General features: G+C 70.9%; 97 protein-coding genes, 3 tRNA genes and 1 other RNA gene. 65 read left to right on the forward strand and 36 right to left on the reverse strand.

The window, feature by feature from the left end; all coding sequences use genetic code 11:
• Positions 1-180 precede the first annotated feature (180 nt).
• The 3 genes from ASE87_RS04335 (at position 181) to ASE87_RS04345 (ending at position 2,070) form a co-directional block, all read left to right on the forward strand.
• Positions 181-1,140, forward strand: coding sequence for a hypothetical protein (locus tag ASE87_RS04335; protein ID WP_056226207.1), 960 nt, complete (start codon positions 181-183; stop codon positions 1,138-1,140).
• Between the two features lie 85 nt (positions 1,141-1,225).
• Positions 1,226-1,894, forward strand: a complete 669-nt coding sequence (locus ASE87_RS04340) for a DsbA family protein (RefSeq protein WP_055972433.1) — start codon at positions 1,226-1,228, stop codon at positions 1,892-1,894.
• The gene (locus ASE87_RS04345) at positions 1,891-2,070 is read left to right on the forward strand and encodes a hypothetical protein (RefSeq protein WP_043592583.1); all 180 of its coding nucleotides are present in this window, start codon (positions 1,891-1,893) and stop codon (positions 2,068-2,070) included. Before ASE87_RS04340 ends, ASE87_RS04345 begins: the two co-directional genes overlap by 4 nt.
• On the opposite strand, the gene ASE87_RS04350 is transcribed toward ASE87_RS04345, so the two are convergent.
• Entirely contained in the window at positions 2,060-2,593 is a 534-nt protein-coding gene (locus ASE87_RS04350) for an aminoacyl-tRNA deacylase (protein ID WP_082452286.1), read from the reverse strand. The genes ASE87_RS04345 and ASE87_RS04350 overlap by 11 nt on opposite strands.
• Before the next feature lie 15 nt (positions 2,594-2,608).
• Here ASE87_RS04350 and dusB point away from each other — a divergent pair, with 15 nt between their 5' ends.
• From dusB to ASE87_RS04400, 10 genes are all read left to right on the forward strand, one after another.
• Positions 2,609-3,769 (forward strand): tRNA dihydrouridine synthase DusB, encoded by a 1,161-nt coding sequence (dusB, locus tag ASE87_RS04355; protein WP_056226210.1) that lies wholly within the window; start codon positions 2,609-2,611, stop codon positions 3,767-3,769.
• A gap of 47 nt (positions 3,770-3,816) precedes the next feature.
• Entirely contained in the window at positions 3,817-5,088 is a 1,272-nt protein-coding gene (locus ASE87_RS04360) for a deoxyguanosinetriphosphate triphosphohydrolase (RefSeq protein WP_235472191.1), read from the forward strand.
• 112 nt (positions 5,089-5,200) lie between these two features.
• Complete coding sequence (gene dnaG / locus ASE87_RS04365; protein ID WP_056226213.1) at positions 5,201-7,108, forward strand: DNA primase; 1,908 nt, start codon at positions 5,201-5,203, stop codon at positions 7,106-7,108.
• A 228-nt stretch (positions 7,109-7,336) separates the two neighbouring features.
• On the forward strand, positions 7,337-8,959 hold the full coding sequence (locus ASE87_RS04370) for an ABC transporter substrate-binding protein (protein WP_043592588.1): 1,623 nt from the start codon (positions 7,337-7,339) through the stop codon (positions 8,957-8,959).
• A gap of 158 nt (positions 8,960-9,117) precedes the next feature.
• Positions 9,118-10,212 (forward strand): ABC transporter permease, encoded by a 1,095-nt coding sequence (locus tag ASE87_RS04375; protein ID WP_043592590.1) that lies wholly within the window; start codon positions 9,118-9,120, stop codon positions 10,210-10,212.
• Between the two features lie 2 nt (positions 10,213-10,214).
• Positions 10,215-11,228, forward strand: coding sequence for an ABC transporter permease (locus ASE87_RS04380; RefSeq protein WP_043592591.1), 1,014 nt, complete (start codon positions 10,215-10,217; stop codon positions 11,226-11,228).
• A complete protein-coding gene (locus ASE87_RS04385) occupies positions 11,225-12,967 on the forward strand; it encodes an ABC transporter ATP-binding protein (protein ID WP_082452287.1) in 1,743 nt (580 codons plus the stop codon). Before ASE87_RS04380 ends, ASE87_RS04385 begins: the two co-directional genes overlap by 4 nt.
• A gap of 2 nt (positions 12,968-12,969) precedes the next feature.
• Positions 12,970-13,869, forward strand: a complete 900-nt coding sequence (locus ASE87_RS04390) for an ATP-binding cassette domain-containing protein (protein ID WP_082452288.1) — start codon at positions 12,970-12,972, stop codon at positions 13,867-13,869.
• A gap of 161 nt (positions 13,870-14,030) precedes the next feature.
• The gene (locus ASE87_RS04395; protein ID WP_235472221.1) at positions 14,031-14,942 is read left to right on the forward strand and encodes an NAD(P)-dependent oxidoreductase; all 912 of its coding nucleotides are present in this window, start codon (positions 14,031-14,033) and stop codon (positions 14,940-14,942) included.
• Between the two features lie 114 nt (positions 14,943-15,056).
• Positions 15,057-15,129, forward strand: a tRNA-Asn gene (locus ASE87_RS04400).
• Positions 15,130-15,286: 157 nt separating this feature from the next.
• Here ASE87_RS04400 and def read toward each other — a convergent pair.
• Positions 15,287-15,853 carry a peptide deformylase gene (gene def / locus ASE87_RS04405; protein WP_056226216.1) on the reverse strand — a complete coding sequence of 189 codons (567 nt, stop codon included), beginning with the start codon at positions 15,851-15,853 and terminating at the stop codon, positions 15,287-15,289.
• A 41-nt stretch (positions 15,854-15,894) separates the two neighbouring features.
• Here def and ASE87_RS04410 point away from each other — a divergent pair, with 41 nt between their 5' ends.
• The 9 genes from ASE87_RS04410 (at position 15,895) to ASE87_RS04450 (ending at position 24,314) form a co-directional block, all read left to right on the forward strand.
• The gene (locus ASE87_RS04410) at positions 15,895-16,809 is read left to right on the forward strand and encodes a DMT family transporter (protein WP_043592833.1); all 915 of its coding nucleotides are present in this window, start codon (positions 15,895-15,897) and stop codon (positions 16,807-16,809) included.
• Positions 16,810-16,904: 95 nt separating this feature from the next.
• Positions 16,905-18,188 carry a glycosyltransferase gene (locus tag ASE87_RS04415; protein WP_056226220.1) on the forward strand — a complete coding sequence of 428 codons (1,284 nt, stop codon included), beginning with the start codon at positions 16,905-16,907 and terminating at the stop codon, positions 18,186-18,188.
• A gap of 56 nt (positions 18,189-18,244) precedes the next feature.
• A tRNA-Ile gene (locus ASE87_RS04420) sits at positions 18,245-18,318 on the forward strand.
• Positions 18,319-18,430: 112 nt separating this feature from the next.
• A complete protein-coding gene (locus ASE87_RS04425; protein ID WP_137847083.1) occupies positions 18,431-18,772 on the forward strand; it encodes a hypothetical protein in 342 nt (113 codons plus the stop codon).
• A 377-nt stretch (positions 18,773-19,149) separates the two neighbouring features.
• Entirely contained in the window at positions 19,150-20,286 is a 1,137-nt protein-coding gene (locus ASE87_RS04430) for an LLM class flavin-dependent oxidoreductase (protein WP_056226225.1), read from the forward strand.
• 19 nt (positions 20,287-20,305) lie between these two features.
• On the forward strand, positions 20,306-20,947 hold the full coding sequence (locus tag ASE87_RS04435) for an FMN reductase (RefSeq protein WP_056226228.1): 642 nt from the start codon (positions 20,306-20,308) through the stop codon (positions 20,945-20,947).
• 105 nt (positions 20,948-21,052) lie between these two features.
• Positions 21,053-21,910: a DUF1684 domain-containing protein gene (locus ASE87_RS04440; protein ID WP_056226231.1), complete on the forward strand. Its 858-nt coding sequence runs from the start codon at positions 21,053-21,055 to the stop codon at positions 21,908-21,910.
• A gap of 42 nt (positions 21,911-21,952) precedes the next feature.
• Positions 21,953-23,614, forward strand: coding sequence for a bifunctional 3'-5' exonuclease/DNA polymerase (locus tag ASE87_RS04445; protein ID WP_056226233.1), 1,662 nt, complete (start codon positions 21,953-21,955; stop codon positions 23,612-23,614).
• 196 nt (positions 23,615-23,810) lie between these two features.
• The gene (locus ASE87_RS04450; RefSeq protein ID WP_056226237.1) at positions 23,811-24,314 is read left to right on the forward strand and encodes a DUF3145 domain-containing protein; all 504 of its coding nucleotides are present in this window, start codon (positions 23,811-23,813) and stop codon (positions 24,312-24,314) included.
• Between the two features lie 105 nt (positions 24,315-24,419).
• Here the strand turns inward: ASE87_RS04450 and ASE87_RS04455 are convergent, their stop codons facing one another.
• The 6 genes from ASE87_RS04455 to aceE all read right to left on the reverse strand — a co-directional run bounded on the left by ASE87_RS04455 (position 24,420) and on the right by aceE (position 32,157).
• Entirely contained in the window at positions 24,420-25,658 is a 1,239-nt protein-coding gene (locus tag ASE87_RS04455) for a beta-ketoacyl synthase (RefSeq protein ID WP_043592607.1), read from the reverse strand.
• Positions 25,659-25,814: 156 nt separating this feature from the next.
• Positions 25,815-26,063, reverse strand: coding sequence for an acyl carrier protein (locus ASE87_RS04460; protein ID WP_043592609.1), 249 nt, complete (start codon positions 26,061-26,063; stop codon positions 25,815-25,817).
• A gap of 81 nt (positions 26,064-26,144) precedes the next feature.
• Positions 26,145-27,155 carry a beta-ketoacyl-ACP synthase III gene (locus ASE87_RS04465; protein ID WP_056226240.1) on the reverse strand — a complete coding sequence of 337 codons (1,011 nt, stop codon included), beginning with the start codon at positions 27,153-27,155 and terminating at the stop codon, positions 26,145-26,147.
• Complete coding sequence (locus ASE87_RS04470) at positions 27,152-28,072, reverse strand: ACP S-malonyltransferase (protein WP_056226243.1); 921 nt, start codon at positions 28,070-28,072, stop codon at positions 27,152-27,154. Before ASE87_RS04470 ends, ASE87_RS04465 begins: the two co-directional genes overlap by 4 nt.
• A gap of 106 nt (positions 28,073-28,178) precedes the next feature.
• Complete coding sequence (locus ASE87_RS04475; protein WP_043592836.1) at positions 28,179-29,390, reverse strand: CdaR family transcriptional regulator; 1,212 nt, start codon at positions 29,388-29,390, stop codon at positions 28,179-28,181.
• A 22-nt stretch (positions 29,391-29,412) separates the two neighbouring features.
• The gene (aceE, locus tag ASE87_RS04480) at positions 29,413-32,157 is read right to left on the reverse strand and encodes a pyruvate dehydrogenase (acetyl-transferring), homodimeric type (protein WP_056226246.1); all 2,745 of its coding nucleotides are present in this window, start codon (positions 32,155-32,157) and stop codon (positions 29,413-29,415) included.
• Positions 32,158-32,421: 264 nt separating this feature from the next.
• Here aceE and ASE87_RS04485 point away from each other — a divergent pair, with 264 nt between their 5' ends.
• The 5 genes from ASE87_RS04485 (at position 32,422) to ASE87_RS04505 (ending at position 36,429) form a co-directional block, all read left to right on the forward strand.
• Positions 32,422-32,895: a peroxiredoxin gene (locus ASE87_RS04485; RefSeq protein WP_043592615.1), complete on the forward strand. Its 474-nt coding sequence runs from the start codon at positions 32,422-32,424 to the stop codon at positions 32,893-32,895.
• Between the two features lie 84 nt (positions 32,896-32,979).
• Positions 32,980-33,052 (forward strand) — tRNA-Val (locus tag ASE87_RS04490).
• A 107-nt stretch (positions 33,053-33,159) separates the two neighbouring features.
• Positions 33,160-34,347 (forward strand): hypothetical protein, encoded by a 1,188-nt coding sequence (locus ASE87_RS04495; RefSeq protein WP_056226250.1) that lies wholly within the window; start codon positions 33,160-33,162, stop codon positions 34,345-34,347.
• A gap of 179 nt (positions 34,348-34,526) precedes the next feature.
• A complete protein-coding gene (locus ASE87_RS04500) occupies positions 34,527-35,387 on the forward strand; it encodes a hypothetical protein (protein ID WP_056226253.1) in 861 nt (286 codons plus the stop codon).
• Positions 35,388-35,460: 73 nt separating this feature from the next.
• Positions 35,461-36,429 carry an alpha/beta hydrolase fold domain-containing protein gene (locus tag ASE87_RS04505; protein ID WP_235472192.1) on the forward strand — a complete coding sequence of 323 codons (969 nt, stop codon included), beginning with the start codon at positions 35,461-35,463 and terminating at the stop codon, positions 36,427-36,429.
• 109 nt (positions 36,430-36,538) lie between these two features.
• Here ASE87_RS04505 and ASE87_RS04510 read toward each other — a convergent pair whose 3' ends face one another.
• Positions 36,539-36,820 (reverse strand): GlsB/YeaQ/YmgE family stress response membrane protein, encoded by a 282-nt coding sequence (locus ASE87_RS04510; RefSeq protein WP_056226870.1) that lies wholly within the window; start codon positions 36,818-36,820, stop codon positions 36,539-36,541.
• A gap of 119 nt (positions 36,821-36,939) precedes the next feature.
• Here ASE87_RS04510 and ASE87_RS04515 point away from each other — a divergent pair, with 119 nt between their 5' ends.
• Positions 36,940-37,608 carry a DNA-binding response regulator gene (locus ASE87_RS04515; RefSeq protein WP_043592622.1) on the forward strand — a complete coding sequence of 223 codons (669 nt, stop codon included), beginning with the start codon at positions 36,940-36,942 and terminating at the stop codon, positions 37,606-37,608.
• 35 nt (positions 37,609-37,643) lie between these two features.
• Here the strand turns inward: ASE87_RS04515 and ASE87_RS04520 are convergent, their stop codons facing one another.
• Together ASE87_RS04520 and ASE87_RS04525 are read right to left on the reverse strand one after the other, a co-directional pair.
• Complete coding sequence (locus ASE87_RS04520) at positions 37,644-38,285, reverse strand: histidine phosphatase family protein (RefSeq protein ID WP_200925439.1); 642 nt, start codon at positions 38,283-38,285, stop codon at positions 37,644-37,646.
• A gap of 30 nt (positions 38,286-38,315) precedes the next feature.
• Entirely contained in the window at positions 38,316-39,716 is a 1,401-nt protein-coding gene (locus tag ASE87_RS04525) for an NAD(P)/FAD-dependent oxidoreductase (RefSeq protein WP_056226263.1), read from the reverse strand.
• Positions 39,717-40,006: 290 nt separating this feature from the next.
• Between ASE87_RS04525 and ASE87_RS04530 the strand changes: the two genes are divergently transcribed.
• The 5 genes from ASE87_RS04530 to ASE87_RS04550 are packed head-to-tail and all read left to right on the forward strand — an operon-like array spanning position 40,007 to position 46,548.
• Entirely contained in the window at positions 40,007-41,674 is a 1,668-nt protein-coding gene (locus ASE87_RS04530) for an ABC transporter substrate-binding protein (protein ID WP_056226267.1), read from the forward strand.
• Entirely contained in the window at positions 41,671-42,618 is a 948-nt protein-coding gene (locus tag ASE87_RS04535) for an ABC transporter permease (RefSeq protein WP_056226270.1), read from the forward strand. Before ASE87_RS04530 ends, ASE87_RS04535 begins: the two co-directional genes overlap by 4 nt.
• A complete protein-coding gene (locus ASE87_RS04540) occupies positions 42,615-43,583 on the forward strand; it encodes an ABC transporter permease (RefSeq protein ID WP_082452290.1) in 969 nt (322 codons plus the stop codon). Before ASE87_RS04535 ends, ASE87_RS04540 begins: the two co-directional genes overlap by 4 nt.
• Positions 43,580-45,325: an ABC transporter ATP-binding protein gene (locus ASE87_RS04545; RefSeq protein ID WP_056226273.1), complete on the forward strand. Its 1,746-nt coding sequence runs from the start codon at positions 43,580-43,582 to the stop codon at positions 45,323-45,325. The genes ASE87_RS04540 and ASE87_RS04545 overlap by 4 nt, the downstream gene beginning before the upstream one ends.
• On the forward strand, positions 45,322-46,548 hold the full coding sequence (locus ASE87_RS04550) for an acyl-CoA dehydrogenase family protein (protein WP_056226276.1): 1,227 nt from the start codon (positions 45,322-45,324) through the stop codon (positions 46,546-46,548). Before ASE87_RS04545 ends, ASE87_RS04550 begins: the two co-directional genes overlap by 4 nt.
• Positions 46,549-46,588: 40 nt before the next feature.
• On the opposite strand, the gene ASE87_RS04555 is transcribed toward ASE87_RS04550, so the two are convergent.
• A complete protein-coding gene (locus ASE87_RS04555; RefSeq protein ID WP_082452291.1) occupies positions 46,589-46,957 on the reverse strand; it encodes a helix-turn-helix domain-containing protein in 369 nt (122 codons plus the stop codon).
• A 91-nt stretch (positions 46,958-47,048) separates the two neighbouring features.
• On the opposite strand from ASE87_RS04555, the gene ASE87_RS04560 reads away from it, so the two are divergent.
• From ASE87_RS04560 to ASE87_RS04575, 4 genes are all read left to right on the forward strand, one after another.
• Positions 47,049-47,906 carry an SDR family oxidoreductase gene (locus ASE87_RS04560; protein WP_056226279.1) on the forward strand — a complete coding sequence of 286 codons (858 nt, stop codon included), beginning with the start codon at positions 47,049-47,051 and terminating at the stop codon, positions 47,904-47,906.
• Between the two features lie 133 nt (positions 47,907-48,039).
• Positions 48,040-48,762, forward strand: a complete 723-nt coding sequence (locus tag ASE87_RS04565) for a histidine phosphatase family protein (RefSeq protein ID WP_056226281.1) — start codon at positions 48,040-48,042, stop codon at positions 48,760-48,762.
• Positions 48,763-48,795: 33 nt separating this feature from the next.
• A complete protein-coding gene (locus ASE87_RS04570) occupies positions 48,796-49,347 on the forward strand; it encodes a DUF3090 domain-containing protein (RefSeq protein ID WP_043592638.1) in 552 nt (183 codons plus the stop codon).
• Positions 49,347-50,150 carry an SCO1664 family protein gene (locus ASE87_RS04575; protein ID WP_157489677.1) on the forward strand — a complete coding sequence of 268 codons (804 nt, stop codon included), beginning with the start codon at positions 49,347-49,349 and terminating at the stop codon, positions 50,148-50,150. Before ASE87_RS04570 ends, ASE87_RS04575 begins: the two co-directional genes overlap by 1 nt.
• Here ASE87_RS04575 and ASE87_RS04580 read toward each other — a convergent pair.
• From ASE87_RS04580 to ASE87_RS04600, 5 genes are all read right to left on the reverse strand, one after another.
• On the reverse strand, positions 50,119-52,116 hold the full coding sequence (locus ASE87_RS04580; RefSeq protein ID WP_056226283.1) for a VWA domain-containing protein: 1,998 nt from the start codon (positions 52,114-52,116) through the stop codon (positions 50,119-50,121). The genes ASE87_RS04575 and ASE87_RS04580 overlap by 32 nt on opposite strands.
• Before the next feature lie 8 nt (positions 52,117-52,124).
• Positions 52,125-53,510, reverse strand: coding sequence for a magnesium chelatase (locus ASE87_RS04585; protein ID WP_043592641.1), 1,386 nt, complete (start codon positions 53,508-53,510; stop codon positions 52,125-52,127).
• Positions 53,511-53,609: 99 nt separating this feature from the next.
• Complete coding sequence (locus tag ASE87_RS04590) at positions 53,610-54,188, reverse strand: DinB family protein (protein WP_056226286.1); 579 nt, start codon at positions 54,186-54,188, stop codon at positions 53,610-53,612.
• A 75-nt stretch (positions 54,189-54,263) separates the two neighbouring features.
• A complete protein-coding gene (gene cls / locus ASE87_RS04595; RefSeq protein WP_043592645.1) occupies positions 54,264-55,733 on the reverse strand; it encodes a cardiolipin synthase in 1,470 nt (489 codons plus the stop codon).
• Between the two features lie 75 nt (positions 55,734-55,808).
• Positions 55,809-56,729: a septum formation family protein gene (locus tag ASE87_RS04600; RefSeq protein WP_162235862.1), complete on the reverse strand. Its 921-nt coding sequence runs from the start codon at positions 56,727-56,729 to the stop codon at positions 55,809-55,811.
• Positions 56,730-56,921: 192 nt separating this feature from the next.
• Here ASE87_RS04600 and ASE87_RS04605 point away from each other — a divergent pair, with 192 nt between their 5' ends.
• The 6 genes from ASE87_RS04605 (at position 56,922) to rnpB (ending at position 62,498) form a co-directional block, all read left to right on the forward strand.
• Positions 56,922-58,061 (forward strand): FAD-dependent oxidoreductase, encoded by a 1,140-nt coding sequence (locus tag ASE87_RS04605; protein ID WP_056226292.1) that lies wholly within the window; start codon positions 56,922-56,924, stop codon positions 58,059-58,061.
• Positions 58,058-58,864 (forward strand): alpha/beta fold hydrolase, encoded by an 807-nt coding sequence (locus ASE87_RS04610; protein WP_056226295.1) that lies wholly within the window; start codon positions 58,058-58,060, stop codon positions 58,862-58,864. The genes ASE87_RS04605 and ASE87_RS04610 overlap by 4 nt, the downstream gene beginning before the upstream one ends.
• 115 nt (positions 58,865-58,979) lie before the next feature.
• Complete coding sequence (locus ASE87_RS04615; protein WP_056226298.1) at positions 58,980-60,365, forward strand: hypothetical protein; 1,386 nt, start codon at positions 58,980-58,982, stop codon at positions 60,363-60,365.
• 9 nt (positions 60,366-60,374) lie between these two features.
• Positions 60,375-61,190 carry a Nif3-like dinuclear metal center hexameric protein gene (locus tag ASE87_RS04620; RefSeq protein WP_056226300.1) on the forward strand — a complete coding sequence of 272 codons (816 nt, stop codon included), beginning with the start codon at positions 60,375-60,377 and terminating at the stop codon, positions 61,188-61,190.
• Positions 61,191-61,302: 112 nt separating this feature from the next.
• Positions 61,303-62,046 carry a zinc ribbon domain-containing protein gene (locus tag ASE87_RS04625; protein ID WP_231567006.1) on the forward strand — a complete coding sequence of 248 codons (744 nt, stop codon included), beginning with the start codon at positions 61,303-61,305 and terminating at the stop codon, positions 62,044-62,046.
• Positions 62,047-62,117: 71 nt separating this feature from the next.
• Positions 62,118-62,498: RNase P RNA component class A (gene rnpB / locus ASE87_RS06205), an RNA gene on the forward strand.
• A 76-nt stretch (positions 62,499-62,574) separates the two neighbouring features.
• Here the strand turns inward: rnpB and ppgK are convergent.
• Positions 62,575-63,336: a polyphosphate--glucose phosphotransferase gene (gene ppgK, locus ASE87_RS04630; RefSeq protein ID WP_056226303.1), complete on the reverse strand. Its 762-nt coding sequence runs from the start codon at positions 63,334-63,336 to the stop codon at positions 62,575-62,577.
• A gap of 13 nt (positions 63,337-63,349) precedes the next feature.
• A complete protein-coding gene (gene map / locus ASE87_RS04635) occupies positions 63,350-64,213 on the reverse strand; it encodes a type I methionyl aminopeptidase (RefSeq protein ID WP_056226307.1) in 864 nt (287 codons plus the stop codon).
• Between the two features lie 66 nt (positions 64,214-64,279).
• On the opposite strand from map, the gene ASE87_RS16035 reads away from it, so the two are divergent.
• Positions 64,280-64,450 carry an SPOR domain-containing protein gene (locus tag ASE87_RS16035; protein WP_123570143.1) on the forward strand — a complete coding sequence of 57 codons (171 nt, stop codon included), beginning with the start codon at positions 64,280-64,282 and terminating at the stop codon, positions 64,448-64,450.
• A gap of 47 nt (positions 64,451-64,497) precedes the next feature.
• Here ASE87_RS16035 and ASE87_RS04640 read toward each other — a convergent pair whose 3' ends face one another.
• Entirely contained in the window at positions 64,498-66,279 is a 1,782-nt protein-coding gene (locus ASE87_RS04640) for an NAD+ synthase (protein ID WP_056226877.1), read from the reverse strand.
• A gap of 37 nt (positions 66,280-66,316) precedes the next feature.
• On the opposite strand from ASE87_RS04640, the gene ASE87_RS04645 reads away from it, so the two are divergent.
• The 5 genes from ASE87_RS04645 (at position 66,317) to ASE87_RS04665 (ending at position 75,788) form a co-directional block, all read left to right on the forward strand.
• Positions 66,317-67,654 (forward strand): glutamine synthetase family protein, encoded by a 1,338-nt coding sequence (locus ASE87_RS04645; protein WP_043592660.1) that lies wholly within the window; start codon positions 66,317-66,319, stop codon positions 67,652-67,654.
• A gap of 21 nt (positions 67,655-67,675) precedes the next feature.
• Positions 67,676-70,621: a bifunctional [glutamine synthetase] adenylyltransferase/[glutamine synthetase]-adenylyl-L-tyrosine phosphorylase gene (locus ASE87_RS04650; RefSeq protein ID WP_056226310.1), complete on the forward strand. Its 2,946-nt coding sequence runs from the start codon at positions 67,676-67,678 to the stop codon at positions 70,619-70,621.
• Between the two features lie 506 nt (positions 70,622-71,127).
• Positions 71,128-72,714, forward strand: a complete 1,587-nt coding sequence (locus ASE87_RS04655; protein WP_157489681.1) for a glycosyltransferase — start codon at positions 71,128-71,130, stop codon at positions 72,712-72,714.
• The gene (locus tag ASE87_RS04660) at positions 72,707-74,302 is read left to right on the forward strand and encodes a glycoside hydrolase family 26 protein (RefSeq protein WP_235472193.1); all 1,596 of its coding nucleotides are present in this window, start codon (positions 72,707-72,709) and stop codon (positions 74,300-74,302) included. Before ASE87_RS04655 ends, ASE87_RS04660 begins: the two co-directional genes overlap by 8 nt.
• A 55-nt stretch (positions 74,303-74,357) precedes the next feature.
• Positions 74,358-75,788, forward strand: a complete 1,431-nt coding sequence (locus tag ASE87_RS04665; RefSeq protein WP_082059743.1) for a UDP-glucose/GDP-mannose dehydrogenase family protein — start codon at positions 74,358-74,360, stop codon at positions 75,786-75,788.
• 187 nt (positions 75,789-75,975) lie between these two features.
• Here the strand turns inward: ASE87_RS04665 and glnA are convergent, their stop codons facing one another.
• Positions 75,976-77,400: a type I glutamate--ammonia ligase gene (gene glnA / locus ASE87_RS04670; protein WP_043592663.1), complete on the reverse strand. Its 1,425-nt coding sequence runs from the start codon at positions 77,398-77,400 to the stop codon at positions 75,976-75,978.
• 138 nt (positions 77,401-77,538) lie between these two features.
• Here glnA and ASE87_RS04675 point away from each other — a divergent pair, with 138 nt between their 5' ends.
• Complete coding sequence (locus ASE87_RS04675; protein WP_043592664.1) at positions 77,539-77,982, forward strand: RDD family protein; 444 nt, start codon at positions 77,539-77,541, stop codon at positions 77,980-77,982.
• An 83-nt stretch (positions 77,983-78,065) separates the two neighbouring features.
• Here the strand turns inward: ASE87_RS04675 and ASE87_RS04680 are convergent, their stop codons facing one another.
• On the reverse strand, positions 78,066-78,788 hold the full coding sequence (locus ASE87_RS04680) for a DUF4191 domain-containing protein (RefSeq protein ID WP_043592665.1): 723 nt from the start codon (positions 78,786-78,788) through the stop codon (positions 78,066-78,068).
• Between the two features lie 122 nt (positions 78,789-78,910).
• Here ASE87_RS04680 and ASE87_RS04685 point away from each other — a divergent pair, with 122 nt between their 5' ends.
• Positions 78,911-80,272, forward strand: a complete 1,362-nt coding sequence (locus ASE87_RS04685; RefSeq protein WP_056226317.1) for a hypothetical protein — start codon at positions 78,911-78,913, stop codon at positions 80,270-80,272.
• A gap of 23 nt (positions 80,273-80,295) precedes the next feature.
• On the opposite strand, the gene sucB is transcribed toward ASE87_RS04685, so the two are convergent.
• From sucB to ASE87_RS04700, 3 genes are all read right to left on the reverse strand, one after another.
• Positions 80,296-81,771 (reverse strand): 2-oxoglutarate dehydrogenase, E2 component, dihydrolipoamide succinyltransferase, encoded by a 1,476-nt coding sequence (gene sucB, locus ASE87_RS04690; RefSeq protein ID WP_056226320.1) that lies wholly within the window; start codon positions 81,769-81,771, stop codon positions 80,296-80,298.
• Between the two features lie 91 nt (positions 81,772-81,862).
• Complete coding sequence (gene lpdA / locus ASE87_RS04695; protein WP_043592668.1) at positions 81,863-83,236, reverse strand: dihydrolipoyl dehydrogenase; 1,374 nt, start codon at positions 83,234-83,236, stop codon at positions 81,863-81,865.
• Positions 83,237-83,410: 174 nt separating this feature from the next.
• Positions 83,411-84,889 (reverse strand): leucyl aminopeptidase, encoded by a 1,479-nt coding sequence (locus ASE87_RS04700; protein WP_056226323.1) that lies wholly within the window; start codon positions 84,887-84,889, stop codon positions 83,411-83,413.
• Between the two features lie 86 nt (positions 84,890-84,975).
• Here ASE87_RS04700 and ASE87_RS04705 point away from each other — a divergent pair, with 86 nt between their 5' ends.
• The 5 genes from ASE87_RS04705 to ASE87_RS04725 all read left to right on the forward strand — a co-directional run bounded on the left by ASE87_RS04705 (position 84,976) and on the right by ASE87_RS04725 (position 90,859).
• Complete coding sequence (locus ASE87_RS04705; protein ID WP_043592852.1) at positions 84,976-85,902, forward strand: proteasome assembly chaperone family protein; 927 nt, start codon at positions 84,976-84,978, stop codon at positions 85,900-85,902.
• Positions 85,903-85,990: 88 nt separating this feature from the next.
• Complete coding sequence (locus tag ASE87_RS04710) at positions 85,991-87,346, forward strand: nitrate/nitrite transporter (protein ID WP_056226326.1); 1,356 nt, start codon at positions 85,991-85,993, stop codon at positions 87,344-87,346.
• 240 nt (positions 87,347-87,586) lie between these two features.
• Positions 87,587-88,846 (forward strand): RNA polymerase sigma factor, encoded by a 1,260-nt coding sequence (locus ASE87_RS04715; protein ID WP_043592854.1) that lies wholly within the window; start codon positions 87,587-87,589, stop codon positions 88,844-88,846.
• A gap of 4 nt (positions 88,847-88,850) precedes the next feature.
• Positions 88,851-90,110: a MurT ligase domain-containing protein gene (locus ASE87_RS04720; RefSeq protein ID WP_056226329.1), complete on the forward strand. Its 1,260-nt coding sequence runs from the start codon at positions 88,851-88,853 to the stop codon at positions 90,108-90,110.
• A complete protein-coding gene (locus ASE87_RS04725) occupies positions 90,107-90,859 on the forward strand; it encodes a hypothetical protein (RefSeq protein WP_056226332.1) in 753 nt (250 codons plus the stop codon). Before ASE87_RS04720 ends, ASE87_RS04725 begins: the two co-directional genes overlap by 4 nt.
• A gap of 100 nt (positions 90,860-90,959) precedes the next feature.
• On the opposite strand, the gene ASE87_RS04730 is transcribed toward ASE87_RS04725, so the two are convergent.
• Positions 90,960-91,187, reverse strand: coding sequence for a hypothetical protein (locus tag ASE87_RS04730; RefSeq protein ID WP_043592677.1), 228 nt, complete (start codon positions 91,185-91,187; stop codon positions 90,960-90,962).
• Positions 91,188-91,411: 224 nt separating this feature from the next.
• On the opposite strand from ASE87_RS04730, the gene ASE87_RS04735 reads away from it, so the two are divergent.
• Entirely contained in the window at positions 91,412-93,526 is a 2,115-nt protein-coding gene (locus ASE87_RS04735; RefSeq protein WP_043592679.1) for a type IIA DNA topoisomerase subunit B, read from the forward strand.
• Positions 93,527-93,615: 89 nt separating this feature from the next.
• Here ASE87_RS04735 and ASE87_RS04740 read toward each other — a convergent pair whose 3' ends face one another.
• Entirely contained in the window at positions 93,616-96,129 is a 2,514-nt protein-coding gene (locus tag ASE87_RS04740; RefSeq protein ID WP_056226334.1) for a DNA topoisomerase (ATP-hydrolyzing) subunit A, read from the reverse strand.
• Between the two features lie 61 nt (positions 96,130-96,190).
• Here ASE87_RS04740 and ASE87_RS04745 point away from each other — a divergent pair, with 61 nt between their 5' ends.
• Complete coding sequence (locus ASE87_RS04745) at positions 96,191-97,321, forward strand: alkaline phosphatase family protein (RefSeq protein ID WP_056226883.1); 1,131 nt, start codon at positions 96,191-96,193, stop codon at positions 97,319-97,321.
• A gap of 24 nt (positions 97,322-97,345) precedes the next feature.
• On the opposite strand, the gene sepH is transcribed toward ASE87_RS04745, so the two are convergent.
• Positions 97,346-98,500, reverse strand: a complete 1,155-nt coding sequence (gene sepH, locus ASE87_RS04750; protein WP_056226337.1) for a septation protein SepH — start codon at positions 98,498-98,500, stop codon at positions 97,346-97,348.
• A 198-nt stretch (positions 98,501-98,698) separates the two neighbouring features.
• Between sepH and ASE87_RS04755 the strand changes: the two genes are divergently transcribed.
• On the forward strand, positions 98,699-98,992 hold the full coding sequence (locus ASE87_RS04755) for a DUF4193 domain-containing protein (protein WP_043592858.1): 294 nt from the start codon (positions 98,699-98,701) through the stop codon (positions 98,990-98,992).
• Here ASE87_RS04755 and ASE87_RS04760 read toward each other — a convergent pair.
• Positions 98,967-99,422 (reverse strand): DUF3093 domain-containing protein, encoded by a 456-nt coding sequence (locus tag ASE87_RS04760; protein WP_056226340.1) that lies wholly within the window; start codon positions 99,420-99,422, stop codon positions 98,967-98,969. The genes ASE87_RS04755 and ASE87_RS04760 overlap by 26 nt on opposite strands.
• Positions 99,423-99,461: 39 nt before the next feature.
• Here ASE87_RS04760 and dut point away from each other — a divergent pair, with 39 nt between their 5' ends.
• The 5 genes from dut (at position 99,462) to dxs (ending at position 106,446) form a co-directional block, all read left to right on the forward strand.
• Positions 99,462-99,923, forward strand: a complete 462-nt coding sequence (gene dut, locus ASE87_RS04765; RefSeq protein WP_171007197.1) for a dUTP diphosphatase — start codon at positions 99,462-99,464, stop codon at positions 99,921-99,923.
• A gap of 77 nt (positions 99,924-100,000) precedes the next feature.
• Complete coding sequence (locus ASE87_RS04770) at positions 100,001-100,639, forward strand: DUF3710 domain-containing protein (RefSeq protein ID WP_043592861.1); 639 nt, start codon at positions 100,001-100,003, stop codon at positions 100,637-100,639.
• Between the two features lie 6 nt (positions 100,640-100,645).
• Entirely contained in the window at positions 100,646-101,404 is a 759-nt protein-coding gene (locus ASE87_RS04775) for a DUF3159 domain-containing protein (RefSeq protein ID WP_043592686.1), read from the forward strand.
• Positions 101,405-101,555: 151 nt separating this feature from the next.
• A complete protein-coding gene (gene acnA, locus ASE87_RS04780) occupies positions 101,556-104,372 on the forward strand; it encodes an aconitate hydratase AcnA (protein WP_056226343.1) in 2,817 nt (938 codons plus the stop codon).
• Positions 104,373-104,499: 127 nt separating this feature from the next.
• A complete protein-coding gene (dxs, locus tag ASE87_RS04785; protein ID WP_056226346.1) occupies positions 104,500-106,446 on the forward strand; it encodes a 1-deoxy-D-xylulose-5-phosphate synthase in 1,947 nt (648 codons plus the stop codon).
• Between the two features lie 98 nt (positions 106,447-106,544).
• Here the strand turns inward: dxs and ASE87_RS04790 are convergent, their stop codons facing one another.
• From ASE87_RS04790 to ASE87_RS04805, 4 genes are all read right to left on the reverse strand, one after another.
• A complete protein-coding gene (locus ASE87_RS04790) occupies positions 106,545-108,668 on the reverse strand; it encodes a 3-hydroxyacyl-CoA dehydrogenase NAD-binding domain-containing protein (RefSeq protein ID WP_056226349.1) in 2,124 nt (707 codons plus the stop codon).
• Complete coding sequence (locus ASE87_RS04795) at positions 108,665-109,870, reverse strand: thiolase family protein (RefSeq protein ID WP_056226352.1); 1,206 nt, start codon at positions 109,868-109,870, stop codon at positions 108,665-108,667. Before ASE87_RS04795 ends, ASE87_RS04790 begins: the two co-directional genes overlap by 4 nt.
• 73 nt (positions 109,871-109,943) lie before the next feature.
• Positions 109,944-111,263 (reverse strand): HRDC domain-containing protein, encoded by a 1,320-nt coding sequence (locus ASE87_RS04800; RefSeq protein ID WP_082452292.1) that lies wholly within the window; start codon positions 111,261-111,263, stop codon positions 109,944-109,946.
• Between the two features lie 43 nt (positions 111,264-111,306).
• Positions 111,307-111,903: a DUF3000 domain-containing protein gene (locus tag ASE87_RS04805; RefSeq protein WP_055972617.1), complete on the reverse strand. Its 597-nt coding sequence runs from the start codon at positions 111,901-111,903 to the stop codon at positions 111,307-111,309.
• A 111-nt stretch (positions 111,904-112,014) separates the two neighbouring features.
• On the opposite strand from ASE87_RS04805, the gene ASE87_RS04810 reads away from it, so the two are divergent.
• Positions 112,015-113,232 (forward strand): S9 family peptidase, encoded by a 1,218-nt coding sequence (locus ASE87_RS04810; protein WP_235472194.1) that lies wholly within the window; start codon positions 112,015-112,017, stop codon positions 113,230-113,232.
• Here ASE87_RS04810 and ASE87_RS04815 read toward each other — a convergent pair.
• From ASE87_RS04815 to ASE87_RS04825, 3 genes are read right to left on the reverse strand one after another with little or no spacing between them, the layout of a single operon-like run.
• Positions 113,190-113,945: a dihydrofolate reductase family protein gene (locus ASE87_RS04815; RefSeq protein ID WP_052505058.1), complete on the reverse strand. Its 756-nt coding sequence runs from the start codon at positions 113,943-113,945 to the stop codon at positions 113,190-113,192. The two genes, ASE87_RS04810 and ASE87_RS04815, sit on opposite strands and share 43 nt — an antisense overlap.
• Positions 113,942-114,385, reverse strand: coding sequence for a SufE family protein (locus ASE87_RS04820; protein ID WP_043592696.1), 444 nt, complete (start codon positions 114,383-114,385; stop codon positions 113,942-113,944). Before ASE87_RS04820 ends, ASE87_RS04815 begins: the two co-directional genes overlap by 4 nt.
• Complete coding sequence (locus tag ASE87_RS04825) at positions 114,382-115,281, reverse strand: sulfurtransferase (RefSeq protein WP_056226358.1); 900 nt, start codon at positions 115,279-115,281, stop codon at positions 114,382-114,384. The genes ASE87_RS04820 and ASE87_RS04825 overlap by 4 nt, the downstream gene beginning before the upstream one ends.
• Positions 115,282-115,343 lie beyond the last annotated feature (62 nt).

Here is a 115,343-nt window from a genome sequence, read left to right on the forward strand (position 1 = left end):
CGACCTGACCCCAGCACGCGGCGTGTCGTCCGTCGACGACGCACGAGGCAGGAGTTGCCCGCGCCCGACCGGCGCTCCGTGCGACGAGGACTCGCCCCCAGGGTTCCCGGGCGAGGCCGCCGTCCCCAGGCCGCCCGTACTGCCCACGGCCGACGGGCACCGCTCGGGACGCTGTGGGGCATGACCACGATCTCCGAACTCGTCTCCGACGCCGGTGGCTTGCTGCACAAGCGTGATCTCGTCGCGCTGGGTGCGACGGACCGCCATCTGACCGTCGCCGTCCGCTCCCGCGCGGTCCGTCGCCCGCGACGCGGCTGGTACTCGACGTGGCCGCGCCATGATCCGCGTTTCGTGGCCGTCGCGGTGGGGGGACGCCTCACCGGTGCCGCCGCCCTGCACCAGCTCGGGGCGTGGTCGTGGCGACGTCCGCCGATCACGGTCTCGGTGCCCGAGACCGCATCCCGCCTCCGACGGCGACGGGGCGTCCGCATCGTCTGGGACTCCGTCGAGCTCGGGTCCCGTGGCTCGACCTGGGCGGTGGACCCGCGAGACGCCCTCGCCCGCGCGGTGGTCGAAGCGGAGTCCCTCGAGGACGCGGTCATCTTGCTCGACTGGGCACGGAGCGTCGGCATCGTGACCGACGACGAGGACGCCGCCGAGGTCCTGGCGCGGAAACGCGCCGACGCTGCTGGGCTGGTGGCCTGGAGCGACGGGGGAGCCGAGAGCATCCTCGAGTCGACGGCCGGGACGAGGCTCCGTCGGGCCGGGCACCACGTCGTGCGACAGGTGCCCGTCGGCACCACGGGCAAGATCCTCGACATGCTCGTCGACGGTGTCGTCGGTCTCGAGACCGACGGCCGCGTGCACCACGAGAGCCGCTTCGACCGGGACCGCCTCAAGGACGCCGACATCGCCCTCGACGGACATGTTCCGTTCCGGGCGGGGACGATCATGGTGCGTGACCTGTGGGCCCGCACGTCGGCTGCGATCGAGGCCCTGATCACCACGGCGGGCGGCCCGAGACCGGCGTCACGTGTCGGCAACTCCTGCCTCCCGCGAGTGCTCGGGCCCCGAGGCCGCAGGAACTGGCGGCTCGCGCCACCGGGCCGACGCAGGGGGCAGGAGTTGCCGACAGGGTGAGGCGGGTGAGGGCGAGGCGCGACGGGGCGATGGGAGTGCCGTGGGCGCGGGGAATGGGGAGGGCCTGGCACGAGTTGGGCCTGCCGTGACCGCAGACTCCGCCACCCCGTCCGCGACCGTCAAGGTCGACATCTGGTCCGACATCGCCTGCCCCTGGTGCTTCATCGGCAAGCGCAAGTTCGAGGAGGCCGTGCGACGCTTCGGCGGCCCCGTCGAGGTCGAGTACCACTCGTTCGAGCTCTCTCCCGACACCCCGGTCGACTTCGAGGGCGACGAGGTCGACTTCCTCTCGAAGCACAAGGGCATGCCCGCCGACCAGGTCCGCGGGATGCTCGACACCGTGGCCGGCATCGCGTCCGAAGTCGGCCTCGCCTACGACTTCGAGCACCTGCAGCACACCAACACGGTCAAGGCGCACGAGCTCCTGCACTTCGCCAAGGCGAACGGTCGTCAGACCGAGATGAAGGAACGCCTGCTCCACGCCTACTTCGAGGAGGGCCGCCACGTGGGCCGCGTCGACGATCTCGTCGCGCTGGCCGGCGAGGTCGGCCTGGACGAGCAGGAGGCGCGCGAGGCACTCGAGACCGGGCGTCACCTCGACGACGTGCGGGCCGACCAGGCCCAGGCGCAGGCCTTCGGCATCACCGGAGTCCCGTTCTTCGTCCTCGACGGCAAGTACGGCATCTCGGGCGCCCAGGCTCCCGAGACCTTCGTCCAGGCCCTCGAGCAGGTCGCCTCCGAGGTGGCCCGATGAGAGAACCCGTCGGGGTCGAGGTCGATACGCCGACCACGACGTTCACCATGCTCGGCTCACCGGACGCCGCCGCCTGCGAGGGGGACTCCTGCCTCGTCGTCCCGCCCGGCATCGCCGACACGTCCGTCGACCGGACCTCGGACGACGAGCCCGGGAGGCGCGGCGTCAGTCGCTGATGTCGGCCACGGTCGCGTCGTACCCGGCGACCAGGTCGTCGGCGTCGACGAAGGCGCTGAAGCCGTGGGCTCCGGCACCCAGGGCGACGCGCCTCCCCACGATGCGGGAGTCCGCGACCACCGGCCAGGCTGTCGAGCTGCCCAGGGGAGTGATCGTGCCCCGTTCGTACCCGGTGACCTCGAGGGCGACGTCGGCGCTCGGCATCGACAGCTTGTTGACGCCGACGACCGCTCGGAGCTTCGCCCACGAAATCTGCCGGTCGCCCGGGACGAGCGCGAACAGGAACGACCCGTCGTGTCGCTTGACGACGAGGCTCTTGACGATGTCGGAGGACTGCAGTCCGAGCAGCGCGGCAGCGGCCTCGAGCGAGTCGGCCGCAGGACGCGCCACGATCTCGACGGCGAGACCGCGGGCGGCGGCGTCCGTGCGCACCCGCCCCGTGCCGTCGACCGACCTCGGGGCGCCCCCGGCACCCCCGACGTCCGCGTCGTCCACACCACTCGTCAGCCCGCCGTCGCTCATGGGAGAATCGTAACGATGTCCACCACCACCACCCTGCCCTCGCGCGGCCTCTCGATCGGACCGATCGACGTGGCCTCGCCCGTCGTGCTCGCCCCCATGGCAGGCATCACCAACACGGCCTACCGCCGCCTGTGTCGCGAGTACGGCGCCGGTCTCTACGTGAGCGAGATGATCACGAGTCGGGCGCTCGTCGAGCGCACACCCGAGTCGATGCGCCTCATCCAGCACCACGAGTCCGAGACCCCCCGCAGCATCCAGCTCTACGGCGTCGAGCCCAACACGGTGGCCGAGGCGGTCACCATGCTCGTCGCCGAGGACCGCGCCGACCACATCGACCTCAACTTCGGCTGCCCGGTCCCCAAGGTCACCCGCAAGGGCGGCGGCTCGGCCCTCCCCTGGAAGATCGGCCTCTTCCGCGAGATCGTCGAGGGTGCGGTCAAGGCCGCCGGTGACATCCCGGTGACCGTCAAGATGCGCAAGGGCATCGACGACGACCACCTCACCTACCTCGAGGCCGGTCGAGCCGCGCAGGGCGCGGGTGTGGCGAGCATCGCGTTGCACGCGCGCACGGCGGCCGACTTCTACTCGGGCACGGCCGACTGGTCGGCCATCGCGACCCTGAAGCAGACGATCACCCACGTGCCGGTCCTCGGCAACGGCGACATCTGGTCGGCGGCCGACGCCCTGCGCATGGTCGACGAGACCGGCTGCGACGGTGTGGTCGTCGGCCGGGGCTGCCTCGGCCGCCCATGGCTGTTCGGTGACCTCGCCGCGGCCTTCCGCGGCGAAGACCTGAAGGCCGAGCCGACCCTCGGCGAGGTGGGTCGGGCCTTCCGGCGTCACGCCGAGCTCATGGTCGAGTTCTGGTCGGGCGACGAGGGGCGGGCCTGCCGTGACATGCGCAAGCACGTCGCCTGGTACTTCAAGGGTTACCCCGTGGGCGGCGAGGTCCGGGCGGCTCTCGCCCTGGCCGACTCGCTGCAGCAGATCGACGACCTGCTCGCCACGATGGACCCCGACGAGCAGTACCCCGGCGAGGCGGCCGAGGGGCCGCGGGGTCGCGCAGGCAGCCCCAAACGTCCTGCTCTTCCCGACCGGTGGCTCGAGAGCCGCGACCTCGACGATGCCTTCAAGGCCGAGCTCGCCGCCGCCGAGCTGCACCACAGCGGCGGCTAGGCACGCCCGTCCCCGACATCCCTTCCCGTCCCGACCGAGAGGCCCCGGTGTCCACCGAAGCCCTGCTGAGTGCTGCCCCCGGGTACGACCCCGCCGACTCCGAGCGCTGGTTGCCCGAGCAGCACTCCAACCGGCGCAGCGACTTCGCCCGCGATCGGGCCCGTCTGCTGCACTCGAGCGCGCTGCGCCGCCTGGCGGCGAAGACGCAGGTGCTCAGCCCGACCGCCGGCCTCGACTTCGCCCGCAACCGGTTGACGCACTCGCTCGAGGTCGCGCAGGTCGGCCGTGAGCTCGCGACGAGCCTCGGCCTCGACCCCGACGTCGTCGACACGGCCTGCCTCGCGCACGACCTCGGGCACCCGCCGTTCGGGCACAACGGTGAGCGAGCCCTGAACGAGTGGTCGTCCGACATCGGGGGCTTCGAGGGCAACGCGCAGACCCTTCGGCTGCTGACCCGCATCGAACCCAAGGTGATCGACGCGACCGGGCGGAGTTTCGGGTTGAACCTGACCCGCGCGAGCCTCGACGCCAGTTGCAAGTACCCGTGGCCGGCAGCGCAGGGCATCCCCGACCCGGGCGGTCGCATGAAGTTCGGCTTCTACGACGACGACACGGCCGCCTTCGAGTGGCTGCGCCGGGGCGCTCCGCGTCGACGACGGTGCGTCGAGGCCCAGGTGATGGACCTCAGCGACGACATCGCGTACTCCGTGCACGACTTCGAGGACGCCGTCGTCAACGGGTACGTCGACGTCGCGGCCCTGGGGGCCCGGGTCGACCACGACTCGCTCGTCACGGCCATGCACGCGTGGGTCGGCGGCGAGCTCAGCCGCGACGAGCTGACCGAGGCCTTCGACCGGTTGCAGGCACTGCCGTTCTGGCTCGAGTCGTACGACGGCAGCCGGTTCGCGCAGGCCCGCCTCAAGAACCTCACCAGCCAGCTGATCGGCCGGTTCGCCGGCTCGGCCACGCAGGCGACCCGCGACTCGTATCCCGGTGACGCCCTGATGCGCTTCGGTGCCTCGGTCGTCGTGGCCCCCGACGTGATCGGCGAGATCGCCGTGCTCAAGGGCATCGTCGCGGCGTTCGTCATGACGAGCGACGACCGGCAGCCGATCTACCTGCGGCAGCGCGAGGTGCTCACCGGCCTCGCCGACGCCCTCTGGCAGGCGGGCCCTTCCGAACTCGACCGGGGGTTCGCGGCCGACTGGGCCTCGGCCGACGACGACGCCGCGAGGCGTCGCGTCGTGGTCGACCAGGTCGCCTCCCTGACCGACCAGAGCGCCACAGCCTGGCACGACCGGCTGACCGCCGGCCGCTGAGGCGACCCCCGAGGAGGCGCGGGTCCTCCCCAGCCGCGCCGCGCCTCCTCGTCCTCCCGCGGTCGGCCCTCCCGGGGTCGGTGCGGTCGGTGGCGCGATCTAGAATCGACACGTGCCCGGCCTGATCAAACGCAACGACATCGACGAGGTCCGGTCGCGCACCAACATCGCCGACATCGTGGGCGACCACGTCACGCTCAAGGGCGCGGGCGTGGGGTCGCTCAAGGGCCTCTGCCCGTTCCACGACGAGCGCAGCCCGAGCTTCCACGTGCGGCCCCAGGTGGGTCGGTACCACTGCTTCGGCTGCGGTGAGGACGGCGACGTCTTCAGCTTCGTGATGAAGACCGACCACACGACCTTCCAAGAGGCGGTCGAGCGCATGGCCGCGCGCATCGGCTTCGAGCTGCACTACGAAGACGGCGGTCAGGCCAGCGACCACGGCAACCGGGCGCGGCTGATCTCGGCGAACGAGGCGGCTCGAGAGTTCTTCGTGGACCACCTGACGGCCGCCGACGCCGAGCCCGCCCGGCGGTTCCTCGGCGAGCGGGGTTTCGATCCGGCCGCGGCCGAGCGGTTCGGCGTCGGCTTCGCCCCCAAGTCGTTCGACGCCCTGCGGTCGCACCTCAAGGGGCTCGGCTACCGCGACGAAGAACTCGTCACCGCGGGGCTGTTGAGCCAGGGCGACCGCAGCCCCTACGACCGCTTCCGGGGGCGGCTGGTCTGGCCGATCCGCGACGTCACGGGGTCGACCATCGGGTTCGGCGCCCGTCGGTTGCTCGAGGACGACAAGGGGCCGAAGTACCTCAACACCCCCGAGACGCCGATCTACCACAAGTCCCAGGTGCTCTACGGGCTCGACCTCGCCCGCCGGGACATCTCGAAAGGCAAGCAGGTCGTCATCGTCGAGGGCTACACCGACGTCATGGCCTGCCACCTGGCCGGGGTCACGACGGCCGTGGCGACCTGCGGCACCTCGTTCGGCGTCGACCACATCAAGGTGCTGCGTCCCATGCTCGGCGACGTCAGCGGGGCCGACACGTCGACCGGCGGCGAGGTCGTCTTCACCTTCGACCCCGACGAGGCGGGCCAGAAGGCGGCGTCCCGCGCGTTCGCCGAAGAGCAGCGGTTCGCCGCACAGACCTTCGTCGCCGTCGCACCCGACGGGCTCGACCCGTGCGACCTGAGGCTGAACCGCGGCGACGACGCCGTGCGCCGCCTCATCTCGACCAAGCGGCCGATGTTCGAGTTCATGATCCGGCGACTGATCGACGGGCACGACCTCGAGACCGTCGAGGGCCGGGTGTCGGCGCTCCGGGCGGCCTCCCCGGTGGTGGCCGGCATCCGTGACCGGTCGATGACGCAGGGGTACGTGCGGTCGCTGGCGGGTTGGCTGGGGCTCGACCCGGCGGACGTGGCGCGGTCCGTCGACGACGCGGGTCGCGCCTCCTCGGCGCAGAACGCGCTCGAACGGTCACAGCCGCAGAGCGTCTCGGACGGTCGGCAGTCGATCACGAGCCTGCCCCCGGTGCCCGAAGAGCCGGCCGGCCCGAGCCTGTTGACGCTGCCGGCCGACCTGACGACCCGCACCGAGCGCGACGCGCTCATGGCGATGCTCCAGCACCCGGCGACGGTCGGCTTCGAGCTCATGCAGCGTGCGGCCCGGGCGCGCATCGAGAACAGCGCCCTGGCGGTCGTCCGCGACGCGATCGGGGCGAGCCTCGACCGCTTCGACTCGGCCGACTGGCTCGACGTCGTGCTCGGCCAGACCCCGTCGCCGTTCGACACCCTCGCCAAAGAGCTCGCCGTCGCCCCGATCCCCGAGCGCGAGGGGCGCGAGATCACGACCTACTGTCGGGGCATCGTCGTCTCGATCGTCGAACGCGACCTGATCCGCGAGAAGTCCGAACTGCTCGGGCAGTCGTTCCGCACCGACATGAAGACCGAACCCGAACGCTGGCGCGAGATCCAGGTGAGGATCGCCGCGGTCGAGGCCGAGCGCCGGTCCGTCCGACAAGAGTGAGGTCGGCGGCCGTCATGTGGTGCGCGGGCCTGAACGCGCATACATCGCGAGGATGCGCCGCCGGCCCCGAGACGACCAGTTGGCAAGGGTTCGTTGCGGGCCTGTAAACAGTTGCGCGATGAGCCCGTCTCAGGCTCACGTGTGTGTTACCAATGGACGTTCCCTGAAACGGCCGCGTCCACAGCACGGCCCGGGGCCCCTTGCACACAGAGAAAGAGGTAACCGGATATGACATCCGACTCCACGCTCGCCCGACGCGCCCTCGCCGTCGTCGGTGGCGCCGCTGCCACCGCACTCGTCCTCTCGGGCTGCGCCTCCGGTGGTGACGCGACCGACGCCCTCGACGGTCTCAGCATCGGCACGACCGACGTCATCACGTCGCTCGACCCGGCCGGTTCGTACGACAACGGCTCGTTCGCCGTCCAGAACCAGGTGTTCGGCTTCCTGACGAACGCCCCGTACGGCAGCCCCGACGTCGAGCCCGACCTGGCCGAGTCCGCCGACTTCACCAGCCCGACCGAGTACACGGTCACGCTGAAGGACGGACTGACCTTCGCGAACGGCAACGCGCTCACCTCGAGCGACGTCAAGTTCAGCTTCGACCGCCAGCTGGCCATCGCTGACCCCAACGGCCCGTCGTCGTTGCTCGGCAACCTGGCCAGCACCGACGCGCCGGACGACACGACCGTCGTCTTCACGCTCAAGTCGGCCGACCAGACCTGGCCCCAGGTGCTCTCGAGCCCCGCCGGCCCGATCGTCGACGAGGACGTCTTCTCGGCCACCGGGCTGACCGACGCCGACGACATCGTCAAGGGCAACGCCTTCTCGGGTCAGTACACGATCACCGACTACTCGCAGAACGAGACGATCGCCTACGCGGCGAACGACGCCTACGACGGCGTGCTCGGTGCTCCGAAGACCGACTCGGTCACGGCGACGTACTACACCGAAGAGACCGACCTGAAGCTCGCCGTCCAGAACGGCGACGTCGACGTCGCGAACCGCAGCCTGAGCCCGACCGACCTGGCCGATCTGGCCAAGGACGACGCGCTCACGGTGCACAACGGCCCCGGCGGCGAGATCCGCTACCTGGTGTTCAACTTCAACACCATGCCCTACGGCGCCACGCAGCCCGACGCCGACCCGGCCAAGGCCCTGGCCGTCCGTCAGTCCGTGGCAGACACGGTCGACCGTGCCGCCCTCGCCAAGGACGTCTACAACGACACCTACACGCCGCTCTACTCGGTCGTCCCCGACGGCCTGACCGGTGCGACCAAGCCCCTCGAGAGCCTCTACGGCGACGGCCAGGGCGGCCCCGACGTCGACAAGGCCGCCGCGGCCCTGTCGGCCGCCGGCGTCAGCACCCCGGTGTCGATCGACCTGCAGTACAGCCCCGACCACTACGGGGCGTCGAGCGACGAAGAGTACGCCCTGATCAAGTCGCAGCTCGAGGCGAGCGGCCTGTTCACCGTGAACCTGCAGTCGACCCTGTGGGACACCTACAGCACCGAGCGCCGCGAGGACGCCTACCCCGTGTACCAGCTGGGTTGGTTCCCCGACTTCTCGGACGCCGACAACTACCTGACGCCGTTCTTCAGCGCGGACAACTTCGTCGGCAACCACTACGACAGCCCGACCGTCCAGGGTCTGCTGACGCAGGAGATCGGTGAGCAGGACGCCTCGGCCCGCGAGGCGACCATCGGCCAGATCCAGGACGCCGTCGCGGCCGACCTGCCCACGCTGCCGCTCTTGCAGGGCACGCAGGTCGTCGTCTCGCAGTCCGACGTCAAGGGCGTGGACGACACGCTCGACGCGTCGTTCAAGTTCCGTTACGGTGCGCTGAGCCGCTGACGCGCCGCCTCGTCTCCTGAGCCCCGCCGGTACGCCGGTCGGGCTCGGGGGCCGGGGGACTCCGCACCACGGCCGTACGCCGAGGGGGCGACCCGCGACACCGCGGGGCGCCCCCTCCGGCCTGCGACCGGCACCACACCATCGAAAGGCCCAACGACGTGACCCTGATCACCGACGGCTCCCTCACGGCGCCGCCCACCTCCAGCCCCGGGAAGTCCCGAAGTTCCGGGGGCGGCGGCCTCGGACGCTACATCGTGATCCGCGCGATCCTGATCGTGCCCACCGTGTTCATCCTCGTCACGCTCGTGTTCTTCCTGATGCGCGTGGTCGGCAACCCGATCACCGCCTCCGTCGGCGGCCGACTCACCGAGGCGCAGCTGCAAGAGCGTCTCGCCGCCGCCGGCTACGACCGCCCCGTGATCGTCCAGTACCTCGAGTACCTCGGCCAGATCGTCCGGGGCGACTTCGGCACCACCGCGACCGACAACCGCGAGATCAGCGGCATCCTGCTCCAGTACGGCAGCGCCACCATCGAGCTCGTCTTCTACGCGCTGATCGTCGCGCTCGTGCTGGGCATCCCGCTCGGCATGCTCGCCGCCTACGTCCGTGACCGTTGGCCCGACGCGATCCTCCGCGTGCTCGCGATCCTCGCCTACGCCACCCCGGTGTTCTTCGCCGGCCTGCTGCTCAAGCTCACCTTCTCGGTCTGGCTCGGCTGGCTGCCCCTCGGCGGTCGTGCCAGCACTCGGGTCGCCATCGCCCTGGGGCGCATCGACCACCCCACGGGCATCTACATCGTCGACGCCCTGCGCACCGGCAACTCGACGATCATCGTCGACGTCCTCTCGCACGCCGTGCTGCCCGCCCTCGCGCTCGGCGTCCTGACCGCCGGCATCTTCCTGCGACTCGTGCGCACCAACGTCATCGGCACGCTCGGGTCCGAGTACGTCGACGCGGCCCGCTCGCGGGGCGTCAGCGAGTTCCGGCTCGTCCGGGCGCACGCGCTCAAGCCCGCCCTCATCCCGATCATCACCGTCATGGGCCTCCAGATCGCGATGCTGCTCGGCGGCTCGGTGCTCACCGAGACGACCTTCGGCTGGCGGGGACTCGGCTTCCAGTTGCAGCAGTACCTGTCGGCCCGCGACTTCATCGCCGTGCAGGGCATCGTCGCCGTGCTCGCCGTCATCGTCGCCGTGACCAACTTCGTGGTCGACGTGATCGCCGCCCTGATCGACCCCCGCGTGAGGTACTGACCATGACCGATGCAGCCGTCGCGGCCGATCGCCGCGAACCCCTCTACAAGCGCCTTCCCGTCGTCGCCCAGATCCGCCGCTCGGTGGGACTGCAGCGCGGCATGTTGCTGACCGGCGTCGTCATCGTCGCCGTGTTCGTGCTGCTGGCGATCTTCGCCCCGCTCATCGCGCCCTACGGCTTCGGCCAGCTGCGCGGTGCCACCGAGGCCTTCCCGCGCCAGGCGCCGCCCTCGGCCGAGCACCTGTGGGGCACCACGGTCGGCGGCTACGACGTGTTCAGCCGCGTCATGTGGGGCACCCGCACCGCCGTGGCCGTGGTCATCGTGGCCGTCGTGCTGTCGATCACGATCGGCGTGACGCTCGGCCTGATCTCGGGCTACCTCGGCGGGTGGCTCGACCGGGTGCTCGTCGTCATCGCCGACGCGGTCTACGCGTTCCCGTCGCTGTTGCTCGCCATCGTCGTCTCGATCGTCATCAGCGGGGGCCAGTCCAGCCTCTGGGGTGGCATCGTCTCGGCGGGCATCTCGATCACCGTGGTCTACGTCCCGCAGTACTTCCGGGTCGTCCGTGCCGAGGCCACGAGGCTCAAGGCCGAGGCGTTCGTCGAGTCGGCCAAGGTGAACGGCAGCAGCACGGGCCGCATCATGTTCAAGCACGTCCTGCGCAACGCCACGCGCAGCCTGCCCCTGATCCTCACGCTGAACGCGTCCGAGGCGATCCTGACCCTGGCGGCCCTCGGCTTCCTCGGCTTCGGCATCGGCCCGACCGCGGCGGCCGAGTGGGGCTACGACCTGAACCGTGCTCTGTCCGACACGGCCAGCGGCATCTGGTGGACCGGCGTGTTCCCCGGTGCGGCGATCGTGCTGATGGTGCTCGGCATCACGCTGATGGGCGAGAGCCTGAACGACCTGGCCGACCCGCGCCTCCGGACCCGCCGTCGCGCGAAGCGCAAGACGAAGGCCGGCCGCGGTGCCGAGCAGGCACCGACCACGACGAACGACGAGGTGACCGCATGAGCGCCGACACGACCACGACCGGCCGACCGGCGGCCCCGCGCGACGAGCGCCCCGTTGCCGTCGGCATCACCGACCTCGAGGTCACCTTCGCGACGGACGGCGGTGATGTCGCCGCCGTGCAGGGCGTGACGCTCGACGTCCGCGCGGGCGAGGTGCTGGCGATCGTCGGCGAGTCGGGCAGCGGCAAGACCGTCACCGCCAAGACGATCCTCGGCCTGTTGCCCGAGACGGCGGTCGCCACCGGAGCGGTGCTGCTCTCGGGGCAGAACGTCCTCGAGGTCGGCCCCAAGAAGGTCCGCGAGCTGCGCGGCACCGACGTGGCCATGGTCTTCCAAGAGCCGTCGACCGCACTCAACCCCGTCTACACGGTGGGTTGGCAGATCGCCGAGGGCCTCCGGGCCCACGGCAAGGTCGGACGCAAGGAGGCGCGGGTCAAGGCGATCGACATCCTGCGTCGCGTGGGCATCCCCGACCCCGAGACCCGCGTCGACTACTACCCGCACCAGTTCTCGGGCGGGCAGAAGCAGCGCGTGGTCATCGCGATGGCGCTCGTCCTCGACCCGTCGGTGATCGTCGCGGACGAGCCGACCACGGCCCTCGACGTGACCGTGCAGGCCGAGATCCTCGACCTGCTGCGTCGCTGCCGCGACGAGTTCGGCACGGCCATCGTGCTGATCACGCACAACATGGGCGTCGTCGCCGACCTCGCCGACCGCGTCGCCGTCATGTACCTCGGCAAGGTCGTCGAGCAGGCCCCGGCCGTCGAGCTGTTCGCGAACCCGCAGGACGACTACACCAAGCGCCTGCTCGGCTCGGTCCCGAAGCTCGAGGCCCGCGGTCACACGCAACAGGAGCAGCCCGCCGACAGCGAGGTCGTCGTTCGTGCCCGGGGACTCGAGATCGAGTACCCCGGTCGCCTCGGCCGCGGCGGCTTCCGGGCCGTCAAGGGAGTCGACTTCACCATCGCCCGCGGCGAGGTCCTCGGCCTGGTCGGCGAGAGCGGTTCGGGCAAGACGACGATCGGACGGGCCATCGCCGGGCTGACGAAGGTCACCGGGGGGTCGCTCGAGGTGCTCGGCATCGAGATGAACGGGGTGCACGAGCGCGACTTCAAGCCGAAGCGCGCCGACATCGGCTTCGTCTTCCAGGACCCCGCGTCGAGCTTCAACCCGTTGCTGACCATCGCCGAGTGCGTGGCCGAGCCGCTCATCGTGCACGGCCGTGCGAAGGACGCCCGGGCCGCCCGTCCGCGCGTCGACGAACTGCTCGAGGCGGTGCAGCTGCCGAAGTCGTTCGCCGACCGCTACCCCCACGAGCTCAGCGGCGGGCAGCGTCAGCGGGCGAGCCTCGCCCGGTCGCTCGCCCTCGACCCGACGTTGCTGATCGCGGACGAGCCCACCAGCGCCCTCGACGTGTCGGTGCAGGCCCGCGTGCTCGAGCTCTTCACCGAGTTGCAGGCGCAGCTGGGCTTCGCCGCGTTGTTCATCAGCCACGACCTCGCCGTCGTCAACATGCTGGCCGACCGGATCGGCGTGCTGTTCCACGGCGACCTGATCGAGAGCGGTCCGAACGACCAGGTCCTCGGCGCACCCGAGCACCCCTACACGCAACGCCTGCTGGCGTCGTTGCCGGTGCCCGATCCGATCGAGCAGGCGTCTCGTCGTGAGCGCCTGGCCGCCCTGGACCGCCGCGCGGCGGGCGACGCCGCCCTCGGAACCACGACCGGCGGGGTGGCCTGACGGTGCCGGGCCGCGAGCTCGACCTCGACCAGCCGGTCGTCACCGACGACCTGTCGCTGCTCTACCCGGCGCGGGCGGGCCACCCGGCCGTGCGGGCCGTCGACGGGGTGACCCTGCGGGTCGAGCCGGGCGAGATCGTCGCCGTGCTCGGCGAGAGCGGCTCGGGCAAGTCGACGCTCGCGATGGCCCTGGCCGGGCTGACCGGCACGGGACGCGTCGACGAGGGGCGACCCCGTCTGGTCGGTGGCACCGCGCGCGTCTTCGGCCAGGACGTCGGCAAGCTGTCGGGCCGGCGACGCGACCGGCTCTCGGCCATGGTCGGCTATCTGGCGCAGGACGACGGCGAACGGCTCAGCCCCGACCTGACCGTCGGCGAGGCCATCGCTGAACCCATCTACCTGCGCGACCGGAAGTTCGACCGCACCGAGGCCGGACGCATCGTCGCCACGCTCGTCGACGGCGTGCACCTGCCGCTCGGCACCATGCTCAAGCAGACCTGGGAGCTCAGTTCGGGTCAGCGGCAGCGTGTCGCCCTGGCTCGCAGCCTCGTCCTCGAGCCGCCCCTCCTGATCGCCGACGAGCCCGCTCGCGGGGTGGACGTGCTCGTCCGCCAGGCCGTCCTCGACGTGATCAAGAACCTGCACGAGGGGCGTCAGTTCTCGGCTCTCGTGGTCACCTCGTCGGTGGCCGAGGCGCGGGCGATCACCGACCGCGTCGCCGTCATGAGGGGCGGTCGCCTGGTCGGGCTGGGCGACATCGACGACGTGCTCCGGACCGGCATCGACCCCTACGTAAAGGTCCTCTCGCAGACCACGCCCATCGACATCATCCGCCCCGAAGAACGCGAGTCCGGGCGTCCGCTCGATCCCGACGCCGAGCCCCGCGGCGAGCAGGCACCGTGACCATCGAGCCGGCCTCGGGTCCTGCCACGGCGGACGCCGCCCTCGCCTCGGCGGACGCCGCCGTCGTGACCAGCCCGGGAGGCGCGCGCGGCCACCGCGCGGTCGTCACCCCGGGTCCCGTCCTCGCGCCGGGGCGTCGTCCGACCCCGGGGGCCGTCTCGGTGGCCCCCCGTCCGACCCCGGTCTTCGTCGACGCCGTGCGTGCCGGGGGAGCGGACGTCGTCCCGCTCGGCCCGGACACCCGCGGCCTCGTCTGGCTCTCGTACCGTGACCCCGACGGCCTCGCGAGGGCCCTCGACGAGAACCCGGGCGTCGAGTGGGTGCAGCTGCCCTACGCCGGGGTCGACGCCTTCGCCGAGGTCATCGCCGCACGGGCCGACCGCGTGCTGCCGCTCTGGACCAGCGCCAAGGGGGCGTTCGCCGAGCCCGTGGCCGAACACGCCCTCATGCTGGTGCTGTCGTTGCTGAGGGTCGTGCCCCAGCGCGTGCGCGCGACGTCCTGGGCCACCGAACAGCAGGGCCGCTCGCTCTACGGCCGGCACGTCGTCGTCGTCGGTGCCGGCGGCATCGCGATCGAGCTGATGCGCCTCATGACCCCGTTCGACGTGCGCGTGACGATCGTGCGCCGGTCGAGCGAGCCCGTGCCCGGGGCCGACCGCACGCTCCCCGTCGAACGCCTCGACGAGGTGCTGCCCACCGCCGACGTCCTCGTCCTCGCCGCTGCGGCCACGCCCGGCACGTCGGGCCTTCTCGACGCCCGTCGGCTCGCCCTGCTGCCCCAGACGGCCGTGCTCGTGAACGTCGCCCGGGGCAGCCTGGTCGACACGGACTCCCTCGTCGAGGCGGTCAGGGCGGAGCGTCTCTGGGGAGCCGGGGTCGACGTCACGACGCCCGAGCCGCTCCCCGACGGCCACCCGCTCTTCGGCGAACCGCGCGTCATCGTCACGCCGCACCAGGCGGACACCCCCGAGATGACGGCCCCGCTGCTGGCCGAGCGCATTCGCCACAACGTGCGGGCCTTCCTCGGCGACGGCGACTTCATCGGGGTCGTCGACCCGCACGACGGGTACTGACGTCGCGGTCGCGGACGTCCGACGCGCCGCGTCACCACCGTGGTCCGTCGGGGCCTCAGATCTTTGCTAGTGTTGTCTCCGCTGTCACGGACGAAAGTCCGGGGCGGTTGCCATTCCTCGATAGCTCAATTGGCAGAGCAGCCGGCTGTTAACCGGCAGGTTGTTGGTTCGAGTCCAACTCGGGGAGCGAAGGCCCAGAGGCTCCACCCTCTGGGCCTTTTCTCTTGCCCGGTCCGTCCTGGGCCGTTCTTCATGCCCGGTCCGTCCCGGGCCGAACGCGAAGGAGGCGCGTCCTGCGGTTCGCAGGACGCGCCTCCTTCGTCCAGGGGCGGCTCGGTCCGAGGTCAGTCCTCGAGGTGGTCGACTCCCGGCAGCCAGGTGCTGCCCGGCTGGCCCCAGCCCTTCTTGCGGACGGCCTTGGCGGCCGCCTTGTGGAACGGGTGCTCGAGCCGGTCCGCGTACAGGATGCCGTCGAGGTGGTCGTACTCGTGCTGGAAGATGCGGGCGAGCCAGCCCCAGGCCTCGATCTCGACCTCGTCGCCGTCGAGGTCGGTGGCCCGTAGCACGACGCCGTCGGCGCGGCGCAGCGGGAACCTCTCACCCGGCACCGACAGGCACCCCTCGGACTCGGAGTCGTCGTCGAGCGGCTCGATCGAGAGCGGGCTCTGCCACAGCGTCGGGTTGATCGCGACGCCCCGCCACAGCTCGCCGTCGTCGTCGGTCCACGAGTAGACGAACAGGCGCTTGCCGACGCCCACCTGAGGGCCCGCGAGGCCGACGCCCGGGGCGGCGTCCATCGTCTCGAACATGTCCGCGACGAGCGTGCGCAGATCGTCGTCGACGACGGTCACCTCGGAGGCGGGGGAGTGGAGCACGGGGTCACCCGTGATGGAAATGGGTCGAACGGCCATTCGTCCAGACTATCCAGCGCCACGGCGCTAGCGTGGACGCCGTGACGACGGACATCGGGGAGCTCACCCAGCAGGTATCCCTGACCCCCTATCAGGCGCTCGGCATCCCCATCGCCCTGATCGGTGCGGTGTTCCTCTCGATCGGCGCGCAGCTGCAACACCAGGGCGTCGCGAAGGTCGAGCGGCGGATCGGTGCGGCCAAGAGCGGCATGAACGTCCGTCAGGTGCTCGCCCTGGTCGGCCGCCCCTCGTGGGTGCTGGGCACGCTGATGCTCGGCCTCGCCATCCTGTTCCAGTTGACCAGCCTGCGCATCGCGCCGTTGCTCGTGGTGCAGCCGCTCGGCGCGGTCGCACTGGTGATCACGGCGATCCTCAACTCGCGGTCCACCGGTCGACGACTCGACCGCCGCGCCAAGCGGGCGATCCTGTTCTGCGTCGGCGGGGTCGGGCTCTTCGTCACCGTGGCGGCCTTCACGGCCATCGAGCCCGAGATCACCACGCGGCAGCTCGTCACCGTCCTCGTGATCCTCGCCGTCGTCGGCTCCGTGCTGGGCGTCGCCTTCGCCCTGTTGCGCCGTCGTCGCAGCGCGCTGTTCTACATCATCGCGGCGGGCGTGCTCTACGGCTTCGTCGCGACCCTCGCCAAGGTCGTCCTCAACCGGGTCTTCGCCGGCAACTTCGACTGGTTGACGATCGTCTGCATCGTCTTCCTGCTCGCCGCGGGTCTGCTCGGCGGGTACTTCGTCCAGAACGCCTACTCGTCCGGCCCGCCCGACCTCGTCATCGCCGGCCTCACCGTCGTCGACCCGCTCATCGCGGTCGGCATCGGCATCGTCGTGCTCGGCGAGGCACAGAACGCCCCCGCGATCGCCGGGGTCTTCTTCGTCGTCGCGGCCGCGATCGCGGTCTACGGCGTGTTCCAGCTCGCCAAATACCATCCCCAGACCCGAGCCTGAGCTAGCGTGGGGTCGTCTCGTCCGTCGATCTCACGACCGTTCGGATGCCTGACGCGACGCACACCTCACCGAGCACGAGAAGGACGCCACGACCCGTGACACCTGCCCCGACGCCCTCGGAACCCGGCCGACCCGACGACGCGACGTCGGCTGACGCCGCGACCCGCGCCTCCTCGGGGTCGTCCGACCGGCTGACCGTCCTGATCGCGGGCGACACGTTCCCGCCCGACGTCAACGGCGCCGCCAACTTCACCGAGCGGCTCGCCGTGGGGCTCGCTCAGCGCGGCCACGACGTGCACCTCATGGTGCCGGCGGCCAGCCGCCACCACGGCACCTTCCTCGAGCAGCACGGCGGCGTCACGTTGACCGTCCACCGGCTCTACTCCACCCGCTGGCCGCTGCACGACTGGCTGCGCTTCGCGACCCCGTGGCGCGTGCAAGAGCACGCCGAGAAGATCTTCGACGAGATCCACCCCGACGTCGTGCACATCCAGTCGCACATCGTGATGGGTCGGGGCGTGGCGCAGGTGGCCGAGCGCCGGGGCGTGCGCATCGTCGCGACGAACCACTTCATGCCCGAGAACCTGCTCGAGCACACCGGACTGCCCAAGGGGCTGCGCGCCAAGGCGACCCAGATGGCGTGGAACGACGCGAGCAAGACCTTCCGCAAGGCCGCGGCCATCACGACACCCACACAGAAGGCCGCGACCTTCCTCGAGAAGTCGGTCTCGGTCACCGGTGTGCTCGCCGTCTCGTGCGGCATCGAGGCCGGCCACTACACGGCACTCGACACCCGCCCCGAGACGAACCGCATCGTCTTCGTCGGCCGGGTCACGGCCGAGAAGCAGATCGACGTACTGCTCAAGGCGATGACCCTCCTCGACCCGGCGCTCGGCGCCACCTTGACGATCGTGGGCGGGGGAGATCTGTTCAAGCAGCTCCAGACGACCAGTCGCGACCTGGGGCTGGCCGACGTGGTCACCTTCGCGGGCTATCTGTCCGACGACGAGTTGCGCCACACGCTCACCGAGTCGACCGTGTTCGCGATGCCCTCGATCGCCGAGTTGCAGAGCATCGCCAGCCTCGAGGCGATGGCGTCCGGGCTGCCGATCGTCGTGGCCGACGCGATGGCTCTGCCGCACCTGGTCGACGAGGGCGAGAACGGCTACCTCTTCCGTCCGGGCGACAGCCGCGACCTCGCCGACAAGCTCACGACGGTGCTGACCGCACCCGACGACGAGTACCTCGCCATGCGCCGGGCCAGCCTGAAGATGATCGAGGGGCACGACATCGAGCGCACGCTCAGCGTGTTCGAGAGCCTGTATCGTGGTCAGCCGGTGGTTCCCTCCACCGACGCGGCGTCCGACCGCGCGCACTGACGGTCGACCGCGGCTCCGCCCCGGCCGGCCCCGGCTCGCACCGGTGGCCGTCGCGAGGGGCGGTAGCTCAGCCGGTTAGAGCAGTCGACTCATAATCGATCGGTCACGGGTTCAAGTCCCGTCCGCCCTACAGGGTCTCCGGGCGCGGTCCTTCGTGTCCCGGCGAGCCGCGGCCTCCGGGCCTGCTGTGAGCGCGGCCGCGTCGTCGCCCGGCGCGCGTCGTGCGTGGCACGATGTCGTCCATGTTCACCAAACGGCCCCGACAGCCGGAACCCGAACCCGACGCCTGGGGCGGCGATTCCTCCGACGGCGACGGTCGATCCGGTCCGGCGCGCATGGGCGTGGGTGCGCAGGTGTACGTGCTCGACTCGGACGAGGACCCGGCCACGCCGTTCCCGTACGGCCCGACCGGCATCGTGGTCCGGGCCGGCGGCAGCGCCTGGCAGGGAGTGTCGGCCATCGGCGGCTCGGCCCGCACCTGGTGGGTCGAGTTCGACTCGCCCCAGATCGACCGTGACGGCGACGGGCCCGTCTCGCGGGCCCAGGTCGCGGAGCGCTGGCTGCGCCTCGCCCCCCTCGCCTGAACCGCCGCCCGGCAGCGACCGCCCGCCACCGCGCGTGCTGTCGCCGAGAGTGCCGCGCTTCTCGCACGACGTCCTGCCGCGGTGGCTTCGGCCACCCCGCCGCGTGGTCGGCAACTCCTGCCCCCTGCTGCGTCGTTCCTCGGCGGCCCCGTGTTTCCGGGCCCTGGCTTCGGCGGTGCAGCACCAGCCCTGAGTTGCCGACACGTCGCACGTCGCACGCCGCTCGCCGAGGTCGAGGTGGAGGTCGAGGTCGAGGTCGAGGCCACGTCGGCCGCGACACGTTCCCGGTGTCGGTCGCACGGTCCGGGAATGCCACGCCCCACCCTCCGGTTCACCGAAGTGCATGCAAACGCATGCAGATGTTCTAAGGTGGAGCAATGCAGTTCGGAATCTTCAGCGTCGGCGACATCACGACCGACCCCACCACCGGTGCCACCCCGACCGAGGGCGAGCGCCTCAGGGCGATGGTCACCATCGCGAAGAAGGCGGAAGAGGTCGGCCTCGACGTCTACGCCGCGGGCGAGCACCACAACCCGCCCTTCGTGAACTCGAGCCCGACGACCCTCCTCGCCTACATCGCCGCGCAGACCGAGCGCATCGTGCTCAGCACGGCCACGACCCTCATCACCACGAACGACCCGGTGAAGATCGCCGAGGACTTCGCGCTGCTGCAGCACCTCGCCGGCGGCCGCGTCGACCTCACGCTCGGCCGCGGCAACACGGGCCCGGTCTACCCCTGGTTCGGCAAGGACATCCGCCAGGGCATCAACCTGGCGATCGAGAACTACGCCCTGCTGCACCGTCTCTGGCGCGAGGACGTCGTCGACTGGAAGGGTCACTTCCGCACCCCGCTGCAGGGCTTCACGTCGACCCCGCGTCCGCTCGACGGCGTCGCGCCCTTCGTCTGGCACGGCTCGATCCGCAGCCCCGAGATCGCCGAGCAGGCCGCGTACTACGGCGACGGATTCTTCGCCAACCACATCTTCTGGCCCGCCTCGCACACGAAGCAGATGGTCGAGCTCTACCGCAGCCGCTTCGAGCACCACGGCCACGGGCGTGCCGACCAGGCGATCGTCGGTCTCGGCGGTCAGGTCTTCCTGGCCAAGAACTCGCAGGACGCCAAGCGCACCTTCCGTCCCTACTTCGACAACGCCCCGGTCTACGGCCACGGCCCCTCGATGGAGGACTTCACGAGCCAGACCCCGCTCACCGTCGGCAGCCCGCAGGAGGTCATCGACCGCACCCTCGGCTTCCGCGACTACATCGGCGACTACCAGCGCCAGCTCTTCCTCATGGACCACGCCGGCCTGCCCCTGAAGACGGTCCTCGAGCAGCTCGACATCCTCGGCAGTGAGGTCGTACCGGTCCTGCGTCGCGAGTTCGCCGCGAACCGTCCGGCCGACGTGCCCGATGCCCCCACGCACGCCTCGCTCGTCGAGGCCGCGACCCGGGCATCGCAGTCCTCGACCGCACCCACCGCGCACGACGCGCTCACCGCGTCGTCGGCCCGCTGAGACACGCAGGAGGCGCGCCATGAGCACCAAGAAGATCGTCGCCCTGTCCGCGGGGCTGAGCCAGCCCTCGTCCACCCGTCTGTTGACCGACCGCCTGGTCGAGGCCACCACGCGCGACCTCGTCGGCCGCGGCTCGTTCGTCGAGGTCGAGGTCGTCGAGCTGCGTGACCTCGCGCACGAGGTGACGGACGCGATGCTCACCGGTTTCGCGCCTCCTGCCCTCGCCGAGGCGCTCGAGAAGGTGACGAGCGCCGACGGCGTGATCGCGGTCACGCCCGTCTTCTCGTCCTCGTACAGCGGCCTGTTCAAGTCGTTCGTCGACGTGATGGACCACAAGGCGCTCACGGGCACGCCCGTGCTGATCGGGGCGACCGGAGGCACGGCCCGTCACTCGCTCGCCCTCGAGTACGCGGTGCGACCGCTGTTCGCCTACCTCCAGGCCGTCGTCGTGCCCACCTCGGTGTTCGCGGCGTCCGAGGACTGGGGAGAGGGCGACGGCACCTCGACCACGCTGCCCGAGCGCGTGACGCGGGCCGCGGGGGAGTTCGCCGAGCTCGTCGCCCGGCACGAGGGCGCACACGACGACCCGTTCGCCGCGGTCGTCCCCTTCGACGAGCAGCTGCGACGCCTCGCCGTGGGCGGCGACGACCCGCAGCCCTGAGACGCCGGACGAGGAGGCGCGGTGCCGGTCTCGACCACGTCCCGCCCGTCGGGGCATGAACCGCGCCTCCTCGGCGTTGCCCACCGTCAGACCCCAGGAGGACCGATGACCGACAGCACCGCCGACACCACCCGAACGCCCGACGACGCCGCGCAGGCCGAGCTCGACCGATTCCACGCCCTGCGGAGCACCCGTGTGGTGTCGCCGCAGGGGCCGCTCGCCCTGACCGGAACGCAGTGGGTCGACCTCGAGCAGACCGTCTGGGGCGTGCCGGGCCGTTGGGCGCCGACCCCGCAGGGCGTGTCGGGGTTGGCACTGACGGCGGTCGCCGCGGACGGCATCCACGTCGACGGCGATCTGGTCGACGGCACCGTGATCGTGGCGGGCGACGACGCGACGGCCCCGAGCAGCCTCCGGTTCTCCGAGACCACGACCGGCACGGTGATCGCGAACGACGACCACACCGGGTACGCCCTGCGCGTCTGGGACTCCGCGTCGGACGCCGTCACGGGGTTCGGCTCGATCGACGCCTTCCCGTTCGACCCCGACTGGGTCGTCACGGCCGAGTTCGTGCCGACCGCGCCCGACACCCAGGTCGACATCCGCCACCAGGCGGACCTCGAGCTCAGTCGGCCCAAGCCGTTGCCCGGGCTCATCCGCTTCACCCGCGACGGGGTCGCCCACGAACTCGCGGCGTTCCCGTCGGGTGACGGCGATCGGTTGCAACTCGTCTTCGGCGACGCGACGAACGGCGACAGCACGTACTCGGTCGGGCGGTTCCTCTTCCCGACGCCGAACGGCGACGGCACCATCACTCTCGACTTCAACCGGGCCGTGCTGCCGCCCTGCGCCTTCTCGTACGCCTTCAACTGCCCGATCCCCCCGGCGCAGAACCGGTTCGCGTCACCGATCGAGGCAGGCGAGAAGAACGTCGTCGACACCGCCGGGCAGCCGCTGCACTAGGCGCCGGCCGACGGTGTCGGCGCGGGGTGGGATGATCAGGCGGTGTTCTTCCTGCTGCGTCGACTGCCCGACGGTGACGTCGAGCTGACGCGGTACGAGCGCGGCGCGTCGGGGCGACTCGAGGCGGCAGGGGTCGACGTCATCCCCGCGGCCGACCTGCCGGGGCGCGTGGCCGCCCTCGAGCGGGAGGCCTCGCCCCGCTGGGTCTGGGACGACACCCCGCGGTGGTACCCGCGCCTCCTCGACGCCGGGGTCACGGTGGCCCGATGCGTCGACCTCCGGCTCGTGCACGCCATCCTGCGGCGCTCGACGGCGGCCCCCGGCTTCCCGGTCGGAGGTGCGGCTCCCGGGCCGTGGGACGTCCCCCAGGCGGCGCCGGGGGAGTCCGACGGCCTCTTCGAGGTCGTCCCCGACTCGCTGCCGGACCCGGCCGCCGAGTTCCTCGCCCAGCGCGACGCGGTCGAGGCCTCTCCGACCCGGGGTCGACTCGAGCTGCTCGTCGCCGCCGAGTCCACCGGCGCGTTGATCGCGGCCGAGATGCGCCACCGGGGCATCCCGTGGTCGCCTCGGGTGCACGACGAACTGCTGACCGCCGCCCTCGGGCCGAGGCCCACCCCGGGTGAGCGACCGGCCCGCATGCGCGACGCCCTCGACGAGGTGCGGCAGGCGCTCGAGGCGCCCGACCTCAACCCCGACTCGCCGGCCGAGCTGATCAGGGCCCTGAACCGGGCGGGGGTGCTCGTGCAGTCGACGCGTCAATGGGAGCTCCAACGGCACGAGCACCCCGCGATCGACCCCCTGCTCCGCTACAAGAAGATGCAACGGCTGCTCGTCGCCAACGGCTGGGCCTGGCTCGACGCCTGGGTGCACGGCGGGCGCTTCCGCCCCGACTACGTGCCGGGCGGAGTCGTGACCGGCCGCTGGGCCACGAGCGGAGGAGGCGCGCTGCAGCTTCCCCGGGCCGTCCGCGGCGCCGTCGTGGCCGACCCGGGCTGGAAGCTCGTGGTCGCCGACGCCTCGCAACTCGAGCCGCGCATCCTGACCGGGTTGTCGGGCGACCGCTCGATGGCCCGGGCCGGATCGGGCGACCTCTACGAGGGCATCGTCGCCAGCGGAGCCGTCGCGACCCGCGCCGAGGCCAAGGTCGCGATGCTCGGTGCGATGTACGGCGCGACGCAGGGCGAGAGCGGCCGCCTCGTGCCCCGCCTGGCCCGACGGTTCCCCGACGCCATGGCACTCGTCGAGTCGGCGGCCCGCACGGGTGAGGCCGGGGGAGTCGTCGACACCCTGCTCGGCCGGAGTTCGCCGCGTCCGTCCGACGACCCGGCCGCTTCCGGGGGCGCCGGGGCGGGCGCACTGCCTCCCGAGATGGGCGTGCGGCCCGCCGATCGCGACGCGCGCTCGTGGGGGCGGTTCACCCGCAACTTCGTCGTCCAGGGCACCGCCGCCGAGTGGGCCCTGTGTTGGATGGGTGCCCTGCGCCGGCGCCTGCACGAGAGGTGGGGGGCCGGCGTCCCGGCACCCCACTTCGTGTTCTTCCTGCACGACGAGGTGGTCGTGCACGCACCGGCCGCCGTCGCCGACGAGGTCGCCGCGCTGGTCGCCGAGAGCGCGGTCGAGGCCGGTCGACTGCTGTTCGGCGACGCCCCGGTCGCCTTCCCGGTGACGGTCGCCGTCGTGGACGACTACTCGCAGGCGAAGTGAGCCTCCGGGTCCAGCGAGACGCCGCGCCATTCGCAGGTGTTACACAGTTGTGATTTCCCAGCCCGGTCGGTCATAATTCACAGAACGGGCACCGTCCCGCGTACCACCGGGCTCCGGCCCGCACAATCGAAGAACGCACACGAATCACGTCTGACAGGTCGATGGGGAAGTCGCACCTGAACCAGATGGAGGAATCGTGGCTGCTGCAACCGCTCGGGGAGTGCTCTACGTGCACTCGTCCCCTCGTGCACTGTGCCCACACGTCGAGTGGGCCGTCGGTCGTGCCCTCGGGCACGGCGTGAACTTCGCCTGGGTCGACCAGCCGGTGCTGCCCGGCGCCCGCCGCACCGAGTTCTCGTGGCAGGGCGACGAGGGCTCCGGCGCCCGCATCGCCTCCGCCCTGCGAGGCTGGGAGCACCTGCGCTACGAGGTGACCGAAGACCCGGGTGAGTCCCACGACGGCGGTCGCTGGATGCACTCGCCCGACCTCGGCGTCTTCTTCGCACAGACCGACACGGCTGGCAACACGGTCATCCCGGAGGACCGCATCCGCTACGCCATGGAGATCGCGGGGTCGAACACCCTCGAGCTGCACCGCGAGCTGCGTCTCGCCCTCGGCCAGGCCTGGGACGACGAACTCGAACCGTTCCGTCACAGCGGCGAGGGCAACCCCGTCGTCTGGCTGCACAAGGTCGGCTGACCCGCCGCGGCTCGGGCTCGGTGCGCGCCGGGCCACCCCGGTGACGACGAAGGAGGCGCGGGTGGCGTGATCACGCCACCCGCGCCTCCTGCGCTGCCCGCCCGGTCAGACCGAGCGGAAACCGACGACGGCGTTGTGGCCGCCGAAGCCGAACGAGTTGCTGATCGCGACGATCTCGCCCTCGGGCAGGGGGCGGGGTTCGCCGACGACGACGTCCATGTCGATCTCGTCGTCCATCTGCGTGACGTTGATCGTCTGCGGTGCGAGGCGCTCGTGCAGGGCCTTGACCGTGAACAGCGCCTCGATGCCGCCCGCGCCGCCGAGCAGGTGGCCCGTGGCCGCCTTGGTCGCCGAGACGATCAGCTTCGAGGTGTGGTCGCCGAAGACACGCTTGATGGCGTGGTATTCGGCGATGTCGCCGACCGGGGTGCTCGTCGCGTGGGCGTTGACGTGGACGACCTGGTCGCGGTCGACCCCGGCGTTCTCGAGCGTCGCGATGACGGCCCGGGCGGCGCCGGTGCCCTCGGGGTCAGGAGCGGTGATGTGGTACGAGTCGCTGGTGACCGCACCACCGATGAGCTCGGCGTAGATGCGGGCCCCACGGGCCAGGGCGTGCTCTTCCGTCTCGAGGACGAGCGCAGCACCGCCTTCGGCGAGGACGAAGCCGTCGCGCGTGACGTCGTAGGGACGGGATGCCGTGGCGGGGTCGTCGTTGCGCTTCGAGAGAGCCTGCATGGCGGCGAACGAGGCAAGGGGCATCGGGTGGATGGCCGCCTCGGAGCCGCCGGCGACGGCGATGTCGGCGAGGCCGGACTGCAGGTGCTCGTAGGCCATGGCGATCGACTCGGTGCTGGAGGCGCAGGCCGAGACGACCGTGCGGGCTCCGGCGCGCGCACCCAGGCTCATCGAGATGGCGGCGGCGGGACCGTTCGGCATGAGCATGGGGACGGTCATCGGCAGGACGCGTCGCGGGCCCTTCTCGCGCAGGGTGTCCCACCCGTCGAGCAGCGTCCAGACGCCGCCGATGCCGGTGGCCCAGTCGACGATGAAGCGCTCGGGGACGACCTCGGGCGAGCCGGCGTCGGCCCAGGCCTCGCGGGCGGCGGTGAGCGCGAACTGGCTCGACGGGTCGAGGCGCTTGATCTCTCGACGGTCGAGCACGTCGGCCGAGGGGGTGCGTGCCTGGCCGGCGAAGGTGACGGGCAGCTCGTACTTGGCGACCCAGTCCTGTTCGAGCGTGGTGATGCCCGACTGGCCGGCGAGCAGGTTCTGCCAGCTCTCGGTGGCGGTGCCACCGAGCGGACTCGTGGCGCCGAGTCCGGTGACGACGATCTTCTTGGTCATTGACGTTCCTTCTGGGAGGGCCGGTCGGTGGGCTGTGCCGATGTACGACGACGCCGTGACCCGGGCTGCAGCCGAGGCTGGTGGCGTGGGGTCGACGGCGTCGAGGGCACAGCGGCGGGGCCCGATCGCCCTCAAGGCGACCGGGCGGCCGACGTCTTAGTTCTGCGCCTTGTGGATGTACGTGACGGCGTCGCCGACGGTCTTGAGGTTCTTGACCTCTTCGTCGGGGATCTTGACGTCGAACTTCTCTTCGGCGTTGACGACGATGGTCATCATGGAGATCGAGTCGATGTCGAGGTCGTCGGTGAACGACTTGTCCATCTCGACGGTATCGGTGGCGATCCCGGTCTCGTCGTTGACGAGCTCGGCGAGGCCGGCGAGGACTTCTTCGGTGGACAGTGCCATGGTGTTGTCTCCTTGAGGGGGTGTCGATGTGACCGGGGTAAAGCCTATACAGCGCCCCGCGGTCGGGCGGGCAGCGGCGCGCTAGGGCAGCACGACCACCTGGGCGCCGAACACGAGTCCGGCACCGAAACCGATCTGCAGGGCGAGGCCGCCGCTGAGCTCGGGGTGCTCGTCGAGCAGTCGGTGGGTCGCGAGCGGGATGCTCGCGGCCGAGGTGTTGCCGGTGGTCGCGATGTCGCGACCGATCACGACGGACTCGGGCAGGCCGAGCTGCTTGGCGAACTCGTCGATGATGCGCATGTTGGCCTGGTGCGGCACGAAGGCCGAGAGCTGGTCGGCGGTGACGCCCGCGCGGTCGAGGGCCTCTTTCGCGACCTTCGCCATCTCCCAGACGGCCCAGCGGAAGACCGTCTGACCTTCTTGGCGGAGGGTCGGCCAGGGGACCTCACCCGCGCCCTCGCGGTATTCGGCCATGGTGTTGGTCATGCCGATGGCGTCCCACTTGGAGCCGTCGGAGCCCCAGACCGTCGGGCCGATGCCGGCACTGTCGGACGGACCGACGATCGCCGCACCCGCTCCGTCGGCGAGGAGGAACGAGATCGTGCGGTCGGTCGGGTCGATGACGTCGCTGAGCTTCTCGGCACCCACGACGAGGACGTACTCGGCGAGGCCCGACTTGACGAACGAGTCCGCCTGCGCGATGCCGTAGGTGAAGCCGGCACAGGCTGCCGAGATGTCGTAGGCGGCGGCCGGGTTCGCACCGACGCGCTCGGCGAGCAGCGAGGCTACCGACGGGGTCACGACGCCGGCACCGATGGTCGACACGAGGACGGCACCGATCTGGTCGGGGCGGATGCCGGACTTGGCGATGGCCTCGGTGGCGGCGGCCTCGGCGAGGTCGACGACCTTGACGTCCTTGCCCGCGCGGCGACGGGTGATCACTCCGGTGCGCTGCTGGATCCACTCGTCGCTGGAGTTGATCGGTTCGATGATGTCGGCGTTCGGCACCACGTTCTCGCCCCGGGCGGCGCCGAGTGCGTAGATGCGGGTGAACTGCGCACCGGTCGTCTGGTTGAGCTGGGGGGTGGTCATGCTGCTCCCTCGATGAGGTCGACGGCGGCCTGCAGGTCGTCGGGTGTCTTGACGGCGACCGAGGGGACACCCCTCAGCGCACGCTTGGCGAGACCGGTGAGGGCTCCCGCCGGGGCGAGTTCGATGATTCCCGTGACGCCGGCGTCGGCGAACGAGCGCATGGTCGCGTCCCATCGGACGGGGGACGAGACCTGACCGACGAGCAGCTCGACGAAGCGGGCGCCCGAGGTGACCGCGCTGCCGTCGTGGTTGGTCCAGAGCGTCGTGGACGGGTCGGCGGCCGCGACCGAGGCGGCGGCTGAGCGGAGGCGGTCGACGGCGGGCTGCATGTATCGCGTGTGGAAGGCGCCGGCGACCTGGAGGGGCACGACGCGGCTCTTGGCCGGCGGGTCGGCCGCGAGCTCGGCGAGGGCGGCGGTCTCGCCGGCGACGACGATCTGGCCGCCACCGTTGTAGTTGGCGGGGAAGAGCCCGAGGGCGTCGAGACGGGCGAGCAGTTCGGCCTCGTCGCCTCCGAGCACGGCGCTCATGCCCGTCTCGACCAGGGCGGCGGCGTCGGCCATGGCCCGGCCCCGTTCGGCGACGAGCGTGACGGCGTCGACGTCGCTCAGCACGCCGCTGACGGCCGCGGCGGTGAACTCGCCGACCGAGTGGCCCGCGACGCCGGCGACCGCGGAGCGGTCCACGTGGCGGAAGAGGGCACGGGCGGTCAGGACGCCGGCGGCGACGATGAGGGGCTGCGCGACGGCGGTGTCACGGATCGTGTCGGCGTCCGACGTCGTGCCGTGCGCGACGAGGTCGACACCCGCCGCGTCGGAGAGCGACGTCAGCAGGTCACGCTGGTCGGGTTCGGCCAGCCAGGGTTCGAGGAAACCGGGAGTTTGGGAGCCCTGACCGGGCGCTACGACAACGATCACTGGTCCATCATGCCAATGAGTAGCGGGTCTGCGGTGTAGCAACTCGACCAAAGATGGGCGGGAACGTTGTCGAAGCGCACAGACGGACCCCAGGGATGGCCGCCGATCACTTGCGGCGGACCCCGGACCCGTCGGGGTCGGCGATCGATCCGAGCACGAGTGCGGATTGCAGGATGAGCGCCTCGCGAGCACCCGTGGCGTCCCATCCGATGACGTCCGTGACGCGCTTGAGACGGTAGCGCACGGTGTTCGGGTGCACGAAGAGTTCGCGAGCCGTGGCCTCGAGCGAGCGCCCGTTGTCGAGGTAGCACCAAAGGGTGGTCAACAGCTCGGTGGAGTGCGCCTTGAGTGGCTTGTAGATCCGGTTGACGAGCGTCGATCGCGCCACCGGGTCGCCGGCGAGGGCACGCTCGGGCAACAGGTCGTCAGCGAGGACGGGGCGGGGTGCGTTCCGCCAGGCCCGGGCGACGGCGAAACCGGCGAGGGCGGCCTTCGCGCTCTTGGAGGCGTCGACGAGGCTCGGCACTTCGTGGCCGAGCACGAGGTGCCCGTCACCGAAGCCGGGTTCGAGGGCGTGCGCGATCTCGGTGAAGCTGGGGTGGGTCGAGGAGGTGCTGCTCTCGTCGAGAGGGTCGGCCCGCCCGATGACCAGCACCAGTCGGCTGCCCTGCACTCCGATCAGCACGTCGGCTTCTCGGTGCCGGGCCGTGCGCCGAAGCATGTCGACGTCGAGCATCCGAGGAGCCGTGCCGACGAGGACGGCGACCTCGCCGTGACCGTGCCAGCCGAGCGCAGCGATGCGGCTGGGCAGCTCGTCGTCGTACTCGCCGCTGAGGATCGAGTCGACGACCAGGGCTTCGAGACGGGCGTCCCAGAGTCCGCGGGCCTCGGCGGCCCGGGCGTAGACGTCGGCTGAGGCGAAGGCGATCTCGCGCGAGTAGAGCAGGATCGCCTCGCGGAGCGAGTCGTCCCCGTCCTTGACGCGTTCTTCGACGACCTCGACGGTGATGCGGATGAGCTGCAGTGTCTGGGTCAGGCTGACCGAGCGCAGCAGCTCACGCGGGGCGGCGCCGAACACGTCCGCCGCGATCCAGGGGGTGGACCTGGGGTCGGCGAACCAGCTGATGAACGAGGTGATGCCGGCCTGGGCGACGAGCCCGACCGCCGAACGGCGCCCCGGGGGCATGTCTCCGTACCACGGCAGCGTCTCTTCGAGGCGCTTGATGGTCGCGGTGGACAGCTCGCCTGAGACCGTCCGCAGCCACGCGAGCGTGCGCTCTTTCGTGGCCGCGGACGGCTGCAGGGGCGAGGTGGGCACCCGCTCGGTGCTCACGGGGTCGTCAGGCCTCCCCACCGGCGGTGCCGCTGGTACCGGCGGTGACGTCGTGCAACTGGTACCGGTCGATTGCTTGCTGGACGACGCCCGGGTCGACCTCGCCCCGGCGGGCGAGGGCCTGCAGGGTGCGGACGACGACCGACGGGCCGTCGATCTTGAAGAAGCGGCGGGCAGCCGCCCGGGTGTCGCTGAAGCCGAAGCCGTCGGCACCGAGCGTCAGGTAGTCGCCGGGCACGTACTCGCGGATCTGGTCGGGCACGGCCGCCATGAAGTCGCTGGTGGCGATGAACGGACCCTCGGCACCCTGCAACTTCTCGGTCACGTACGGCGTCTTGGGCTCGTCGTTCGGGTGCAGGAAGTTGTGCTCTTCCGCGGCCAGGCCGTCGCGGCGCAGTTCGGTCCAGCTGGTGACGCTCCAGACGTCGGCCGCGACGTTCCAGTCGTCGGCGAGCAGCTGCTGGGCCTCGAGCGCCCACGGCACACCGACGCCCGACGCGAGCAGCTGGGCACGGGGGCCCAGGTTCTCGGCGTCCTTGAGCTTGTAGATGCCGCGCACCACACCGTCGACGTCGAGGCCCTCGGGCTCGACGGGCTGGGCCATCGGCTCGTTGTAGACGGTGATGTAGTACATGACGTTCGGGTCGGAGTGCGACGCGTTGCCGTGCTCGTCGGTGCCGTACATGCGGTCCATGCCCGACTTGACGATGTGGCCGAGCTCGTAGCCGAAGGCCGGGTCGAACGAGACGACCGCGGGGTTCGTCGAGGCGAGCAGCGGCGAGTGGCCGTCGGCGTGCTGGAGGCCTTCGCCGGTCAGTGTCGTGCGCCCGGCGGTGGCGCCGATGATGAACCCGCGGGCCATCTGGTCGCCGGCTGCCCACATGGCGTCGCCGGTTCGCTGGAACCCGAACATCGAGTAGAAGACGTAGACCGGGATGAGCGGTTCGCCCTGCGTCGAGTACGAGGTGCCGACGGCGGTGAAGGCCGCGAACGCACCGGCCTCGTTGATGCCGACGTGGATGATCTGGCCCTGCGGGCTCTCCTTGTAGGCCAGCAACAGTTCGCGGTCGACCGACGTGTAGTGCTGGCCGTTCGGGTTGTAGATCTTGGACGTCGGGAAGTAGGCGTCCATGCCGAAGGTTCGGGCCTCGTCGGGGATGATCGGCACGATGCGGTGCCCGAAGTCGGGCGAGCGCAGCAGGTCTTTCAGCAGGCGGGCGAAGGCCATCGTGGTGGCGACCTCTTGCTTGCCCGAGCCCTTCTTGACGACGTCGTACGTCTTCGCCTCGGGGACGGCGATCTGCGTGTACTTGCTGCGGCGCTCGGGCACGTAGCCACCGAGCGCTCGACGACGCTCTTGCATGTACTGGATCGCGTCGTCGTCCGGACCGGGGTGGTAGTACGGCGGCAGGTAGGGGTTCTCGTCGAGTTGGGCGTCGCTGATCGGGATGCGGAGCTCGTCGCGGAACTGCTTGAGGTTGTCGAGCGTGAGTTTCTTCATCTGGTGGGTCGCGTTGCGGCCCTCGAAGGACTTGCCGAGGCCGTAGCCCTTGACCGTCTTGGCGAGGATGACCGTCGGCTGGCCCGTGTGCTCGGTCGCGGCCTTGAACGCGGCGTAGACCTTGCGGTAGTCGTGGCCGCCGCGCTTGAGGTTCCAGATGTCGTCGTCGGAGTAGTCGGCGACGAGTTCGAGTGCGCGGGGGTCGCGGCCGAAGAAGTTGTCGCGGACATAGCCGCCGCTCTCGGCCTTGTAGGTCTGGAAGTCACCGTCGGGCGTGGTGTTCATGAGGTTGAGCAACGCGCCGCTCGAGTCGTTGGCGAGGAGGGAGTCCCACTCGCGACCCCAGACGACCTTGATGACGTTCCAGCCGGCGCCGCGGAAGAACGACTCGAGTTCTTGGATGATCTTGCCGTTGCCGCGGACCGGACCGTCGAGGCGCTGCAGGTTGCAGTTGATGATGAAGTTGAGGTTGTCGAGGCCTTCGTTGGCCGCCACCTGCAGCTGACCGCGGCTCTCGACCTCGTCCATCTCGCCGTCGCCGAGGAACGCCCAGACCTGCTGGTCGCTGGCGTCCTTGATGCCGCGGTTGGTGAGGTACTTCGCGACCTGCGCCTGGTAGATGGCGTTGATCGGCCCGAGGCCCATCGACACGGTCGGGAACTGCCAGAAATCGGGCATGAGGCGCGGGTGCGGGTACGAGCTCAGCCCACCGGAGGCGTGAGACTTCTCTTGGCGGAAGCCGTCGAGCTGGTCGGTGCCGAGACGGCCCTCGAGGTAGGCGCGGGCGTACATGCCGGGGGAGGCGTGGCCCTGGAAGAACACCTGGTCGCCACCGCCGGAGTGGTCCTGGCCGCGGAAGAAGTGGTTGTTGCCGACCTCGTACAGGGCGGCCGACGAGGCGTAGGTCGAGATGTGGCCACCGACGGAGATGCCGGGGCGCTGTGCGCGGTGCACGGTGATCGCGGCGTTCCAGCGGACCCACTTGCGGTAGCGGCGCTCGAGTTCTTCGTCACCGGGGAACTCGGGCTCGTCTTCGGGGGCGATGGTGTTGACGTAGTCCGTCTTCGGCACCATCGGCACGCCCAGGTGCAGCTCGCTCGACCGGGTGAGCAGGCTCTTCATGATCTCGCGGGCACGTTCGTGACCCTGCGCCTTAACGAGAGCGTCGAGCGACTCGCGCCACTCGGCGGTCTCTTCGGGATCGCGATCGGCCTTGTCGACCGTGTACGGGTCCTGATCGTTAACCGTCACCCTTGACCTCAATCATCTGTGTGGAGCAGCCGTCTCTTGGAGGGCCACCGCGTGGAGTGGACAAACAGATGTCAGGCCCGTCGTGCCCGGGTTCCGAGACGCACTCCGCCTGACCAGCCCACTCTAGTTGCACGGACCGATGCAGGCTCGGCACGCGCTGGGAACGCCCGGCCACGCCGCCGCTTGAAATCCGACGCGTGAGGCGTAGGATCGGCGATCGTGTCAGTCGCCGACCGCCCGGGTCGACGCGAAAGGAACGCACCCATGGCTCTGGAGAACGCCATCCAGGCTCCCGACTTCGACCTGCCGAACCAGTTCGGCGAGCGAGTCCGGTTGAGCGACTTCCGGGGCGTCAAGCCCGTGGCCCTGGTGTTCTTCCCCCTGGCGTTCAGCAGCACCTGCACCAAAGAGCTCTGCACGTTGCGCGACAACCTCGCGATGTTCCAGGACCACCGCGTCGAGTTGCTGGTCGTCTCCGTCGACTCCAAGGCCACGCTGCGCGCCTTCGCCGAGGAGAAGGGCTACGACTTCACCCTGCTGGCCGACTTCTGGCCGCACGGCGAGGTCTCGAAGGAGTACGGCGTCTTCCTCGAGAACAAGGGATTCGCGACCCGCACCACCTTCCTGATCGACGTCGACGGCGTCATCCGCGAGCACTTCGGCACCGAGCCCGGTCAAGAACGTTCGCTCGCCGACTACCGCGCCGCGCTCGACCTCCTCGTCCCCGTCACGGCCTGAGTCCCCGGGCCACTGCCCAGGAGGCGCGGGTCGGCTCGTCCACCCGCTAACCTGTACTCGCTCGCCCGGCTCGTCCCGGCGCGAGGGCCTTTAGCTCAGTTGGTAGAGCGCCACGTTTACACCGTGGATGTCATCGGTTCGAGCCCGGTAGGGCCCACCCTGAGACGTCTTGGTCAGCAATGACCCTCTGAGCAAGACGACCGTGAGCACGTTCGGGAAGCGGCCACTGGCATCGCGCTTCAGGAAGCGGCTGACGAACGTGACGTGGTCACACACAGCCACGGTGGTGTTCTCGACGAGTACCTCGGCGGAATCGGGGCGGAGCTCGAGGACTTTCTGGCCTGGCATAGTCGAGTCATGTGGTGGAGGAAGACGAGCGACGACGGAGCGGTCCCGGCCGTCTCGCTGGAGACTTCCCGTCACACGGCTGTCCCGGCGGCGCACCCGTTCTTCACCGGTGACGGGTTCACCCTGTCGAACCCGGAGCGGGAGACCATCGGGTACTCGGAGGGCGACCGGCGCTGGTCGCTGCTGGCGGCGTGGGGTGTGTCGCCTCCGGAAGTACGTGTCCCACGTCCCGAGGTGTGGGACGCGGTCGTCCCGCCGTGGCTCCGCGGCCGGTGCGACATCGTCACCAGCCGGCTCATCGAGCATTCGGGTCACACGGTCGTGTTCGACCCTGACTCCTGGTACGACGAGACGCTGCAGTTCGTCGGCATGGAGACCAGCGGCTCCCGGCAACCATGCCCGTGCTGCGACGCGGAGGCCATGACGGTCGAGCAGACGTACCCGTCCGGGCAGGTCGCCCTCGAAGTCGGGCCGACGCAACGGGCCATCGAAGAGCGTCTGTCCGATGGCCGGTTCGAGGTCATCCGCGCCGACGTCCCTGTCGACGAGATCGTCGACTTGCTGATCAGCGACACGAAGTACACCATCATCACGTACCTGCGCTGCACAGTGTCGAACGAGACCATCCTGTGGGGCCTCGCCATCCGCGGCACCCCCATCTACCAGCACGTCCTGCCCATGGCGCCGTTCGTCCGGCGCTGGGAAGACGGCTACCCGCGCGTGGACAACGCACCCGACCGGCCGACGCTGAACCCCGACGCGAAAGTCTCCCCGGGCGTGCTTCCGGTGCCTGTATCGCCGTCGCGTCCGAGGCTGGCCGGCAACCGTCCCGGGGCCGACAGAGACCTCCACATCGGTGTCGGTTACTCCATCGCCGAGGCGAGCGACGGCGTCGCCTACCTGGTGCCGTTCCGCGGCCGTCACGTGTTCCCGACCCGGTGGACCGGCCGGAGGCCTGCTGTGCTCCTGCCCCGGCCCGAGCTGTGGGACGCGAATATCCCACGGTTCCTTCGTGGGAGACGGGAGATCGTCGCCGCGCGGCTGCAGGAATGGAGCGGCCACGACGTCGAGTCCGTCACCGACGGCGTCGACGTCGAGGAGTGACACCGCACGTCAGGTGACCTGTCGGGGGTCGTCGTCGCGGCAGTCGTCGGATGTCCGACCGGTTGTCGCCGGGGCCACGTCGACGTGGTCGTCGCGACCCACGCCGGTCAGGAGGAGTGTCCCGCAGTCCTTCGTCTCGATGGACCAGGATGGGCTGAGGACGTCGACAGGGGGCTGGGATGGACGGACGACCACAGGAGCCGGTCGACGGGGCGCAGGTCGAGGGCGCAGCGACCGAGCACACGACGACGACCGGTCGGGGCAGCGGCGTCGCGGTCGCCCTGACGTTGCCGGTGGCCCTCGTCGTGGGCTGGATCGTGCAGCTGACGGCCGTCCTGTCGCGCCTCCTCGAGCCGACCGACGATCCGACGGGCGGCTTCGGCCTCACCGGGTGGCTCGTCGTCGGTGCCGCGATCGGCGTCGGCGTGCCGCTGGTCGCGTTCGTCAGGCAGGTGCACGCCCGGCGCCGCGACCCGTCGCTCTCGGGCGTGGCCTTCGTCGTGGCCACCCTCGTGCTCGTGGTCGGACTCGTGACCTGTGGACTCGCCGTCGTCCTGCAGTTCTCCTCGGTGGCGGCGGACCGGTACCGGACGGCGCAGCCGCCGTCCGTGGCCGAGCAGCGGTACACGGGCGAGGAGGCGGGCGACGAGCTGCGCGCGCTCGGTGACGACACCGTCCGAGCCCTCGGCGGCGATCCGACCGAAGGCTTGCGCGCCGACGGCTCGACCGTCCGGGCGTACAGCGAGGAGTGCCTCCTCGACAACGACGATCCCGGGGTCGTGTGGAGCTACTCGTACTCCGCGGACGGCCTCGTCGACGCGTCCGGCGAACCACTGCTGCCCGACGGGGTCCACGTGCTGCCGGGCACCCGCACCGACCTCGACGGCGTGCGCGAGCTCTGGTCGAGCGAGGGGATCGGGGCCGAGCAGGACCGGGTCGACTTCGACCAGATCGTCCCCGAGGCCGACTGGATCGAGCGGTGGTCGTACGTGAGGGCCGGGCCGACGGTCGACATCACGACGATCTGCCTGGTGCCGTGACGGTCGAATACGGTCCGGCGCCGGCGCGCTGATCGGCACCCACCCGGGCGGCAGCCGGGGTATCGTCGCGGCCGTGACCACGCGCCTCCCTCGGATGCCCTCCCGCACCTCCCGCACCTCCCGAGAGACCGTCCGGGTGCCCCTCGCCGCGAGGCTCGTCCTGCCCCGGGCGGCGGTCCCGGTGTTCCTGCGGGCGACGGGGGCGAACCGCACCTTCGTCACCGAGGCCGGGGCGCGTCGGCGCATCCGTCGGTCGTCCCTCCGCCCGGCACCGTACGGCCCGCCTGCCGTCCTCCGGGACGACGTCCGGGTCGACGTCGAGCAGCGCGGCGGCTGGCCGGTCTACACGATCACGCGGCGTGACGGTGCGTCGCGCGGCACCGTCGTCTACGCCCACGGCGGCGGCTGGGTGGGCGAGATCGTGTCGCAGCACTGGCACCTCGCCGCCCAGCTCGCCGCCGAGGTCCGCACGACGGTCGTCCTGCCGATCTACCCGCTGGTCCCGTACGGGACGGCCGAGGAGGCGCGGGTCGGCATCCTCGACCTGGTCGCGTCGGCAGACGGCCCGGTCGCCCTCGCGGGGGACTCGGCCGGCGGTCAGATCGTGCTGTCCGCCGCCCTGTCGTTGCGTGACGCGGGCGTCGTCGTCGCCCGGACGGTGCTGATCGCCCCGGCACTCGACCTCACCTGGAGCAACCCCCGCATCCCCGAGGTGCAGCCGACCGACCCGTGGCTCGGGACGCCCGGCGGACGCGTGCTCGCCGAGCACTGGCGGGGCGAGCTCGACCTGCGCGACCCCGTCGTCAGCCCCCTGTTCGGCGACCTCGCTGGGCTGGGCCCGGTGACGGTGTTCACGGGGACGCGAGACGTCCTGAACCCCGACGCGCACCTCCTTCGCGACCGTGCCGCGGCGGCCGGCGTCGAGCTCGAGTGGCACGAAGGGGACGGCGAGATCCACGCGTACCCGCTGCTGCCCATCCGGTCGGGTCGCATCGCCCGCGCGCAGATCGTCCGGACGCTCCGCCGCTCGCTCGCGTCCTGACCCGGGGGCGAGTACCGATCGGGGCGGTCCGACGGTGCGGTGCGCGTGCTCCTGCGTCGGTGCGACCCGGGGCGGCCGTGGCACAGCCGCCCCGACCGGCGACCGGGGCTCAGCGGCGAGCGGCGCTGCGGCGACCCGAGACGGCGACCCAGATCACGAGGACGACGATCGCGCCGATGATCGAGCCGATGATGCCGGCGGGCTGGAAGAACCCGTCCGTGGGGTCGTGCTGGAACAGCAGGAAGCCGAGGAACCCGCCGACGAACGAACCGATGATGCCGAGCAGGATCGTCATGGCGATCGAGAGGCTCTGGCGACCCGGGACGACCGCGCGGGCGATGAACCCTGCGATGAGGCCGACGACGAGCAAGCTGATGATGAGACCGATCATGGTGTTCTCCTTCCGGGAGAGATGGGCGACCGGCACCGTCGGTGCCGTGGTGTCGCAGGACCCAGCAGACCACCCCTGGAGGTGTGGCGGCACACCCCTCGGGGTGGGATGGTGTCCTCATGCCCCTCGCTCCGACCCGGTCGATCACCGTCGCACTCGTCGACGACTACGACGTCGTGCTCGCCGGTCTCGCCCACATGTTCGACCGCTACCGCGACCGGGTCGTCGTCGCCGAGATCGACGCCACGACGTCCCTGTCCGACCGGGTCGACGTCGTCCTCTACGACTCGTTCGCCCAGCCGGAGTCCGACCACCACGAGCTCGCCGAACTGGTCGCCAACCCGGCAGCCGGCAAGGTCGTCGTCTACACCTGGAACTTCCACCCCGAGCTCGTCGAGTCGGCTCTCGCGCAGGGCGTGCACGGGTACCTCTCGAAGACCCTCGGCGCCCGCGAACTGGTCGAGGCGCTCGAGGCGGTCCACCGGGGCGAACGGGTCGTCAGCGAGGTGCGGGGGCGGGCACCGAGCGCGCCGGGCCTCGACTGGCCCGGCCGCCGCGAGGGCATCACCGACCGCGAGTCCGAGATCCTGGCCCTCATCACCCAGGGGAAGAGCAACGCCGAGGTCGCGGCGCTCACCTACCTCAGCCCGAACACGGTCAAGTCCTACATCCGATCGGTCTACCGACGCATCGGCGCGACGAGCCGGACGCAGGCCGTGCTGTGGGGCGTCCAGAACGGCTTCCGCCCGGACCACCACCGCATCGACCACTGGCTCGGCGGCCCGTAGGAGGCGCGCTGCGGTCTGGTCGTCGGACGCGCGGCTCAGTGCGCCAGGGGTTCGCCGTCCCACGAGACGGCGACCCAGCCGCCCTCGGTCGAGCCCTCGAGGACGACCGAGCCGGTGTTGCGGAGCCCGTGGGTGCGACTGAACGCGGCGTCGAGGTTGAGGGCGGTGTCCGCCGCCCAGACGCAGATGGCGGCTTCGTGCGAGACGAGGACCGCGGTCGAGTCGGCCGGTGTCGCGGCGACGACCCGATCGACCGCCGCACGGAACCGGGCCGTGAACTCGGTGCCGCTCTCGCCTCCCGGGATGCGCGCCTCCGGATCGGTCCACCACCTCTGCATGGTGCCGGCGTACCGGGGCAGGGCCTCGGCGTAGGGCAGCCCCTCGAGGTCGCCGGCGTCGATCTCGTGGGCACCGTCCACCTCGTGGTGAGGGAGCCCGAGGCCGTCGGCGACGATCACGGCGGTCTCGCCGGCCCGGCGCAGGCGCGACGAGTGCACGGCGACGATCGGTTCGTGGGCCAGGGCCGTCGCGAGGTCGGCGGCCTGTTCGCGGCCGAGCGGAGAGAGCGGCGGGCCCGGAGGTCGCGAGCCGATGGTGCGGGCGACGTTGTCGGCGGTCTCGCCGTGGCGGATGAGGAGGAGGCGCATCGTGGCTTTCGGTCGGGGCGGGTGATCCATCGTGCCACGATGACCACCGCCGACCTGCTCCTAGCGCGCGGTGCGATCCGCCAGCACGGCCCGGGCCGCCATGCCGATCACCGCGCTGTAGGTGGGATAGGCGAAGCGCACCTCGGCCAGGGTGGCGACGTCGACACCGCCGGCCATGGCGGTGGTGACCGCCTGGACCACCTCGACGGCGTTCTCGCCGACGGCATGGGCGCCGAGCACGAGTTCGCGCCGACGGTCGGCGATCAGCTTGAGGAACCCCGTCTCGCGATCGTCGATCACGGCCCGGTCCACGGTCGAGTACGGGATCGTGACGACCACGCACGACTCGTCCGCCTCACGGGCCTGTTCTTCGGTGAGGCCGACGCCGGCGTAGTCCGGGTCGGTGAACCCACCGGCCGGCAGGAGGTGGTGCGGCGTGCGGCGGTTGGCGCCGAGGACGGCGTTCTCGGCGGCGGCCTCGCCCTCGAACTGGGCGGCCTGGACCAGCATGTCGCGGCCGTTGGCGTCGCCCACGGCGAACACGTGCGGCACGACGGTCCGGAAGTACCGGTCGACGGGGATCGACGAGCGCTCCACGTCGATGCCGGCCTTCTCGAGACCGAGGTCGTCCACGTCGGCGGGCCAGCCCGTGGCCATGACGACGACGTCGAAGTCGGCCGAGGGCGTCGTGTCGTCCTGCCGCCAGGTCAGGGTGATCGAGCCGTCGTCGGCGCGGGCGAGGCTCTCGACGCCGTCGATGCCCGTCCGGACGTCGATGCCCTGATCGGTGAAGGCACCGGCGACGACCTTGGAGACGGAGGCGTCGGACGCCATCAGGACCCGCGGCGCGAGGTCGAGGAGCGTGACCGCACTGCCGAACGCGTCGAACACGGTGACGAGCTGCGCGCCCGTGTTGCCCGCACCGATCACGGCCACCCGCCGGGGGAGGGCAGGCAGGTCCAGGACGTGTTCGGGCACGGTGGCCAGCTCGCCGCCCGGGATCGGCAGACGGCGCGAGTGGCCACCGACGCAGATCAGGATCGACGCCGCCGAGATCGTCCGCCCGCTGTCGAGGACGAGGGTCGAGTCGTCGACGAACCGGGCCCGGCCCTCGTGGACCAGCTCGACCCCCGCGGCCCCGAACCGCTCGGCCTCCCGCTTGATCGACCGGACCTTGTCGACGCGCTCCCGGACGCGCGCGACGGTCGACGCCCAGTCGATCGTCGGGGGCGCGACGTCGACGCCGTAGACGTCGGCATGTCGGGTCTCGCGGATCAGCCGGGCCGTCTTGGCCAGCACCCGCGTGGGCACGCACCCGGTGTTCACGCAGGTGCCGCCCTCGCGGCCCGCTTCGAGGACGACGACGCGAGCCCCGAGCTCGGCCGCCCGCAGGGCTGCCGCGGTGCCCGCCGGACCGGCACCGATGACGGCCACGTCGTAGTCCTTCTCCGAGATGCCCATGTGCTGCCTGCCCCTTCGTCGCGTCGGCCGTCAGGACCAACTCAACCAGGTGGCCATGGGCGGACGCCCCGGACGACTTCGCGAGGTCGGGGGGAGTCCTGGGCCGGAGGTGCCGGTCGGGTATGCCGGAAGGTCGACACCGGAACGGTCACGGACACCGCGCACGAGGGCCCACCGCAAGTGCCGGGGGCGCGTGTGACGGTTTGAGACGACGGGTGTCGCGTGGCGTCACGTGACTGGTCGGGCGGCCGAGGCGTCCGTAGGTTCGGGCCTCGACGAAAGGTTCGCCCATGTTCCGACCTCCCTCCCGACGCCTCCCCGTGGCCACCACGGCCGCCACCGCGCTCGTCGCGCTGCTCGCCGGCTGCTCGGGCGCGGCCTCCGCCGAGGTCGTCGACCGTGGCCCCGTCCGCGGCGGCACCCTGGTCTACGCCACCGACCGCGAGCCCACCTGCCTCGACCCGCACAACTCGGGGGACATGCCCCAGACCTACGTCGCCCGGCAGTACCTCGACTCCCTCGTCTCGCTGCAGGCGGACGGCAGCGTCGTGCCCTGGCTCGCCACCTCGTGGACGATCTCGGACGACGGCACGCAGTACGACTTCACCCTGAAGGAGCGCGTCGAGTTCCACGACGGCACCCCGCTCGACGCGCAGGCCGTCGTCGACAACTTCACCCAGATCCTCGACCCGGCCACGCAGTCGTCGACCGACCTGCTCTACCTGACCGGGTACTTCGAGAGCGCGACCGCCCTGTCCGAGCACGTCGTCCGGATCGACCTCTCCCGCCCCTACTCGCCGCTGCTCGCCGCCCTGTCGCAGGCGTTCTTCGGCATCGAGTCGCCGAAGGCGATGGCGCGCGGCCTCGAGGAGAACTGCGAGTCGCCGGTCGGCACCGGACCGTTCGAGGTCGTCGCGTGGAACCACGGCCGAGACGTGCAGCTCGTGCGCAACGACGACTACGACTCGGCCCCCGCCGACGCGAAGCACCAGGGCCCCGCCTACCTCGACGGCATCACCTGGCGGTTCCTCAAGGACAACACCACCCGGTACGGCGCCCTCGGCTCGGGCGAGGCCGACGTCATCTTCAACGTGCCGCCCGAGAGCCAGCAGCTCGCCGAGGCCGACCCCGCGATCAGCCTGCAGGAGTTCGTCCACTCGGGCTCGCCGTTCAGCCTCGACCTCAACACGACCAGCCCGGTGTTCGACGACATCCGGGTGCGGAAGGCCTTCGTCCACGCCTCCAACGCCCGTGCCGCCGTCGAGAGCGCCTACGCCGGCGTGTTCCCGTACGAGGGCGACGCCGTCTCGTCCGGTACGCCGCACTACGACGAGACCTTCCACGAGCCGTTCCCGTACGACCCCGACGAGGCGAACCGCCTGCTCGACGACGCCGGGTGGACCGGCCGCGACGAGGACGGACACCGCACCAAGGACGGAGAGACCCTGACCGTGCGCCTGCCCTACAACGCGGACGGTGCCGAGACGCCGCCCGCCGACCTGACGATCCTGCAGAACATCCAGGCGATGGAGAAGGAGGTGGGCATCGAGGTCGACCTCGAGGCGCTGGACTCCGCCAGCATGAACGCCGTCTGGGGCGATCCCGACGCGTACGACCTCATCGGCAACTACTGGAACAGCCCCACGCCGCACGTGATGTACATCAAGTACTCGAAGGCGACCCTCGACGTCGGCAACGGTCAGAACTCGGCCTTCGCCTCCGACGACGAGCTCGACCGCGTCCTGATCGCGGGTACGGCCACCACCGATCCGACCGAACAGGCGGTGCTCTACTCCGAGGCCCAGCGCATCCTCACCTCGAAGGCCTGGAGCCTGCCGCTCTACCCGATCCAGACCCGGTTGGGCATCTCGAACCGGGTGAAGGACGTGTGGATCGAGCCCTCCGAGGGCGAGCCGGTGCTGTCGGACGCCTACTTCGTGGACGGCGGCGACCGATGAACCCCTGGGTCCTGCGCATCGCCCGTCGCGTCGCCGAGTCGATCGTCCTGCTGCTGGCCGTCGGCACCATCGTGTTCTTCCTCGAGCACGCCGTGCCGGGCGACCCGGCCGTGGCGATCCTCGGCGGCGCGGCCGCCCACCCGACACCCGAGGCCGTCGCCGCCGTCACCGCTCAGTACGGGTTCGACCGTCCCTTGCTCGCGCAGTACGGGTCGTTCCTGCTCGGCCTCGTCCGGCTCGACTTCGGCGAGTCCTACACACTCAAGCAATCGGTCGTCAGCGTCATCGGCGGCCAGCTCGGCTCGACCCTGGCCCTCACGGCCACCGCGCTCGGTCTCGCCTGGCTGTTGTCGATCACGTCGACGTTGCTCACCGCCGGGAGGCGCGGCCTCCTGGGCCGGATCGGCTCGGTCGTCGAGACGGTCGCGGCCGGTCTGCCGCAGTTCTGGCTCGGCCTCGTCCTGTTGCTCGTCTTCGCGGTGCGCCTCGGCTGGTTCCCGGTGATCGGCACGGGACTGCCCGGACTCGTCCTGCCGGCCCTGACCCTGGCGATCCCGCTGGCCGGGTTCCTCGGGCAGGTGACGCGCGACGAGTTCGAGGACGCCCAGGACCAGCCGTTCGCCCTCTCGGCACGGGCTCGTGGCTTGTCCGAGGCGGCCGTCCGGGCACGACACCTCCTCCGCCACGCCGCCCTGCCGGGCATCACCCTCTCGGGGTGGGGCCTCGGCTCGCTGATCTCGGGCGCGGTCGTCGTCGAGGTCGTCTTCGCCCGCCAGGGCGTCGGCCAGGTGCTCGTCACCGCGGTGAACGCGCAGGACCTCCCGCTCGTCATCGGCATCACCTTCGTCGTGGCCCTCGTCTACGTCGTCGCGAACGTCCTCACCGACGTCGCGTACGTCGCCGTCGATCCCCGGCTGCGCACCACGATCGGAGCACCCGCATGAGCACCACGTCCACCGCCACCGCGGCGCCCCCCGTCCCCGCCGCGACCGACCGGCCGACCGGTCCGCACGACGCCGGTCCGCACGAGGTCGGTCTGCACGACGCCGACCCGGCGGCCACCGCGCCCGGTCCGCGTCGCGTGCGCCGCGCCTCCCACCCGCTCCGCCGGGTCTCGACCTGGGTGGCCGTCGCCTTCATCGCGGCCGTCCTCCTCGCGGCGGTCTGGCCGAGTCTGCTCGCGCCGGCCGACCCCCTCGCGATCGACCTCGCGAAGAGCTTCGCAGCGCCGAGCGCCGAGCACGTGTTCGGCACGGACCAGTCCGGGCGCGACGTCTACTCGCGCGTCGTGCACGGGGCCGGGCAGTCGGTGCTGATCGGCGTGGGGGCGACCGCCCTCGGGCTGGCCGGCGCCACGTTGCTGGGCCTGCTCGGGGGACTCGGCGGTCGGGCCGTCGACGCGGTCGTCACCCGCGTGATCGAGGTGCTCTACGCGTTCCCCGGCATCCTGCTCGCCCTCGTCCTCGTCGCGATCGCCGGCAACTCGGCCGGGACGCAGATCCTCGCCGTCGGCGTCGCCACGATCCCCGGCTACGCCCGGATGGTCCGTGGTCAGGTGCTCGCCGTGCGGGACTCGCCCTACGTCCAAGCGGAGCGCGCCCTGGGCCACGGGCCGGTCCACGTGCTCGTCCACACCCTGCTGCCCAACGCGTTCCGGCCGTTGACCGTGTTGGTCACCCTGGGCATCGGCCAGGCGATCGTCTGGGCGTCGGCGCTGGGCTTCCTCGGCATGGGCGTCCAGCCCCCGGCCCCGGAGTGGGGCGCGATGCTCAACGCCGGCCGCAACTACCTGCAGCAGGCCTGGTGGCTCGACTTCTTCCCCGGCGTCGTCATCGTGTTGCTCGCGTTGTCGCTGACGGCCGTCGGCCGCAGCATCCAGACCCTCACCACCCCGGGAGGCGCGCGATGAGCCCCGAACCCGTCCTCGACCCCGAGGCCGTGCGACTCGACACGGCCGGCCCGCTCGTCGACGTGCGGGGCCTGTCGGTCGCGTTCGGCGGCAGCACGGTCGTCCGCGACGTCTCGTTCACCGTCGAGGCCGGGCGCTGCACGGCCATCGTGGGGGAGTCCGGCTCGGGGAAGAGCGTCACGGCCAAGGCGCTGCTCGGACTGAACGGCCACACCGCCGCGACGACCGCCTCGACCCTCCGGCTCGCCGGTCGCGACCTCACCGACCTCGGCGACCGCGACTGGCAGCGCCTGCGCGGTCGTGAGATCGGGTACGTCCTGCAGGACGCCCTCGTCTCGCTCGACCCCCTGCGCCGCGTCGGGGCCGAGATCGCGGAGCCCCTCCGCGTCCACCGGTACGGCGATCGGCGGGCCCGCGAGGCCCGGGTGATCGAGCTGCTCGAACGGGTCGGCGTCCCCGAACCGCGCCTCCGGGCCCGCCAGCTGCCCTCGCAACTGTCCGGAGGCCTCCGGCAGCGCGCACTCATCGCCGCGGCCGTGGCCCTCGAGCCCGCGGTCCTGATCGCCGACGAGCCGACCACCGCGCTCGACACGACCGTCCAGGCGCAGATCCTCGCCCTGCTCGACGAGTTGCGCACCGGCGGCGCGGGGCTCGTCCTCATCAGCCACGACCTCGGTGTGGTCGAACGACTCGCCGACGAGGTCGTGGTCATGCAGCACGGCGTCGTGGTCGAGCAGGGGCCGACCGACCAGGTGCTCGGGGCGCCGAGCCACCCCTACACGCAGCGCCTGCTGGCGGCGATCCCCACGGCGCACGCCCGCGGCAGCCGCCTCTCGTCGGCGGCACCGGCGACCCTGGCGGCACGTCCCGTGGACCGGCCCGTCCCCGCCCCGGGCACCCCCGTGCTCGAGGTGCGTCACGTCACCAAGCGCTACCGGGGGTCGGACCGCGTCACCCGCACGGTCGTCGACGACGTCTCGTTCACCCTGCACGCGGGCGAGACCCTCGGCATCGTCGGCGAGTCGGGCTCGGGCAAGTCGACCACCGCCGCGATCGCCCTGGCCCTGACGGCCCCGGACGAGGGCGAGGTGCTGTTCGAGGGCCGGCCCTGGTCCGCCCTGCACGAGCGGGAGCGGCGACCCGACCGGCCGCGCATCGCGACGGTCTCGCAGGACCCCCTGAGCTCGTTCGACCCTCGTCGGTCGGTCGGCCAGCTCGTCACGGGAGCCCTCCGCGCCGCGGCGAGCGCGCGGGGCGGTCGGGGTGCCGCGGAGACGGACGCCCGTGCCCGCGTCGACGACCTGCTCGTGGGGGTCGGGCTCGACCCCCACCTGGCCGGCCGACACCCGTCGACCCTCTCGGGTGGCCAGCGCCAGCGGGTGGCCATCGCCCGCGCGTTGGCCACCGACCCGGACGTGCTCGTCCTCGACGAGGCCGTCAGTGCCCTCGACGTGTCGGTGCAGGCGCAGGTTCTCGACCTGTTGGCCGACATCCGCGCCCGCTACGGCACGTCGACCCTGTTCATCTCGCACGACCTCGGCGTCATCCGGCACGTGAGCGACCGCGTGCTCGTCCTGAAGGACGGACGGGTCGTCGAGGAGGGGCGGGTCGAGCAGGTGCTCGAACGTCCCGTCGCCGAGTACACGCGCCGTCTGCTCGCCGCCGTCCCCGGTGGTGGCCTGTCCGCCACCACCACACGTCCCACCACGACCACCACCGATCCCACCGGAGGCCCCCGATGACCGACACGACCACCATCGCATCGACTCCCACGCCGACCCGCGAGGACCTGCTCGCCCGGTTCGAGCCCGTGTTCGACCGCATCGCCGAGGGCGCCGTCGACCGCGAGCGCAAGCGCGAGCTGCCGTTCGAGCAGGTGCGGCAGCTGGCGGAGTCCGGCTTCACGGCCGTCACCGTGCCGGTCGGGCTCGGTGGTTCCGGCGCCCGGCCGTCCGACCTGTTCGCCCTGCTCGTGCGGCTGGCGCGGGCCGACTCGAACCTGCCGCAACTGCTGCGGGCGCACTTCGCCTTCGTCGAGGAGTTGCTGCTCGACACCTCGGACGACCTCGTACGGCGCGGCCCCTGGCTCGAGCAGGTCGCGGCGGGCGAGGTGTTCGGCAACGCGAGCCACGAGCGCAGCGCCGCCCGGGTGGGGTCGCTCGTGACGCACCTCGTGCCGGACGGGGACGGCTGGAGGCTGCACGGCGAGAAGCACTACAGCACGGGCACGCTCTTCGCCGACTGGACGACCGTGACCGCGACGACGCCGGCCGGCCGGGTGGTCGGCGTGACGGTGCGGGTCGACGACGAGGGGGTCGACGTCCGCGACGACTGGAACGGCTTCGGCCAGCGGCTCACCGGCAGCGGGACGACGCGCTTCGAGGGCGTGCGGGTCGAGCCGTCCCAGATCAGGCCCCAGCGCGACGAGCGTCGCACGCCCTTGCCGGCCTTCCTGCAGACCGTGCTGCTGGCCTCGCTGGCCGGCGTCGCGACGGCGGCGGAACGCGATGCCGTCGAGTTCGTGCGCACCCGCACCCGCGCCTACAGCCAGGGCGTCGCGGCGACGGCCGCCGCCGACCCGTTGGTCCAGTCGGTCGTGGGGCGGGTCTCGGCGGACGCCCTCGCGGCCGAGTCCCTGGTGCAGAGCGCGGCCGCGGCGATCGACCGTGCCCACGACGCCGTGGTGGCCGGAGACCCGGACGCGTTCGATCGCATCGAGACGGCCGAGCTCGTCACCATCCGGGCGCAGGTGACGGTGGTCGAGGTGGCCCTGCGCGCGACGACCACCCTGTTCGAGGTCGGCGGAGCCAGCGCCACCGACCGCGACCGGGTGCTCGACCGTCATTGGCGGAACGCGAGGACGCTCTCGTCGCACAACCCCGTGGTGCTGCAGCAACGGGTGATCGGCGACCGTCTCGTCAACGACGCCCCCTTGACCTACTTCTGGTCCACCGGGCAGGCCTGAGCGGCCGGCCCGCGCGGGGCGCAGGTGAGGCGGCGACCGGTCACCGGCCCGCGACGATCTCGTCGGCGTTGTCGAGGATCCAGTCCATCAGGGGCACGAGGCGCGCGGCGAGGTCGGTGCCGCGCTCGGTCAGCGAGTAGTCGACCCGCGGCGGGATCGTCGGCTGGGCGGCGCGGTGGACGATGCCGTCGGCCTCGAGGGTCTTCAGGGTCGAGGCGAGCATCTTCTCGCTGACGCCCTCGATCTCGCGTCGCAACTCGCCCCACCGCATCGGCCCGCGTTCGAGCGCCAGCAGGATCAGCACTCCCCACCGACTCGTCACGTGGGTCAGCACCACGCGACTCGGGCACTCCGCCGGGAAACGACCCGAGGGGGCAGGGCGGGCAGGGTCCACGATTCCGACGTCCACGTCAGTAGCTTACGAAAAGGTGCGTACCTGCAGATGGGAAGTCCCGGTGGATCGTCGTCGTTGTCCCGGGCACACAACCGAAAGGAACACCATGTCCACGATCGTCACCGCCGCTTCCGGCCAGCTCGGCCGCCTCGTCGTCGAGGCCCTCCTCGCCCGCGGCGCAGCCCCCGAGAGCGTCGTCGCCACGTCGCGCGACGTCTCGAAGCTGGCCGACCTCGCCGAGCGCGGCGTCCGCACCGCCGAGCTCGACTACACCCGACCCGACACGATCGCGGCCGTCATCGACGCGGGCGACGTCGTCGTCCTGATCTCGAGCGACGCCGTGGGCCAGCGCGTCCCGCAGCACGCCGCCGTGATCGACGCCGCGAAAGCCGCCGGGGTCGCCCGCATCCTCTACACGAGCGTCCTCGCGGCCTCGACCTCGCCCCTGATCCTCGCGCCCGAGCACAAGGCGACCGAGGAGCACCTCGCCGCCTCCGGCGTCCCCGTCACGCTGCTGCGGAACGGCTGGTACACCGAGAACTACGTCGGCGAGATCGCCACCGCCCGCGACTCCGGCGTGGTCGCCGCGAGCGTGGGCGACGGCCGCGTCGCCAGCGCCAGCCGGCGCGACTACGCCGAGGCCGCCGCGGCCGCGGCCCTCGACGAATCGACCGCCGGTCGCACCTTCGAGCTGTCCGGCGACCACGCCTGGGACTTCGACGAGTTCGCCGAGGCGCTCACGACCGTCACGGGCCGACCCGTGCGCTACGAGTCGCTCACGCCCGAGCAGCACGCCGAGCGCCTGCGCGGCTTCGGCCTGGACGAGGGCACGGTCGGCTTCGTCGTCGCCCTCGACGGCAACATCCGCGACGGGCTGCTCGCCGACACGAGCGGCGACCTGTCCGGTCTGATCGGCCGCCCGACGACCCCGCTCGTCGAGGCGCTCACCGCCGCCTCGGCGTAGTCACGCCGACCGCCGGGCGGGAGACCGCAGGAGGCGCGGTGCCGGGACACGGGCACCGCGCCTCCTCGTCGTCCTGGGTGCGCGCGGGAGTGGTCGCGCCCCCGCCGCGAGCGTCGGTGTCTAGGCTCGGGGCATGGCCACCCTCGTCCTCGTCCGGCACGGACGCACCACCGCCAACGCGAGCGGCGTGCTCGCCGGACGGACGGCGGGCGTCCGGCTCGACGACGTCGGACGCGAGCAGGCGCGGCGGACGGCCGAGCGGCTCGCGGTCGTGCCGCTCGTCGGCGTCGTGTCGAGCCCCCTCGAGCGCTGCCGTCAGACGTCGAGGGCGATCCTCGACCGCCAGTTCGGCAGGCCGGCGACGCCGATCGACCGGGGCATCACCGAGTGCGACTACGGCGACTGGCAGGGTCGGCCGCTCACGGAGCTCGCGGGCGAGTCGCTCTGGTCGGTCGTGCAGAACCAGCCGTCGGCCGCGGTGTTCCCCGGTGGCGAGTCGCTCCGGACCATGCAGGCCCGGGCGGTCGCCGCGGTCCGTCGCCACGACGCCGCGTTCGAGGCCGAACACGGTCCGGGTGCCGTGTGGGTCGCGGTCAGCCACGGCGACATCATCAAGTCGATCCTCGCCGACGCCTATGGCATGCACCTCGACCTGTTCCAGCGCATCAGCGTCGGCCCGGCCTCGGTGTCGATCGTCCGGTACGGGCCGAACCGACCCGACGTCGTCGCGACGAACACCGACTCGGGCGACCTCTCGTGGCTGCGGCAGGCGGCTCCCGCCGCCGACGCCGCCGTCGGGGGAGGCGCGGGTCCGGCGAGCGGCGCGGCCGGCGGCGACGAGCCTCCCGCGACCTGAGCGTCCGCGGCGGGGCGCTCGTAGACTCGCGGCATGCCCTCCATCGTCCACACCTTCGACTGGCCGGACCGAGTCGTCGTCGGGACCGTCGGTCGTCCCGGTTCCCGTGCGTTCTACCTCCAGGCCCGTGACGGGGCTCGCGTCACGAGCGTCGGCCTCGAGAAGATGCAGTCGGCCGCCCTCGCCGAGAAGATCGACGAGATCCTCGACCAGGTGATGGCCGCCGACGGCAACCCGGTCAGCGTGCCCACCGGCATCCCGGTCGAGCTCGTCGACAACGAGCCGCTCGACCAGCCCGTCGAACCCGAGTTCCGGGCCGGGGCCCTCAGTCTCGGCTGGGACCCTTCCACCGCCCAGGTCGTCATCGAGGCGTTCCCGCTGGTCGAGGTCGACGACGACACCGAGGCCGACGAGGCCGAGCTCGAGCCCGACGAGGTCATGGTCGTCCGCATCCCCGTCGGCACGGCGCGGGCGTTCGCGGCGCGCACCCTCGAGATCGTCGGGGCCGGCCGGCCCCTCTGCCCCTTCTGCGGCCAGCCGATCGACCCCGAGGGTCACGTCTGCATCCTGTCCGGCGAGGCCTGATGTCCTCGGCGTCGACCGAGGACGCGCCGGCCGACGTGCCCGACGCGGTTCCGTCCGACGACGTCGAGCTCGAGCTCACCGGTCGCATCCGCACGGCGTCCAACGCGTCCTTCCTGGCCCGCCTCGGCGACGTGTCGGTCATCTACAAGCCCGTCGCCGGCGAACGGCCGCTCTGGGACTTCCCCGACGGGCGGCTCGCCGACCGTGAGGTCGCGGCCTACCTCGTCTCCGAGGCCCTGGGCTGGGGGGTCGTGCCGCGCACCTGGCTCCGGGACGGTCCGCTCGGCGAAGGCATGGTCCAGCTCTGGCAGGACGTCGACCCCGAGCAGGACGCGGTGGACCTCGTTCCGGCCGACGACCTGCCCGACGACGGATGGCGTCTCGTCCTCGAGGGGGACGGCGACGACGGACCGGTCGCCCTGATCCACGAGGACACCGAGGCGCTCCGACGCATGGCCGTGTTCGACGTCGTGGTCAACAACGCCGACCGCAAGGGCGCCCACGTGCTCGCGCTGCCCGACGGGCGACGGCACGGCGTCGACCACGGCCTCACGTTCCACGCCGAGCACAAGCTGCGCACGGTGTTGTGGGGGTGGATCGGCGACCCGTTGACCGCGGACGAGGTCGACGGGGTCGGCCGCGTCCGATCCGCCCTCTCGGGCTCGCTGGGCTCGACCCTGGCTCCTCTCCTCACCCCCGACGAACTCGAGGCGCTCGACGACCGCTGCGCGCGCCTCCTCGCGTCGCCCGTCTTCCCCGAGCCGCACGGCCCTATGCCGGCGGTTCCGTGGCCCGTGTTCTGACGTACGACCCGACGACCGCCGCCCCGAGGTCGTCCAGGTCGGGGGCGGTCACCGTGCCGTCGACGCGCCGGGCCATCCCGTCGACGAAGCGGGCGAGCCCCGGGTCGTCGCCGAGTCGGAAGAACGTCGTGTGCGCGCCGAGGCGGCGGGCCACGTCGAGTTGCTCCACGGCCCGCAGGATCGTCACGGGGTGCGGCGGGTAGTCGAAGAAGACCTCACCGCCGGGCTCCAGGTGCGAGGTCGGCTCGCCGTCGGTGACGATCAACAGGACGGGTTGCGCGGTCGGGTGCTGACGGAAGTGCCGGTTCGCCAGCAGAAGGGCGTGGTGGAGGTTCGTACCCTTGTCCCACTTCGCGTCGAGGGAGACGAGCTGCTCGATCGGCATGACCTCGGCGTACCGGCCGAACCCGATCAGCTGCAGGTCGTCGCCGCGGAAGCGCGACGTGATCAGGGTGTGCAGGGCGAGGGCGGTGCGCTTCATCGGCACCCAGCGGTCCTCCATCGCCATCGAGAACGACGTGTCGACGAGCAGGGCGACGCAGGCCTGCGTCCGGGCGTCGGTCTCGTGCACCTCGACGTCGCCGATCTCGATCCGCACCCCGCCGTCGGTGCGGCCGCCGCCGGCGGCGGTCCGCGTGACCGCGTTCGTGATGGTCCGGGTGACGTCCCACGGCTCGGTGTCGCCGAAGGCCCATTCACGACTCGCGCCGGAGCGGTCGCCGAGGGCTCCCGCGGACCGCAACTCGCGCCTCCCGGCTCGTCCCGACATCTTCGCCGCGACGTCGCGCAAGAGGTTCTTGCCGAGCTGTCGCATGGCCCGCGGAGTCAGGGCGAGCGTGCCGTCGGCGCGACGGCGGAGGGCACCCGAGTCGCGGAGGGCCTTCTCGAGCCGCCGCAGGGCCGCGGCGTCGACGGCGGCCTGCTCGCCCAGTTGGCGGCGCAGGGCGTCGAGGTCGACGTCGTCGAGCGAGGAGCCGCTCGACTGCTGGGCCAGCTGTTCGGCGAGCGCGTCGAGGTCGGCGAGGTCCTGGAAGACCCCCGTGCCGTCGCCGAGCCCGAGGCCCTGTTCGCCGTCCAGGCCTTCGGAGCCACTCCAGTCCTGCCCGGGTCGCAGCGATCGCAGGGTGCCGTCGAGCTGTTCGAGGGACTGCATCAGGTCGGGCGAGCCGAAGGCCTGTCGGGCCAGGGCGTCGAGCTCGGCCCGTTGCTCGGCCGTCATCGAGTTGCGCAGCCGCTGGGCGGCCGCGGCCCGCGCGGCGAGGGCGTCGATCAGCTCGTCGACGTCGCCCGGTTGCTCGGGGAACGAGTCGCCGTGCTTCGCCATGAAGTCGTCGAACTGCTCAGGAGTGTCCTCGCCACGGGCGTGCGCGTCGAGCAATGCGTTGAGGTCGCGCAGCATCTCGGCGACGGCCTCGCGGTCGGCGTCGGTCGCGTTCTCGAGGGCGCCCTTCATCCCCGCGAACCGCTGGTCGAGCAGTTCGCGACCGAGGAGGTCCTTGATCTGCTCGTACGCCTGACCCGCCTCACCGCTCTGCCAGCGGTAGTCCGACAGCTCGGCGACGGCGCCGGCCGGGGACGGCGGCAGGCTGTCGAGCTGGAGCTGGGCCAGGGCGCGGTCGCCGTCGTCGAGGTCGACGTCGCGGGCGAGCTGGGCGCGTTCGGCCCTGAGGGCCCGGTCGAGCAGCTCGCGGACCTCGTGCAACGTGCCGTCGAGGTGGTGGTCCCGGGTCAGGGCCCGCCGGCGTTCGGCGACCTGCCGGGCGAGGTCGTCGAGGCCGGTCCGGTCGCGGCCCCCGCGGCGGAGGAACTCGCGGAGTGCCGCCTCGGCGCTCGAACCGGCCATGACGTCGCGCCCGACGGCATCGAGCGCCTCGGACAGGTCGGCAGGAGGCGCGAGCGGGTCGGGACCGTCGGCGTACCTCTGGTACCGCGCGGCCCGGTGCAACCGCCGGTTCGCCCTAGCCACGTCGCACCTCAGAACCCGTAGGCCGCTTCACCGTCGCCGCTCTCCTTGCTCACGCGCCGGGCCAGGAAGAGGCCCTCGAGCGCCAGTTCGATCGCCCCGGCGCGACCGCCGTCGGTCGTCGCGCCGAGCCGTTCGGCGACGCGGTCGTAGAGGTCGTCCTCACCGAGCGAGGGCAACCCGGCCAGGAAGTCCCGGGCGGTGACCTGCTCACCGGTCGTCACCATGACGCCCGACTCGAGGGCGTCGACGAGGGCGTCGAAGTCGAGCCCGCGGAAGTGGGCACGGACGGTCTCGGCGGTCGCCGTCCGCAGCAGGTGTTCGAGGACCTCCTCGGCCCGGTCCTCCTCGCCCGACTCGAACTCGATCTTGCCGCCGAGCACGTCGACGGCCGTCTCGAGGTCGATCGGGCGAGCGACGGCCTCGTCCTCGCCCTGCCGGGTCGCGCGATGCAGCGCCGCGGCCGCGATGGTCTCGGCGCCGGCGATCGCGAACCGGGCGCTGACGCCGCTGCGCTGGTCGACCGAGGGCGATTCACGGAGGGCGCGGGTGAACCGGGCGAGGATCTCGACGAGGTGGTCGGGCACCTCGGCGACGAGGTCGGCCTCCTGGCGGACGACCGCGACCTCGTCGGCCAGCTCGGTCGGGTAGTGCGTCCGGATCTCGGCGCCGAAGCGGTCCTTGAGGGGCGTGATGATCCGTCCGCGGTTGGTGTAGTCCTCGGGGTTGGCGCTGGCCACGACGAGCACGTCGAGGGGCAGTCGCAGGACGTACCCGCGGATCTGGATGTCGCGCTCCTCCATCACGTTGAGCATCGCCACCTGGATGCGCTCGGCGAGGTCGGGCAGCTCGTTGACCGCGACGATGCCTCGGTGGCCGCGGGGGATGAGCCCGAAGTGGATCGTCTCGGGGTCGCCCAGGCTGCGTCCCTCGGCCACGCGCATCGGGTCGACGTCGCCGATCAGGTCGGCGACGCTCGTGTCGGGCGTCGCGAGCTTCTCGACGTAGCGCTCGTCGCGTCCCCGCCAGGCCACCGGCAGGTCGTCACCGAGGTCGGCGGCTCGACGACGGCTCTCGCTCGTGATCGGCTCGAACGGGTGCTCGCCGAGTTCGGACCCCTCGATGACCGGGGACCACTCGTCGAGCAGACCCGCGAGCGTCCGCAGCAGGCGGGTCTTGCCCTGACCGCGTTCACCCAGCAGGACGATGTCGTGGCCCGCGATCAACGCCCGTTCGAGTTGGGGGATGACCGTCGACTCGAAGCCGTGGAGTCCTGGCCAGGGGTCGCGGCCCTCTCTCAGGGCGTCGAGCAGGTTGTCTCGGATCTCGGTGCGGAGGGGCTTCGGGACGTGGCCCGAGCGCCTGAGTTCGCCGACGGTTCTCGCGGAGGGAGGCATCACCCCGGCGACGCTACGCTCCCGACCCGGACCCCGCGAGGGGCGCCTCCTGCGAGCTTGCCGAGACGTCACGATTCGACGACATCCGTCGCGCGACGGTCAGCGGCCGGCGGCGCGGGCGGCGGCCTCGACGCGGTCGTGGTGTCGACGCCATCCGTCGGCGTCGCGGTCGGGCAGGTTCGGATCGGCGGGACCGTTGCCGAGGCCGCCGTCGATCAGCTCGCGGACGACGTCGGCGTGGCCGGCGTGCCGGGCGGTCTCGACGGTCAGGTGCACGAGGATCTGGTGCAGGGTGACGGCACGGCGGTCGGGTCCCCACCAGGGGACGTCGCCGGGCGCGTCGAGCGGCAACGCCCGGATCGTCTCGTCGGCGTGCGCGTCGGACCGCTGCAGGAGGTCGACCACGAAGGCCCGACTCTCGTCGGGTGTCGCCCACAGGTCGGCTTCGGGCTCGCTCTCGTCGGTCAGCCACGGCGTCTCGATGCCGCTCGGCCGCCCGAAGACGTCGCCGAGGTAGCCGAGCTGCACGGTGGCGACGTGCTTGACCAGCCCGAGCAGGTTGGTGCCGCTCGGCACCAGCGGTCGACGGACGTCGTACTCCGACAGTCCGTCGAGCTTGCGCACCAGGTCGTCGCGCGAACGGGTCAGGTACCGGCTGAGGTGTTCCTTCTGGTCCATGCCGACACTCTGCCCCTCGTCGCGCCCACCGTCCACCGACCGACCGCCCCTGGCCGCGCCGCCGCGAGGAGGGACCTACTGCACCGCCGCCGTGAGGCGCGCGACGTTGTCGAGCACCTGGAGGGGAGCGGGTCGCGTGAGCCAGCCGGCGAGCGTGATCTCGTGCGACTTCGCGCGGTAGTCCGCCTCGATCTCGCGGACCTGGTCGACGAAGCCCGCTCCACGCACCATGAGCGACACCTCGAAGTTGAGGCTGAACGAGCGCATGTCCATGTTGCTCGAGCCGATCACCGCCACGTCGTCGTCCACCGTGAAGTGCTTGGAGTGCAGGACGATCGGCTTCTCGTAGAGGAAGATCCGCACCCCGGCCCGCAGCAACGTCTCGTAGTACGACCGCTGCGCGTGGTAGACGAGGAACTGGTCGGCGACCTCGCAGGCGAAGAGTTGCACGTCGACCCCGCGCTCCGCCGCGGTGGTGATGGCGTAGAGCATCGACTCGTCGGGCACGAAGTAGGGGCTCGCGATGATGAGGCGTTCCTGCGCGCCGTAGACCAGGGCGTTGAACAACCGGAGGTTGTTCTCCCCGTCGAACCCCGGCCCGCTGGGTACGACCTGGCACTCGTAGGCGTCGTCGCCCGTGCGGCGTTCGACGAGCGGCTCGGCCTCGGCGTCGGTGGGCAGCTCGTCGGTCTCGCTGTACCAGTCGGTGATGAAGAGGGCGTTGAGGCCGACCGCGGCGGGCCCGTCCACGCGCACCATGAGGTCCTTCCACTGCAGGCCCCGTCGGATGTTGCCGCGCTTGTTGTAGCTGGGATCGGTCATGTTCTGGGAGCCGGTGAACGCCACGTCGCCGTCGACGACCACGATCTTGCGGTGGTTGCGCAGGTCGGGTCGCCGCCACATGCCCTTGGTGGGGTGGAACGGCAGCATCTCCTCGAAACGGATGCCGGAGTCACGGAGCCAGGTGCGCGTCACCCGGCCCTGGGGGTTGCGGATCGTGGCCCAGTGGTCGTAGAGCACCCGCACCTTCACGCCACGGTCGTGGGCACGCTTGAGGGCGTCGAAGAAGAGGAAGGTCGATTCGTCGCGCGTGAAGATGTAGAACTCGACGTGCACGTACCGTTCGGCCGCGTCGACGGCCTCGGTCATGGCCGCGATCGATCCGGCGTAGTCCGGCAGCAGCCGAGTCGTGTTGCCCGGGATCAGGGGCATGGCACCGAGCGTGCGGTTCAGCTGGACCACCGTCCCGAACCACGGCGGCTGGGTGTCGGTGGGCACGCGGTTGTCGAGCCCCTGCGTGTTCTCGAGGATGAGCGAGTTGATCTCGCGCTGTTTGTCCCGCCGGTCCTTCGGCAGCTTGGTGCTGCCGAGCAGGCCGTAGAGGACGCTGCCCGGGATGGGGGCGACGAAGATCGCCAACAGCCACGCCATGGCCGAACTCGGACGCCGGTTGCGCGGCACGACCGCCACCGACACGATCCTGATGAGGATGTCGACCACCAGGATCACGGTGGGGAACGCCTTGAGGAGCTTGCGCCAGGTCATCCGCCGATCATCCCAGGTCGAGGGTGGACGGGGCCGCCCCCGTTCGTGTCGCGGGTCCGACCCCGGCCCCGCAGGTCAGCGCCCGCTGCCCGCCAGGCTGGCCGACTCGCCCTCGGGCGCGGTCGCGAGGTAGCAGGTGACCTCGCGGTCGCCGGTGGCCCAGGTGTCCTCGGTCGGCGTGAACCAGCCGTAGTCGAGGGCCGAGTCCTCCCAGGTCGACCCGACGTAGTCGTCGAAGACCTCGTAGCACGCGTCGTCTCCGAGCTGTGCGACCTCGTCGTCGCCCGGGAACGCGTCGTCGTCGAGGACCGGTTCGGCGAACACCTCGAAGTGGTGCACCTCGCCGCAGGCGGTCACGTCGACGAAGGTCTGGTAGTCGTCGTCGATCCCGTCGGTCATGTCGAAGCAGTCCCCGGTCGTGAGCTCGCTCACGAGCTCGGAACCGGTCTCGATGACGCCCCCTTCGCCTCCGTTGGCCTGGTAGAGGGCGAAGGACACCCCGCCGAAGGCGAGGACCCCGACCGCGCCCAGCACGCCGAACAGCACGCCTCGCGATCTCTTCGGAGCCGGGACGCCCGCCACGGCACCGGGTGCGAACGCCTGCGGCGCGGGCCAGGCCGTGCCCAGGCGCGACTCGGGCGGGACCAGGGCGGCCCAGCGCCGCACCGTGGCCGAGGCCGCGTCGAGCACCACGGACGTCGTCTCACCGACACCGACGCCGATCGGGTCACGTCGCCGCTGGTCGAGGGGCGTGGGCCCCGACGCGTCGATGCGCAGGGGCACCGCGAACCAGTGCGATCCGTCGTGCCCCAGGTCGACGAACTCGGTCGCGCCCAGCCGGACGCGCAGCATCTCGGGGTGGCCGGCTCCCGGCACGTCGACGGCGCCGGCGGGGTAGTCGCTGGGCAGGGCCCGCATCTCGAGCGGCCCGAACCGCTGCACGAGTCCTTCGGCCACGACGGACACGGGTGTCGTCCCCGAGGGGCCCGCGGGCATCGCCTGATCGTTCGGTCGGTCCACGAGGTCCCCCTGTTGCTGTGCGCACCGCATCCCGTGGCGGCCGTCGAGGGATGCCACCGGCACCCGGAGCGAGGGCAGCAGCCCCCGTCGGCGGGCCAGGGAGGCGGGCGTGCCCCGAGGACGCGAGCCGGCGGGGCCGGGCCGCACCGCGCCTCCTATGCTCGGGGGATGTCGTCCGGTCGCCCGAGTCCGCCCCGCGCCGACGTCGACCTGGTCGTCGTCGGCGGAGGCGCCATGGGCCTCGCGACGGCCTGGCAGGCCGCGTCGCGCGGGCACGAGGTCGTGCTCGTCGAGCGGTTCGAGCAGGGGCACCACCGGGGTGCCTCGCACGGCGCGACCCGCAACCTCAACGTCGCCTACGACGACGCCGACTACGTCGCCCTCGTGCAGGAGGCGCGGGTGCGGTGGGACGCGCTGGCCGACGAGACCGGCACCCCGCTCCTCGACCTCGTCGGTGTGGTCAACCACGGTCGCCCGGCGATGCTCCGTCGGATGCGCGCCCTGCACGTCGACGCAGGCGTCCTCGGCGAACTGGTCGACGCCCGGGAGGCGGGGGAGCGATGGACGGGCATGCGCTTCGAGACCGAGGTGCTGCACGTGCCCGGCAGCGGCCGCATCCGGGCCGCCGACGCCCTGGCGGCCCTCGCCCGGGCCGCGACGGCCCACGGGGCGCGACTGCGCTGGTCGACGCCGGTCACGGGACTCCACGTCGAGGGGCCCGAGCGCGTCCGCGTCGTCACGGCCGACGACGAGATCGTCGCCCGCCGCGTGGTGGTGACGGCGGGTGCCTGGACGGAGGACGTCGTCGGCGGTCTCGTCCGTCTCCCTCGGCTCACCGTGACGCAGGAGCAGCCCGCGCACTTCGCCGTGACCGACCCCCAGGCCGTGTGGCCGAGCGTCAACCACCGTCCCGACCCCGACCGACCCACCGAGTCGTGGTGGCCGGGCGTCGTCTACGGCATGCTCACGCCGGGCGAGGGCGTCAAGGCGGGCTGGCACGGAGCCGGCCCCGTCGTGCACCCCGACCGCCGGTCCTTCGAGCCCGACCCCGAGCAGCTCGAGCAGCTGCGGCGCTACGCGCGGGAGTGGCTGCCCGGCGTCGACGCCGAGACGGCCGACCCGATCAGCTGCACGTACACGACGACCGACGACGAGGACTTCGTGCTCGACCGGATCGGCCCCGTCGTGGTGGGGGCGGGCTTCTCGGGGCACGGCTTCAAGTTCACGCCGCTCGTGGGGTCGATCCTGGTCGACCTCGTCGAGGGTGGCGAGGCCCCCACGCGGTTCCGCGGGCTGGGTCGACCGTGACCAGCCGGCCCGCGACGACCCGCGGCACCGTGGCGGGCCAGCCCTTCGTGCGCCGGGGAAGCGGCGCGCCCACGATCCTCCTGCCCGGGGTCGGGCCGGGTCGCCACCACCCCTCGGCATGGGACCGCACCCTGCTGCGGCTCGAGACGGCGCCGCTCGTCCGCGAACTCGACCTGTGGACGCTGGGCCGTCGCCGTGGACTGCCCGAGGGCACCACGATGAGCGACCTCGCCGACGACGTGGCCCGGGCCGCGGCCGAGATCGTGGACGGCCCGGTCGACGTGGTCGGCACGTCGACGGGCGGCAGCATCGCCTTGCAGCTGGCCGTCGACCACCCCGGGCTGGTGCGGCGACTGGTCCTCGTGTCGTCGGCCCACCGGTTGGGCGACGCCGGGCGCGAGGCCCAGCGGCGCACGGCCGAACGCCTCCGGGCCGGCGACGCGCGAGGCGCCTCGGCCGCCATGCTCGGTCAGACGACCACCGGCGTCCCCGCCTCGAACGCCCTGCGGCGCCTCGGACGCGTGGCGCACCACGTCGTCGTCGGCGACCGGCACGACGACCTGGTCGTGACGCTCGACGCCGAGGACTCGTTCGACGTGGGTGACCGCCTCGGCGAGGTCACGGTGCCGACGCTCGTCGTGGCTGGGGGCGCCGACGGTTTCTACCCACTCGACCTCGTGGCACGCACCGTGGCCGGGCTGCCCGACGCCACGCTCGCCGTGCATCCCCGGTCGGGTCACCTCGGCCTGGGGTCGCGCGGGGTCGCGCGCGAGGTGCTCGCCCACCTGACCCGCGCCTCCTGACGCTCCGATCGTCGCGGGCGCCGAGCGGTCGGCCGATCGGCCCGGAACGGGGAATGTGCCGGTCGGACCGGCGAGTCCGCCCGGTGCGAGGCCGTTCGTCACCTACCATCCGAGCATGGCCGACAACGTGCAGACCGCGAGCGTCGGGGGCATCGCACCCCTCGACGACGACGTCACGTTCCACCGGCGCCGTGTGACGTTCGTCGCACCTCTCGACGACACCGTCCCCGAGTCCTCCGCTCGCCCGGACCAGCAGGAGCACCACCCCGTGAACCAGACCCTCGCCCCCGTGGCCCCCGCCGACCGCCTCGACGCGCCGACCGAGATCGTCCCCCAGGCCGAAGCCGAAGCCGAGCCAGAAGCCGCGACGGCCCGAGCGCCCCGCCCCGTCTCGATCCCCTCGCACCGCGCCGACGTCGCCCTCGACGACGTGGTGCCCACCGACGTCTTCGAGGCCCGGCCCGCGAGCGTGGCCCGCCACTCGGTCGACACCTCGGCGATCACGCTGCCGGTGCTCGCCGTGTCGGTGCCCGACGACCTGCCCCAGCCTCCCGAGCGGATGACGCTCGACGACGAGGTGCTCGCCCGCCTGGTCGAGAAGCGCTTCGAGGACACCGCGACCATCGACCTGATGGCCGTCGTCCAGGCCCAGCTCGCCCTGCGCGAGGTCGAGGCCGCGCGCTTCGCCTCGTGGGAGGACGAGATCACCCGCGTCGGCACGGACGAGGCGGCCCGCGCACTCGAGGCCACCCGCCTCCGCTTCACCGGGGTCGTCCCCGTCGTGGCCCCCGGGGCCATCCGTGAGGCCCGTCCCGTCGTCGAGGCCGGCCACGCACCGCACGTCCCGCTCACCCCCGGCTCGGACGGCGACCGCGCCGCTGCCTCGGCCCCGACCTCCTCTCCCGTCGTCGTCACGTCGACCGGCCCGCAGGGGCTCGGTGTCGACGCAGCCTCCCCGACCGAGGTCCCCGACGAGCAGGCGGCAGCCGACCAGGAGGCGCTGGTCGCCCCGACCACGCCGGCCCCCGCCCCGCAGGCGGTCGCCTCCGCCCCCGTCCCGCCCCTGCTGCGCCGTCCCCTCGCGCTCGTGGTCGCCGCCACGGCCGCGCTGGTCGTCGTGGCGGCCGTCGTGCTGGCCTTCGTCCCCGCCCTCGCCGTCGCCTCGGCGGTCCTCGCGACGGTCGCCGTCCCCGTCGCGACCGGCCTCGTCGGCCTGACCGCGCTCGCGTCGGTCTCGACCCGCCCCGACGACGCGACGCGCGTCGCCCGCCGCGGACCGATCGGCGTCGTGGCCGGCGTCGTCGTCGGCACCGTCCTGGGCTTCGGGCTGCTGCTGAGCGACCTCGGCTCGTTCGCCTGGCAGGGCTTCCTCGTCCGTGCCGTGGGCCTGACGGGCCTGTCGACGTCGGTCTCGGTCGTCGTCGCCCTGCTCGGCGCCGCGGTCGTGGCGTTCATCGTCGCGGTCATGATCACGGGGTTCCGCTCGACGGCTCGCGACTAGGCTGTCGAGGTGTCCACCCTCGCCTCGGTCAACTCCGTCATCGAACGTCTCTGGCCTCTCGCGGGTGCCTCGTCGTGGGACTCACCCGGCCTGGTCGTCGGTGATCCCGACCAACCCGTGACGCACGTGCACCTGGCGGTCGACGCCGTGCTCGACACCGTCGACGAGGCCGTCGGCATGGGCGCCGACCTCTTGCTCGTCCACCACCCGCTCTTGTTCCACGGCGTCTCGACGGTCGCGGAAGACACGACCAAGGGCGCCGTCGTCGCGCGGCTCCTGCGGGCCGGGTGCGGCCTCGTCGCCGCGCACACCAACGCCGACATCGTCGAGACCGGCACGTCCCGCGTGCTCGCCCACCAGCTCGGCCTCGTCGAGCAGCGCCCGATCACGCCGGGTACGACCGAGGGCACGGGCCTCGGCATCGTCGGTCGTCTGCCGCACGCGATGACCCTCGTGGCCCTCGCCCGCCAACTCGGGGACGTGCTGCCCCCGACCGCGTCCGGCATCCGCGTGGCCGGCGACGCCGACCACGTCGTCGAGACCGTCGCCCTCTGCGCCGGGGCCGGCGACTCGCTGCTGGCGGACCCGGCGGTGCTCACCGCCGACGTGTACGTCACGAGCGACCTGCGGCACCACCCCGCCTCCGACGCTCGCGAGCTGATGAGGCTGGGTCGCGGCCCCGCCCTCGTCGACGTGTCGCACTGGGCCGCCGAGTGGCTCTGGCTCGACACCGCGGCGGCGCAGCTCCGGCGCGAGCTGCACGACGTCGAGGTCACCCTCAGCGACCTGCGCACCGACCCGTGGGACTTCGCCGTCGTGCAGTGAGCACCTCGAGCCGCCCATCGCGACGACGCCGGGCCGCGACCCGTGAGACCTCGCGACCCGCGCCTCCTCGTCGCCCCGTCCCCGCCTCCCCCCGACCCCGAGAAGAGTCCCCATGCCCCTGATGAAAGCCAGCTACGAGCACCAGGCCCTGCTGCTCGACCTGCAGCAACTCGACACCGCGCTGCGCCAGATCGCACACAAGGGCGCCAACCTGCCCGAGATCGCCGTCCTCGCATCGCTCGAAGGTGACGGCTCGCGCCTGCGCAGCCGCCTCGCGACCGAGCAGGGCGCGTGGGAGGACGCGCAGAGCGAGCTCAAGCGCATCGAGTCCGACGTCGCCGTCGTCGAGGCGCGCGTCGCCCGTGACGAGCAGCGCATCGCGTCGTCGTCGTCCACGAAGGACGTCGCCGCCCTCGAGGGCGAGCTCGCCGCCCTGGCCAAGCGTCGCTCCGACCTGGAGGACCTCGAGCTCGAGGTGATGGAGCGCGTCGAGAGCCTGGGTGCCGTCGCCGCCGTGACCCGGGACGAGCTCGACCAGCTCGACACCCGCCGCGTCGACGCCGAGACCGGACGCGACGCCAAGCTCGCCGAGCTCGAGGCCGACCGGGCCGAGGTCGTCGCCAACCGCGAGACCATCGCGGCGACGGTGCCCGCCGACCTGCTGGCCCTCTACGAACGTCAGCGCGACCGCTACGGCGTGGGTGCGTCCCTGCTGCGCGGCGGCGTGTCGAGCGCCAGCGGCGTGGCCCTGACCGGCAGCGACCTGGCGGCCGTGCGCGCCGCGGCCGAGGACGACGTCGTGCTCTGCCCCGACAGCAACGCCGTCCTCGTCCGCACCTACGAGTCGGGCATCTGACACCTGCCGGTGCTCCGCTCGCCCCACGGCACCACGGGCGGCCGCGGCACCGCTAGGCTCGGTGTCGCGAATGGGTCGACAAGACGGTCGCGTCGGCGGGTGCAGATCCGCCGCCGAGGAACGTCCGGGCTCCACAGAGCAGGGCGGTGGGTAACACCCACCCGGGGCAACCCGCGAGAAAGTGCAACAGAGAGCAGACCGCCACGGGTCGCACCCTCGGGTGCGACACGGGGTAAGGGTGAAACGGCGGTGTAAGAGACCACCAGCGGCTCGGGTGACCGGCCGGCTATGTAAACCTCGCCCGGAGCAAGGTCAAAGAGGGGACGAAGAGGCTGCTCGCCGAGTCCCCGGGTAGACCGCTGGAGAGCTGCGGCAACGTAGTTCCGAGAGAGATGGCCGTCCATGGTGCTTCGGCACCGGGACAGAACCCGGCGTACCAGTCGGCCCATTCGCCTCGTACGAAAGAGACCCCGGGTCAGGAGGCGCGCCTCCTGACCCGGGGTCTTCTCGCGTCGGTCGTGCCTCGCCTCAGAACGCCGGGTTCGAGTCGGCGGCCAGGGCCGCGGCACCCATGATGCCGGCGTTGTTGCGGAGCTTGGCGGGGACGATCTCGGCCCGCAGGTCGAGCAGCGGGAGGAACTCGTCGTGGTGCTTCGAGACGCCGCCACCGACGATGATCAGGCGCGGGTAGAGCAGGGCCTCGAGGTGCGAGTAGTACTTCTGCAGGCGCTTCGCCCAGTGCTTCCAGCTGAGGTCGTCGCGCTCCTTCGCCGCGAACGAGGCCTTGGTCTCGTAGTCCTTGCCCCCGATCTCGAGGTGCCCGAGCTCGGCGTTGACGATGAGCACGCCGTCGTTGATCAGGGCGGTGCCGATGCCCGTGCCGAGCGTCGTCATGATGACGAGGCCCTTCACGTCTTTCGCGGCCCCGAAGCGCGTCTCGGCGTAGCCGGCGGCGTCGGCGTCGTTGACGAAGTGGATGTCCCGGCCGAGCGTGGTCTCGAAGAGCTTCTCGGCCTCGAAGCCGATCCACTTCTTCGACACGTTGGCGGCCGAGAGGGTCTTGCCGTCCATGATCGCGGCGGGGAAGCAGACGCCGACCGGCACCGAGGCGTCGTCGAGGCCCAGTTCGTCGACGATCTGCTGGACGACCGCGACGATGGCGTCCGGCTCGCCGCCCTCGGGGGTGCTCTTCTTGATGCGGTCCGAGAGGAGCTCGCCACTGTCGAGGTCGACGATCGCCCCCTTGATGCCTGTTCCGCCGATGTCGATTCCCACTGCGGTGCGTGCCATGGGTGGTCCTTTCTCAGGAGAGCGTGAGGATGTCGGCACCGCGTTCGGTGACGACCAGGGTGTGCTCGAACTGGGCCGTGAGGCTCTTGTCGCGGGTGGTGACGGTCCAGTCGTCGTCCCAGACGTCGGCCTCGATGCCACCGAGGGTCAGCATGGGCTCGATGGTGAACACCATTCCGACCTCGATGACGTCGTCGTACTGCGGGGCGTCGTAGTGGGGGATGATCAGGCCCGAGTGGAAGGCGCGGCCGACGCCGTGGCCGGTGTAGTCGCGCACGACGCCCAGGCCGAAGCGCTTGGCGTACGACTCGATCGCTCGACCGATCACGTTGACCTGGCGGCCCGGGGCGACGGCCTTGATGCCGCGGCGCAGCGCTTCGCGGGTGCGGTCGACCAGCTCGACGGTCTCGGGGGCACCTTCGCCGACGACGAAGGTGCGGTTGAGGTCGCCGTGCACGCCGTTCTTGAAGGCCGTGATGTCGATGTTGATCAGGTCGCCGTCGACGAGGACGGTGTCGTCGGGGATGCCGTGGCAGATCACCTCGTTGACCGAGGTGCAGACCGACTTGGGGTAGCCGCGGTACCCGAGGGTCGAGGGGTAGGCGTCGTGTGCGACGACGAAGTCGTGGGCGACGCGGTCGAGTTCGTCGGTGGTGACGCCGGGGCGGAGCGCGGCCTCGACCGCGTCGATGGCCTGCGAGGCGATGCGTCCGCTCTCGCGGATGAGCTCGACGGTCTCGGCGTCGTACACGTCGCCGTCGGTGTACTCGGCGGGGGCGGCCTTGCCGACGTACTCGGGTCGGGCGATCGACGGGGGGACCGGACGCTGCGCTGAGAGCCGGCCCGGGGTCAAGAATCCGTGGGAGTCCCGGGGCATACGATCAAGCTTAGGGGGAGCGCGACGGGCTCGCGTTCTCGACAGCCGCACCGAGAGGACGACACCATGGCCGAGTTCTGGTTCAACACGAAGACCCACGAGGTCGAAGAGGGCAAGGTCTCGCCCGCCGTCGACCGTGCCGGGCCCTACGCCACGCGCGACGAGGCGGCCCGGGCGATCGAGACGATCAAGGCCCGCAACGCCGCCCTCGACGCCGAAGAGGCCGCGAACGACTGACCGGATCGAGCGTCCCGTCGGCGGCCGGCCGACGGGACGCTCGGGCGTCAGACCGTCGTCGGCCGGTAGGTGATCGGCAGTCGGCGGTCGCGACCGAAGGCCATGCCCGAGATCTTCGGACCGATCGCCCCCTGGCGGCGCTTCCACTCGGACCGGTCGACCAGCTTCGTGATCTCGGCCACCGTGTCGGCGTCGTAGCCGAGGGCGACGACGTCGGCCGCCCCGAGCGCGTTCGTGATGTATCCCTCGAGGATGCCGTCGAGCACCTCGTACGGCGGCAGCGAGTCCTCGTCCTTCTGGTCGGGACGCAGCTCGGCCGACGGCGGCTTCGTGATCGAGTTCTCGGGGATGGGCGCGGTCTCGCCGATCGACTCGGCGTGGGCGTTGCGCCACCGGGCGAGCTCCCAGACCATCGTCTTGGGGACGTCCTTGATCGGGGCGAACCCGCCGACCGAGTCGCCGTAGATCGTCGAGTAGCCCACGGCCAGCTCGGTCTTGTTGCCGGTGGTCAGCACGAGGTGTCCGTGCAGGTTCGACAAGCCCATCAGCACGAGCGCCCGGGCGCGGGCCTGGACGTTCTCGGCGGCGAGGCCGGTGAGGTGCAACTGGTCCTCGAACGGCGCGACGAGGTCGGCGATCGGCTCGGTCGAGTACCGCACGCCGATCCGCTCGGCGACGTCGTCGGCGTCGCTGCGGCTGTGCTCGCTCGACCATCGGCTGGGCATCGAGACGCCGTACACGGCGTCGGCCCCGATGGCGTCGGCGGCGATCGCCGCGCACACGGCCGAGTCGATGCCGCCCGAGAGTCCGAGGATCACGCTGCGGAACCCGTTCTTCCGCACGTAGTCGCGGGTGCCGAGAACCAGGGCGTTCCAGAGTTGCTGGCGGTCGTCGGGCAGGACGGCGACGTCGCGTTCGACCGGGGACGAGGAGGTGCGGCGCGCGTCGGACCCGGAGCCACCGGCACCCTCGCCGATCGCCTCGGTCGCCGCGTCGAGCTCGACACGGCGGATGCCCTCGGGCAACTCGGTGTCGGTGGCGGGTTCGGGGTCGAGGTCGACGACCAGCAGGTGCTCGTCGAACTGCGGGGCCCGGGCCAGGACGGTGCCGCTGCCGTCGACGACCACGCTGTCGCCGTCGAAGACCAGGTCGTCCTGGCCGCCGACGATGTTGACGTAGGCCACCAGGGTGTCGTTCTCGACCGCCCGGCGGGTGACGAGGGGGAGGCGCACCTCGTCCTTGTCGCGGACGAACGGGCTCGCGTTGATCACGACGAGCAGACCCGCGTCGGCGTGCAGCACGCGCTCGACGGGCCCGCCGTCGCGCCAGAGGTCCTCGCAGATCACGAGGGCGACGTCGACGCCGGCCACCCGGACGACGAGCAGCTCGTCGCCGGGGATGAACACGCGGTACTCGTCGAAGACCGAGTAGTTCGGCAGGTGGTACTTCGCGGTCGTCGTCACGACACGCCCGCCCTGCAGGACGCTCGCGCAGTTCTTCGCGATGGCCGTCGGGGCGTTGCTCGTGCCCAGCAGGCGGGGCTCGAACGGGCCGTCGGCGTGGCCGACCACGACCGGCAGATCGCCCAGGCCCTCGGACTGGAGGGTCTCGGCCAGCACCTCGACGGCGTGCCGGCTGGCCTGGAGGAAGCTCGGCCGGCTGGCGAGGTCTTCGATCGGATAGCCCGTGACGCTCATCTCGCCCGCGGCGAGGAGGTCGGCACCGGCGGCACGGGCCCGACGGGCCGCTTCGACGATCTGGGCGGAGTTGCCGGCGAGGTCGCCGACGACGGGGTTGGTCTGCGCGAGCGCCAAGCGGAGTCGGGGCATGTCCACTACCGTAGTGGCGGAGCAGAAAGGCCGTGGCATGGACAAACAGAGGGACTTCGTCCTCCGCACGATCGAAGAGCGCGGCATCAAGTTCATCCGCCTCTGGTTCACCGACGTGATCGGCACCCTCAAGTCCGTCGCCATCGCCCCGGCCGAGGTCGAGGGGGCTTTCGCCGAGGGCATCGGCTTCGACGGCTCGGCCATCGAGGGCCTGACCCGGTCGTACGAGGCCGACGTGCTCGCCCAGCCCGACCCGACGACCTTCCAGATCCTGCCCTGGCGGGGCGAGATCGATCCGACCGCTCGCATGTTCTGCGACATCACGACCCCCGACGGCCAGCCCGCCGTGGCCGATCCGCGCAACGTCCTCAAGCGCACGCTGGCCCGGGCGGGCGAGCGCGGCTTCACCTTCTACACGCACCCCGAGGTCGAGTTCTACCTGCTGAAGAGCGCCCAGCTCGGCGCCGACGGCCCCCAGCCGGTCGACTCGGCCGGCTACTTCGACAACGTCCCCGGCGGCACCGCCCACGACTTCCGTCGCCGCTCGGTCCGCATGCTCGAAGACCTGGGCATCTCGGTCGAGTTCAGCCACCACGAGGCGGGGCCCGGTCAGAACGAGATCGACCTGCGCTATGCCGACGCGTTGACGACGGCCGACAACATCATGACCTTCCGCACGGTCATCAAAGAGGTCGCCATCGAGCAGGGCGTCTTCGCCTCGTTCATGCCGAAGCCGTTCAGCCAGCACCCCGGCTCGGGCATGCACACGCACATGTCGCTCTTCGAGGGCGACTCCAACGCCTTCTACGAGGCGGGGGCCGAGTACCAGCTCTCGACCATCGGTCGTCAGTTCATCGCAGGCCTGCTCAAGCACGCCCCCGAGATCACGGCCGTGACGAACCAGTTCGTCAACAGCTACAAGCGTCTCTGGGGCGGCGACGAGGCACCGAGCTTCGTGACCTGGGGCCACAACAACCGCTCGGCGCTCGTGCGCGTCCCGCTGTACAAGCCGAACAAGGGCAACTCGAGCCGCGTCGAGTACCGCGCCATCGACTCCGCCGCGAACCCGTACCTGGCCTTCTCGCTGATGCTGGCAGCGGGCCTCAAGGGCATCGAAGAGGGCTACGAGCTGCCGGCCGAGGCAGAGGACAACGTCTGGGGCCTGAGCGACGCCGAGCGTCGCGCCCTGGGTTACCGTCAGCTGCCCGCCAGCCTCGACCACGCCCTGTCGATCATGGAGAACAGCGAACTCGTCGCCGAGACGCTGGGCGAGCAGGTCTTCAACTACGTGCTGCTCAACAAGCGACAAGAGTGGAAAGAGTACCGGGCACAGGTCACGCCGTTCGAGTTGCGCTCGAACCTCGAGATCCTCTAGCCGACCGGCCGCCCCGCCCTCATGCCCCGATCCGCGACCGGTCTCTCCGAGCTGGCGCGGCTCGGGTTCTCCGACCTCGGCGCCGGACGCGACCGGCTCGACCGCCTCGTCGACGAGGTGCCCCAGGTGCGCGACCTCGTCCCGTGGTTCGCCACGGTGGCCGACCCGGATGCGGCCCTGGTGCACCTCGAGCGGTCGGTCGAGCGTGATCGTGCCGGCGTGGTCGAGTTGCTCGACGGCGAGGCCGGCCCGCGCCTCCTGAGGGTCCTCGGTGCCTCCGAGGGGCTCGCCGACTTCGTCGCGCGTCGCCCCTCCGAGGCGACCGTCCTGCTCGAGCCCCTGGACGAGCCACCGTCGGCCGCGACGTACCGCGACGACGTCCGACGGGCAGCGACCGGGCTGACCGGCGACGAGGCCCGCGTCGCCCTGCGGGTCAGGTACCGACGCCACCTGCTGCAGCTGGCGTCGTACGACCTCGAGGCCGACGACCCCGTCGAGATCCTGCCCCGGGTGGCCGCCGCCCTCGCCGACCTCGCGGGCGCAGCCCTCGACGCCGCGGTCGACGTGGCCCGACGCGAGGTCCCGTTCCCTGCCGTCGACGTCGAGCGCACCCGTCTGGCCGTCATCGGCATGGGCAAGGCCGGGGCCCGTGAGCTGAACTACCTCAGCGACGTCGACGTGGTCTACGTCGCCGAGGGGGTCGACGGGCTCGAGAACGGGCGGGCCGTCGAGATCGGCAGCCGTCTCGCGATGCACGCCGCCCGGGCGATCTCCGACCTCGCCGTCGAACCCGACCTCTGGGAGGTCGACGCGAACCTCCGCCCCGAGGGCAAGGACGGCGCCCTCGTCCGGACGCTCGAGTCGCACGTGGCGTACTACGAGCGCTGGGCGAAGGGGTGGGAGTTCCAGGCCCTGCTGAAGGCGCGGCCCCTGGCGGGCGACGTCGACCTCGGCGAGCGCTACGTCGCCGCCGTCGCCCCGTTCGTCTGGTCGGCCGCCTCGCGCGAGAACTTCGTCGAGTCGGTCCAGGCCATGCGTGAACGGGTCACGGCCCTGATCCCCGCCGGCGAGGTCGACCAGCAGCTGAAGCTCGGACCCGGCGGGCTACGCGACATCGAGTTCACCATCCAGCTGTTGCAGCTGGTCCACGGGCAGGCCGACGACCGGGTGCACCAGCGCTCGACGCTCGACGCGCTCGGCGCCCTGGCCGCGCGGGGATACGTCGGACGGGCCGAGGCCGCCGAGTTCGACCGCGACTACCGCGTGCTGCGGTTGCTCGAGCACCGCATCCAGCTGACGCGGCTGCGGCGCACGCACCTCATGCCGACCGACGAGAACGCGCTCCGGGTCCTCGCCCGCGGCACCGGCCTCGCGCCGGGCGCGGCGCAACTCGTCGATCTGTGGCAGGGGGTCAAGCGCCGGGTCCGCACGTTGCACGTGCGCCTGTTCTACCGTCCTCTCCTCTCGGCCGTCGCGGCCCGTCCCGAAGAGGACCTCGCGCTCAGCTCCGACCAGGCGACGGCCCGGCTCGCGGCCATCGGGTTCGCCGACCCGAAGGGCGCGCTCGGTCACATCGCGGCTCTGACGGCCGGCGTCTCGCGCCGGGCCAGCATCCAACGCCACCTGCTGCCGGCGATGCTGCAGTGGTTCGCCGACGGCACCGACCCCGACCTCGGCCTGCTCGCCTTCCGGCGCCTGAGCGACGGTCTGGGTGAGTCGTACTGGTTCCTCCGCATGCTGCGCGACTCGTCGGGGGCCGCCCACCGCCTGACGACCGTCCTGTCGTCGTCGACCTTCGCGGCCGACCTCCTCGAGCGCATCCCCGAAGCCGCGGCCTGGCTGGAGAACGACGCCGAGCTCCGGGCCCGCCCCCTCTCGAGCCTCCTCGACGAGACCGCCGCCACCCTCGCGCGACATCGCTCGCCCGACGCGGCGGCGACCGTCCTGCGTCAGGCACGGCGCCGCGAGATCCTCCGGCTCGCCGTCGGCGGCATCCTGGGCATCCTCGACATCGACACCCTCGCCCGGGGCCTGACCGCGGTGGCGACGGCGTCGGTAACCGGGGCGTTGGCCCTGGCCCGCCGGGACGCCGGTGATCTCGAGTTCGCCGTGATCGCCATGGGGCGGTACGGGGGAGAAGAGCTCGGGTTCGGTTCGGACGCCGACGTGCTCTACGTCTACCGGGCTCCCGTGGGCGACGAGACGGCCCACCGTCGTGCCCTCGCGGTGGCCGCCGAGATGAGCCGACTCACCTCGGACGCGCTCGTGCCGTTCGACCTCGACACGGGCCTGCGTCCCGAGGGGAAGAACGGGCCGGTGGTTCGGTCGTTGTCGTCGTACCGTGCCTACTACGCCCGCTGGTCCCTCACGTGGGAGGCCCAGTCGTTGCTGCGCGCACGACCCGTGGCCGGCGACCAGGCCCTCCTCGACGACTTCATGGTCGTCGCCGACTCGGTCAGGTACCCCGCCGAGCTGACCGAGCAGCAGATCCGCGAGGTGAAGCGCATCAAGGCCCGGGTCGAGTCCGAGCGCCTGCCGAAGGGGGCCGAGCCCTCGCGCCACCTGAAACTCGGGCGCGGGTCGCTCAGCGACGTCGAATGGTTCGTCCAACTGCTGCAGCTCCAGCACGGGGTCGACGTACTCGGCCTGCGCACCCCGTCGACGCTGGACGCCCTCGCCGCGGCCGTCGAGGCGGGCCTGGTCGCCGACGACGACGCCCGGCGGCTGCACGAGGCCTGGATCATGGCGTCGAGGGCGCGGTCGGCGGTCACCCTCTGGACCTCCCGGACGCAGGACGTCCTGCCGCGGGACCGGCGTCAACTCGAGGGCGTCGCTCGCCTGATGGAGTACCCACCGGGCTCCGCCACCACCCTCGAAGAGGACTACCTCGCCGCCACCCGTCGGTCACGCGCCGTGTTCGAGCGCGAGTTCTACGGCCTCGAAGAGACCCCCGAACCCCTCGGCTGATCGTCCCGGGGCAGCGCGACACGCCCGGGGTGCACCGGGGCCCCCGATCGGTGGAGCTCCATGTCGCCGTCTTCTGTTGTACCCCGTTTGACCCACCTGTACCCCGCGCCGTGTGTCCAGCGCATTTCGGATGGGTGACCCACGTGTGGGGGTCGGTCGACGTCCCGAGCCCCGGCGTCATTCGTTGCCCATTGGGCAAGCTGGACGGGACGTGCTGATTAGCGGCCCGTGATCAGGACAATTGACGGAATCCTGCTGAAACTCCGGCATCGGACAGTCGATCCGACCGAACCGTAAAGTTCGGCAGCCGCGGCCTCTCGTGGGAGTCGGCACTTCTGTCGACAGCACCTTGTCGGACTCGACGTACCCCGACCCGGCCGATCCTCGACCCACGCTCGGGGGGTGGTTGTGAGCCGCCCGCCTGTGACTGAGAATTCCCTCAACCCGATAGACCAATTCCCCAGCGTTGCGGAAGCCGATCCCTTCTCACACCTCAGGTGGCCATCGTGTTGACCTTCATCCTGCAGATCCGATCCATGGCGGGCGGATACCCCGAGATCTACCTCTTCGCCGCCTACAGCGCCCTCATCTGGGTGCTCTGGATCATCAAGGTCCTGCTCTCTCGCCGCTACCGCCCCTTCACGGGCGAGTTCCGCGGCACCACCAGCGTCGTCGTCCCCGTCGTGGACGAGCCGCTCGACCTCTTCCGGGACGTGATCGGCCGCATGGTCGAACAGGGTCCCGGCGAGATCATCGTGGTGATCAACGGCAAGCCCAACCCCGAGCTCGCGGCCGTCTGCGAGGAGTTCGGCCCCCTGGTCCGCTGGGTCCACACGCCGATCCCCGGAAAGCGCAACGCCGTCATGATCGGCACCGAGCTGAGCCGAGGAGACATCACCGTCCTCGTCGACTCCGACACGGTCTGGACGCCGGGCACCCTCTCCGAGCTGCTCCGCCCGTTCGCGCTGGAGAACGTCGGGGGAGTCACCACCCGCCAGCGCATCCTCGAGCCCGAGCGCAGCTGGATCACGCGCTGGGCCGACTGGCTCGAGAACTCGCGGGCGCTCTACTCGATGCCGGCGCAGAGCGTGCTCGGTCAGATCGGCTGCCTGCCGGGCCGCACGATCGCCTTCCGCCGCGAGATCCTCGTGCGGGTCATGGACAAGTTCATGACGGAGAAGTTCATGGGCGTGTTCCTCGAGGTCAGTGACGACCGCACCCTGACGAACCTCACGCTCAAGGAGGGCTACCGCACCGTCTACCAGCACACCAGCCTCGTCTACACGGACGCCCCCCTCCAGGTGAAGAAGCTCTACAAGCAGCAGCTGCGGTGGGCTCGCGGCAGCCAGTACAACACCCTCCGCATGATGCCCTGGATGGTCGGGCACGCCCCCTTGCTCGCGTTCTTCTTCGCGATGGACATCGTGCTGCCCTTCATGCTCATGGGCGTGATCGGTGGCTGGATCTACCGAGGGATCACCGGCCAGGGCGTGAACCTGTACCGCGGCATCCTCGAGGAGTACGGCGTGCAGACGGGCCTCATCAGCATCGTCGTCCTCATGGTGGTCTCGTCGGTCCTCAGCATGTCGATCCGCCAGATGCGCCACCTGGCCGAGAAGCCCTCCGACTTCTTCCGCCTCCCGGTCTTCATCATCGTGTCGACGTTCTTCCTCATGCCCATCCGGGTCATCGGGTTCTTCCGCATGGGTCACGCCAGCGGCTGGGGCACCCGGGCCGGGGCGTACGCAGGAGGCGCGGCGAACGACGAGATGCAGGTCGCGCTGGACGAGGTGGCCGAGGAGGCCCCCATCGACGCCCTCGAACGGCAGTTCCGCGACGGCGTCGACCCCGGGGTCGACACGCTCTTCGACTTCGGCTCGGCGACCGACGAGACCGACGAACAAGGAGCGGTCCTCGTCAAGAGCCGCAAGGCGGCCCTGGCCGCCGAGGCCGACGGGGCGACCGCTCCGGCACCGGTCGCGGCCGTGGCCACCGCCCCCGCGCCTCCTCGTCGCCGCCTCAACCCCAAAGCCGGATTCCCGTACCTGATCGGCGCCGCCATCATTGCCCTGGAGGTCTTCTTCATTGTCTGACTCGACGCAGGACTTCGTCACCCCCGTCCACATGCAGTCGGGAGCCTGGTGGGCGACCTCCCACGGCAACGCCCGACGCACCGCGCTCGGGGCCACCGCCGTCGTGGTGCTGCTCGCCATGATCTCGTGGCTCATCTGGGTCTCGCCGTCCGACAACATCGTCCGCAGCGCCGTCACCGAGGTCACGGGCGTCGACCCGTCGATCAACGTCTCGTCGCTCAAGGCCGACCGATCCGCCCTGCTCGACCAGCTGGTCTCCGCCAAGAAGCAGCTCGCCGAGAGCAAGGCCGCCCTGGCCGACGTGCAGCAGCAGGCCTGGACGTCCGAGGGTCAGTTGACCGCGGCCCAGGCGAAGCTCGCCTCCGCCGAGTCGGCTCTGGCCCAGGCACAGTCCGCCGCGGAGGCGGGCCAGGGGGCGGGCTCGGGCTCGGGCGCCGCAGGCACCGCGGCCGGGGGACGAGGCGGGGGGAACGGTGCGTCCGGCGGCTCCGGGTCGGAAGGCACCGGCTCGAACGGTTCGACCGGTGGGGGCGCCACGGGCCCCGTCACGGTCGAGACGCCCTCCCTCGCTTCGATCGTCGATCCGGAGTCGCGCTACTTCGGGCTCTTCACGGATCAGGCGCCGTTCAACTGGGCGACCTACGACGCGCAGGAGGCGGCCGTCGGTTCCGAGGCGAACATGGTGGGCTACTTCCAGGGCTTCGACCAGGAGTTCCGGGCCGACGCCGTCCGGTCGTCCTGGTCGCGGGGCAAGCTGCCCGTGCTGACCTGGGAGTCCCAGCCGATCAAGGCCGGCAACAACGAGCCCGAACAGCCCGACTACAGCCTGACGAAGATCATCGACGGCAGCTTCGACTCGTACCTGACCACCTACGCCGACGACATCGTCGCGAACGGGATGCCGTTGGCCCTGCGGTTCGACCACGAGATGAACGGCACCTGGTACCCCTGGAGCACCGACTACGGCAACAGCAAGGGTGCCGTCAACGGCAACGGGCCGGACGACTACGTGAAGGCCTGGCAGCACGTCCACGACCTGTTCGAACGGCAGGGAGCGAACGACCTGGTCGCCTGGATCTGGGCGCCCACGCGCATCGACCGTCTGGCCACCGGCAAGACCGGCGGCAGCGACCACACGACGCAGGCCTTCCTCGAGAGCCTCTATCCGGGTGCCGACTACGTCGACATCGTGGGCATGTCGGGGTACTACCGCCCGCCCTACGACGACAAGTCGAAGCCGACGTTCGACAGCACCTTCGGCGCCACCCTGAAGCAGCTCCGGGCCATCGCACCGGGCAAGAACATCCTGCTCGCCGAGATCGGCGCCAGCGAGACGGGTGGCTCGTCGGATCCGACGGCAACGAGCGAGAAGGCGCAGTGGTTCAACTCGCTCTTCGAGGCGCTGGCCGATCCCGCGAACGACGACATCATCGGGTTCTCGTACTTCGACCTCGTGGCCACCACGGTCGTCGACGGGGTGCGCTCGACCAACGACTGGCGTCTCACGTCGCGGTCCGACAGCCTCGCCGCCTTCACCGCGGGGATCACCCGACGCGACGTGGGTTACGACCTGCAGCCCTCGCCGTGACGACCCCCATGACCTTCCCCTTCCCTCGCCTCTTCCTCATCCCCAGGAGCGCATCATGACGAACGACGCCACCACCCCCCAGCCCGCCGCCACCGAGACGGCAGCCGACGTCGCCTCGGTGAAGCCCCGCATCAGCGTCATCGGCACCGGCTACCTCGGCGCCACGCACGCCGCGGCCATGGCCGAGATGGGCTTCGACGTGATCGGGGTCGACACCGACCCCGCCAAGGTCGCGGCCCTGGCCGAGGGGCGCGTGCCGTTCTTCGAGCCCGGCCTGCCCGAGCTCATCCTGGAGCACGTCGGCTCGGGCCGGCTCACCTTCACGACCGACCTCGCCGAGGCCGTCGCCCTGTCGGACGTGCACTTCATCTGCGTCGGCACGCCGCAGCGCCGGGGGAGCCACGCCGCGAACCTCTCGTACGTCGAGGAGGCGACCCGCAACGTCGCCGCCGCCCTGAGCCACGACGGCCTGATCGTCGGCAAGTCGACCGTCCCGGTCGGAACGGCGGCGCACCTGCGCGAGATCGTGGCCGGCGTCGTGCCCACCGGCATCACGGCCGACCTCGTCTGGAACCCCGAGTTCCTCCGCGAGGGCCACGCCGTCGAGGACACCCTGCGTCCGGACCGCATCGTCTTCGGCGGGACCGACGTCCGCACCGAGGCCCTGATGCGCCAGGTCTACGCGATGCCCATCGCCACGGGCACGCCGGTCATCTCGTGCGACCTGCCGACCGCCGAGCTGGTCAAGGTCAGCGCCAACGCGTTCCTCGCCACGAAGATCTCGTTCATCAACGCGATCAGCGAGTTGTGCGAGGCGGCCGGCGCCAACGTGTCGACCCTCGCCGACGCCCTCGGCTTCGACGACCGCATCGGCCGCAAGTTCCTCAACGCCGGTCTCGGCTTCGGCGGCGGCTGCCTGCCCAAGGACATCCGGGCCCTCATGTTCCGGGCCAACGAGCTGTCCGCCCACCGCGTCGTCGGGCTCATGCAACAAGTCGACGAGATCAACATGGCGCAGCGCCAGCGGGTCATCGACCAGGCGATCGACGCCTGCGGCGGTTCGGTGCTCAACCGGCGCATCGCCGTGCTCGGGGCGGCGTTCAAACCGCACACCGACGACGTCCGCGACTCGCCGGCCCTGAACGTCGCGGCGGCGCTGCACCTGCGCGGCGCCCAGGTGCTCGTGGTCGACCCCGAGGCCACGCAGACGGCCCAGCGAAGCTTCCCGACGTTGTCGTTCGCCGACTCGGCCGCCGAGGCCGTGACGGACGCCGACGCGGTGCTGCTCCTGACCGAATGGCCCGAGTTCGTCGGGGCGGACGCGGCCGGGCTCGCCGAGCTCGCCGCCAACCCCGTGGTGATCGACGCCCGCAACGTGCTCGATGCCGAGATCTGGTCGGCCGCCGGGTGGGAGGTCCGTCCGCTGGGCGGCCGTCGCACGCCGGCCCAGCGTCGCGTGCTGACGCCGACCGCCGTACCCGCCTGACCGGATCGTCGGGCACGGGCTGACGGGCCGCCTCCCTCGGGAGGCGGCCCGTCCTGCGTCCGCTGCCGCGCCTCCTGGTGTCGGGTGCCTCCGAGGAGGCGCGGGTCGCCTCCCCGAGGACCTCGCACCGGCGACGCGAGAGGCCCGCACCCCCTGGGGGATGCGGGCCTTCGGTGGTGCGATCGGATCAGACGCCGAAGTACAGCTCGAACTCGAAGGGGTGAGGACGCTGCGCCATGGGCAGGATCTCCTTCTCGCGCTTGTACGCGATCCAGGTCTCGATGAGGTCCTCGGTGAAGACGTTGCCCTTGGTCAGGAACTCGTGGTCGGCCTCGAGCGCGTCGAGCGCACCCTCGAGCGACGCGGGCACCTGCGGGATGTTCTTCGCTTCTTCCGGGGGCAGCTCGTACAGGTCCTTGTCGACCGGCTCGTGCGGCTCGATCCTGTTCTGGATTCCGTCGAGCCCGGCCATCAGCTGCGCGGCGAACGCCAGGTACGGGTTCGAGGCGGCGTCCGGGACGCGGAACTCGATGCGCTTCGCCTTCGGGTTCGTGCCGGTGATGGGGATGCGGATGGCCGCCGAGCGGTTGCCCGCCGAGTACACGAGGTTGACGGGAGCCTCGAAGCCCGGGATCAGACGGTGGTACGAGTTGATCGACGGGTTCGTGAAGGCGAGCACGGCGGGGGCGTGCTTGAGCAGGCCGCCGATGTACCAGCGCGCGAGGTCGGACAGGCCGCCGTAGCCGTTCTCGTCGTAGAACAGCGGCTTGCCGTCGTTCCAGAGCGACTGGTGGGTGTGCATGCCCGAGCCGTTGTCGCCGAAGAGCGGCTTCGGCATGAAGGTCGCGACCTTGCCCCACTGCTCGGCCGTGTTCTTGACGATGTACTTGAACTTCAGGATGTCGTCCGCGGCGTGGACCATCGTGTCGAACTTGTAGTTGATCTCCTGCTGGCCGCCGGTGCCCACCTCGTGGTGTGCACGCTCGAGCTCGAGACCCGAGTCGATCAGCTTGAGGCTGATGTCGTCGCGCAGGTCGGCCGTCTTGTCGACCGGGCTGACCGGGAAGTATCCGCCCTTGTAGGCCGTCTTGTTGGCGAGGTTGCCGCCCTCCTCGACGCGGCCGGTGTTCCAGGCGCCCTCTTCGGAGTCGACGCTGTAGAAGCTGGCGTTCTGCTTCACCTCGTAGCGGACGTCGTCGAAGATGTAGAACTCGGCCTCGGGGGCGAAGAACGCGGTGTCGGCGATGCCGGTCGACGCGAGGTACTTCTCGGCCTTCTTGGCGACCTGACGCGGGTCGCGGCTGTAGAGCTCGCCGTTCCGCGGGTTGAAGATGTCGAACACGAGGACGAGCGTGCGCTCGGCGCGGAACGGGTCGACGTACCCGGTCGTGACGTCGGGGATGAGCTGCATGTCCGACTCGTGGATGGAGGCGAAGCCCCGGATGGAGGACCCGTCGAAGAGCTGTCCGACGGAGAAGAACTCCTCGTCGACCGTGGAGGCGGGGATGTTGAAGTGCTGCTGGACACCGGGAAGATCGGTGAAGCGGATGTCAAGGAACTTGACGTCGGTGTCCTTGATGAACTTCAGCACCTCGGAAGAATCAGTGAACATCTAGATGTCTCTCCAATGGGCTTGGAACGGATCGGATGCGGGACGCAGCCTCCGACGAGGCTACGGAGGGGCCGTTTCGCTGCGGTGTCCCTCATGTTTCCGGCATGTTACGGCTCGGTCCCTCGGTAGGCTCGGGACATGCCCGATCGCACCGCGCCTCCTTCTCGTCCCGCCTCCGTGGGCGGCCCCGACGACGGGGCACAGCGCTGGCCGGGCGAGCGGCTGGGGCTGCCCGAGAAGGGCCCGCGCTCCGTGGCCCGGCTCGGGCGACGCGTCGCCGGGCTCGCCGTCGACTGGGCGATCGCCTACGCCGTGGCCGCACTCTTCTTCGGTGGCGAGGGCCTCGCCATCACCGGGGTGTTCCTGCTCATGCAGATGCTCTTCCTCGTGCTGTTCGGAGGCTCGCTCGGGCACCTCGCCCTGGGCATGCGTCTCGTGCCCATGGCCGGCGGCCGCATCGGTGTGGGACGGCCCGTCCTGCGGTCGGTGTTGCTCGTGCTCGTCATCCCGGCCGTCGTCTGGGACCTCGACCAGCGAGGTCTGCACGACCGCGTCGCCGGGACGCTCCTCGTCCGCGTCTGAGACGCCCGACGGACGAACGACGGCCCCCCTCCTGGTCGGAGGGGGGCCGTCGTCACGTCACGTCGAGGTGGATGTCGCCGGGGTCAGCGCGGACGACCCGACCGCACCTTGAAGGGGTCGACACCCTTGGGGATGGGCAGGCCGTTCTGACCGAGGGACTGGAGGCGGTTGCTGACGGCCAGCACCTCGTTGCGGTTGATGGACGACTTGAGCTTGTTCATGCGACCGGCGAGCTTGTGGAGGGGCACGGAGTCCGCATCAGGGCCGACGTTCAGCACGTGGACCGGCACGTTCGGCAGGATGCGCGTGACCTTGCGACGCTCTTCGTCGACGAGTCGGCGGGTCTGGCCGGCGCCGCCTTCGGCGACGAGCACCACACCCGGCCGGCCGACCGCGCGGTACACCGCGGCCTGACTGCGCCCCTGGACGGCCACGGGCATCTCGGCAGCGCGCCACGCACGACGCAGGCCGCTCTTCATGACCGCACCGACGGCACCCGGCTGCCCCTCGATCTGCGAGTAGGCCGCGCGCTCGGCTTTCCGACCCAGCACGATCAACAGCAGCAGGAACCCGAGCATGACGCCGACGACGATGTAGAGCACCAGCGCGAGCACGTTGCCACCCGTGAGCAGCAGCGCCGCGACCACACCGAGCAGCACGGGCACGAAGAACGCCAGCAGCATCATCGGCAGCGCCGTCTTGTCGACGCGGCGGGTCATCTGGAAGACCTGCCACATCTGCTTGAGACGGCCGGGTTCCTTCGGCGGTTTCGGGGACGTGTTCTCGGGGGGCGTACGACGAGCCATGTGGACCAGGATACGGGGTAAGCGGTCCCGTCGAATCCTCCCCAGGGACTCGGATCCGTCGACGGTCGACAGTGTTCCCCTGCGGGACGACGCCGTCCGGCACGGGACGACACCATCGCCTCATGACGAACGAGACGATCGGCCCCTACCGCGTACTCTCCCGACGCCTCGACGGTGCGGTGGAGCGCATCCTCGCCGAGGCACCCGGTGGGTCACGCGTCGTGCTCAGGAGGCGCGGATCGGGCTCGGCGGGACGCTCTCCCGTCGCCGAGGCGGTCGCCTTCGCACGCGCCGACCACCCGCACGTCGCGACCCTCGTCGACGTGCTGACGAGTCCGTCGGGCGAGCTCGTGCTGGTCTTCAAGGACGTCGGCGGTGACCCGCTCGCGTCGTGGCTCGCCGCCCGGGGGCGTCCCGAGCCGGGGGAGGTGATCACCCTCGTCGTGCCCGTGCTGGGCGCGGTCCAGCACCTGGCCCGTCGGGGGACGGCCATCGGTGCTCTCGACGTCGACGACATCGAGATCGATGCTCGCGGGGCACCCGTGCTGGTCACCGTGCCGAAAGCGGCCGTCGGTCCGGACGCCGAGCGCGCGTCGTTGCCCGCGGCGGCGCAGTTCGCCCAGGCTCTCGTCGAGCGGGCGGCGCGACCGGCATCCCGTGATGCGGCGCCGACCCTGGACGCGTCGAGCTTCGAATCACTGGTCGAGTCGGTCTTCGACCTCGGCGAGGCCGTCCCCCTCTCGAGCGTCGACGCCGTGGTCGAAGGCGTCGACGGCGGCCTCGTGCGAGACCCCCTCGTGTCGGCCCCCGAGGACGAGCAGACCATGCGGGGCTGGCTCACCTTCCTGCCCGAATGCGAGGCACTCGACCGGGCGATCGCCGGTGTGCGGGACCTGCGGCCACGGCAGGTCGTCACAGCCCTCGGGACCGTTCGACGGCGCTACCGACTGCTCGCGGTCGTCGCGGTCGTCGTCGCCGGAGCGGCGATCGTCCTCGGGCCGGCTTCCTCGGCACGCCATGACGGCTCCGACGACGAGGTGGGTGCTGTCTCGGCCGGAAGCGATGCCTCGACGCCGGGGAGTCCTGCGGGCGACTTCCCGGGGGCCACGACGGCCGTACCGTCCCGGTCGGGCGGAACAGGATCCCTCGACGAGGCCGGGGCACTCGTGGTCGGTGACGATCCCGTCGCAGCTGCCGAGGTGCTCCTGGCGGCTCGTCGGGAATGCCTGCGCGACGTGACACGCAGCTGTCTCGAGGTGGTCGACCAGCCGGGTTCACCGATCGCGCTCCGGGACGATGCCGTGCTCGACGATCCCTCGCTCGCCGGTGCGGCGACGGACGATCTCGAGTTGACGGGAGGGGCGTCACGAACCGGGGGGACGGTCCTGCTCGGGGCGACGGGCCCCGACGGCGAACCGGCCTCGGTCCTCGTGATGAGGACCGAGGCCGGTTGGCGGCTTCGCGACGTGATCGTCGATCGGTGAGGGCGGGCCTCACCCGACGAGCGTCAGATGCCGAGCTTGGACGTGAAGTCCCCGCCCTCGAGACGCTCCTTGACGGCGACCAGGAAGCGGGCGGCGTCGGCACCGTCGACGATGCGGTGGTCGTACGACAGGGCCAGGTAGACCATGGACCGGATCGCGATGGACTCCGACCCGTCGGCCTTGATGACCACCGGGCGCTTGACGACGATGCCGGTGCCGAGGATGGCCACCTGCGGCAAGAAGACCACCGGGGTGTCGAACAGGGCTCCGCGCGAACCCGTGTTCGTGACGGTGAACGTGCCACCGGCCAGCTCGTCGGGCTTCAGCTTGTTGTCACGAGTGCGCTGCGCGAGGTCGGCGATCTGACCGGCGATGCCCGCGAGGTCGAGGTCGGACGCGTTCTTGATGACCGGCGTCAACAGGCCGCGCTCGGTGTCGACCGCCATGGCGACGTGCTCGTGGTCGGGGTAGACGATCGAGTCGCCGTCGACGGTGGCGTTCAGCTTGGGGTGCGCCTTGAGTGCCTCGGCGGCCGCGAGCGTGAAGAAGGGCAGGAAGGACAGCTTGTTGCCGGTCTTATCGAGGAAGGCACCCTTGTTCGCGTCGCGGAACGCGGCCACCTTGGTGACGTCGACCTCGACGACGCTGGTGAGCTGGGCCATGGCCTGCATCGACTGGACCGCGCGCTCGGCGACGACCTTGCGGAGGCGTGACATCGGGACGGTCGTGCCACGCAACGGCGAGACCTCGATCGGAGCGGGACCGGCGGAGGCCGGTTCCGACGTGGTCGAGGACGCGGCGGCCTCGGCCGCGGCGAGGACGTCCTCCTTGCGGATGCGACCTCCGACGCCACTGCCCGTCAGGGTCGAGATGTCGACGCCCTTCTCGTTCGCCAGCTTGCGGACGAGCGGGGTGACGTAGCCGACGGGCGCACCGCTGCTCGGGGCCGGGGTGGCAGGTGCCGAGGTCTCGGACGAGCCCGTCGCAGGCGAAGGGGTCGGTGCCGACGGGGCGGGCTGCTCACTGCTGGGCTGCGTGGCCTCGGGCTGCGCTGCGGCGGGCTCCTGGCCCGCAGCGTCCGGCTGTGCCGCAGGCGCCGGGTCCACCGCGGGGGCGGGCTCGGGCGCGCTGGCCGCGGAGTCCTCGCCGGGGGCAGGGGCGGCCGACGAGGCGACCTCGGGCTCCTCGGCCTCGGCTTCGGTGGGCGCCTGCTCGGGCTCCGCGGCAGCCTCGGGCTCGTCCGCGGGGGCCTCGGATGCGCTGCCGTCTCCGATGCGGACGAGGGCGGTGCCCACCTCGACGGTCTCGTCCTCGGCGACGAGGATCTCTTCGATCACACCGGCGACGGGCGAAGGGATCTCGGTGTCGACCTTGTCGGTCGAGACCTCGAGCAGCGGCTCGTCGACCTCGACGCGGTCACCGACGTTCTTCAACCAGCGGGTGACCGTACCCTCGGTGACACTCTCTCCGAGTGCCGGGAGGTTGACGGATTCGCTCATCTGTGGGGCTCCTTTGACGACATGTGTGTGTCTGTGATTGCTGTGGTGGTGATGCGGGCCCCTGCTTCGCAGGAGCGATGGTGCTCGGGATCTACATCGCGTGGAGCGGCTTGCCCGCGAGGGCCAGCATGGCTTCGCCGAGTGCTTCGTTCTGGGTGGGGTGGGCGTGGATCAGGGGGGCGACGTCTTCCGGGTAGGCCTCCCAGTTGACGGCGAGCTGTGCCTCACCGATCAGCTCTCCGACGCGGGCACCGATCATGTGGACGCCCACGACGGGGCCGTCGACCACGCGGACGACCTTGACCGAACCGCTGGTGCCGATGATGTGGCTCTTGCCGTTGCCCGCGAGGTTGTAGTCGTAGCTGGTGACCTTGTCGGCGCCGTACTGGTCGGCGGCCTTGACCTCGGTCAGGCCGACCGAGGCGACCTCGGGGTCGGAGTAGGTGACCTTGGGGATGTTCACGTCGGAGATCACCTGCGGCTTGAGGCCCGCGATCTCTTCGGCGACGAAGATGCCGTGCTGGAAGCTGCGGTGGGCGAGCTGGAGGCCGGGCACGATGTCGCCCAGGGCGTAGACGCCGGGGACGTTCGTCGCGAGGCGCTCGTTCGTCAGGACGAAACCGCGGTCCATCGTGATGCCGACCTCTTCGTAGCCGAGACCGGCGGTCGAGGGGCCACGGCCGACGGCGACGAGCATGAGGTCCGCCTCGAAGGTCTTGCCGTCCTCGAGTGTGACGACGACGCCGTCGTCGTTCTGCTCGACACCCTGGAACCGAACACCGAGCGAGAAGGCGATGCCGCGCTTGCGGAAGGCGCGCTCGAACTGCTTCGAGATGGACTCCTCCTCGTTGGGCACGAGGTGGGGCAGGGCCTCGACGATGGTCACGTCGACGCCGAAGCTCTTCCAGACGCTGGCGAACTCGACGCCGATGACACCGCCGCCGAGGATGACGACCTTGTTCGGCACGTGGTCGAGCGCCAGGGCGTGCTCGCTGGTGATGACCTTGCCGCCGATCTCGAGGCCGGGGAGGCTGCGCGAGTAGGACCCCGTGGCGAGCACGACGTTCTTCGCCTTGAGCGTGGTCTCGCCGACCTGGACGGTCGACGGGGAGGTGAGCTTGCCCTCGCCTTCGACGGTCGTGATGCCGCGAGCCTTGACGAGTCCCTGGAGACCCTTGTACTTGCTGGCGACGATCCCCTCGCGATACGAGGTCACCGCGGCGATGTCGATGCCGTGGAAGTCGGTGTTGACGCCGTACTTGGCGGATTCACGCGAGACGTCGGCCACCTCGGCCGAGTGCAGCAGTGCTTTGGTGGGGATGCAACCACGGTGGAGGCAGGTGCCCCCGACCTTGTCCTTCTCGACGAGTGCGACGCTCAGGCCCAACTCGCTCGCTCGCAGCGCTGCGGCGTATCCGCCGCTCCCGCCACCGAGCACCACCAGGTCAAAATTCTGTTCCGACACCCAGCAACTCCCTCGTGCGTCCGCGGAACCCCGACGCCGAGGCGGGGCCGTCGCGGTGGCGACGACGCCCGTCCCCGAACCGACCGCACCGTTCGGCGGCGTCGTCGTGACGCACGTCGGCGGATGCCCTCGGGGGACCGATCTCAGCGGGTTTCTCCCGCCCCCACGACCCTACTACGCAGCGGAAAACTTGTCGGCCAGCTCGATCAGGGTGCGGACGGTCACACCCGTCGAGCCCTTGGCCGTGTAGCCGTAACCGCCGCCCTTGTTGTTCGACGGCCCCGCGATGTCGAGGTGCGCCCAGGGGATCGGCGTCGACGTTCCCTCGCGCGACCCGACGAACTCGTTGAGGAAGACGCCGGCCAGCAGCATGCCGGCCGCCGTGTTGCCCGGGGTCGCGTTCACGAGGTCGGCCACGTCGGAGTTCAGGCGCGCCCGCAGTTCGGCGGCGAGCGGCATGCGCCAGAACGTCTCGCCCGCCGCGTCGGCGAGCGACACGATCTCGGATGCGAGGCCGTCGTTGCCCATGACGCCGACGTAGCGCATGCCGAGGGCGACGACCTGGGCCCCCGTGAGGGTGGCCACGTCGACGATGGCGTCGGGCTGCTCGTCGCTCGCCGCGACCAGGCCGTCCGCCATGACCAGACGGCCCTCGGCGTCGGTGTTCGTCACCTCGACGGTGGTGCCGCCCTTGATGGTGAGGACGTCGTCGGGTCGGATCGCCGTGCCGCTCGGCATGTTCTCGGCGATGCAGAGCCAGGCGGTCAGTCGAACGGGCAGCCGCAGCTTCGCCACGGCGACCGTCACGGCGAGGACCGTCGCGGCACCCGTCATGTCGTCCTTCATGCCGAGCATGCTCGCGGCGGGCTTCAGCGACAGTCCGCCCGTGTCGTACGTGATGCCCTTGCCGACCAGGGCCAGGTGCTTCGCTGCCCCGGCGGGGGAGTACTCGACCTTGACCAGCCGGGGTCCACGACTCGACCCCTGGCCGACGCCGAGGATGCCCCCGTACCCGCCGTCGCGGAGACCGTCCTCGTCGAGGACGGTGACCGAGAGGGCGTCGTCCGCGGCATGCGCCACGGCGAAGTCGGCGAGTGCCTGGGGGTACATCTGCTGCGGGGGAGTCGTGGCCAGGTCGCGGACGGTGTGCACGGCCTCGGCCACCACGGCCGCGCGCTCGAGGACGGAGTCCTCGACGTCGGCCGACGTCGCCAGGGCGATGTCGCGGGCGTGTCGACGGGTGTCGGACGCCGAGGAGTGGCGGAAGGCGTCGAACTCGTACGACGCGATCGCGGCGCCCTCGAGCGCGGCCAGGGCGCCGGCTGCGTCGCCCACGGGCAGGGCCAGGACGACCCGGTCGACCGCGGTGAGCTGACGGACGGCCGACCCCGCGGCGTAGCGGAGGCTCTCGGCCGTGACGGAGTCACCCAGGCCGACCAGGGCCACGATCGAGGCGGTGACGCTGGCCGCGGGGACCTTGACGAGTTCGTCCCGGGCGCCGGTCACACCCAGGGCGGCGAACGACTCGGCGAGCCCCGGGACCTCGAGGGTCGGCTCGGGGCCGTCGGCCCCCTTCACGACGCCGACGACGAGGACGTCGGCCTCGGCGGCGATCGGATCGGACAGCAGGACGGAGAGGGTGGCGACGGTCATCGGCCCATCGTATCGACCGTGGTGTTCGCTCTCGGCACGTGGTCGTGGGCGCCTTCCGTCGACTCCCGGTGCCTAGCATGGAGACCATGCACGACCCCGCAGCCCTCTACGACATCACACCCGACGCCGACGACGTGCCCGAAGGCCTGCCGCTCGTCGCCGGCCTGACCGGGTTCGCCGACGCGGGCTCGGCGGTGAGCCAGCTGGCGGAGTACGTCCTCGACACCCTCGACCACACCCTCGTGGCGACCTTCGACGCCGACGAGCTCCTCGACTACCGTGCCCGTCGCCCGACCTTCACCTTCGACCAGGACCACATCTCCGAGATCGAGCCCTCGACCCTGTCGCTCTACCTCGTCCACGACGACCTCGGTCAACGGTTCCTCCTCCTCGCGGGGTTCGAACCCGACTTCCAGTGGCAGCGCTTCACCGCGGCCGTCGTGCAGCTCGTCGAGCGCTACCGCGTCTCCACCACGACGTGGGTGCACTCCATCCCCATGCCCGTGCCCCACACGCGTCCGATCGGGGTGACGGTGAGCGGCAACCGCTCCGACCTGGTCGAGGCCATGTCGGTGTGGAAGCCCGTCACCCAGGCCCCTGCCAACGCGTTGCACCTCGTCGAGCACCGCCTCGGCGAGACGGGGCACCCCACCGCGGGGTTCGTCCTGCTCGTGCCCCACTACCTGGCCGACACGGAGTTCCCCGACGCCGCCGTGGCGGCGTTGTCGAGCATCAGCGCTGCGACGGGTCTGATCTTCCCGACCGACCGCCTCCGCGAAGAGGGCCGCGACTTCATGGTCAAGGTCGACGAACAGGTCGCGGGCAACCACGAGCTCTCCCGCCTGGTGGCCACCCTCGAGGAACGTCACGACACGTACATGCAGGGCAACCCCCTGCCCTCCCCGCTGACCGACCAGGACGGCCAGGTGCCCTCGGCCGATGCCCTCGCCGCCGAACTCGAGAAGTTCCTCGCCACCCGGCGGGTGGACGGCGAGGGCGACGACCGCTCCTGACCGACGCCGCGCCTCCCGGGTCCGTTCCGATCCGGGAGCGCAGGAGGCGCGGGCCGGCGGCCAGCCCCCGGTCGGCTAGGGTCGCGGGGTGAACTCCGCGCGTGCCTGGCTCGTCTGGGGCGCCGCCGTGTTCGCCTACGTCGTCGCCGTCCTGCAGCGGTCGTCGCTCGGGGTCTCGGGTGTCGAGGCGCAGCACCTCTTCGGCGTCTCGGCCTCGACGCTGTCGACCCTGGCCGTCGTGCAGCTCGTCGTCTACGCCGGGCTGCAGATCCCGGTCGGCGTCCTGCTCGACCGGGTCGGGCCCAAGAGACTCATCGTCGCCGGTGCCGTCCTGTTGGCCGCGGGCCAACTCGTCGTGGCGCTCTCGCCGCCGACCATCGGCGTGGCCGTCGCGGGCCGCGTGCTCGTGGGCGCCGGCGACGCGATGACCTTCATCTCGGTGATCCGTCTTCTGCCTTCGTGGTTCCGCGGGCCGATCCTTCCGCAGGTGTCGCAATGGACCGGCAACGTCGGACAGATCGGCCAGGTGCTGTCGGCCGTGCCGCTCTCGATCGTGCTGCACGGGGCGGGGTGGGGTCCGGCCTTCCTCAGCGCGGCGTCCCTCTCGGTCGTGGCCGCCGTGGTCGTCCTGCTGGTGGTCAAGGAGTCCCCGGCCGGCCGCATCCGCTCCGAATCGGTCCTCAGCTGGGCCGACGCGGGCCGACAGCTCGGGCAGAGCGTCCGTCGTCCGGGGACCCGGCTGGGGTTCTGGTCGCACTTCGTGACACAGTCGTCGGGCACGGTCTTCAGCCTGCTGTGGGGCGTTCCGCTGCTGGTGGGCGGTCTCGGCTTCTCGACCGGCGAGGCCTCGGGCATGCTTTCGCTGCTCGTGGTGTCGGGTGTCGTGGCGGGGCCGATCCTCGGCGTGCTGGTCGCGCGCTACCCGATGCGACGGTCCAATCTCGTCCTCGGCATCGTCACGGTGCTGGCCGTCGTCTGGACGACGTTGCTGGCGTGGCCCGGGACGCCTCCTCACTGGCTCGCGTACGTGCTGGTCGTCGTCCTCGGGGTGGGCGGTCCGGGCTCCTTGATCGGCTTCGACTTCGCGCGGACGTTCAACCCGCTCCGCAGTCTGGGGGTGGCCAACGGCGTGGTCAACGTCGGCGGCTTCCTGGCGAGCTTCGTCATGATGTTCCTGATCGGCGTCGTCCTCGACCGACTCGACGCGGCCCGCGTCGCCTCGGGGCAACCGAGCGACCTCTTCGCCTTCGAATCGTTCCGCATCGCCCTGCTCGTCCAGTACGTGGTCGTCGGCGGTGGCGTGGTGGCCTTGCTCGTCGAGCGCCGACGCACCCGTCGTGGCCTTCGGCTCGAGGAAGGAATAGAGGTGGCGCCCCTCTGGGTTGCCCTGAACAGGAGATGGCAGGCCGCGCGCAACCGGCCCCGACGGGACCCACACGCCTGACGTCGCCCGTGTCGCCCGGCACCGGCCGGACGTGCAATAATGGGATACGGACCCGTTCATGTCCATCGATCGAGTTCACGAGTCGGCACAGTCGACGCGCTTTCGATCGAGGACTTGACATGGGTCCTAGTACTGCCCGAATTCGGCCGACGCCCAGTGCCGGTCGACGTCCCCACCGGCGCACGTGAACGCGACGATCGCGTCCGGTCCGGAACGTACCGAGAACTGAAAGGTGTTCGCATGGCTACACGCAGCAAAGCGACCACGGCCCCTGACGAGGCCGTGACCGACGACACGGCCGTCGAGGCCGAGACCACGGCTCCCGTCGCCAAGAAGGCCCCGGCGAAGAGGGCTCCCGCCAAGAAGGCGGCGGCCAAGGCGCCGGCCAAGACCGCAGCTGCCAAGAAGGCCGCCGCGGCCGAATCCGCCGACGACGAGGTCGACGCCGAGGCCGCCGTCGATCCGGCTGCCGGCGACGACGCCGAGGCCGAGGGTGCGAAGCCCGCACCCGAGATCTTGCCGACGGGTGCGCTCGTCATCTCGCAGGACGACGACGACGAGATGCCCGTCTACTCGACGACCATCACGGGTGCGACGGCCGACCCCGTCAAGGACTACCTGAAGCAGATCGGCAAGGTCGCCCTGCTGAACGCGGCCGAAGAGGTCGAGCTCGCCATGCGCATCGAGGCGGGCCTGTTCGCCGACGACAAGCTCGCCAACAGCACCGGCCTGAGCCGCGAGCTCGAGCGTGAGCTGCGCTGGGTGTCGCGCGACGGCCAACGCGCCAAGAGCCACCTGCTCGGTGCCAACCTCCGACTCGTGGTCAGCCTGGCCAAGCGCTACACGGGCCGCGGCATGCAGTTCCTCGACCTGATCCAAGAGGGCAACCTGGGTCTGATCCGCGCCGTCGAGAAGTTCGACTACACCAAGGGCTTCAAGTTCTCCACGTACGCCACCTGGTGGATCCGCCAGGCCATCACTCGTGCCATGGCCGACCAGGCCCGCACGATCCGCATCCCGGTGCACATGGTCGAGGTCATCAACAAGCTCGCCCGCGTCCAGCGCCAGATGCTGCAAGACCTGGGACGCGAGCCCACGCCCGAAGAGCTCTCCCGTGAACTGGACATGACGCCCGAGAAGGTCGTCGAGGTCCAGAAGTACGGTCGCGAGCCCATCTCTCTCCACACGCCTCTGGGTGAAGACGGCGACAGCGAGTTCGGTGACCTCATCGAGGACACCGAGGCCGTCGTGCCCGCCGACGCCGTCGGGTTCACGATGCTGCAGAAGCAGCTCGAGTCGCTGCTCGACAGCCTGTCTGAGCGTGAAGCCGGCGTCATCCGCATGCGCTTCGGCCTGGGCGACGGCATGCCGAAGACCCTCGACCAGATCGGTGACACGTTCGGCGTGACGCGCGAGCGCATCCGCCAGATCGAGTCCAAGACGATGGCGAAGCTCCGCCACCCGTCGCGTTCGCAGTCGCTCCGCGACTACCTCGAGTAGGCCCGTGCGTTACCTGGTCCCCGTGCTGGCCGGCCGACTCGTCCGGGCGGTCGCCCGGTTGCGGGGCGGCGGGTCCGCGTACCCGGGGCAGACCGTCCTGAAGCTCGCGCCCGATTTCCTGACGCACGTCTCGTCGCAGTTCGAGCGCGGCGTCGTGTTCGTGCTCGGATCGAACGGCAAGTCGACGACGACGATGATGCTGACCGAGACGCTCCGGGCCCACGGGCTCAAGGTGTTCACGAACCCGACGGGTGCCAACCTGCCTCAGGGCATCGCGTCGGCCTTCCTCCGCGAGGTGACGCCGTTCGGTCGCGTTCGCGACGACATCGGCGTGATCGAGGTCGACGAGGCGTTCGCCGTCGAGTTGACGAAGTCCCTGCACCCCTCGACGGTGCTCATGCTCAACGTGCAGGTCGATCAGCTGTACCGGTTCTTCGAGACCGAGCGGGTCGGCACGATGATGACCGACACGGCTGCCGTGGCCACCGCCGCGGTCGTGACGAACCGCGACGACCAGCACCTGGGCCCGTACCAGGCCGTCGGTCGCCAGACGGTGACCCGTTTCGGTGCCTCACCCGAGGTCGTCTCCGCGTCACCCAACGGCCTCCAGAACGCCAACGACTTCAGCCGTGAGGCCGACACCTCGCTGACCGCCGAGACCGAGGTGACCGCTCTCACGGGCACGGGCGCCACCATCACCGTCTCCGGCACCCCGATCGACGTCCGGCTGCCGGCGCGTGGTCTGCACTACGCCGTGGACGCCGCGGCGGCCCTCCAGACGGCGTCGGTCGTCCTGGGGCACCCGGTCGACCCGACTGCCGTCCAGCGGGCCTTCGAGAGCATGAAGCCGGCCTACGGTCGCGGTGAGCGCATGTCCCTCGGCGCCGACGAGGCCGAGTTCATCATGTTCAAGAACGCGGCGAGCCTTCAGATGAACCTCGACGCACTCCCGCAAGGCGTCGAGCAGGTCATGTTGGCGATCGACGAGGGCACGCCCGACATCTCCTGGATCTACGACATCGACTTCTCGCACCTCGACCACGTCGACGTCCTCGCGGGAGCGAAGGCCTGGCAGTTGGCCTTGCGACTCGAGCACGAGGGCATCCCCGTCCACGTGATCGAAGAGGACATCTCGAAGGCCATCCGCCTCATGCGGGCCCTTCCGTCCCCGAGCGACAACACGAAGCACTTCGTGACGAACTACGAGCAGATGATGCTGGCCCGCCGCATCCTCGGCCACCCCGACCTGGAGAAGACCGCGTGAGCGACGACGTCCTCCGAATCGTCCACCTCTACCCGGAAGAGCTCGGTGTGAGCGGTGATCGGGGCAACGTGACGACGCTCGCGGTGCGCGCGCGCCGAGCCGGGGTCGACAGCTCGGTCCTCGAGTACCGGATCGGTGACGACGTGCCGACCGTTGCCGACGTGGTCGTGGTGGGGCACGGCCCCCTGTCGGGCGTCCGTGCCGTCGCCGTCGACGCTCGTCGCCTCGCGCCGGCACTCGAGTCGTTCGCCGCCTCCGGCGTCCCCGTGGTGGCAGTGGGGGGCGGTCTCGAGCTCCTGAGCCGCGGAGTCGAAGGCGTCGACGGCGAGTCGGTCGAGGGAGTCGGCTTCTTCGACGCCGTCGTCCGCCGTGGGGCTCCTCGAAGGACGAACTACCTGCAGGTGACCACCGACTACCAGGGTGACGAGATCACCCTCTTCGGCTTCGAGGACCATGCCGCCCACCTCGAGCTCGGCACGGACGCCGAGCCGTTCGGTTCCGTGGTCCACGGCGGCGGGAACGGCGACGGCCGCGAGGGGGTACGTCGAGGGGTGTCGTTCGGCACCCAGCTCAAGGGACCGGTTCTCCCTCTGAACCCTGCCTTGACCGATCGGGTCCTGCGAGTCGCGTTGAGCCGCCGCATGATCTCGTATTCGGCGGGCGCAGAGCACGCGAAGCTCGACGAGTACGCCGCCGCGTCGCAGAAGGTGATCGCCGACAACCTCGAACGCTCGTTCAAGGCCATGTGACGACCTCGGCACGGCAGCACGACGAAGGCCCCGCATCGATCGGATGCGGGGCCTTCGTCGTGCTGCCGACCTGGGCTGTGGTCCGGGGCGGCGTCGTGTCTCAGTGCGCGAGGAGCTTCGAACTCTCGTCGAGCCATTCGATGGCGGTGGGCTGCAGCTTCTCTTTGAACTTCGCGCCGTGGTGTGCGCAGAAGAGCAGTTCGCCGGTGGCCATGGTCGCGCGGATGTAAGCCTGGGCTCCGCAGCTGTCGCAGCGGTCCGCAGCGCTCAACTGGTAGCGGGAGCCGAGCTCGTCGACGGCGGTCTGGTCGGTGGCCATCTGAGTCATGTGATGCTCCTCCTGACGGTGGTGCGGTGGGTGAGACACTCATCAAAACACGCCGACGTCCGTATCGTGTGACATCGGCCCCGGATTTCGCTCATCGCGTAGCGGAGGCCGGGCCGGAGAGTGTCGGGACTGCCGTGTCGGCGGCCCTCGGTAGGCTGTAACGCGGCCACCGCCTCCCCGCATTCCCGTCGTCGAGAGATGACGGCGGGCCCTTCAGGAGAACCATGCCCCCCACCTCGTCCGCACCCGCCTCCGACTACTCGGCCCGGCACCTCTCGGTGCTCGAAGGCCTCGAGGCCGTGCGCAAACGTCCCGGCATGTACATCGGGTCGACCGACTCGCGCGGCCTCATGCACTGCCTCTGGGAGATCATCGACAACTCGGTCGACGAGGCGCTCGGGGGGCACGGAGACACGATCGACGTCGTGCTGCACTCCGACGACAGCGTCGAGGTCCGCGACAGCGGTCGTGGCGTGCCGGTCGACATCGAACCCAAGACGGGCCTCAGCGGTGTCGAGGTCGTGTTCACGAAGCTCCACGCCGGGGGCAAGTTCGGTGGTGGCTCGTACACGTCGTCCGGTGGCCTCCACGGTGTCGGGGCCTCCGTCGTCAACGCGTTGTCGGAGCGGCTCGACGTCGAGGTCGACCGGGGCGGCAAGACGTACGCCATGTCGTTCCGCCGTGGCGAACCCGGCACGTTCGACGACGAGGGGGAGCCCACCCCCGATTCACCGTTCACCCCGTTCGTCTCGGGCAGCGTGCTCCGCGAGGTCGGCAAGACCAAGCGCGGTGTCACCGGCACCCGGGTGCGGTACTGGGCCGATCGGCAGATCTTCACCCGGGGGGCCTCGTTCCAGACCGACGAGCTGTCGGCAAGGGCACGACAGACGGCCTTCCTCATCCCGGGGCTCACGCTCACGCTGCGCGACGAGCGTGCCGGATCGCTCACCGACGGCGGCTTCCCACTCGAGAGCACCTTCCGCTTCGACGGTGGGATCAGCGAGTACGTCGAGTTCCTGGCGCCCGACACGGCGGTGACCGACACGTGGCGCCTGACCGGGTCGGGCACCTACACCGAGACGGTGCCCGTGCTCACGGACGGCGGAGCCATGATCGCGACCGAACTCGAGCGCCAGTGCGACGTCGACATCGCACTGCGCTGGGGCGGGGGATACGAGACCGTCTTCCGCAGCTACGTGAACATCATCGCCACGCCGAAGGGCGGATCGCACCAGACCGGCTTCGAGACCGGGCTGCTGAAGTTCGTCCGTCAGCAGGTCGAGGCCAACGCCCGTCGCCTCAAGGTCGGCACCGACAAGATCGAGAAGGACGACGTCCTGGCCGGCCTGACGGCGGTGCTCACCGTGCGCCTCCCCGAGCCGCAGTTCGAGGGCCAGACGAAAGAGATCCTGGGCACGCCGGCCGTACGGGCCATCGTGGCGAACGTCGTGGCCACCGAGTTCGGCAAGCTGTTCACCTCGACCCGCCGTGAAGACAAGGCTCAGACCGCCCTCGTGCTCGACAAGGTCGTCGCCGAGATGAAGACCCGCATCGCCGCCCGGGCGCACAAAGAGACCCAGCGTCGCAAGAACGCCCTCGAGAACTCGACCCTGCCGGCCAAGCTCGTCGACTGCCGGTCGAACGACGTGGCGAACAGCGAGCTGTTCATCGTCGAAGGCGACTCCGCGTTGGGCACGGCCAAGGTCGCCCGGAACAGCGAGTTCCAGGCCCTCCTGCCGATCCGCGGCAAGATCCTGAACGTCCAGAAGGCCTCGGTCAGCGACATGCTGTCCAACCTTGAATGCGCCTCCATCATCCAGGTGCTGGGGGCCGGGTCGGGGCGGTCCTTCGACCTCGAGGCAGCCCGCTACGGCAAGGTCATCATCATGAGCGACGCCGACGTGGACGGTGCCCACATCCGGACGCTGCTGCTCACGCTGTTCTTCCGGTACATGCGACCGATGATCGAGGCCGGTCGCGTCTTCGCGGCCGTTCCCCCGCTGCATCGGGTGGTCGTGATGCACCCCGGCAGCAAGCCCAACGAGACGATCTACACGTACTCCGAGAAAGAGCTGCACGGCGTCCTCGCGGGGCTCAAGCGCACCAACAAGAAGTTCCAGGACCCCATCCAGCGGTACAAGGGTCTCGGCGAGATGGATGCCGAACAACTCCGGACCACGACGATGGAACGTCAGAACCGCATGCTGCGCCGCGTCAAGGTCGACGACGCCGAGAACGCCGCACGGGTCTTCGAGTTGTTGATGGGCAATGATGTCGCCCCTCGCAAGGAGTTCATCATCGACGGAGCCGGTCTCAGCCGCGACCGTATCGACGTCTGAGTCCCGACCGACTCGTGGCAGACGAGGACGGCGCCGCCTCTCGACTTCGAGGTGCGGTGCGGTGCCGTCCCGGTCGGTCGTCCGAGGCGTCACTCGCCGGGTTCGGCGCCTGCCTCGAGGCCCGTGGCCGAGTCGGTGATGTGGGCCACCGAGGCCCCGACGGACCCGACGGGTGCGTCGAGGGGCATGCCGGAGCCGTCCCGGCGTGACAGCTCGGTCGGCAGGCTCCGGACGGAGCCGTCCGGGCCGACCGCCTGCGCGGGGGCCGGTCCGACCCAAGCCAGCGACAGGGCGTCTTCGCCCTTGAGCAGCGAGTGGGACCGGACGCCGCCGGTGGCGCGCCCCTTGCCCGGGTACTCGTCGAAAGCACTGAGCTTCGCACGTCCGGGGTCGGTGCCGGCGATCGTCGAGCTGCTCGACGACACCGTCGCGACGACGGCTTCGTGACCTGCGGGCACGGCGCCGAAGAAGATGACGCTCGCGTCGTCCGGGAGGTTGATGCCGGCCACCCCGCCGCCGGCGGGCCCCTGCGGTCGTACCGCCGAGGCGGTGAACCGGAGCAACTGCGTGGCGGAGGTGACAAAAACGAGCTCGTCCTCGTCGACCCCCTGGGCGACTCCGACCACCTGATCGCCCTTCTTCAGGGTGATGACCGGGAAGTCGGGTCGGGCGGGGTACTGGCCGGTCGCGACCCGTTTGACGACACCCCTGGCCGTGCCCAGCGCGATGCTCCGGTCCGCGGTGAGCGAGACGAGCCCGAGCACCCGTTCTTTCTTGTCGACCAAGCCGATGTAGTCCCTGATGGGCACCCCCGCACCGAGTTGGACCGACGTGGGTGGCACCGACGGGAGGTCGACGGGGGTGAGACGGATCAGACGCCCGAGGTTCGTCACGGCACCGATCTCGGTCCGCGTGGTCGTGTCGATCGACGACAGGACGGCATCGTGCTTGGTGCGGCGGGTCGGGGGAGTGGGGGCCGCGGAGTCGGGGTCGAGGTGGTCCACGCGCAGGACGCGACCCGTCGTCGAGAGGAACACCCGGGTCGGGGTGTCGGCGATCTCGAGGACGGGGGTGGACCTGCTGCCGCGACCCGTCGTGGCGACGCTCGGCTTGGCCTCGGTGAGGAGGGTCCGCCGCGGCGTGCCGAACTGCTCCGCGATCTCGCCGAGCTCGCTCGAGACGAGGGCACGGAGGCGGGCCGCGTCGGCCAACAGGTCCTTGAGGTCGGCGATGGCCGCGAGCAGCTCGTCACGTTCGGCCTCGAGTTCGATGCGACTGAACCTGGTCAGCCGGCGCAACTGCAGGTCGAGGATGTACTCGGCCTGGATCTCGCTGAGGTCGAACACCTCGCGCAGCCGAGCGCGGGCAGCGGCCGTGTCGTCGCTGGTCCGGATCACCTGGATGACCTCGTCGATGTCGACGATGGCGACGAGCAGGCCCTCGACGAGGTGGAGTCGGTCCTCTTTCTTTGCCAACCGGTAGCGGCTGCGACGCGTGACGACCGACAGGCGGTGGGCGACGTAGACCTCGAGCATCTCCTTCAGCCCGAGCGTGCGCGGCTGCCCCTCGACCAGGGCGACGTTGTTGATGCTGAAGCCGTCCTCGAGCGGCGTGTACCGGTAGAGCTGCTCGAGGACGGCTTCGGGGCTGAACCCCGTCTTGATCCCGATCACGAGACGGAGACCGTGCTTGTGGTCGGTGAGGTCGGTGACGTCCGTGATGCCGGTCAGCTTCTTCGCCTGCACCCCGTCCTTGATCTTCTCGATCACCTTCTCGGGCCCCACCAGGTACGGCAGCTCGGTCACCACGAGCCCGTTCTTCCGCGCCGTGATGCTCTCGACGCCGACCCGCGCCCGCGTCTTGAAGCTGCCCCGACCCGTCGCGTAGGCGTCGCGGACCCCCGCGAGCCCGGCGATCGTGCCGCCGGTGGGCAGGTCGGGCCCGGGCACGAACGCCATGAGGTCGTCGAGGCTCGCGTCGGGGTGGTCGATGAGGTGTCTCGCGGCGCCGACGACCTCGACGAGGTTGTGTGGCGCCATGTTCGTCGCCATGCCCACCGCGATGCCGCTCGCACCGTTCACCAACAGGTTGGGGAAGGCCGCGGGAAGCACCTCGGGCTGCATCAGCTGGTTGTCGTAGTTGGGGACGAAGTCGACGACGTCCTCGCCGAGTCCCTGAGTCATGGCCAGGGACGCCTCGGCGAGACGGGCCTCGGTGTACCGCGGTGCAGCGGGCCCGTCGTCCAGGGAGCCGAAGTTGCCGTGCCCGTCGATCAGCGGCACGCGCATGGTGAACGGCTGCGCCTGACGCACCATGGCGTCGTAGATCGCGGTGTCGCCGTGCGGGTGGAGCTTGCCCATGACCTCGCCGACGACGCGCGCGCTCTTCACGTGACCGCGGTCGGGCCGCAGGCCCATCTCGGACATCTGGTAGAGGATGCGCCGCTGGACCGGCTTGAGGCCGTCCCGGGCGTCGGGGAGCGCCCGCGAGTAGATGACCGAGTACGCGTACTCGAGGAACGACCCCTGCATCTCGAGCGAGACGTCGATGTCCTCGATGCGTTCGCCGTGGTCGGGGCTGCTCGTGTTCTCGGTGGTGGTCATGCACTTCTCACGGATCGGGGTGGACGGGGCACCCGATCGTCGCTGTGCCAGACTGGGGCCGGTGTCCTCCATCGTACCGGCGCGCCCCCAGGGGGCCGTGAGCCTGGCCGACGTGGTGCCCTCGTGTCTCGCGTCCCTCCGCGGTGAGGCCAACGCGCTCCACCTCCCTGCCGCACGGGCCGCCGTCGTCGTCCTGGTGGACGGTCTCGGCCAGGCGGCTCTCGGAGCCCGTCGAGGCCACGCCAGGACGTTGTCGAGCGTGAAGGGCAGCCTGTGGTCCGGGTGGCCCACCACCACCGCGGCGGCGCTCACCACGTTGACGACCGGGGCTCTTCCCGGCGAGCACGGCCTCGTCGGCTACTCGGCCCTCGACCCCGAGAACGATCGTGTGGTCAAGCAGCTCTCGGGCTGGGACGACCGCATGCGACCCGACGAGTGGCAGCGCCGTCCCACGCTGTTCGAGACGGCTCCCGACGTGGAGTCCCATGCCGTGGGCCCCAAGCGCTACCGATCGTCCGGCCTGACCGAGGCCATCCTGCGAGGAGCCACCTACGACGTGGCGGAGAGTGTGGGAGACCGCTTCGCGACCGCGGCGAGACTGGTCGAATCGACCCGCGCCTCCTTGGTGTACCTCTACGTCCCCGAACTCGACATGATCGCCCACCGCGCCGGATGGGAGTCCGACGAGTGGATCGACGCCCTCGAGGGCGTCGACGCCGAGGTGCGGGGGCTCGAATCCACGGTCGCACCCGACGTCGGCGTGATCGTGACGGCCGACCACGGGATCGTCGACGTCGCCGAACGGCGACGCATCGTGTTCGGGGGGACGCCGGCCCTGGTCGACGGGGTGAGGCACGTGGCGGGGGAGCCTCGCTGCCTGCAGCTGCACCTCGAACCCGACGCGGACGAGTCCCGACGGAGTGCGTTGCTCGACGCCTGGCGGGCGGCGGAAGGGGACCGGGCCTGGGTGCTGACCCGAGCCGAGGCGGTCGAAGCCGGTTGGTTCGGGGCCGTCGACCCCGCCGTGCTGCCGCGCATCGGCGACCTCATCGTGGCTGCCCGTCGGGGGGTCGCCTACTACGACGGCCGAGATCGCGGCGGTGAGCCCGGCACGATGGTGGGCCACCACGGGTCGTGGTCCGACGACGAGACCGTGGTTCCCCTGCGCACGTTCGGTGCCTACCGGCGGTGACGGTCGCCGACCCGGGCAGAGGGGTCAGGCGGGATCGTCGTCCGAGCGGGCGCCGAACACGATCTCGTCCCAGCTCGGCATCGAGGTGCGCCCACGCGACTTCTTCGCCGGCTGAGCAGCGCTGGGCATCTCGCGACGGCCCGCTCGTCCGCGGCTTCCTCGGATGCCCGTGGGCTGGACCGGCGCGTCGGCCGTCCGTGCGTCGCCGTGATCCGACGGGTGGGGCAGCACGGGGGTGGGCTTGGTGGCCCCCTCGGGCAGGTCGAAGTCGTCCAGGGGGACGTCGATCACGCGGATCGTCCCGGTGACCGGGTGGTCGGAACGCCCGTCGTCGTCCGAGAAGCGGGCGGCCTCGCGTTCTCCGCGACGCCGGCGCAGGGCCTCGAGCAGGTCGGCGGTCTGGTCGTGACCGCTCGCGTCGTCCGGCGCCCGGTTGGCGGCGGCGAAGGAGGCGGTGCCCCGGACGCCGGGACGCAACCGATCGGTCGCGGTCTCGGCCGGCAGTTCGACGTCGTCCACCTGGTCGACCAGGAACGCCCCGCTGTCGAAACGACCCGAGGTGTCGTCGTGGCGTGGCTCGCGGGCCACGACCCGGAGGCGCGGCACGAGCGGCCCGGCCTCCTCGCCGTGCTGGGAGAGTCGGTGGGCGTCGCCGCCGAGGGGAGCCAGGACCGACTTCTTCGGGTCGAAGCGCCACGTCGCGTCGCGCTCGACCTCATGTGTCACGAAGGCCAGGTGGACCACCCAGCCGTGCTCGGCGTCCTTGTAGGCGCTCCACTCGCGTTGCGAGGTCTCGGCGCCGTCGAGTCGCTCGTCGATGACGGCCCCGAAGGTCGTCGCGTGCACGCCGGAGGCCGCGTCGTCCGCGACGGACACCGTGACGGCCCGTGCGCTCTCGAGGACGAAGGCGCGCTCGGCCAGGACCGGTCCCTCGAAGCGGTGCACGTAGTCGAGGTCGGCGCCGGTCAGGTCGGCGACCTGCTGCGGAGTCTTGCCCGCCCGGACCAGGGCCTGGATCTCGCGTGGCGGAGCCTTCCGCTCGACCGGAGCGTCTCCCGGGTTGGCCGCCCGGAGCTGGGAGTGGAGGGTGTGGGTGACGGGAAGGCGGTACTCGCCACCGGCGTCGGTGGAGACGAGCAGAGCTCCGCTCTGGACGCCGATGACCCTGAGATCCTGCATTTTCCACGCCTTTCACCGTCGTGATACGGAGGCAAGAGTCGCACGTCGGCACCCGTTCTCGCGGGAATACGACGGGCGTGCCGTCAGTTCTTCCGAGGCGGCTGAAAGGCCGTGGGAACGGGTTTGCTATTCGACAACGAGTGATGCAAACTGCACCCGCCGAATCGGGCACACGAACGACCGAAGAACTGGATGGGCATGGCCACCGACTACGACGCACCTCGCAAGAACGACGACGACGGCTCGGAGTCGATCGAGGGGCTCAAAGAGAGGGTCCCCGACAAGATGACCGGCGTCGTCGACGACGACGCCGACAACCCGGGCTCGTTCGAGCTCGCCGGACAGGACCTCTCGGACCTCGACCTCGACGTCGTCGTCCTCCCCCCGCAGGTCGACGAGTTCACCTGTGTCGAGTGCTTCCTGGTGAAGCACCGCTCGCAGCTCGACCACGAGACGAAGCTGGGCGCTATCTGCCGGGAGTGCGCAGCCTGAGCTCCTCCAACCGCCGGACGACCTCGTCGGGACGACGGGTCGACACCAACCAATAGGGTGCCGGGTCGTCGAGGTCTGTCAACGAGATCTTGACCACCGGTCGCACCCACCCCCTGAAGAGGGTCCAGGCTCGCGCGTCGAGCCGGGGCCCTCTTTCTCGTGTCGCGTCGGCGCCGGTGAATCCCTCGGCCTCGCCGATCTCGTGCGCGTACAGCCGGGCGCGACCCGCGGTGAAGCCCTCGTCGTCGATCGTCAGCACGGGCGAGGTCAGGACGAGCAGGACGATGGTCGCTGCGTAGAACACGACGGCCATCACCACGCCCACGGTCGAGTTGATCGGCAGGAAGACCAGCAGGGTGGCCGGGACGAGCAACGCGCAGGCGAGGAAGACGGAGAGCGGCGGGAGCAGGCGCTCACGGTAGGGGTTCATGACATCCATTCGACCAGACTTCTGCACTACCCTCGACACGTGACCCAGACCCTCGACGTCCTCATCGCCGCCGAGGCGGACTCCATGCCCGTCTACTCCCACCCGGGCGACGCAGGGGCCGACCTGGTCTCGACGCACGACCTCGTGCTGCGGCCCGGGCACCGCGCACTCGTCGGCACGGGCGTCTCCATCGCCCTGCCCGAGGGTTTCGCCGCGTTCGTCATGCCCCGCAGCGGCCTGGCCGCCAAACACGGCATCACCGTCGTGAACGCCCCGGGCACCGTCGACGCCGGCTACCGCGGCGAGATCAAGGTCTCGCTGCTGAACACCGACCTCGAGGCCGAGCACCACGTCGCCGTCGGCGACAAGATCGCCCAACTCGTCATCATGCCGGTCGTCCGCGCGACGTTCGTCCCCGTCGCGACGCTCCCCGAGAGCGTGCGCGGGGTCGACGGGCACGGCTCCACCGGATACGCACACAACCCAGGAGGCACTGCGTGAGGAAGTCCAAACGCCGCGAGCAAGAACTGGCCGCCGTCGAGATCGACGTCGAGTCGGCGGACGTCGACGACGTCGAGATCGACATCGAGTCCCTCGACGACACCGAGGTCGAGGTGTTCGACGACTCCAAGTCGGCGCCCGAGGATCGCGCCGACGTCGGCCCCCTGGACGAGACCGAGGCGAACCCCGTCCGTCCGTACGTCGACCTCGGTGGCGTGAAGATCCTGCCCCGAGAGGGGCTCCACCTCCGACTCGAGGTCGAAGAGGGAAGCAAGCGGGTCGTCGCCGTCGGCCTCGACTTCGCCAAGTCGACGCTGCAGGTCCAGCCGTTCGCGGCTCCGCGCACGACGGGTCTCTGGAACGAGATCCGGGGTCAGATCAGCGAGCAGATCGAGAAGCAAGGGGGCACGACGGCCGAGGTCGAGGGGCCGTTCGGCCCCGAGGTCCGTGCCGAGATCCCCGTCATGGGTGGCGACCCCGGCACGACCAGGCGAGCCCGCTTCATCGGCGTCGACGGTCCTCGCTGGTTCCTTCGCGGCGTCATCGCGGGCGACGCGGCCCACGAGGGCGAGGCCGCCGAGAAGATCGAAGAGCTCTTCCGCAGCATCGTCGTGGTCCGCGGAACGACCCCGATGCCTCCGCGCGAGCTGATCCCGCTGGCCATGCCGAAGGCCGGCCCGACCGACGCCCCGGGCACCACGCCCTCGGTCGTCTGACCCGACGTGTCCGCGTCCGACGAGCGGCCCGACCCGGCTGATCCGTCGCCGCTCGACGACCCCCGGGTGTCGCTCGCGGCCCAGTTGCAGGCTGCAGCCCGGCGGGCCGGCATCGGCCAGGTCGCACCCGGCGAGGTGCCCACGGCGTCCGCGCTGCTGACGGCCATCGGCGGGGTGCGAGGGCTCGTCGAGTCCATCGTCCCGGGCCTCGGTTTCGTGATCGTCTACACGATCACCCGCGACGTCGTGCCGTCGGTGCTGATCCCGCTGGCCCTTGCCGTGGGGTTCGTCGTCGCCCGGGCGGTCCAGCGAGGTCCGGTCGCCCAGGCACTCGCGGGCGTCTTCGGCATCGCCCTCTCCGCGGGGATCGCTCTGCTCTCCGGCCGGGCCGAGAACAACTTCGTCCCGGGGCTGCTGATCAACGCCGCCTCGCTCGCCGCCATGCTGGTCAGCATCGCCGTGCGCTGGCCGCTGATCGGCATCGTGGTGGGACTCCTCACGAACGACGGCACGGGATGGCGGGCCGATCGGGCGAAGCGGCGCGTGCTCGTCCTGGCCACGTGGCTGTGGGCCGGGCTGTTCGCCGCTCGCCTCGCCGTCCAGGTGCCCCTCTGGCTGGCCGGTGACGTGGCCCTGCTCGGCACGCTCAAACTCGTCATGGGCGTTCCCCTCTACGCCGGGCTGCTCTGGGTGACCTGGCTGCTCGTCCGGACGGTCTACCGCGGACGCGAGGCGGCGGACGACGCGCGGGGCCCCTCGGCCTGACCCGCGCCTCCTGGTGCTATGTTTTGTCTCGACATCGAGACAAATCGCTGGGATCGGCCCCGGGGACACCCCGCGGACTTAGGCTGACCTCGCTGGTGGGCGTCGCGCGCACCGGCCAAGATGAGGGCGTAGTCAGCAAGGGAGACGGCACGTGTCTGCAATCAACAGTTTCGGCTCGAAGAACACCCTCACGGTCGGGTCCACCGACTACGAGGTCTACCGCATCGACGCGGTCGAGGGTTCTTCGAAGCTTCCGTTCAGCCTCAAGGTCCTGCTCGAGAACCTGCTCCGCACCGAGGACGGTGCGAACGTCACGGGTGACCAGATCCGGGCCCTCGGGTCGTGGCAGCCCACGGCCGAGCCCGACACCGAGATCCAGTTCACGCCGGCGCGCGTGGTCATGCAGGACTTCACGGGGGTGCCCTGCATCGTCGACCTCGCCACCATGCGAGAGGCCGTCGCCGAACTGGGGGGAGACCCCACCAAGATCAACCCGCTGGCACCGGCCGAACTGGTCATCGACCACTCGGTCATCGCCGACCTCTTCGGCAGCGAGGACGCCCTCGAGCGCAACGTCGAGATCGAGTACGAACGCAACGGCGAGCGGTACCAGTTCCTCCGCTGGGGTCAGACGGCGTTCGACGACTTCAAGGTCGTTCCGCCGGGCACGGGCATCGTCCACCAGGTCAACATCGAGTACCTCGCGCGCGTCACGTACAGCCGCGAGGTCGGGGGCGTCCTGCAGGCGTATCCCGACACCCTCGTCGGCACCGACTCCCACACGACGATGGTGAACGGCCTCGGCGTGCTCGGCTGGGGCGTCGGCGGCATCGAGGCCGAGGCCGCCATGCTCGGTCAGCCCGTCTCGATGCTGATCCCCAAGGTCGTGGGCTTCAAGCTCTCCGGCTCGATCCCGACCGGCGTGACGGCCACCGATGTGGTGCTCACCATCACCCAGCAGCTGCGTCGACACGGCGTCGTGGGCAAGTTCGTCGAGTTCTACGGCGAAGGCGTGGCCGAGGTCCCGCTGGCCAACCGCGCCACCATCGGCAACATGAGCCCCGAGTTCGGCTCGACGGCGGCGATCTTCCCGATCGACGGCGTGACCCTCGACTACCTGCGTCTGACCGGACGCTCGGACGAGCAGATCGACCTCGTCGAGCAGTACGCCAAGCTGCAGGGTCTGTGGCACGATCCGTCGACCGAGCCCGTCTTCAGCGAGTACCTCGAGCTCGACCTCGCGACGGTCGTCCCGTCCATCGCCGGGCCCAAGCGCCCGCAGGACCGCATCGAGCTGACCGAGGCCAAGTCGCAGTTCGAGGTCGACCTCGAGAACTACGCCAGCACGGACCACTCGCACGTCGACGCCGCGGTCGAGGGGACGTTCCCCGCGTCCGACCCGATCGGCTTCACCGCCGAGGACGACGACGAGGCCCAACCGCACTCGATCTCGCACACGTCGCACGCCCCGGCCAAGGTGTCCAAGCCGACGTCGGTCGCCCTCGATGACGGCTCGACGTTCACCCTCGACCACGGTGCGGTCGCCATCGCAGCCATCACGTCGTGCACCAACACGTCGAACCCCTCCGTCATGCTCGCCGCGGGCCTCCTCGCTCGCAATGCCAGCAAGAAGGGCCTGAAGGCCAAGCCGTGGGTCAAGACGACCCTCGCGCCCGGTTCGAAGGTCGTCACCGACTACTACGAGAAGGCCGGCCTGACGTCCTACCTCGAGGACCTCGGCTTCTACACGGTCGGGTACGGCTGCACGACCTGTATCGGCAACTCGGGTCCGCTCCTCGACGAGATCTCGACCGCGGTGCAGGACAACGACCTGGCCGTCACGGCCGTCCTGTCCGGCAACCGCAACTTCGAGGGTCGCATCAACCCCGACGTCAAGATGAACTACCTGGCGAGCCCGCCCCTGGTCATCGCGTACGCCCTGGCCGGGTCGATGAACTTCGACTTCGAGAACGACGCCCTGGGCACCGCCGACGACGGAACCGACGTCTACCTGCGGGACATCTGGCCCGACGCGGCCGAGGTGCAGCAGACGATCGACTCCTCCATCGACACCGGCATGTTCACCCACGAGTACGCGGGGGTGTTCGACGGTGACGAGCGCTGGCGCTCCTTGCCGACGCCCACCGGTGCCACCTTCGAATGGGACTCCGAGTCGACCTACGTCCGCAAGCCCCCGTACTTCGAGGGCATGACGATCGAGACCACCCCGGTCACCGACATCCGGGGCGCCCGCGTCCTGGCCAAGCTCGGCGATTCGGTCACGACCGACCACATCAGCCCCGCCGGGTCGATCAAGGTCGACAGCCCGGCTGGCCGCTACCTCGACGAGCACGGCGTCGACCGCAAGGACTTCAACTCCTACGGTTCCCGTCGTGGCAACCACGAGGTCATGATCCGGGGCACCTTCGCGAACATCCGCCTCAAGAACCAGCTGCTGGACGGCGTCGAGGGTGGCTACACCCGCGACTTCACGCAGGCCGAGGGCCCGCGGTCGTTCATCTACGACGCCAGCGCTCGTTACCAAGAGCAGGGGACACCCCTGGTCATCCTCGGTGGCAAGGAGTACGGCTCGGGATCGTCCCGGGACTGGGCCGCGAAGGGCACGAGTCTCCTCGGGGTCAAGGCGGTCATCACCGAGAGCTTCGAGCGGATTCACCGGTCGAACCTGATCGGCATGGGCGTGGTTCCCCTGCAGTTCCCGCAGGGTGAGAGTTGGGAGTCGCTCGGACTCGACGGCACCGAGCAGATCGACATCGCCGGGATCGAAGAGCTCAACGAGGGCACGACGCCGAAGACGGTCCACGTGACCGCCACACCGACCGCTCACTCACCCGAGGGCAAGCAGCCGGTCGAGTTCGACGCCGTCGTGCGAATCGACACCCCCGGCGAGGCCGACTACTACCGCAACGGTGGCATCCTGCAGTACGTCCTGCGCAGCCTGGTCTGATCGACCGACCCCGCACCGACCAGACCCCCGGACGATCACCCGCGCCGTCCGGGGGTCGCACGGCGTTCTCGCCGGTCGCGTGCCTAGACTGGCGGGATGCCCGAGAGGGCCGAGAGGGAAGGCCAGCATGAGCCTGTTGCAGACGATCACGGGGCCTCGTGACCTCGACCGCCTGACGAACGAACAGATGGTCGAACTGGCCGCCGACATCCGTCGGTTCCTCGTGACCGAGGTGTCGAAGACCGGAGGCCACCTCGGGCCGAACCTGGGCGTCGTCGAGTTGACGTTGGCCATGCACCGGGTCTTCCACTCCCCGCACGATGCCTTCGTCTTCGACACCGGCCACCAGTCGTACGTCCACAAACTGCTCACCGGCAGGCAGGACTTCTCGGCTCTCCGCCTGCGGGGCGGTCTCGCCGGCTACCCGCAGCGGTCCGAGTCCGAACACGACATCGTCGAGAGCTCACACGCATCGAGTTCGCTGTCGTGGGCCGACGGCATCTCACGGGCGTTCCAGCTCACGGACCGCGACGACCGACACGTCGTCGCCGTCGTCGGCGACGGCGCGTTGACCGGGGGCATGACGTGGGAAGCCCTGAACAACATCAGCGACGACAACGACCGTCGACTCACGATCGTCGTGAACGACAACGGCCGGTCGTACGCCCCGACCATCGGGGGAATGGCCCGCTTCCTCAACACCGTCCGCACCCGCCAGGCCTACCGCGAGCTACACGTCGGCAGCCGGGCCGTCTTCGACCGGCTCGGACACCCGGGTCGCGCCGTCTACCGCGGTGTCCGAGGTGGACTGCACGGTTTCCTGAGCCGGTTCACCAACAACGAGGCGCTCTACTCGAACCTCGACATCAAGTACATCGGGCCGGTCGACGGTCACGACCAGGTGGCCATGGAAGAAGCTCTCCTCCAGGCGAAGAACTACGGCGCCCCCGTGATCGTGCACGCGATCACCGAGAAGGGCCGCGGGTTCGATCCCGCTCGCGCCGACGTGGCCGACCAGTTCCACGCGGTCGGGCAGATCGATCCCGAGACGGGCGAAGCCCTCGAGACGGCCACCTCGCCGTCGTGGACGTCGGTGTTCGCCGACGAGATCGTCGACATCGCCGAGCACGACCCGAAGGTCGTCGGCATCACGGCCGCGATGCTGCGTCCCGTGGGCCTGCACAAACTCGCCGAGCGGTTCCCGAAGCGCGTCTTCGACGTCGGCATCGCCGAACAGCACGCGGTGACGAGCGCAGCGGGTCTCGCGTTCGGCGGCCTCCACCCCGTGGTCGCCCTGTACGCGACCTTCGTGAACCGCGCCTTCGACCAGGTGTTGATGGATGTCGCCCTCCACCGGGCGGGCGTCACCTTCGTCCTCGACCGGGCGGGCGTCACCGGGCCGGACGGTCCGAGCCACCACGGGATGTGGGATCTCGCGTTGCTGCAGATCGTTCCGCACATCCGGTTGGCTGCGCCCCGGGATGCGACACGCCTCCGCGAAGAACTCCGGGAGGCCGTCGCGGTCGACGACGCTCCCACCGTCATCCGGTTCTCCAAGGGAGCCGTCGGCGTCGAGCACGAAGCCGTCGAACGTCTCGAGGACGGTGTCGAGGTGTTGCGTCGCGCAGGGCACGACGACGTCCTCATCGTCTGCGTCGGCCCGATGGCCGGCATCGGGCTCGACGTCGCAGAGCGCCTGGAGGCCCAGGGCATCGGCGCGACGGTCGTCGACCCGCGATGGGTCGTCCCCGTGCCGGGCAGCATCATCGACCTCGCCGCGACCCACCGACTCGTCATCACGATCGAGGACGGTGTCCGGGTCGGCGGGATCGGCACCCGTGTGCGGCAGGACCTCCGTGGCGCAGGCGTCGACACGGCCGTGACCGAACTGGGCCTGCCCGACGAGTTCCTCGAGCACGGTTCCCGGGCCGAGATCCTCGAGGAGGCCGGCCTCACGCCACAGCACATCGCTCGCGACGTCGTGGCCCAGGTGCTCGGCAGCCGCATCCCCGTCGCGAGACCCCTGGACGAGACCACCGCCGCGTCGAGGCACGGGGACGCCCGACACGACTGAGACCCGGTGAGGTGACGTACGTCACCCACCGACGTCGAACGCCCCGTCTCGTCCGAGACGGGGCGTTCGACGTCGGTGGGCTCCTCGTCGTCCGCGGGCTACTCGACGCCGCGGATGGCCGGCTCATGGAAGTCGCGATCTCGCACGCGCCGTGAGGCGCCGACGCGATCGAGGTACGGCGTGACCCCGCCCATCTGGAACGGGTACCCGGCTCCGAGGATCAGGCAGAGATCGATGTCCTCTGCGGCGGCCACCACGTGGTCGTCGAGCATGCGGCCGACCTCGTCGGCGAGTCCGTCCTCGATGCGGATGCGCAGCTCGTCGTCGGTGAGTGCCGTGCCCGGCCCGGCGGCGAGAGCGACGGCCTTCTTGTCGAACCCCTTGCGACGGCCCTTCGAGTCCCGCTCGAAGATGGTGCCGTACTCGGCCAGACGGTGCAGTCCCTCACTGGCGAAGAACCGGTCGGGGAACGCGGCGTGGTGCGTGTCGAGTACGTGCGCCCCGACGGTCAGTCCCACCAGCTCGAGCAGCTCGAACGGCGTCATCGGCAGACCGAACGGGGCGGTCGCTCGATCGACCACCTCGAACGGCGTCCCCGTCTCGACGGCGTGCATGGCCTCGCCCAGCAACTTGGCCAGGATGCGATTGACGACGAAACCAGGCGTGTCGGCCGTGATGACGGCGTTCTTCCGGAGGGCCTTCGCCGTGACCATCGCCGTGCTGAGCGTCTCGTCGTCCGTCGCCGGGGTCTTGACGACCTCGACGAGGGGCATCACCGCGACCGGATTGAAGAAGTGGAACCCGACGAGGCGCTCGGGATGCGCGAGGCGCGCCCCGATCTGCTCGACGCTCAGCGACGAGGTGTTGGTCGCCAGCACCGCGGTGTCCGAGACGACGGCTTCGACGTTCGCGAACACCTCCTGCTTGACCGACAGTTCTTCGAAGACGGCCTCGATGACCCAGTCGGCGTCGGCGAAGTCGCCGACGTCGGTCGTGCCCGTGATCAGCGCCTTGAGTCGGTTCGACTCGTCACGCGAGATGCGTCCTTTGCCCTGCAACTCGTCGATCTCGCCCCTGATGCGGGCGAGTGCCGTGTCGACGCGGGCCTGGTCGAGGTCGGTGATGACGACGGGCACGCGCAGGCGACGCACGAACAGCAAGGCGAACTGGCTCGCCATGAGGCCGGCGCCGACGATCCCCACCTTGCTGACTTTCCGGGCGAGGTCGGGCGAGGGGGCACCGGCGGGCTTCTTGGCACGCTTCTGGACGAGATCGAAGGCGTACATGCTCGCGTGGAACTGGTCGCCCGCCACGAGGTCGGCCAGTGCTTCGTCCTCCGCCGCGAAGCCGGTCGCCCGGTCGGTGTTCTTCGCGGCCTTGAGCAGGTCGAGCGCGGCGTAGGGCGACTTCGCGACGGTGCCGATCTTCGACTCGAGCGACTTGCGCGCCACCGAGATCGCGACGTCCCACTTGACCGCACGCTCGAGCTTGCCCGGGACGTTCGGTCGTTTGACGGTGACGCGGCCGGTCAGCACCCCGTCGGCCCACCGGATGCTGTCCTCGAGGAAGGACGCGGGGCCGAACATGACGTCGACGATGCCGAGTTCGAGCGCCTGGGCGGGCTTGAGCGTGCGGTTGTTCTTCAGGGGGTTCTCGATGACGACCTTGAGCGCGTTCTCGATGCCGATCAGGTTCGGAAGCAGCCAGGCGCCTCCCCAGCCGGGGATGATGCCGAGGAAGACCTCGGGCAGGGCGATGGCCGCCGCCGACGAGTCGACCGTCCGGTAGTCGGCGTGCAGACCGATCTCGACGCCGCCTCCGAGGGCGAGGCCGTTCACGAAGACGAACGTGGGCACCGCGGCGTCGTGCAGCTTGCCGAGGACGGCGTGACCGAGCCGGGCGAGCTCGCGGGCGACGTCGCGGCTGGGGATTGCGCTGACCTTGCTGAGGTCGGCGCCCGCCGCCAGGAAATACGGCTTGCCGGTGACGGCGATCGCCGCGATCTCACCCGAGGAGGCGCGGCTGCGGACGGCGTCGAGGGTCGCCCCGAACTCGTGCAGCGTCGCGGGACCCAGCGTGCTCGGCCGCGTGTGGTCGCGACCGTTGTCGAGGGTGATGAGGGCGAGCACGCCGCCGGAGGGCAACGGGACGTCGCGGACGTAGGAGTGCGTGACGACCTCGTCGGCCGACAGCTCGGTCAGTTGTTCGGTCGCCGAGCTCATGCGCGCGCCGCCTTCCGCGAGTAGTGGGGGTTCTCCCAGATGACGCTGCCGCCCTGGCCGAGGCCGATGCACATGGCCGTGAGGCCGTAGCGCACCTCGGGGTGCTGCTCGAACTGGCGGGCGAGCTGGATCATGAGCCGCACGCCCGAGGACGCGAGGGGGTGGCCGACGGCGATGGCGCCACCCCAGGGGTTCACGCGCGGGTCGTCGTCGTCGATGCCGAAGTGCTCGAGCAGGGAGAGGACCTGCACCGCGAACGCCTCGTTCAGCTCGAAGAGGCCGATGTCGTCGATCGAGAGCCCGGCCTTGCGGAGGGCCTTCTCGGTCGACGGAACGGGGCCGATGCCCATGATCTCGGGCTCGACACCGGCGAAGGCGAAGCTGACCAGGCGCATCTTGGGGGCGAGCCCCAACTCTTTCGCGGCGGCGCCGGACGCCATCAGGCTGACCGTCGCCCCGTCGTTGAGGCCGGACGAGTTGCCGGCGGTGACGCGGCCGTGCGGTCGGAAGGGGGTACGAAGACCGGCCAGCCCCTCCATCGTGGTCTCGGGACGAGGTGCCTCGTCGCGCGTGGCCAAGCCCCAGCCCTGGTCCGTCTTGATGGCCACCGGGACGAGGTCGGGTTGGATCTGGCCGGCGTCGTAGGCCGCCGCGAGCTTCTGCTGCGATCGCAGGGCGTAGCGATCGGACCGCTCTTTGGTCAGCTGGGGGAAGCGGTCGTGGATGCGCTCTGCGGTGTTGCCCATGTTCAAGGCCTCGCCGCTGACGAGCTTCTCGGCGACGAACCGGGGGTTCGGGTCGGCGGCGAACCCCATCGGGTGCCGACCCATGTGCTCGACCCCGCCGGCGAGGGCGACGTCGTACGCGCCGAAGGCGATGCCGCCGGCGACGCTCGTCACGCTCGTCATGGCGCCGGCGCACATGCGGTCGATGGCGTACCCGGGCACGGACTGGGGGAGCCCGGCGAGCAGCGCCGTCGTGCGCCCCAGGGTGAGGCCCTGGTCGCCCTGCTGCGTCGTCGCCGCGATCGCGACGTCGTCGATGCGTTCGGGCGGAAGGGACGGATTGCGTTCGAGGAGACCCTTCATCGCCTTGACGACCAGGTCGTCGGCTCGGGTCTGCCAGTACATGCCTTTGTCGCCGGCCCGACCGAACGGGGTGCGTACCCCGTCGACGAACACGACATCGTTGCTCTCGGCCACAGTGCCTCCAGTGTCAGGATCTGATGCCGATCTTAGGGACGACGTCTGGGGGCCGAGAATCGTTCGAGCAATCCTACGAAGCGCCGTCGCCCGTCGCCTCGGGCTCTTGGTGGGCGTCGACAAAGGCCTCGGCGACCGCCTCGGCGACGGCCTCGACCTGCCAGGGCCGGGCGCCCAGCTCGACCAGGGCGGTCGAGATGGTCGGTGCGTCGAAGGGGATGGGCGGATCCCAGGCGAGTCGCCGAAGGGTCTCGGGCGTGAGCAGGTTCTCGACCGGCAGGTCGAGCCCCTCGGCGATCGCGGTGACCTTGGGACGGACGGCCTTGTAGCGCGCGTCGGCGAGCGGGTTCTTGTCCGCCCAGGACCGGGGCGGGGGGAGGGTGTCGCTCGCCGGCCCCCGGTGGGAGGGCAGGTCCGTCGTCTCGCGGCCCCGTTCGATCGCCGCGAACCAGCGGTCGAGCTCGCTACGACTGGCGCGGCCGACGAACTCCTTGATGCCGGCCAGTGACCGTTTGTCGGTGGGCATGGCCTTGGTCGCGGCCACGAGGGAGGAGTCCGGGACGAGACGCCCCGGGGCCGTGTCGATCTCACGGGCGTAGTCGTCGCGGGCCTGCCAGAGCTCACGGGCCACGGCGAGCGATCGCGATCCGCGCACGCTGTGCAGCCCGGTCAGTCGACGCCACGGGTCGACCTTCGCCGGCTTGGCCTCGCGGCGCAGGGTCGCCTCGAACTCCTGACGCGCGATGTCGAGCTTGCCCGCGTCCGCGAGCACCGCCTCCATGGCGTCGCGCAGGTCGACGAGCAGCTCGACGTCGAGCGCGGCGTACACCAGCCAGCTCTGCGGCAACGGTCTCGTGGACCAGTCGGCGGCACTGTGCTCTTTGGCGAGGTGGATGCCCAGCAGCTGCTCGACGACGGCACCGAGCCCGACCTTGGGCAGACCGGCGAGGCGTGCGCCCAGTTCGGTGTCGAAGATGCGGCTCGGGTCGAGGCCTACTTCGCGCAGGCACGCCAGGTCCTGGCTGGCGGCGTGCAGCACCCACTCCTCGTCGCCGATGACGTCCTGCAGTTCGGCGAACGAGCCGATGGCGGGCGGATCGAGCAAGAACACCCCCGAGCCGCGTCGGAACACCTGGATGAGGTAGGCCCGCTGCGAGTAGCGATAACCGGAGGCGCGTTCGGCATCGATCGAGACCGGCCCGGTCCCGGCGCGGATCGCCTCGACGGCGGCCAGGTAGCCCTGCCGGTCGTCGATGACCGTGACCTCGCCGTGCAGCGAGTCGGCGGTCTCGACGTCGGGTCGGACGGTGACCCGGGGTCGCGAGCCGCGCAGCGCGGAGCCGTCGGGTGCCGACTCGTCGGGTGCTGACTCGTCTGGTGTCGCTGTGGTCATGTCTCCGCTGTTCTCTCCGGGGGCGCTGTTCTGTTCCGGTGGTTCAGTCTCGTCCGACCCGCCGCGAGGCGAGGAGCGTGACGCCCTCGACCGTCGGGGGCAGACCTGCGAGCGTGCAGATCAACTCGCTCCAGGCCTCGATGTGGGGGGCCAGGTCGGTGGTGGTGGGGCTCCAGGACGCCCGGAGTTCGAGCTGGGCCCCGTCGCCGTGGCTGGCCAGCTCACCGTAGCCGGTCGAGAGGATCTTGGTCGCGGTGCCGGAAGCCCGGTCGTACGAGGCCCCGCGGGCGTCGAGGCTGTCGACGAGCCAGGACCACGCGACGTCGGCCACGAACGGGTCGAGCGCGATCTCGGTCTCGAGGGGCGCCTGCGCGAAACCCACGACCCGGAACGGCCCGCCCCAGGCCTCGGGTTCGTCGTCGTCGTAGAGCAGCACGAAGCGGCCCGTGCCGAGATCGGGGTCGGGGCGGCCGGACGCACCGATGACGTCCCCGGCGAGGGCCAGCGCATGGGGAGCGAGGCCGTTCGGGGCGGGGATCTCGGTCACGGCGAGGGCATCCCGCGCGGCGGCACGGCGGACGGACTCGACGGCCGCGGCGAACGCGGGCGGCCGGGTCGGCGTCGGGGGGATCTCGGACACCCTGGAAGACTAGGGTCGATCCCGAGGGCGACCCCCGCGGCACGCCGCGCCCGGCTCAGCAGATCCACAGGTCACCCTCGACCCCACCTCACGCCGCACGAGGAGTCGCCCGTGAACCGCCCCGCACATGCCGAGCGACGGGGCGTCGGCCCGGTCGCCGTCGTCTCGATCGTCGTCGGGGGCACCGTGGTGGTGTCGTCCGCCGCCCTCGCCTCGGGGATCGTCGCCATCGCCCGCAAGATCGTCACGCCCGCCCGCCGCCGACGTGACGACGTGCGGGTCGAGGCCCATGACGCCGTCACCGGGACGATCACCCTCCGTTCGACGCCCGACACGCGCCTCCCCGGTCGCTACAGCTTCTGGTACGCCCGGGGCCGAGGCCACGCCCGGGTCGGCGACGTCGTCCGTGACGACGGCCGGTCCGTCGTGCGTCGCGTCGATGGTGTCGACGGGCCCGGCCTCGAGCATGCCCACCGGGGTCGCATCGGCGGCTGGCTGTTCCCGACGCCGCGTGACGCGGGGCTCACGGGCGACGAGGTCGAGATCGCCACCGAAGTCGGTCCGGCGCCCGCCTGGCTCGTCCCCGCCACGACCGGCCTCGCGGGACCGTGGATGATCGGGGTGCACGGTCGCGGGGTCACCCGCGCCGAGACCATCCGGGCTGCTCCGGTCTTCCACCGGGAGGGCCTGACCTCGCTCCTCGTCTCGTACCGCAACGACGGAGAGGCGCCTCGATCGCCGGACGGCCGCTACGCCCTGGGCGATTCCGAGTGGCGCGACGTGGAGGCGGCGATCCGGTTCGCCCTCGACCGCGGGGCGACGTCCGTCGTGTTGATGGGATGGTCCATGGGTGGGGCGCTCGTGCTGCAGGCCGCGACTCGCTCCTCCCTGCGCGGCGTCGTCTCGGGCCTCGTGCTCGAGTCGCCCGTCGTCGACTGGAGGACGACCCTCGCCTACCAGGGGGCGGCCATGCGGGTGCCGCGGGCCGTCCAGGGTCTGGTGCTGCGCCTCCTGGGTTCGCCCCTGCTCTGTCGGTTGGCCGGCAGCGCCGAGCCGATCGACTTCGACCGGCTCGACCTCGTCGCGCGGGCCGACGAGCTCGACCTGCCCGTACTGCTGCTGCACAGCGACGACGACGGTTTCGTCCCGTCCACTGCGTCACACGCGTTGGCCGAGGCGCGGCCCGATCTCGTCACCTTCGAGGTGTTCCAGGTCGCCCGGCACACCAAGCTCTGGAACCTCGACCCCGAGCGGTTCGAGCGGGCGATCGGTGAGTGGCTCGGTCGTCACCGACTCGCGGGGCCGCCGTCGACGGACCACCGCGCGTAGAGCGTGCTCTGCTCGTCGACCAGCAACTGGCCGAGCACGAGCGACGCGGGGTCGAAGCGTTCGCGACCGAAGACGGGCAGGCCGCTGCCGATCACGACGGGAGAGGTCGAGAGGCACAACTCGTCGACGAGGCCGTCCCGCAGGAACTGTCCGGCGAGCGAGGGGCCACCCTCGCAGACGAGCGAACGGAGGCGCTGGTCGCGTAGGCAACGCAGGATCGCGGCGGGCTCCAACCGTCCGTCGTCGTCCGGTGCCGTCAGCACGGTGGCGACCGCCCAGATCTCCTCGCCGAGGGTCGCACGGACCCGGTCGCGGGCGGATGCGGGGCACACGACGACGACCCGGCCGGCCTCCGACGGGTCCATGCGATGGCCCGAGAGGTCGCCCGACGACGTGACGACGACGAGTCGTGAGGACTTCGGCACGCGGTAGCCCTCGGCCCGCACGCTGGCCGCGCCGACGAGGACGCCGTCGGCGAGCGAGCGGATGGCCGCGAGGATCGTGCGGTCGGTGGCGTTGCTCAGGGTCTCCGAGGTGCCGTCGGAACCCGCGGCGTCGCCGCTGACCGCGGCGATCAGGTTGAGTCGCAGCCAGGTCTCGCGGGGTGGGGCGTACAGCTCGCGGATCCGGGCGGGTGTCGAGTCCTCGTCGATGTCGAGCTCCAACCCGACGTCGCCCGTCCGCTCGAGGGCGTGCAGCACCCGGAGTGTCACGCGCCGGCGGTCCGTTCGCGGATCTGGCGCTTGGCGCGACCGAGCAGGGCGGTCATGCCGCGGATCCGCAACGGGCTCACCGCCTCGGACAGACCGATGGTCTGCGGGTAGTCGTCGGGGACGTCGTCGAGCACCTGGGCGACGGTGAGCCCGTCGAGTCCCTGCGCGAGGATCGAGGCGAAGCCGCGCGTCGTCGGAGCCTCGCGCGGTGCGGTCGCGTGCAGGTGCACCCGGTCGTCGGTGACCTCGACGAACAGGAACACGGGGGACTGACACTCGACCACCCGTTCGAGCAGGTCGGGGTGGTCCGCGTAGCGGGCCGGCAGCTCGGGCAGCTCGTTCGAGAACTCGAGCAGCAGCTGCAGACGGTTCCGCACGTCGAGGGCGAGGAACTCCTCGCGGATGTCGACGAGCGCTTCGGGCAGGGCGGAGTCGGTCACCGGGCCGGCACCTCGCCCGGTTCGGTGCCCTGCACGATCGGCACGCGAACGGCGCTGCCCCACTCGGTCCAGGAACCGTCGTAGTTGCGCACGTCCTCGAAGCCCATCAGGTGCGTCAGGACGAACCACGTGTGGCTCGATCGCTCGCCGATGCGGCAGTAGGCGACGACCTGGTCGCCGTCCGAGAGTCCCGCGCCGTCGCGGTAGATGGCGTCGAGCTCGGCGAGCGGCCGGAAGGTGCCGTCGTCGGCCGCGGCCTTGCCCCACGGTACGTTCTGCGCGCTCGGGATGTGGCCGGCGCGAAGGGCTCCCTCGTCGGGGTAGGCCGGAGCCGTGGTGCGCTGGCCCGAGAACTCCTCGGGCGAACGAACGTCGATCAGCGGCTTGCCGAGGTGCGCCAGCACGTCGTCCTTGTAGGCCCGGATCACGCTGTCGTCCCGCTCGACGACGGGGTAGTCGGTGGCCTCGACCGCGGGCGCCTCGGTCGTGTAGTCGCGACCTTCGGCCTCCCATTTGGCGCGGCCCCCGTCGAGCAGGCGGACGTCCTCGTGCCCGAAGAGCGAGAAGACCCAGAGGGCGTACGCGGCCCACCAGTTGTTCTTGTCGCCGTAGATGACGACCGTGCTGTCGCGCGAGATGCCGCTGCGGCTCATCAGCGCGGCGAAACCCTCGCCGTCGACGTAGTCGCGCTGCACCGGGTCGTTGAGGTCGAGGTGCCAGTCGATCTTGACGGCGCCGGCGATGTGACCGGTCTCGTACAGCAGGACGTCCTCGTCGGACTCGACGACGACGAGCCCGGGGGTGCCGAGGTGCTGCTGCAACCACTCGGTGCTGACGAGACGCTCGGGGTGGGCGTACTCGCCGAAACGGGCGGACGTGTCGTGCTCGACGGCCATGGTGTCTCCTTGTGCGGGTGTCGGGTGGAGCCGACGTCGGGCGACGGGTGGCGCCCGGCGGC

The organism is Frigoribacterium sp. Leaf44, assembly GCF_001421865.1.
Classification (GTDB): Bacteria; Actinomycetota; Actinomycetes; order Actinomycetales; family Microbacteriaceae; genus Frigoribacterium.

Coding starts and splice junctions, on each gene's coding strand:
- ASE87_RS04380 (WP_043592591.1), top strand. CDS start 10,215: ATGACCGATGCAGCCGTCGCGGCCGATCGCCGCGAACCCCTCTACAAG.
- ASE87_RS04625 (WP_231567006.1), top strand. CDS start 61,303: ATGCCCCTGATGAAAGCCAGCTACGAGCACCAGGCCCTGCTGCTCGAC.
- ASE87_RS04350 (WP_082452286.1), bottom strand. CDS start 2,593: ATGAGCGACGGCGGGCTGACGAGTGGTGTGGACGACGCGGACGTCGGG.
- ASE87_RS04575 (WP_157489677.1), top strand. CDS start 49,347: ATGTCCTCGGCGTCGACCGAGGACGCGCCGGCCGACGTGCCCGACGCG.
- glnA (WP_043592663.1), bottom strand. CDS start 77,400: ATGTTCACTGATTCTTCCGAGGTGCTGAAGTTCATCAAGGACACCGAC.
- ASE87_RS04550 (WP_056226276.1), top strand. CDS start 45,322: ATGACCGACACGACCACCATCGCATCGACTCCCACGCCGACCCGCGAG.
- ASE87_RS04600 (WP_162235862.1), bottom strand. CDS start 56,729: ATGCCCGCGGGCCCCTCGGGGACGACACCCGTGTCCGTCGTGGCCGAA.
- ASE87_RS04425 (WP_137847083.1), top strand. CDS start 18,431: ATGTTCACCAAACGGCCCCGACAGCCGGAACCCGAACCCGACGCCTGG.
- ASE87_RS04460 (WP_043592609.1), bottom strand. CDS start 26,063: ATGGCACTGTCCACCGAAGAAGTCCTCGCCGGCCTCGCCGAGCTCGTC.
- ASE87_RS04540 (WP_082452290.1), top strand. CDS start 42,615: ATGAGCACCACGTCCACCGCCACCGCGGCGCCCCCCGTCCCCGCCGCG.
- ASE87_RS04335 (WP_056226207.1), top strand. CDS start 181: ATGACCACGATCTCCGAACTCGTCTCCGACGCCGGTGGCTTGCTGCAC.
- ASE87_RS04485 (WP_043592615.1), top strand. CDS start 32,422: ATGGCTCTGGAGAACGCCATCCAGGCTCCCGACTTCGACCTGCCGAAC.
- ASE87_RS04510 (WP_056226870.1), bottom strand. CDS start 36,820: ATGATCGGTCTCATCATCAGCTTGCTCGTCGTCGGCCTCATCGCAGGG.
- ASE87_RS04705 (WP_043592852.1), top strand. CDS start 84,976: ATGCACGACCCCGCAGCCCTCTACGACATCACACCCGACGCCGACGAC.
- sucB (WP_056226320.1), bottom strand. CDS start 81,771: ATGAGCGAATCCGTCAACCTCCCGGCACTCGGAGAGAGTGTCACCGAG.
- ASE87_RS04800 (WP_082452292.1), bottom strand. CDS start 111,263: ATGACCACAGCGACACCAGACGAGTCAGCACCCGACGAGTCGGCACCC.
- dxs (WP_056226346.1), top strand. CDS start 104,500: ATGAGCCTGTTGCAGACGATCACGGGGCCTCGTGACCTCGACCGCCTG.
- ASE87_RS04455 (WP_043592607.1), bottom strand. CDS start 25,658: ATGACCAAGAAGATCGTCGTCACCGGACTCGGCGCCACGAGTCCGCTC.
- ASE87_RS04680 (WP_043592665.1), bottom strand. CDS start 78,788: ATGGCTCGTCGTACGCCCCCCGAGAACACGTCCCCGAAACCGCCGAAG.
- ASE87_RS04565 (WP_056226281.1), top strand. CDS start 48,040: ATGGCCACCCTCGTCCTCGTCCGGCACGGACGCACCACCGCCAACGCG.
- ASE87_RS04570 (WP_043592638.1), top strand. CDS start 48,796: ATGCCCTCCATCGTCCACACCTTCGACTGGCCGGACCGAGTCGTCGTC.
- ASE87_RS04700 (WP_056226323.1), bottom strand. CDS start 84,889: ATGACCGTCGCCACCCTCTCCGTCCTGCTGTCCGATCCGATCGCCGCC.
- ASE87_RS04605 (WP_056226292.1), top strand. CDS start 56,922: ATGTCGTCCGGTCGCCCGAGTCCGCCCCGCGCCGACGTCGACCTGGTC.
- ASE87_RS04500 (WP_056226253.1), top strand. CDS start 34,527: ATGGACGGACGACCACAGGAGCCGGTCGACGGGGCGCAGGTCGAGGGC.
- ASE87_RS04430 (WP_056226225.1), top strand. CDS start 19,150: ATGCAGTTCGGAATCTTCAGCGTCGGCGACATCACGACCGACCCCACC.
- ASE87_RS04675 (WP_043592664.1), top strand. CDS start 77,539: ATGCCCGATCGCACCGCGCCTCCTTCTCGTCCCGCCTCCGTGGGCGGC.
- ASE87_RS04645 (WP_043592660.1), top strand. CDS start 66,317: ATGGACAAACAGAGGGACTTCGTCCTCCGCACGATCGAAGAGCGCGGC.
- ASE87_RS04825 (WP_056226358.1), bottom strand. CDS start 115,281: ATGGCCGTCGAGCACGACACGTCCGCCCGTTTCGGCGAGTACGCCCAC.
- ASE87_RS04740 (WP_056226334.1), bottom strand. CDS start 96,129: ATGACCACCACCGAGAACACGAGCAGCCCCGACCACGGCGAACGCATC.
- ASE87_RS04735 (WP_043592679.1), top strand. CDS start 91,412: ATGCCCCCCACCTCGTCCGCACCCGCCTCCGACTACTCGGCCCGGCAC.
- ASE87_RS04790 (WP_056226349.1), bottom strand. CDS start 108,668: ATGAGCTCGGCGACCGAACAACTGACCGAGCTGTCGGCCGACGAGGTC.
- ASE87_RS04640 (WP_056226877.1), bottom strand. CDS start 66,279: ATGCCCCGACTCCGCTTGGCGCTCGCGCAGACCAACCCCGTCGTCGGC.
- ASE87_RS04650 (WP_056226310.1), top strand. CDS start 67,676: ATGCCCCGATCCGCGACCGGTCTCTCCGAGCTGGCGCGGCTCGGGTTC.
- ASE87_RS04530 (WP_056226267.1), top strand. CDS start 40,007: ATGTTCCGACCTCCCTCCCGACGCCTCCCCGTGGCCACCACGGCCGCC.
- ppgK (WP_056226303.1), bottom strand. CDS start 63,336: ATGGCACGCACCGCAGTGGGAATCGACATCGGCGGAACAGGCATCAAG.
- ASE87_RS04585 (WP_043592641.1), bottom strand. CDS start 53,510: ATGCCTCCCTCCGCGAGAACCGTCGGCGAACTCAGGCGCTCGGGCCAC.
- ASE87_RS04345 (WP_043592583.1), top strand. CDS start 1,891: ATGAGAGAACCCGTCGGGGTCGAGGTCGATACGCCGACCACGACGTTC.
- ASE87_RS04385 (WP_082452287.1), top strand. CDS start 11,225: ATGAGCGCCGACACGACCACGACCGGCCGACCGGCGGCCCCGCGCGAC.
- ASE87_RS04545 (WP_056226273.1), top strand. CDS start 43,580: ATGAGCCCCGAACCCGTCCTCGACCCCGAGGCCGTGCGACTCGACACG.
- def (WP_056226216.1), bottom strand. CDS start 15,853: ATGGCCGTTCGACCCATTTCCATCACGGGTGACCCCGTGCTCCACTCC.
- ASE87_RS04520 (WP_200925439.1), bottom strand. CDS start 38,285: ATGGATCACCCGCCCCGACCGAAAGCCACGATGCGCCTCCTCCTCATC.
- ASE87_RS04465 (WP_056226240.1), bottom strand. CDS start 27,155: ATGACCACCCCCCAGCTCAACCAGACGACCGGTGCGCAGTTCACCCGC.
- ASE87_RS04525 (WP_056226263.1), bottom strand. CDS start 39,716: ATGGGCATCTCGGAGAAGGACTACGACGTGGCCGTCATCGGTGCCGGT.
- ASE87_RS04615 (WP_056226298.1), top strand. CDS start 58,980: ATGGCCGACAACGTGCAGACCGCGAGCGTCGGGGGCATCGCACCCCTC.
- ASE87_RS04515 (WP_043592622.1), top strand. CDS start 36,940: ATGCCCCTCGCTCCGACCCGGTCGATCACCGTCGCACTCGTCGACGAC.
- ASE87_RS04560 (WP_056226279.1), top strand. CDS start 47,049: ATGTCCACGATCGTCACCGCCGCTTCCGGCCAGCTCGGCCGCCTCGTC.
- map (WP_056226307.1), bottom strand. CDS start 64,213: ATGCCCCGGGACTCCCACGGATTCTTGACCCCGGGCCGGCTCTCAGCG.
- sepH (WP_056226337.1), bottom strand. CDS start 98,500: ATGCAGGATCTCAGGGTCATCGGCGTCCAGAGCGGAGCTCTGCTCGTC.
- ASE87_RS16035 (WP_123570143.1), top strand. CDS start 64,280: ATGGCCGAGTTCTGGTTCAACACGAAGACCCACGAGGTCGAAGAGGGC.
- dusB (WP_056226210.1), top strand. CDS start 2,609: ATGTCCACCACCACCACCCTGCCCTCGCGCGGCCTCTCGATCGGACCG.
- ASE87_RS04435 (WP_056226228.1), top strand. CDS start 20,306: ATGAGCACCAAGAAGATCGTCGCCCTGTCCGCGGGGCTGAGCCAGCCC.
- ASE87_RS04440 (WP_056226231.1), top strand. CDS start 21,053: ATGACCGACAGCACCGCCGACACCACCCGAACGCCCGACGACGCCGCG.
- ASE87_RS04730 (WP_043592677.1), bottom strand. CDS start 91,187: ATGACTCAGATGGCCACCGACCAGACCGCCGTCGACGAGCTCGGCTCC.
- ASE87_RS04590 (WP_056226286.1), bottom strand. CDS start 54,188: ATGGACCAGAAGGAACACCTCAGCCGGTACCTGACCCGTTCGCGCGAC.
- ASE87_RS04685 (WP_056226317.1), top strand. CDS start 78,911: ATGACGAACGAGACGATCGGCCCCTACCGCGTACTCTCCCGACGCCTC.
- ASE87_RS04715 (WP_043592854.1), top strand. CDS start 87,587: ATGGCTACACGCAGCAAAGCGACCACGGCCCCTGACGAGGCCGTGACC.
- cls (WP_043592645.1), bottom strand. CDS start 55,733: ATGACCTGGCGCAAGCTCCTCAAGGCGTTCCCCACCGTGATCCTGGTG.
- ASE87_RS04755 (WP_043592858.1), top strand. CDS start 98,699: ATGGCCACCGACTACGACGCACCTCGCAAGAACGACGACGACGGCTCG.
- ASE87_RS04535 (WP_056226270.1), top strand. CDS start 41,671: ATGAACCCCTGGGTCCTGCGCATCGCCCGTCGCGTCGCCGAGTCGATC.
- ASE87_RS04370 (WP_043592588.1), top strand. CDS start 7,337: ATGACATCCGACTCCACGCTCGCCCGACGCGCCCTCGCCGTCGTCGGT.
- ASE87_RS04665 (WP_082059743.1), top strand. CDS start 74,358: ATGACGAACGACGCCACCACCCCCCAGCCCGCCGCCACCGAGACGGCA.
- ASE87_RS04760 (WP_056226340.1), bottom strand. CDS start 99,422: ATGAACCCCTACCGTGAGCGCCTGCTCCCGCCGCTCTCCGTCTTCCTC.